We start from the raw sequence: 90,408 nt of genomic DNA on the forward strand, positions 1-90,408 counted from the left end.
GGGCGCGGGAACTGGCAGATCGGCGTTGACGGCGTTGCCTCGTCGGGGCAGTCCGAGCAGTCCGGCGGCGCGCCGGGCGCGGCATCGAACCCTCTGGCGCTGACGCTGGACCGTGCGCTGATCACCAATGCCTCGGTTACATATATCGATCACGCGGCGGGCACGCGCCAGCATTTGGGCGGGATGGATCTGGACATGCGCTGGCCCACCTATGCGGGCGAGGCGACGTTCGACGCCGTGCTGCGTCCGGGCAAGCAGGATGTGCATCTGACAGGACGGCTCGGCACGCTGGGCCCGTTTCTGGAAGGCGCGGTGTCGCCGCTGGAAATCACCGTTACCACCGATGGCGGCACGCTGGCGCTGAACGGGCGGGCCAGCGCCGCGCCGCAACTGGACGCGCAGCTCAGCGCCGATATCGGCAATACGTCGCGCTTCATGGCGGCGCTCGGTCTGCCCGCCACGCAGCCCCCCGCCGGTCTGGGCCGGAGCATCAAGGCGAGGACAAACATCAACCTGACCGAGGATCTGCGCGTCGCCTTGCGCGATCTGTCGCTGGGGCTGGATGGCAATGCGCTGACCGGAAACGCCGACGTGGTGACAGCGGGCGCGCGGCCCCGCATCACCGCGCAATTGTCGGCCGGTGCGCTCGATCTGACCGGCCTCACGGGCGGCGAGGGTGGCGCGGCGCCAGCAGCAGGCACCGGCGGCGGCGCGCCCAGCGAAAGGTGGTCCACCGCGCCCATCGACGCGGGTGCGCTGGGCGCGGCGGATGCCAATATCTCGCTCACCGCAAGCAGCCTCGATCTGGGGCAGTTCAAGTTCGGCGCGGCGCGCATCCTGCTGACCATCGACAATGCCCGCGCCGTCGCGCAGCTGCAGCAACTGGAGGGCTACGGCGGCGCCATCACCGGTCAGGTCGTGGCCAATAACCGGTCGGGCCTGTCGGTCGGCGGCGATCTGACGGCGCGCGGCATCGACATGGAGCGCCTGCTGACAGATGCGGCGGGGATCACGCGCTTTGCCACCACGGGGACTGCCAGCCTCGATTTCCTCGGCGTCGGCCAATCGGTCGATGCCATCATGCACAGGCTGAGCGGCAATCTCAAACTGGCCACCGGACGCGGCGTCATCAGCGGCTTTGATCTGGACCGGCTGATGCGCACGGGCGACGGCAGCGGCGGCACGACGGTCTTTGACGAGGTCGGCGCCAGCTTTGCCATCAAGGACGGCGATATGCGCGGCGACGATCTGACCATGTCGATGCCGCTGGCTACCGCCACCGGCAAGGGGCGCATCGGCCTTGGCGCGCGCGATATCGACTATCTGTTCACGCCGGTCCTGCTTCAGGGCGAAAACAGTCGCGGCCTCGCCATTCCGGTGCGCATTCGCGGTCCGTGGGCGGATCCGTCGATCCGGCCCGATCTGGAAAAGGCGATCGACCTCAATTTCAAGGAAGAGCGCGAGAAGCTGGAAAAGAAGGCCCGCGAGGATATCGAGAAGGAGATCGACAAATTCGTCGAAAAGGAGCTCGGCGTTCAAAAGCAGCAGGGCCAGTCCATCGAGGATGCCTTGAAGGATGACGTCAAAAGACGCGCCGCCAAGGAGCTTTTCAAGCTTTTCGATTAAGGTGCTGCGCGAATTTCATTTGCCGCCAAACACGCCTCGGCGGCCCTGACACGCAAAAGCCCCACCAGACAGGGCGGGGCTTTGGGAAAGTCGGAGCAAGCGGATTGCGGCTCAGCGCCGCCGGTCGCGGCGCGAGCTCATCGGCTGGAACGCCACGCCGACATGCGCCTCGCAGTAAGGCTTGCCCGCTTGCGACGGCAGGCCGCAGAACCAGAAATCATCCGTCGCCGGATCGCCCACGGGCCATTTGCAGGTGCGCGAGGTCAGCTCCATCAGCGACAGCTTCTTGGCCTTTTTCTCGACCTCGCTGACCTTGGCCAGCGCCTTGGGATCGATCTCGTTGGTCGAGGGTTGCGGCGGCAGGGGCTGCCCGGCCGGGATGATCGGCTTGATGCGGGTCACGGGGGCGGGGGCGCGCTCTTCCTCCGGCTCGGGTGCAGGCTCGGCCTTGGCGGCGGGCTTGGCCGCAGGCGCCTTGGCGGGTTTCGCGGCCGGTTTCGGCGCGGCCTTGGCGCTCTGCCGCTCGGCGGCGGCTTCCGGCTCGGCGGGGGCGGCAGCGGGAGCCGCCTGCGCGGGCGCTGCGGCTGCAGCGCCGCCATTGCGGTTCGACAGGCCCAGCCGGTGCACCTTGCCGATGACGGCATTGCGCGTGACACCGCCCAGTTCCTTGGCGATCTGGCTGGCCGACTGGCCTTCGCCCCACATTTTCTTCAGCAGTTCGACGCGATCATCGCTCCAGGACATGGACCCGTTCCTATAACCAAGGGCGGCCCGCATCAGATCGCGCCGCCCTGCAAATTTCTTGAGTTCCCTATTTTAATCACTCGGGCTTGAGTTACAAGACATCGCGTGACACCGCATCAAAGTACACCGTCCATACAGGAGCCATTCATGCACGATTTTGCGAAAATGGGCACCCGCCGCTTCGGGCGGGTCAACTGGCTGGGCCTTGCCACCCTTTGCTCGCGCGAATTGCAGCGCTTTCTGGCCGTCTGGACGCAGACGCTGCTGGCACCGCTCGCCACGGCGGCGCTGTTCCTGGTGATCTTCACCATCGCCATCGGGCCCACGCGCGGTGATGTGATGGGCGTGCCCTTCACGCATTTCATCGCGCCCGGCATCCTGATGATGACGGTGATCCAGAACGCCTTTGCCAATACGTCCTCTTCCATCGTCATCGGCAAGGTGCAGGGCAATATCGTCGACACGCTGATGCCCCCGCTCAGCCCGCTTGAGCTGGTGCTGGGCTACCTTGTTGGCGCGATCGGGCGCGGGCTGTTCGTGGCGGTGGCGATCGCGACGGGCCTGGCCGTGTTCGTCGGGATCACGCCGCTGCATCCGCTGATGCTGCTGGGCTATGTCGTGCTGGGATCGGCCTTCATGGGCGCGCTCGGCATCGTCGCGGGGATTTTCGCCAACAAGTTCGACCAGATGGCGGCGATCACCAATTTTGTCGTGACGCCCCTCGCGTTCCTGTCGGGCACGTTCTATTCGGTCGACGCGCTGCCGCCCGTTTTGAACGAGATCACGCATTTCAACCCGATCTTCTACCTGATCGACGGGCTGCGCTTTGCCATGCTGGGCGTGTCGGACAGCGCGCCGGGGCTTGGCGCCGTCGTGGCCGTCGGCTCGACGCTGGGCGTCAGCGCCATCGCGCTGGCGATGTTTGCGCGCGGCTACCGGCTCAAGGCATGAAAGACGCGCCGATTGACAGCGCGCGGCGCCTGAGTCACTCCTTGCCGCCTCTAGCCGAAGGAAATGCGCCATGATCCCCTCCGTCCTGCCCACCTATAACCGCGCCCCGCTGACCTTCGTGAAGGGCGAGGGCAGCTGGCTGATCGAGGCGGACGGGCGCCGCTTTCTGGACATGGGCGCAGGGATTGCCGTCAACGCGCTGGGCCATGCGCATCCGGCGCTGGTGGACGCGCTGACGCAGCAGGCGCAGGCGCTCTGGCACACGTCGAACCTTTACAACATCCCCGCCCAGCAGGAGCTGGCCGACCGCCTTGTCGCCGCAACCTTTGCCGATACCGTATTTTTCACCAATTCCGGCACCGAGGCGTGCGAGCTGGCCGTCAAGATGGCCCGCCGCCATTTTCACGACGCGGGCCAGCCCGAGCGCACGCGCATCATCGCCTTCGAGGGATCGTTTCATGGCCGCTCGGCCGCCGGCATCGCCGCCGCCGGGTCCGAGAAGATGACCAAGGGCTTCGGCCCGCTGCTGCCCGGCTTCACGCATCTGCCATGGGGCGATCACGACGCGCTGAAGGCCGCCATCGATGACAGCGTCGCCGCCATCCTGATCGAGCCGATACAGGGCGAGGGGGGCATCCGCCCGCTGTCCGATGTCTGCCTCAAAGGGCTGCGCGATCTGTGCGACGCGCATGGCATCCTGTTGATCCTGGACGAGGTGCAATGCGGCATGGGCCGCACCGGGCGGCTCTTTGCGCATGAATGGGCGGGCATCGCGCCCGATATCATGATGGTGGCCAAGGGGATCGGCGGCGGCTTCCCCCTCGGCGCGGTGCTGGCGACCGAGCGCGCGGCAGCGGCGATGGTGGCGGGCACGCATGGCTCCACCTATGGCGGCAACCCGCTGGCCTGCGCGGTCGGCTGCGCGGTGATGGAGCAGATCGCGACCGAAGATTTCCTGCAGGACGTGCGCGCCCGCGCCGGATACCTGCGCCAGCGGATGGAGGCGCTGGTCGCCGCGCATCCCGATGTCTTCGAGGCGGTGCGCGGCACCGGGCTGATGCTCGGCCTCAAATGCCGCGTGTCCAACACGGACGTGCTGAATGCCTGCTACGAGGCGCAGCTTTGCGCGGTGCCCGCGGCCGACAACGTGCTGCGCCTGCTGCCGCCGCTCAACATCACCGAGGCCGACATCGCCGAAGCCTTCGCCCGGCTGGACGCTGCCGCGACTGCCGTTTCTTCTTGCTGAAAATATCCTCGGGGGTCCGGGGGCAGACAGCCCCCGGCGCCGCCGGCAACCGGGACAGACAATGAATCATTTTCTCGACATCCACAAAACAGACCCGGCCGCCCTGCGCGGCATCATCGACAGCGCGGCAGCGATGAAATCCGCGCGCGCCGGGCGCTCTCGCGGTGCGCTGGATGACGATCTGCCGCTGGCGGGCCAGATGGTCGCGCTGATCTTCGAGAAACCCTCGACGCGCACGCGGGTCAGCTTCGATGTGGGCGTGCGGCAGATGGGCGGGCAGACGATGCTGCTGTCGGGGCAGGAAATGCAGCTGGGCCATGGCGAGACGATCGCCGACACCGCCCGCGTGCTCAGCCGCTATGTCGATCTCATCATGATCCGCACCTTCGACGAATCGGTGCTGATCGAGATGGCCGAATATGCCGACGTGCCGGTCATCAACGGCCTCACGGACCGCACCCATCCGTGCCAGATCATGGCCGATATCCTCACCTATGAGGAGCATCGCGGCCCGATCAAGGGCCGCAAGGTGGTCTGGTCCGGGGATGGCAACAATGTCTGCGCCTCGTTTCTGCACGCCGCCAGGCAGTTCGGCTTCGACATGACCTTCACCGGGCCCGCACAGCTGGACCCGGAGGCCGAATTCGTCGGACTGGCGCGCAACGCCGGCGTGCGCGTCACTATCGAGCGCGATCCGCATGAGGCAGTCAAGGGCGCCGATCTGGTCGTCACCGATACGTGGGTATCCATGCATGACAGCCAATCGGCAAAGGAGCGGCGCCACAACATGCTGCGCCCCTACCAGGTGAACGAGGCGCTGATGGCCGCCGCCAAGCCCGATGCGCTCTTCATGCATTGCCTGCCCGCCCATCGCGAGGAGGAGGCGACCAGCGCGGTCATGGACGGGCCCCATTCGGTCGTCTTCGACGAGGCCGAGAACCGCCTTCACGCGCAAAAGGCGATCATGCGCTGGTGCCTCGGCCTCTGACGCGCCGCGCGCAAGCCTTGGCAAAGCCGCCGCCGTTTCCTACGCTGGGCCGCTCAAGCCGCATGGGGGATCGCAGGTGGGCACGGCACGGATCGGCGTTTACGGATTGGGCACGATGGGCAGCGCGCTGGCGCTGAACATGGCCGAGAATGACATCGACGTCGCTGTCGCCAATCGCGAGGCGGCGTGGATCTCGCCCTTCATCGCCGAGGCGGGAGCGCTTGCGCAGCGGCTGCATCCGCAGGATGATCTGGCCACGCTGATCGGCGCGCTGCCGCAGCCACGCGTGCTGTTGTGCATGATCCCCTCCAGCGCACCGATGGACGAGGTGATTGCCGCCGCCCTGCCGCTTCTGGCGCCGGGCGATACGATCATCGACGGCGGCAACGCCGATTTCCGCGCCACCCGCCGCCGCAGTGCGGAGCTGGCCGCGCGGGGCATCCACCTTGTCGGCATGGGCGTCTCGGGCGGCGAGGCGGGCGCGCGGCACGGCCCCTCCATGATGGTCGGCGGTCCCGCGCATAGCTGGGCGCAGCTGCAGCCGATCCTGACGGCGATTGCCGCGCGCTACCAGGGGGATCCTTGCGTCGCTCATCTGGGGCCGGACGGGGCGGGTCATTTCGTCAAGACGGTGCATAACGGCATCGAATACGCCGACATGCAGGTGATCGCCGAAATCTATGGGCTTGCGCGCCACGGCGCCGCGCAGGCACCGCAAGCCATCGGGCAGATGTTCGCGCGCTGGAACGCGGGGCCGCTACGCTCGTATCTGGTCGAGATCACGGCCGAGATCCTGGGCTACGACGATCCGGCCACGGGCCACCCGGTGGTGGACGTCATCCTTGATGCGGCGGGCCAGAAGGGCACCGGGCGCTGGACCGTGATCGAGGCGGTGCGCCTTGGCCAGTCGGCCAGCATGATCGACGCCGCCGTCGCCGCGCGCAGCTGGTCGTCGGAAAAGGACATGCGCGTGCGCGCCGAGGCGGCGCTGGGCGGCGCGCGCCATGCGCTGGAGCTGGAGGAGGACACGCTGGCAGAGGCGTTTCTGGCGGCGCGCATTCTGTGTTACGCGCAGGGCTTTCGCCTTCTGGCGGCGGCCAGCGATGAGTATGACTGGTCGCTCGATTACGCGCGCATCGCGCAGATATGGCGGGCGGGCTGCATCATAAGATCGGCCCTCCTGGACGATATCTCGGATGCGTTCGGCGCGGGCGTTCCGGGGGCTGAGCTGTTTCTTGCGCCCGCCATGGCCGCGCGCCTGACGGACGCGGCCCCCGCGCTGCGGCGCGTCGTCTCCGCCGCGATCGCCGGGGGCCATGCGGTGCCGGCGCTGGCCGCCGCGCTGGGCTGGTTCGACACGATGCGCCAAGGCTGGGGCACCGCCAACATCACTCAGGCGCAGCGCGATTTCTTTGGTCATCACGGCTTTGCCCGGCTGGGCGCGCCGGGCGTTCATCACGGGCCATGGTGGGCTGAAGATAGCGCCGACCGGCCCGGTTGAGGGCGGCGGGGCACGCTACTGGATCAATGTCAGCAGGGTGAAGATCACGCCGGACATCAGCGCGGCGGCGGGCACCGTGATGACCCAGGCGGCGACGATGGTCATGAAATGGCTGCGGCGCACCAGCTTGCGGCGCTGGCGCTCATCCGCCTCGATACTGGGGCTCTCGCTGCGCACCGGCAGGTTTTGCCGCCGCCGCCGCTCCATATGCCATTCGCGGTAGAAGCCAACGCCAAAGACGCCGCCCACGGCGATATGGGTCGAGCTGACCGGCAGGCCCAGCCAGCTGGCCATGATGACGGTCATTGCGGCCGACAGCGCGACGCAATAGGCGCGCATCGGGTTCAGCTTGGTGATCTGGCTGCCCACCATGCGGATCAGTTTCGGCCCGAAAAGGAACAGGCCGAATGAAATGCCGAGCGCGCCGATCACCATGACCCAAGTGGGGATCTCCACATCGGCCGCCACGTCGCCCGCCTGCACCGCATGCACGATCGCCGCCAGCGGGCCGACCGCATTGGCCACGTCATTGGCCCCATGCGCAAAAGACAGCAGCGCCGCCGAGAAGATCAGCGGCAGCCCGAACAGCGCCTTGACCGATTTGTTGCGGTTCTCCATCCCCTCCGACTTGCGCCGGATCATGGGGCGCGTGCCTGCCCATGTCGCGATCCCCAGAACCACGCCGATCAAAAGCGCCGTCTGCATGTTGATCGCGATCACGCTTTTCAGGCCCTTCAGCGCAAGATAGGCCGCGAACGTGCCGGCCATGATCCCCACGAGAATCGGCACCCAGCGGCGCGACGCCTCGATCTTGTCCTCCTGATAGAGGATGCGGCTCTTGATGAGCGCCAGGAACGCCGCGGCGATCACACCGCCCAGCAGCGGCGAGATCACCCAGCTGGCGGCGATCGCCGCCATCGTGGGCCAGTTGACCGCCGCGATCCCGGCCGCCGCGATGCCCGCGCCCATGACCCCGCCGACGACCGAATGGGTGGTCGATACCGGCGCGCCGATCTTGGTGGCCAGATTGACCCAGAGCGCGGCGGAAATCAGCGCCGCCATCATCGCCCAGACAAATATCCGCGTCTCGGCCACGCCTGCCGGGTCGATGATTCCCTTGGAGATGGTCGAGACGACGTCGCCGCCCGCCAGAAGCGCGCCGGCACTTTCGAAAATGACGGCAATGGCGATCGCGCCGCCCATCGACAGGGCGCCGGCACCCACCGCAGGGCCCATGTTGTTGGCGACGTCATTTGCGCCGATATTCAGCGCCATGTAGGCGCCAAAGACGGCGGCGGCCACGACAAGGCTGCTGGTGGGCGTCTGCACGAAGAAGATGGCGGCGGCGAGACCGGCCAGCATGATGAAGGCCAGCGCGACGCCCATCGCCACCAGCGGGCGCGCCACGTAGGCGGCCGCCGTCTCCACATGGGAGATGCGGCTCAGATCCTTGTCGATCGTGCTCCAGTTGCGGGTGTCGGGTGTCTTGGCCAAGATACGTCCGCCTTGCTGTGTCGCCGCCGCATTAGACAGGATTGCCGCATGGTTCAACGTATTAATGGCGTGCCGCCGCCCGAAACATCCGCTCAGAGCGCGCGAAGAATGTTCTGCAGACCCCGCTCGCGCACCATCGTCGCCGCCTTTGCCGGGCTGACCCAGCTGCGGCGCCGTTCGCTGCATTCGGGAAAGTCGTCGGACAGGTCCTGCGCGTGCAGCTTGAACACCTGGACCTGGACGGCCAGATCATAGCCCTGGTCCTGCGTCTTGCCGTAGTCATAGCTGCCGATGGGCGTGCCTGCCTGCACGGAGCCGGTCACGCCGGCCTCTTCCCACGCCTCGCGCGCGGCGGCCTCGGCGCCGGTCAGCCCGTCGATGGGCCAGCCCTTGGGCACGATCCAGCGGCCGGTGTCGCGGCTGGTGATCAGCAGCACCTCGATATCGCCGGGATCGGCGTCCTCGGCCTCGCGCCAGCAAAGTGCGGCGACCTGGTGTTCGGGCGGGCGGCGCAGCAGCGGCTGGACCAGCTCGGTCCATGCCTTTCTCAAACCGTTTGTCATGTCGGGTTGCCTCATCGCTTTGTGGTTATTTTTTATATGCGAGACGGCAAGCTAATCCATCCGGGGCAATTTTGCAACTGATGCGAAGGGCGGCGGACCCTTTGCCTGCTGCTATTTGCGCGGTTTGGCGCGCAAGGTGGGGTCGGCCTGCCGCGGGTCTTCGGGCCAGGGGTGGCGCGGATAGCGCCCGCGCATTTCGCGCCGCACATCCGCATACGAGCTGTCCCAGAAGTTCGGGATATCCTGCGTGGTCTGAACCGGACGACCGGCCGGCGACAAAAGCGTCACGCGCAGCGCCGTCTGCCCGACCATGGGGTGCGCCGTCTGGCCGAACATCTCCTGCAGGCGCAGCTGGATTTCCGGCGGATCGGCGCCGTAATCGATGGGGATCTCGCGGCCAAGGGGGGTGGTGAACCGCGCCGGAGCGAGCTTGTCCAGCGCCTGCATGGCGGGCCAGTCAAGCTGCGCGCGCAGCGCCTCCAGCATGTCGAAGCGGCGCCAGTCCTGCGCGGATTTCACGCCGTCCAGATAGGGCAGCAGCCACTCCTCCAGCCGCTCCAGCAGCGCCTCGTCCGTCATGTCCGGCAGGTCCATTCCCGCCGCGCGCCCCAGCAGGACGCGCGCGGCAAAGCGGCGGGCGGCATCCGTCCAGATCAGCCCGATCTCGCGCACGCCGTCCAGCATCGCGCGCGCCACCGCCTCGGGTGGGGCGTCTTTCCACTGGCGATCCTCCAGCACCAGTGCGCCAAACCGTTCCTGCTGGCGCGCCAGAACGCGGCCCTCGCGCCGCGACCAGAGGCAGACGTCGTGCCAGACGATGTGAGCTGCATGAAGCGCGCGCAGGCTGGCATCGCTGAGCGCGATGGCCTGCCGGATGCGCGCCTCGCGCGGGTTGCCGTCCGTGTCCGTCACCACGATCAGGCGCTGCCCGGCCAGCGTATCGCCTGCCTCCATCAGCGCGCCCTTGCCGCCCGACAGCAGGTAACGCGGCGCATCGCCCGGCCTGCGCAGGCCGATCCTGTCGGGATAGGCAAGCGCTGCCATTTCCGCATCGCTCAGCGGCGGCGCATCGGTGGCTTTCGCGGCGGCCCGCAGGCGGCGGGCCTCTTGCGTGATGCGCGCCAGCACGGCGCGGCCGGGCGGGTAGGGGTGATCGCCCTTGGGCTGCCGGATCGCCCTCAGCCGCAGCGCCAGATCGGCGGGCGCGCTGCGCGGCAGCGGATCGCGCTCGGACAGCAGCGCGGCCAGCGGCGCCGCCGCCGGGCCCGCCAGCGCCAGCATATGCGCAAGGCGCGGATGCAGCGGCAGGGCCGCCAGCGCGCGGCCGTGATCGGTGATATGCCCGGCGCCGTCCAGCGCGCCCAGCATCGCCAGCAGCGCCTGTGCCTCGGCATAGCTGCCCGGATTGGGCTGCGTCAGCAGCGGCATCTGTTCAGGCGCCGCGCCCCAGAGCGCCAGTTCCAGCGCGAGAGGGGCCAGGTCCGCCGCCTCGATCTCGGCCGGGGGGAAGGCGGGCAGCGCGCCTTCCTCGCCGCGGGTCCAGAGGCGAAAGCACGTGCCCGGCGCAACCCGCCCCGCGCGGCCGCGGCGCTGCGTCGCCTCGGCGCGGCTGACCGGCTCGGTCACCAGCCGCGCCATGCCCGAGCCGGGATCGAAGCGCGCGCGCCGCGCGCGGCCCCCGTCCACGACCACGCGGATGTCCTGAATGGTCAGCGATGTCTCGGCGATCGAGGTGGCCAGCACGATCTTTCGCCCCGACGCTTCGGGCGCGATGGCCGCGCGCTGGGCGGCGAAATCCATCGCGCCAAAAAGCGGACGGATGATGCATCCCGCAGGCACGCGCGGCGCCAGCAGCCCTTCCAGTCGCCGGATCTCGCCCTCGCCGGGCAGGAACACCAGCACGCCGCCCGTCGTCTGCGCCAGCGCTTCGCAGGTCAGATCGGCCAGCGCGGCCTCGAACCTTTGCGCCTTGGGCACCGGGCGCTCCAGCCAGCGGGTCTGGACCGCGAAGGCGCGCCCCTCGGACGTGATCAGCGGCGCATTTCCCATCAGCGCCGCCACCGGCGCCGCGTCCAGCGTGGCGGACATCACCAGAAGCCGCAGATCGGGCCGCAGCGCGCCCGCGATCTCAAGGCAGAGCGCAAGGCCCAGATCGCCATCGAGGCTGCGCTCGTGAAACTCGTCGAAGATGACTGCGCCGATGCCCTGCAATTCGGGATCGGACTGGATGCGCCGGGTCAGGATGCCGGTCGTCATCACCTCGATCCGCGTGGCGCCGGATATCTTGGCCTCGCCGCGCACGCGGTAGCCGACGCGCGCGCCCACCTCCTCGCCCAGCGTTTGCGCCATGCGCTCGGCGGCGGCGCGCGCGGCCAGGCGGCGCGGCTCCAGCACGATGATGCGGCCCTGAACGAGCCCCGCCTCCAGCAGCGCCAGCGGCACGACCGTGGTCTTGCCCGCCCCCGGCGGCGCCTGCAGGACAGCCCGGCCCTTGCCGCGCAGCGCGTCCGTCAGCGCGGGCAGGACGTCGGTGATCGGCAGATCGGTCGGCATCTAGCGGCGCGTCAACTCGGCCGCACCATAGCCCGAACGCACCGTCAGCGCCTGCGCCTGCATGACCTTGCCCGCCGGAATATAGGTGACGCTGAAGGGATAGACGGTCTGGCGCGCCATTTCCGAGGCGGAAAACCCGGCAAGGCGGGTATAGGCGCCGCTGCACGTGACGCGCCCGCCATCGGCCTGCCGCGCCGACATCGCCAATGAGGCACGCCGCGCGCCGTCGAAAATGATGACGCTGTAGCGGCAGATGCCCTCTGCCGGGCGGTCGCGCAGCACGCCGTAAAGCGCGGTGAGCGGATCGACGCTGCCTTTCTGGGCGGCGGGATCCAGCGCTTCGGGATCATTGGCCACCTTGGCCGCCACCGTGCCGCCGGTGATGCGCGGCGCGCCGTCTGCATAGCTCAGCTGCACGGTCGAGCGGCGGCTGCCGGTGTCGATCTGTTCGTCATAGGTGGCCGGGGCCAGCCCGCGATCGGTCATGCGGCCCGTCGCGGCCAGCCGGAAACTGGCGCGGGCGATATTGGCCAGCCCCGTGGTGGCAAAGGCCGCGCTGACGCCATATCCGCCGCCGCCTTCGCGCGCGGCCAGTTGCATCTGCCCCACCGGCACGCCCAGCAGCCGCACGTCATAGGCCGATCGCGAATCCTGCGCCTGCGCAGTGCTGAGGGCGAGCGAGAGCGCGAGCGGCACCGCGAGCGTGAGGGGATGGAACAGACGCATATCGGCGGGCCTCATGTTTGCTGCTTTCGGCGCCCGGGCTGGACAAATCCCCACGCGCCACGGCAGATAGAGACGCGGACCGAAGGCGAGGACAAGGGCAGCCATGAGCATCGACATTGCACAGCTTGAACGCGGGATTGTCAAAGGGGATCGGCGGGCGCTGTCGCGGGCCATCACTTTGGTCGAGAGCACGCGCCCCGATCACCGCACCGCCGCCGCCGAGCTGATCGAGGCGCTCAAGGGCGCCAACGGCACCCCGCGCGAGGCGCTGCGCATCGGCCTGTCGGGCACGCCCGGCGTTGGCAAATCCACCTTCATCGAAGGCTTCGGCGGGATGCTGACGGGGCAGGGGCTGCGCGTTGCTGTCCTGGCGGTCGATCCCAGCTCGGCCCGCTCCGGCGGCTCGATCCTGGGGGACAAGACGCGCATGGACCAGCTCAGCCGCGATCCGGGCGCCTTCATCCGTCCCTCGCCCAGCCAGACGCATCTGGGCGGCGTGGGCCGCCGCACCCGCGAGGCGGTGGCCCTGTGCGAGGCGGCGGGATTCGACGTGGTGCTGATCGAGACGGTGGGCGTCGGCCAGTCCGAAACGGTGGTGGCCGAGATGTCGGACCTCTTCGTGCTGCTGCTGGCGCCTGCGGGCGGCGACGAGTTGCAGGGCGTCAAGCGCGGGATCATGGAGATCGCCGACATCATCCTGATCAACAAGGCGGACGGCGATCTGAAAGCGGCGGCCAGCCGCACCTGCGCCGACTATTCCGGCGCGCTGCGCCTTCTGCGCAAGCGCCCGCAGGATCCCAAGGGGTTTCCCAAGGCGATGATGGTCTCGGCGCTGGAGGATAGCGGGCTGGACGCCGCCTGGGCCGAAATGCAGGCGCTGACCGATTGGCGCCGCGAGAATGGCCACTGGAGTGCGCGGCGCGCGGCGCAGGCGCGCTATTGGTTTCAGCAGGAGGTACGCCAGGCGCTTCTGGCGCAGCTTGAGACCGGCCCCGCCCGCGCCGCCCTGCGCGAGCTTGGCGATGCGGTGGCCGAAGGCAAGACGACGCCCGCGATCGCCGCCGCCGCCCTTCTGGACAGGATCGGGGCGCCGGGCGCGGGGGCCTGAGGGGCGTTGCCCCTCCGCCGCGATGCGGCTCCTCCCCAGGATATTTGCCGCAAGAAGAAGGCGGGCGCGGGCATTTGATCTCTTTTGGCGGGCGGGCGGCAAAAGGTGGGGGCGCCTCTTGACGGGCGGGGCGATTCCGCCTATCCACCGGCAACGTAATTTCGGGCGCGGCTTTGGCGGCGTCCTTCGGTTTTTGGACCGAATGAAACATGGGCCGACTGGCCTTCACCTATAAGACGAGGATGACACCATGTCGCGCCGCTGCGAATTGACCGGAAAAGGCCCGATGGTTGGCAATAACTCCAGCCACGCCAACAACAAGACCAAGCGCCGGTATCTGCCGAACCTGAACGACGTGACGCTTCAGTCCGAGACGCTGAGCCGCGGCATCAAGCTGCGCATCAGTTCGCACGCGCTGCGCAGTGTCGACCATCGCGGCGGTCTGGATGCCTATCTTGCCAAGGCGAAGGATGTCGAGCTGTCGCCCGCCGCGCTGAAGGTCAAGAAAGAGATCGCCAAGGCGCAGGCAGCCGCGAACGCCTGATCTGCGCGCAGATGCCGCACCCTTATTGTTACGGCCCCGCCAGACAAGGCGGGGCCGCTTTCGTTTTGCGCTCTTCCTTCTGTCGCCGCCACGCGGCATATTCCGGGGCATGAGCCGCCCTGTTCGCACCATCACAGCCGCCTCGCTGACGCTGATTCTGCTGCTTACCGGGCAGGCGATGGCGCAGCTGCGCGCGGCGCCCGGTCCGACGGGTGCGATGATCCTGTGCACCGGCACCGGTCCGGTCCGCGTGTTGACCGGCGAAGACGGCGCGCCCGTGGATGCACCGCATGTCTGCCCCGACTGCCTGATGGCCGCATTGGCGGGGATCCTGCCGCAGTCGCTGTTGACAGAGCGCGTGCCGCGCATGGCGCGGATGCGCGCCTGGCACCGCGAGGGCGCCTGCCCGGTCCGGCCTGCGATCCGCCCCTCGGCCAGGTCGCCGCCCTGCACCGGGGAGCCCCAGACAATCAACTTCGACCAGTTCACATAAAGGAGAGACCGATGTCTTTCACATTCCGTACCCTCGCCGCGACCGCGGCAATCGCCTTTGCCCTGCCGGCCTTCGCCGCAGATATCGAGATCGCCGATCCCTACGCGCGCAGCGCCTCGCCGACGTCCAAGACCGGCGCCGCCTTCATGCAGATTCTCAACCATGGCGAGGCGGATCGCCTAGTCGGCGTCGCATCGCCAGCGGCCGATCTGGTGCAGCTGCACACCCATATCGAGGGGGAGGGCGGCGTCATGAAGATGGTCCATGTCGAGGACGGCTTCGATCTGCCCGCAGAGAGCGCGCTCAGCCTTGAGCGCGGCGGCAAGCACGTGATGTTCATGGGCCTGACCGCACCGCTGGCGCAGGGCGATACGGTGCCGATCACATTGACCTTCGAGAAGGCGGGCGACATGACCGTCGACGTGCCCGTCGATCTGGAGCGTCAGCCGGGCGCGGAAATGGACATGGATATGGACCACGATATGGACCACGACAAGGCGCACGAAGATGACATGGGCGATAGCGAGTAAAACCCGCTGCGCATGACATCCCAGGCGGCCCCGATGCGGGCCGCCTATTTTTTCCGGTCGTGGATCAGAGTTTTCGCGCCGTCACAGAACCTTGATATCTGCGGCCATTTCGCGTCCGTCGCGTCCTTCCTGCAAGTCAAAGCTGACCTTCTGGTCGTCGGCCAGCCCGGTCAGTCCTGACCGTTCGACGGCGGAGATATGCACGAAGATATCCTTGCCGCCACCGTCGGGTGCGATGAACCCGTATCCCTTGGTGGTGTTGAACCATTTAACGGTGCCTGTCGGCATGCCGCTCCTCCTTTCAGTCTGCACGTCCGGGCATGTGCCGGATTACGCATCCGCGGAAGGGCGCCGCATCGAGACTGCCGCGCGCCACGCCGCCTCTGCGGCTATGATCTTTGCATGGCAGCTTGAAAAATCAAGAAAAAGTGCGCGGTCTCGGCTGGATTCGGCTAAGGAAGGGTGAGAAGACGGGCGGCGGCGGAGCGCCTGTCGCAAAAAGGAGTGGGGCGGATGATCATTTACGGGCTGAAGACCTGCGACACCTGCCGCAAGGCTGCCAAGGCCTTGCCGGGTGCCGTGCTGCGCGACGTGCGCGAGGCGGCGGTGCCGCAGCCGATCCTGCGCGCGGCCCATCAACAGTTTGGCGCGGCGCTGGTCAACACGCGCTCGACAACGTGGCGCACGATTCCCGAAGACAGCAGGGGCGGCGATCCGCTGGAACTGATCGCGCAATATCCGGCAGTGATGAAGCGCCCGCTGATTGACGCGGGCGGCACTTTTTATCTGGGTTGGGGCAAGGATGTGCAGGCCGCGCTGCTCTAGCTTGCCTCGGGCGCAAGCAGATCGGGCGCGGTCGCCTCATCGCGCAGTTGCGGCACGACATCGGCGAGCGGCAGAACGCTGGACTGTTTCTCGCCCAGGCGGCGCAGCGATACGGTGCGATTCTCGACCTCGCGATGGCCGCAGGCCAGGATCACCGGGACCTTGCCGACGGAATGCTCGCGCACCTTGTAGTTGATCTTTTCATTGCGCACATCCGCCTCGGCGCGCACGCCTGCGGCCTGAAGGGCGGCGGCAACCTCCCGCACGTAATCATCGGCCTCGGACACGATGGAGGCGACGACCACCTGGCGCGGCGCCAGCCAGAAGGGCAGCTTGCCGGCATGTTCCTCGATCAGGATGCCGATGAACCGCTCGAAACTGCCAAGGCAGGCGCGGTGCAGCATATAGGGGCGCTGCTTGCTTCCGGCGGCGTCGATATAGGTGGCGCCCAGGCGTTCGGGCAGGTTGGGGTCCACCTGGAACGTGCCGCATTGCCATGTGCGCCCGATCGCGTCGGTCAGGTAGAAATCCAGCTTGGGGCCATAGAATGCGCCATCGCCCGGCTCCAGCGTGAAATCGCGGCCCGTCGCCTTGATCGCGCCTTCCAGCGCGCCCTCGACATGGTCCCACGACTCGTCGCTGCCGACGCGCACGTCGGGCCGCGTGGCAAACTTGATCTCGAACTGCTCAAAGCCAAGATCGGCGTAGATATCGGCGAGGAAGTTGATGAAACGCGCGCATTCCTCTTCGATCTGATCCTCGGTGCAGAAGATATGCGCGTCATCCTGCGTGAAGCCGCGCACACGCATGATCCCGTGCAGCGCACCCGACGGCTCGTAGCGCGAGCACGATCCGAATTCGGCCAGCCGCAAGGGCAGATCGCGGTAGGATTTCAGACCCTGGTTGAACACCTGAACGTGGCAGGGGCAGTTCATGGGTTTCAGAGCGTTCACCGCCTTTTCGCGGGCGTGCTCCTCCTCGACCTCGACGATGAACATGTGGTCCTGATATTTGTCCCAGTGGCCGGACGCCTCCCACAGCTTGCGGTCGACGACCTGCGGCGTGTTGATCTCCTGATAGCCGCCGGCGCGCTGTTTGCGGCGCATGTAATCCTGAAGCGTGGTGTAGATGGTCCAGCCGTTGGGGTGCCAGAACACCTGACCGGGCGCCTCTTCCTGCATGTGAAACAGGTTCATCTCGCGGCCCAGCTTGCGGTGGTCGCGCTTGGCGGCCTCCTCCAGCATGTGCAGATATGCCTTCAGCTTTTCCTTGGAGGAGAACGCCACGCCATAGATGCGCTGCAGCATCTCGCGATTGCTGTCGCCGCGCCAGTAGGCGCCGGCCACGCTCATCAGCTTGAAGGCGTCGGCGGGCAGCTGGCCGGTGTTCTGCAGATGCGGGCCGCGGCACAGATCCTGCCAATCCCCGTGCCAATACATGCGCAAGGGCTCGTCGCCGGGGATCGCCTCGATCAGCTCGACCTTGAAGGGCTCGTTCGCGTCCTTGTAGTGCTGGATCGCGCGGGCGCGGTCCCAGACCTCGGTGCGAACCGGGTCACGCGCGGCGATGATCTCGCGCATCTTCTTTTCGATCAGGCCCAGATCCTCGGGCGTGAAGGGCTCCTTGCGGTCGAAATCATAGTACCAGCCGTTTTCGATCACCGGCCCGATGGTCACGCGCACATCCGGCCAGATTTCCTGCACGGCGCGGGCCATGACATGGGCAAGATCATGCCGCAGCAGCTCGTCCGCCTGCGGCTCGTCCTGCATGGTGTGGATGGCGATGGATGCATCATGCTCGACCGGCCATTGCAAATCCCAGTGGCGCCCGTCCACGGTGGCCGAAATCGCCTTTTTCCCCAACGACTTGGAGATATCGGCAGCGACCTCGCCGGGGGTGATGCCGGACGCATATTCGCGGGCGTTGCCATCGGGAAATGTCAGGGAGATCTGGGCCATTATCGGCGCTCCTCGTCGGTTTGGCGCCTACACGTGCGCCCGGTTGCGGGTGAGTGGCCCTTTTGCCGCCGCCCCGCGGGGCTGTCAAGTGGGCGGCAGGGCGCGCGCTGTGCGAAACCCGTTGGCGAAGGGCCCGGAGGGGCGCTAGACTGCGTGCAACATCCCTGGAAAGGAGCGTGCAATGACGCATTACAACCCGAATATCGAACTCGGCATCGAGGATATGGCCCTGATCGAGGACGCGCTGCGACAGGCCAAGCGGCGGCTGTCCATGCCCGGCGGCCCCGACGAGGACGCGCCCATCGCCGGACACACCGTGCGCGAGATCGACGATCTGCTGGGTCGGTTGCACAATCAGAAGGTGTTCTTCCGCCCAACGAAAACGCCCTATGTGAGCGGCTAGACGCACAAATGGCACAAGTAGCAGACCCGCAGCCCAGCTTTCTGGACACGCCAGAGGGCCGGCGCATCGCGTATCATCGTAGCGAGGGGACCGGTCCGGGGATCGTGTTCCTTGGCGGTTTCATGTCCGACATGCAGGGCACCAAGGCAGTCCAACTGGAGAAATGGGCCCGCGGACAGGGCCGCGCCTTCCTGCGGCTGGACTATTCCGGCCACGGCGCGTCCGGGGGCGCGTTCGAGCAGGGCTGCATCAGCGACTGGACCGCCGACGCCCGCGCGGTGATCGAGGCGGAGGCGACGGGGCCGCAGATCCTTGTCGGCTCGTCCATGGGCGGCTGGATCGCGCTGTTGCTGGCCCGCGCCATGCCCGAGCGGATCGCGGGGCTGGTCACCATCGCCGCCGCGCCCGATTTCACCGAGGACAGCATGTGGGCGGGCCTCAATGACATCGAGCGCGCCAAGCTGATGCGCGAAGGACGCATTTTCCTGCCCAGCGATTACGACGCGCCCTATACCATCACGCGCCGCCTGATCGAGGATGGGCGCGAGTCCCTTGTTTTGCGCGGTCCGCTGAGCTTGCCGTTTCCGGCTCGCTTCCTTCAGGGAACCGCCGACAAGGATGTGAAACGATCGGTTGCCCTGTCGCTGCTGGACCACGCGACCGGGCCGGATATGCGCCTGACGCTGGTCGATGGCGCCGATCACAGCTTTTCCACGCCCGATTGCCTTGCGCTGATCGTGGCCGCGCTGGACGAGGTGACCGCGCGGGCGGCGGTCTGATGCGGCCGCCCCGCAGCATGCGGGGGCTGGAGGAGTTGGGGCGCGTGCGGCTTGGCCGTCATTTCTACATGCGCGATTTCCTGCATTCCGAAATCGGCAGCATGCACGGCATCCCCAACATCCCCGAGCGGCCCGATATCGCCATCGCCAATGGCAGGGCGCTGTGCGAGACGCTGCTCGATCCGCTGGAGGAGACATTCGGGCGCATCGCGATCCGCTCGGGATACCGCGCGCCGGACCTGAACCGGTTCGGCAACGAGAACGGGTTGAACTGCGCGCGCAATGACGCCCCCTTCGGCCAGCATATCTGGGACGCGAGCCCTGCGCAGAAAAGCGCCTGCACCTCGCTGGTGATACCTTGGTTTGCCGATCAATACACGCGCGGGCGCGATTGGCGCGATCTGGCATGGTGGCTGCACGATCATCTGGAATATTCGGAAATATATTTTTTTCCAAAGCTTTGCGCGATGAACCTCACGTGGAGTGACGCGCCAAGGCGCACCATCTCCAGCTATATCGCGCCGCGCGGGTTGCTGCTGCGCGCAGGCGCCGCGCCGCAGGAAACGCTTGGCCAGCGACGTGCGCGCTATGCCGATTTTCCGCCGTTTCGCGGCATCGTGTATCCGCCTGTGCCAAGTGGCGGTTGACGCGGGCGCGCCCTGTGGCACTCTGCGCGCGATCTGGCATCCCCGACTGAAGGACACGCGATGAACGAGGCCTTGGTTCTGTTGCCGGATGTGATGTGCGACGCGCGCCTTTACGGCCCGCAACTGGCCGCATTCAGCAAGACCCATGCGGTCACCGTCGCGCCCGTCACGGGGGGCGACCGGGTCGAGGAGGTGGCGTCGAACCTGCTGGACGTGCTTCCGCGCAAGTTTGCGCTGGCGGGGCTGGGCCTTGGTGCAACGGTGGCGATGGAATTGCTGCGCCGGGCGCCCGACAGGGTGGCAAGGATCGCGCTCATGGGTGCTAATGTCTTTGCCGAAACGCCGCAGACCGCCGCGGACATGGAGCCGATCATCATCAAGGGCAGGGCGGGCAATATCGGCGGGGTGGTTGACGGGCTGCTGGGCCAGAGCGTGATGGCGCGGGGCCCGATGCGCGGCGAAATCATGGCGCTGGTGCGCGACATGGCCGATCATCTGGGCGCCGATATCATCATCCGGCAGATCCGCGCGATGCAGCGGCGGCGCGACTATCAGGCCGAACTGCGCCGCTGCAAGGTGCCTGCGCTGGTCCTTTGCGGCGCGCACGACGGCGCCGCGGCCGTCAAGCGCAACAGCTTTCTTTCTGATCTCATTCCCTACGCGCAGCTCAGCGTCATCGACGGTGCGGGCCATCTGCCCAGTCTGGAACAGCCCGATGCCACGACGGACGCGCTGCTGGCTTGGCTGAAGCAGCCGCTGGTCCTGCGGTAAGGCGTTTCGCGAAACAAAGCCATCCGCGAAACGCTTTGGCGGGGCCGGGTCAGGCCGCCGCGGATTTGGCCGAGGGTTTGGCGGCAGGTTTCGGCGCCTCACTGTTGCGGTCGATGAAATTCATCACCAGCGGCCGGATATTGTTGCGCCAGCTGCTGCCGGCGAAAATGCCGTAATGGCCGGCGTTTGGCTCCACATGGCTGGCCTTTTTCGAATCGGGCAGGCCGGTGCACAGATCCAGCGCGGCAATGCATTGTCCGGGGGCCGAGATGTCATCCTTGCCGCCCTCCACCGTCTTGACCGCGACGCTGGTGATCTTGCCGATATCCACCGCGCGCCCCTTGATGGTAAAGCTGTTGCGCGCGATCTCGCGCTCCTTGAAGACACGCTGCACCGTCGAGAGGTAAAATTCGGCGGGCATGTCCATCACGGCCAGATATTCGTCATAGAACCGGTTGTGATGGTCATGATCGCCATCCTCGCCGCGCGCGACATGGCCGATCTGATCGGAGAATGCCTTGGCGTGCTTTTCGCTGTTCATCGAGATGAACGAGGCCAGCTGCAAGAGGCCGGGATAGACCATCCGCCCGACGCCGGGATATTTGAACCCGACGCGCTGGACCATCGTCTGCTCCAGCTGGCCCATCGTCACGCGGCGGCCGAAATCGGTCACTTCGGTCGGGGTCGCGTCCGGATCGACCGGCCCGCCGATCAGCGTCAGCGAGCGCGGCTGCGCGTCGGGATCTTCCTCGGCCAGATAGGCGGTCGCGGCGAGGGCCAGCGGAACCGGCTGGCAGATCGCGATCACATGGGTGTCAGGGCCCATTTCGCGCATGAATTCCGCCAGATAGAGGGTGTAATCCTCAACGTCGAACTTGCCCGCGCTGACGGGAATGTCGCGCGCATTGTGCCAGTCGGTGACGTAGACGTCGCAATCGACCAGCAGGCTCTTGACGGTCGAGCGCAGCAGCGTGGCGTAATGGCCCGACATGGGCGCGACCAGCAGGATCTTGCGCTTGACCGGTTTGCGGCCCGGCACGGCGAAATGGATCAGATTGCCGAACGGCTTTTCGACGACGATGTCGATGCTGACAAGGTGATCCTTGCCATCCTCGCAGGTGAAGGTGCGGATGCCCCAGTCGGGCTTGGCTACCATGCGATAGAATGTGCGTTCGGTGACTTCGCCCCACGCCGCCATCCATTGGAAAGCGGGATTTGGCGTCATGCTGAAAATAGGATACGATGCGAATGACAGGGCAGTGGCCCCGAGCCATTGGTTGGCGTTGCGCATCGTTTCCATCATGTCATAGGTGGCCATGTAGCGCATGATACTCCTTCAGGGCGGTACGCCCTATCTGTATGTGTCGCGGCCGCTTGGCCGGCCTGGCCGAAACGCGGCGACGTAATGCTGCGTAGCAGCAAACCTAGGGTGAAATGATTAAGATGGCAACAAATCAGCACGAGCCAGACGAAAATCAAGGTGAGACGCTGGATCGCATGACCGCGAATCTCGCCCGGGTCGAGACGTTGTCGCAGCGCCTTGTCGCGGCGCTGTCCAAACGCACACCGGCAAATCCCACGCTGAACGCCCCTTCGCAGGACCTGTTTGCCAAGGCCGCCGCGTCCTATTGGACCGAGGCGATGGAGAACCCCACGCGGATCTATCAGAACCAGCTGGAATACTGGGGCCAGTCGGTGCGCCAGTTCATGCAGGCCCAGCAGATGATGCTGACCGGCGACACCGCTGCGGGCGAGGCCGAGCCGCCCCGTGACAAGCGGTTTTCCAACCCGCTTTGGACCACCCATCCCTATTTTCGCTATATCCGCGAGCAATACGAGCTGAACGCCAAGGCCGTCGCCGATGCCGTGGCAGAGGTGGACGATCTGGACCCGGTCGAGAAAAAGCGCCTTGATTACTTCTCGCGGCAGATCGTCGACATGATGGCGCCCACGAATTTCCTCGGCACCAATCCCGACGCGCTGGAAAAGGCGGTCGAGACCGAAGGCGAAAGCCTGGTCCGGGGGCTGGAGAACCTTGTCGCGGATCTTGAGGCCAATGACGGCGAGATGGTCGTGCGCCTCGCCGACGAAACCGCGTTCGAGCTGGGTGGCAATATTGCCACGACGCCGGGCAAAGTCGTCTTTCGCAACGAAATGATGGAGCTGATCCAATACGCGCCCGCCACGCAGAAGGTGCGGGAGATTCCACTGATCATCTTTCCGCCCTGGATCAACAAGTTCTACATTCTCGACCTCAAGGCGCAGAACAGCCTGATCAAGTGGATCACCGAGCAGGGCTATACCCTCTTTGTCGTCTCCTGGGTCAATCCGGACGCGAGCCACGCCGATATCGGCATGGAGCAATATGTCGAGGACGGCTATCTGGCCGCCATCCGCGAGGTAAAGGCGATCACCGGCCAAAAGCGGGTCAACGCCGTCGGCTATTGTATCGCCGGAACGACGCTGGCGCTGACGCTGTCGCTGATGAAGGCGCGGGGGGACGCGTCGATCAATTCGGCCACCTTCTTTACCGCGCTGACCGATTTCGACAACCAAGGCGAGTTCACCCCCTTCCTGCAGGATGATTTCGTCGACGGGATCGAGGCCGAGGTCGAGGCGCAAGGCATCCTGCGATCGTTCATCCTGGGCCGCACGATGAGCTTTTTGCGCTCGAACGATCTGATCTACAGGCCCGCGATCCGCAGCTACATGATGGGCGAGACGCCGCCCGCCTTCGATCTGCTGTATTGGAACGGCGATGGCGCCAACCTGCCGGGACGCATGACGCGGCAATATCTGCGCGAGCTGTGCCAGAAGAACGCGTTTGCCGCGAAGGGCTTTGATCTGCTGGGCAAGACGCTGCGCCTTTCGGATATCGACGTGCCGCTGATGGCCGTCACCTGCGAGACCGATCACATCGCGCCGTGGAAGGATTGCTATCGCGGGATGCAGAAGACATCGTCGAAAGATCGGACCTTCATCGTGTCGCAATCGGGCCATATCGCGGGCATCGTCAATCCGCCCAGCAAGAAGAAATACGGGCATTACACCAACGGCGACTGGTCCGGCGACGCCGCCACCTGGAAAGATGCCGCCACATTCACCGAAGGCAGCTGGTGGCCCCGCTGGGAGGCATGGCTGCGCCCGCGCTCGGGCGAGGAGGTGCCGACGCGGGAGCCGGGCGATTCGGCCCATCCGCCGCTTGCGGACGCACCGGGCGATTATGTGCGCAAACGCGCCACGCGCTGAAAATCACGCTACGTCAACGTCTTGGCGCGCCATGCTGCAATGCAGAAAAAAACCCTTGAAATGCCGCGACGCAGCATCCATATTGTTTGCAGACGCAGAAAAGGCGGGATGCCCCGCCGTTAGCTAAAGAGGAATATGAACATGGCCAAGGCACAAGACATGAACGCGATGATGAAAGACATGATGGGCGCATTCCCCGTCGACACCAAGTCGATGGAAGACACGTTCAAGAACCAGGCCGCCCTGGGCGAGAAGCTGTCGGGCGTTGCCCTGAGCGCCGCCGAGAAGTCGGCCGAGATCCAGACCAACTGGACCAAGTCGACGCTTGAGAAAATGGCAGAAATGTCCAAGGCCAAGAGCGACCCGGCCGACTACGCCAAGGCGATGAGCGATTTCGCTTCTGCCAACGCCGAAGTTGCCGCCGAGAACATGGCCGCATTCGCCGAAGTTGCAAAGAAGGTCCAGATGGAAACTGTCGAGCTGATGATGTCGGCCGGCCGTGACATGCAGGAAGACGCCTCCAAGGCCGTCAAGAAAGCAACCGACGACATGAGCAAGGTTGCCGCCAAGGCAGGCAACACCGCGAAGTAATTCGCGCGCGACATATCACGCCCCGCTTCCTCCCGGTTGGGCGCGTGATATTCACAGGGCGGGCCGCAATGCGGCTCGCCCTTTCTTTTTGCCTGCGCAGCGCATAGGCTTGCTGCACCGCTGCATTTCATTGGGAGAGCCGCCCGTGGCCGACACCGACAAGCCGCTGCTGATCAAACGCTACGCCAGCCGCCGTCTGTATAATACCGAAACGTCCGATTACGTCACGCTGGACGATATCAGCCAATTCATTCGCGACGGGCGCGATGTGCAGATCATCGATCTGAAATCGGGCGATGACCTGACGCGCCAATACCTGCTGCAGATCATTGCCGAACACGAAAGCCGGGGCGAAAACGTGCTTCCGATCAACGTGCTCAACGATCTGGTGCGCAGCTATACCACCCAGGCCGGCAGCATCGTTCCGGAGTTCCTTGCCGCAAGTTTCGAGATGCTGCGCGACGGCCAGTCCAAGGTGCTCGAGAACATGACCAAGGCCAATCCCATGGCCCAGATGCCCGGCATGGAGGCCATGCGCGCCCAGCAGGAGGCGTTCATGAAGGCGATGACCGGCGGACTGGGCGGGCTTGGCGGCATGAGCGCGCGCGCCCAAGCCGAGGGGCAGGGACGCGGCGACACCGGCGATCTGGACGAGATCAAGGCCCAGCTGGCCGAGCTACAGCGCCAGCTTGCCCGCATGGGCAAGTAACCGGGCATGTCCGGCAGCCCCGGCCGCATCACGCTGTGGGGGATCGAGGTGTTCATGGCGGCCGCCGACGAGCGCTCGATTTCCGCCGCCGCCCGGCGCCTTGGCAGCAGCGCCTCGACGATCAGCCAGCAGATCAGCAATCTGGAAACGGCCGTTGGCGCGCCATTGCTGGAGCGCAGCGCGCGCCCCCTTCGCCTGACCCGCGCGGGCGAGATCATGCACCGCCGCGCGCAGACCATTCTGAACGAGGCCGCGCAGGCGCGCGCCGAGCTTGCCATGGCGGACCTGAGTGCGCTCACGGTTTTCCGCCTTGGCATGATCGAGGATTTCGAGGCCGACGTGACGCCGCGCCTTCTGGTGCATATGGCGGGCCGACTGACCGACTGCCGGTTTCAGCTGGAAACCGGCGCGAGCCACATGCTGCAGGACCGGCTCGATGCGCGCGATCTCGACGTGATCGTCGCGGCGCAGCTCGGCGCGGCGCCCGACTGGGCCGAGATACATCCCCTGATCCGCGAAGGGTTTGTCATCGCCGCGCCGCGCGGCGCGATTGATGCGGACGGCGACGTTCTGGGCCAATTGCGGGAGTTGCCGCTGGTGCAGTATACGCAGGCCCATTACATGGGGCGGCTGATCACTTCGCACCTGGCGCGTCAGGACATCGCCCTGCCCAACCGGTTCGAGATGGACAGCTATCACGCGATCCTTGCGCTGGTCGGGCAGGGCAGCGGGTGGACCATCCTGCCGCCCTTGGCGCTGATGCGCGCGCGCCGCTTTTGCGATCAGATCGACGTGCTGCCGCTGCCGCTTCAGCCGCTCACGCGCACCATCGTGCTGACGGCTCGCAAGGATATGCTGCAATCCATGCCGGCCGATGTCGCCGCCACGCTCAAGCCGATCCTGCAGGAGGCCATCGTCGCGCCCGCGCTTGAGCGCTATCCGTTCCTGAAGGACGCGCTCACGGTGCTGTGACGCGCGTGTTCAGGTGCCGTAGGCGCGCGCCGTGCCCATGACGTCCTCGGCCGCGCCCAGAATGGCGCCTGCGATCGCGTCCTGCTGCGCGCGCGTCAGGCGGGCGGGCAGCCGCGTGTCGCAGGCGCGGGCCAGCATGGCGCGCGTTTTCGGCAGATCGGGCACGTCTCCGGGAATGAACTGCCAGTTCCAGAAGGCGCGCGCATTGTCCTGGCTCTGGCCAAAGATCTGCACCTTGACGCCGCGCGCGGCCGCGGCCTCGGCAAAGGCGCGCGCGGCGTCCTCGTCCATGCCGACAAGGTTGAACTGGATCGAGTCGGGCGCGCGCTCCTCGGGGGCCAGCGGCGCGGGGACGGTCAGCCATGGCGACTGCTCCAGCAGGGCGGCGACATGGTCATGGCCGCGGCGCCCGTCGCGCACACGGCGCGGGATCTCGTCCAGCTGCGGGCGGATGATCGCGGCGCTGAGGTTGTTCAGGCGCAGATTGTAAAGCGGCAGCTTGTTCTGCCAGCGCGCAAAGGCATCCTTCAGCGCGTTGTCGCCATGGGCCATATGCTTGGCCCAGTTATGCTCGTAGGCGCCCGACATGATGACCGCGCGCGCCACCAGATCGGCGTCGTCGGTGATCATGATGCCGCCCTCGCCCGCATTCAGCAGCTTGTAGGACTGGAACGAAAAACAGCCCAGACGGCCGATCGTGCCGATATTGCGCCCGTGCCATGTGGTGCCCAGCGAGTGGGCCGCGTCCTCGATGACGGGCACGCCGCGCGCATCACACAGCGCCATGATGGCGTCCATGTCGGACGTGTGCCCGCGCATGTGGCTGATGATGACGGCGCTGATATCGCCGTCCAGACGCGCCTCGAAATCGGCCATGTCGATGCGGTAATTGTCGCCCACTTCGCACAGGACCGGCACGCAATCGGCGTGGATGATCGACGATGGCACGGCGGCAAAGGTGAACGCGGGGATCAGCACGCGCGCCCCGCGCGGAAGGTCCAGCGCCTTCAGCGACAGAAACAACGCCGCCGAGCAGCTGGAGACCGCCAGCGCATAGCGCGATCCCATGACCGCCGCGAATTCCCGCTCCAGAAGGGCGACGGGCGAATCCGTGGAAGCCGTATAGCGAAACAGATCGCCCGATTGCAGCATCTCCTCGATCGCCTCGCGGGCGGCCGCGGGAATGGGTTCGGCGTCATACGTATTGGGGGGCAGGGCGCTGGAGGCCATGTTTCACCTTTTCCGAAAAGAACTTTCGGGTTTTTTAAACGAAATGGCGCCGGCTCGAAAGGAAAAACTGGCTTTTTCGAGGTCAAAAGGACTGCCACATGCCCAATTGTATCCCGAAATCCTCGGCGTGGCTGAGACTGGTGGTGGCGCCCACCTCGATATGGCGGCCCGGCGAGATCTGCCAGACGACGGAGGCGGCGGCGCGCAGGAAATCGGGATCGTGGACAAAGCCGCCATGCTGGACCTGCCAGATGATCTTGGTCTCTTCCCACATCGTCCATCCAAGGGTGGCATCGATGGCCAGATCCACGTCTTTCGGCACGATGATGGCGCGCGTGTCGAGGTTCGCCCAGCCGTCCCGCCCGAAAATCCGGATGCCGCGCCCGACGGAGATGCCGGGGCGCAGCGCGGGTTCGTCATCGATGACGCCGGCGGCCAGTTGGAACGCGATGTGCAACTCGTCGCGCAGCAGCGGCATCAGCACGAAAGCCAGCGCCTTGTACTCGCCGGTCTCGTCGCTGCCGATGTCGAGGCCCCCGGTCAGATCGGGGTTCAGCCCGTATTCAAGGTAAAACGTGCTATATGTCTTGGCGGTGTCGTCATCCATGATCTTGAGGCTCATCGACGCAAACCCGTCACCCGGCGCGCGCAGCCATGCGCCCGCACGCGCGGGCCCACTGGCGAGCCACACCAGCAGGCAGCAAAGGGCAAGGGGCAGGGCATGGGCCGGACGCATGGCTCGACAATCGTTAAACTTGGTAAATGATCGGTTAACGCCGTTTGCGATTTCGATGATGCGTTACGTGAACTCCCGCAGATGGGCGCAGCCGACGCTTCGCCTTTGCCTATGACTTTGGCGGTGCTAGGCTGAAATCGCCACCACGAGGAAAGCGCCATGCCCCAGATTCAGCACCCCAGCCCGCACCAGACCGTCCTGACCACGTTCGAGATGACCCCCGGCACCGCCCAGGATCTGCTTGACGCCCTGAATGACGCCTATGCGAATTTCATCTCGAAACAGCCCGGCTTCATCTCCGCGGGCCTGCATATCAACGACGCGCAAACGCGCATCGCCAATTATTCGCAGTGGAAGCGGCGCGAGGATTTCCAGGCGATGCTGCGAACCGACGAGATGCGCAAGCGCAACCGCGATATCCACGCGCTTTGCCGCAGTTTCGAGCCGGTGATGTACGACGTCGCCGCGATCTTCTGAGCCGCGTCAGAGCCCCAGCCGGTCGCGCAGCGAATACCACGTCATCGCAAGCGCCAGCAGCGGCGTGCGCAGGGCAGGCCCGCCCGGAAAGGGCGTGACCGGCACGCGTGCCATCGTGTCGAACCCGTCCGCCTGACCGCGCACCGCCATTGCCATCAGTTGCCCCGCATGGGTCGCGCTGCCCACGCCGTGGCCCGAATAGCCCGACGCGCTGAGGATATTGGGCGCAAGGCGCGCCAGATACGGCATCCGCTTGATCGTGATCGCCAGCGTGCCGCCCCAGGCATAATCGATCTGCACGTCGGCCAGATGGGGGAAAATCTCGGCCATCGGCTTGCGCACCAGCGCATCGATATCGGCCGGAAAGCGGTAGCCATAGCTCTCGCCGCCGCCGAAAAGCAGCCGCTTGTCATGGCTGAGGCGAAAGTAATTCACGACGAACTTGGTGTCCGCCACCGCCACATCCTGCGTCAGCACGCGCGCGGCGTCCGCGCCCAGCGGTTTGGTGGCGGCGATGAAGTTGTTGATCGGCATGACGCGGCTGGCAACCTTGCGGTTCAGCGCGCCCAGATATCCGTTGCACGCAAGGATGACGTGATCGGCGCTGATCTTGCCCTCCTTGGTGTGGACCGTGGCGCGCGCGCCCTCGTCGATCGCGGTCACCTCGCTGCGTTCATGGATGCGCACGCCCGCCGCCTTGGCCGCGCGGGCAAGCCCAAGCGCGTATCGCAGCGGGTGCAGATGCGCCGCGCCCATGTCCAGAATGCCGCCATGATAGGCGGGCGAGGGGCACAAGGCCTGCATCGCGTCGCGGTCCAGCTTGGTGATCTGCCGATAGCCATAGCGCGCGGCCAGATGATCGGCATAGGCGTGCTCGTGCTGCATTTCGCTTGCAGTAAAGCACGCATGCGCCACGCCGGGGGCCAGATAGCAGTCGATGTCGTGCTTTGCGATCAGCGACTTGACCAGATCCTTGGCATCTTCGGCCAGCTCCCACAGCTTGGCGGCATCCGCATCGCCGACCAGCCGCTCCAGCCCGGTCTGCTCCATGCGCTGCCCGCTGCCGAGCTGTCCGCCATTGCGACCCGATGCGCCGAAACCCACGCGCTGCGCCTCCATCAGGGCCACGTCCATCCCGGCCTCGGCCAGATGCAGCGCCGCCGACAGGCCGGTATAGCCCGCGCCGACGACCACCACATCGGCGCGCGCCGTGCCTGTCAGCGGCGCAAATTCGGGCAGCGCGTCCGCCGTGGCGGCGTACCAGCTGGCCGGATATTGCCCCGCCTTGTCGTTGCTGTGCAGAAGGTTCAGCGCCATCGGATCAGACGTTCAGCAGCAGATGCTCGCGCTCCCACGGGGAAATCACCTGCAGGAATTCCTCGTATTCGGCGCGCTTGACGATGCTGTAGACGCGGGCAAACTCGGGGCCCAGCATCTCGTGCAGCTTCGGCGCCTCCTCGAACAGATCCAGCGCATCGCCCAGAACCTGCGGCACGTCGCCCTCGCCCTGATAGCTGTCGGTCTTGCATTCCGGCTCGGGCATCTGCTTTTCCTCAAGGCCCAGAAGACCGCAGGCAAGGCTTGCGGCGATGCCCAGATAAGGGTTGCAATCCATGCCCGCCAGCCGGTTTTCGACGCGCCGCGCATCGGCGCTGGCCAGCGGCACGCGGATGCCGGTCGTGCGGTTGTCGCGGCCCCAGTCCAGATTGATGGGCGCCGCGTGATCCTTGACGTAGCGGCGGTAGGAATTGACGTAGGGCGCCAGCACCGCGATGGCGCTGGGCAGGTGCCGCTGCATGCCGCCGATAAAGTGATAGAAGGCGTCGGTTTCGTTGCCGTCATCGTCCGAAAACACGTTCTTGCCGGTTTTGGCATCAAGGATCGAGTGATGGATATGCATTGCCGATCCGGGCTCTTCGGCGATCGGTTTGGCCATGAAGGTGGCAAAGCAGTTGTGCCGCATCGCCGCCTCGCGGATGAGGCGCTTGAAATAGAACACCTCGTCCGCCAGCTGGATCGGATCGCCATGGGCGAGGTTGATCTCCAGCTGCCCGGCGCCGCCTTCCTGCGTGATGCCGTCAATCTCGAAACCCTGTGCCTCGGCGAAATCATAGATGTCGTCGATGACGGGGCCGAATTCGTCCACGGCGGTCATCGAATAGGCCTGCCGCGCCGCGGCGGGGCGGCCCGAGCGGCCCATCATCGGCTGGATCGCCTGACCGGGGTCGGTATTTCGGCCGACCAGATAGAACTCCATTTCAGGCGCCACGACGGGGACCAGCCCGCGCTCGGCATAGGCATCGACCACGCGGCGCAGCACGTTGCGCGGGGAAAACGGGATCGGCTTCATGTCGCGGTCGTAGGCATCATGGATCACCTGCAGCGTCCAGTCGCCGGTCCAGGGCGCGGCGCTGGCGGTGCTCATATCGGGGACAAGGATCATGTCCTGCTCGATGAATCCCGTCTCGCCCGCGGCCTCGCCCCAGTCGCCGGTGATGGTCTGGAAAAAGATCGAATCGGGCAGGTGGAAATGCTTCTGCTTGGCGAATTTCGAGGCGGGCAGGGCCTTGCCCCGCGCGATGCCCGGCAGGTCCGAGATGATGCATTCCACCTCGTCCAGGCGCTTGCCCTCAAGATATTCGCGCGCCGCTTGCGGCAGGTTGTCGGTCCAGTCGGCCATTCAGGCACCTCTTTTCAGGAAGGCCGCCATCCGGTCGGCCATGATCTGATGTTGCGTTGGTTGGCCGACGCGCGCGATGGCGGCATCCAGCACCTCGTCGGGCACAAGGCCCCGTCCGCGGCTTTCGGCCAGACGGGTAAAGAACTCGTCAGTATGCTCGGGGTGCGGCTGCACGGTCAGGATGCGGTCGCCATAGAGCAGGGCGGCATTGTCGCAAAAGGCATTCTGCCCGATCACGGTGGCCCCTTCGGGCAGTTTGGTCACCTGGTCCTGATGCCACGCGTTCAGCGCCATCGGCTGACCGTCGATGATGTAGTCCTGACGGCCGACCGCCCAGCCGTGGGAGTATTTCTCGACCGTGCCGCCCATCGCCTGCGCGATGATCTGATGGCCAAAGCAGACGCCGACCATGGGGCGCCCGTCCTCATAGACATCACGAATGAACTGCTCCAGCGGCGGGATCCAGTCATGCGGCTCGTAGGCGCCGTGTTTGGACCCGGTGATCAGCCAGCCGTCGCATTCGTCCGGGCGGTCCGGAAACTCGCCATCGACCACCGCATAGGTGCGAAAGCTCAGGCCATTCCCCTTCAGCAGTTCGGCGAACATGGCGTCATAATCGCCCAGATCGGCCCGGATCTCGTCAGGCGAATGGCCGGTCAAAAGGATGCCGATCGTCGTCATTTCAGGCTCGGGGGTGAGCGCAGGATGGGGGGCAGACAAGGGAGGGCCTCATAATTTGATCAAATTAAGCGTAGCGCAGCCGGAACGGCCGGGCAAGGGGTTTGGTGGAGCAGGCGTTACACCTTGTCCAGATAGGTCTTCCAGTGGTGCGATTCGTCGATTTCGCCCATCACGGCGATCTCCTGCCGCTTGGTCTGGACGTAATTGCGGATCAGGCGCTGCTCGAAAATGCGGGGCAGCAGCAGATCCGCCTCAAACAGATCGACGGCGCTTGCCCAATCGGTGGCCAGTTGCGGCAGGTCCTGGCCATAGGCGCTGCCCGACAGCGGCGCGCCGGGGTCCATCGCATCCTCGATCCCGATCAGGGCGGCGCCAAGGATGGCGGCAAAGCTGAGATAAGGGTTGATGTCGCCGCCCGCGACGCGGTGCTCGATCCGCCGCGCCCTGGGGCTGCCGCCGGGCACTCGGATCGCCGCGGTGCGGTTCTCGTAGGCCCAGCAGATCGCCGTGGGCGCATGGGCGCCCGGCGTCATCCGCGCATAGCTGTTGGCATGCGGCGCAAACACCAATGTCGAGCCCTGCATCGCCGCAAGGCAGCCGCCGATCGCATGGCGCAGCGTTTCGGTGCCCTTGGGCCCGCCATCGTCGAAGACGTTGTTGCCGTCCGCGTCCAGCACCGAGAAATGCATGTGCATGCCGTTGCCGCTGTCCTGCGCGAAAGGTTTGGCCATGAAGGTCGCGGCGCAGTCGTATTTATGCGCGAGGCCGCGAATGAGCGCCTTGAACAGCCATGTATCGTCAGCCGCGCGCATCGCGTCCTGATGGTTCAGCGTGATCTCGAACTGGCCGACACCGGCCTCCGACGTGGTGGTCTGCGCCTCGATCCCCATCGCGTCGCACGCCTCGTAAAGCGCCGACAGAAACGGATCGAACGCGTCCATCTGCGTCAGCGACAGGATCTCGGACGCATCGATGCGGCGCCGGTTGCGCGGATCGCGCACATGCTTCAGCTGCTTGCCGCTGTCATCGACCAGCGTGAATTCCAGCTCGGTCGCGGCCATGACCTGCCAGCCGCGCGCCGCATACCGCTCCAGCACGCGGGCGAGGGCGTGGCGCGCATCGCCGTAAAAGGGCGTGCCATCCTCCAGATACATCTGCATCGGGACCAGCGGCTGCTGGCTGTCCAGCCACGGCAGCGGCACCGGCCCGCGCGAGGTGGGGCGCATGATCCCGTCCGCATCGCCCGTCTCGAACACCAGCGGGCTGTTCTCGATATCGGCGCCCTTGATATCTACGTTCAGCACCGACAGCGGCATGCGAACGCCGTTCTGGTCCAGTCCGGAAAAATAGCTGGCCGGCATGCGTTTTCCGCGCATCTGGCCGTTCAGATCACAGGCCGCCACGCGAAACGTGCCGAAATTTTCGATGTCCATGAGATGTCCATTCCGTGTGGGAGGGATTGATTCACCGGATCAGGTTCAGGCGCAACCTCAATTTCTCGCGCCGCTCCTGCGGCAGGTGCCGGTTGAGGCGCATGTTGATCAGCCCGAAAACGCTGGTGACGGTCAGCGTCAGCAGGATGAAGAACCCGGCAAGGATGGGATAGGGCACGAAGGGATTGAACGTCTTGTCGGCAAAATAGCTGGCGTAATAGAGCGCGTCGCCGCGCTGCTGCCATGCGGGAAAGCCGCTGAGAAAGACCAGCGTCGTGGCGTGAAACAGGAAAATCGCCTCGTTGGTATAGGCAGGCCAGGCAAGGCGCAGCATGGTCGGCCAGATGATGCGCCGGAACCGGCGCCAGCCGGAAAAGCCATAGGCATCCGCCGCCTCGACATCGCCCTTGGGGATCGAGCGCAGCGCGCCATAGAAAATCTCGCCCGAATAGGCGGCGGTGTTCAGTACCAGCACCACCAGCGCGCCCAGCCAAGCCGAGGTGAAGGCGTCGAAAACCGCGCTGAAGCTCTTGAGGCTGAGGAACAGAAAATAGGCAAAGAAGAACTGTATGAAGAGCGGCGAGCCGCGCAGCACGAAGATGAACCATTCGCTGGGCTTGCGAATCCATGGATTGGCCGCGCCCTTGCCCAACGCGACAGCGGTGGCGATGAAGAAGCCGACAAAGACGGCGATGACGCCGAAATAGATGTTCCAGATCATGCCCGAGCCGATCAGCGTCACCTGCTGGCACAGCGTGAAATCCCCGCGCGGCAAGAGCCGCTCGCCATAACCGAGGCTGCGAAAGGCATAGTCCTGGATGGTTTGCCAGCAACTCATGCGCCAGCCTTCCGCTGCGCTTCGCCGCCGGTGGTGGCCTGTCCGTGGGTCAGCCGCGTCATGATCCGCTCCAGCACCACTTCGGAGGCTTTGGTGAATAGCAGATAGATGATCAGCAGCGCCAGGAAATACCACACCCGCCAGTCGCCATGTGGATAATCGGTAAAGCGCGGATTGGCCGTGCCGCCCAGACTGCGCGCCCAATAGACGATATCCTCGACCCCCAGCAGGAACAGCAGCGGCGTGGCCTTGATCAGCACCATCCACAGGTTCGACAGGCCCGGCAGCGCATAGACCCACATCTGCGGCACGAGGATGCGGCGGAACGCCTGGCGGCGCGTCATGCCGTAGGCTTCGGCCGTCTCCATCTGGCCGCGCGGCACGGCGCGCATGGCGCCGAACAGGACGTTGGCGGCAAAGGCGCCGAACACGATGGCAAAGGTCAGGACAGCGAGCGCGAAGCCATAGGTTTCATGCACCCATTGCGGCGCGTTGCCGAGGGGCAGCTTGGCCGCCGAGCAGACGATGAAATCGGCGCCTTGGCGGATCGGCTGGTCCCAGCCGGGGCAGAGCACCTTGTGACGCACCCATTCAAACGCCTGATCGAGCGCGATGACGAAAAACAGGAAATAAACGATGTCGGGCACGCCGCGCACCAGCGCGATATAACCCTTGCCCAGCATCCGCAGCGGCAGCAGCCGCGACCGCGCGGCCATCGCACCGCCAAAGCCGAAGGCCAGCGCGGCAGGCGCGGTGATGGCCAGAAGCAGCAGCACCGTGCCGAAGCTGGAATAGAAGGCCCATTGCTTGCCGGTCGTGAAATAGCAGGCAAACCACCGAAAGGTGCCGAGCGTTTCGGGATCTGTGCAGAAACTGAAAATGGCGGACCTCAAAGCGCGGTTGGGATTTTCGAATATTTTAACCAAGATGAAAGAGGGGGCGCGCGGCCCCCTCGATCCGGATCGCTCAGAACTTGGCGGCGCCTTCGAGCCACTTGTCGATCAGCGCGTTCAGCGTGCCGTCATCCTTCATCTCGTCGATAGCGTCCGAGAACTTCTTGTTCAGCTCGGTGTCGCTCTTGCGGATGCCCAGCGCCATGCCCTCGCCCAGAAGAATGTCGTCGCCGACGATCATCAGGCCATCATCCTCTTCGGTGACGGGAACGGCATAGGCCTTGTCCGACAGGACCGCGTCAGCCTCGCCGTTGCGCACGGCGGCCATGGTTTCCTCGGGCGTCGGGAATTCCAGCAGCGTGGCGCCGGACGAGGCGACATGGCTGGACTGGATGGTGCTGGCCTGCGCCGCGACGATCGTGTCCGGGCTGGTCAGGTCCACGCCCTCGCGCGCGACCACGTAGGAGGACGGGTCGGGTTGGGTGTAGTTGGAGGTGAAGTCGATATCCTTCTTGCGCTCTTCGGTGATCGACATGCCTGCGATGATCGCGTCATAGTTGCCCGAGGTCAGGTTCGGGATGATGCTGTCCCACTCGTTGGTGACCCATGTGCAGGTCAGCTCGGCACGCTTGCACAGCTCGTCACCCAGCTCGCGCTCGAACCCGTCGACCTCGCCCGAATCGTTGACGAAGTTGAAGGGGGGATAGGCACCTTCGGTGCCGAGGCGGATGGTATCCTGCGCGAAGGCCGCGCCAGCGGTGAGGCTGGCCACAGCGGCGGCGATGATGAGGTTTTTCATTGGTTTTCTCCCTTTGGTTGGTTGGGTTTCAGTCGGCCATGGTCGAGCTGAGAAACTGCCGTAGCCGCTCTGATCTGGGGGCGCCGAAAAGCGTTTCGGGATCGCCCTGTTCCTCGATAAGCCCCTGATGGAGAAAGACAACATGGTCACTCACATCGCGGGCCATCTTCATGTCGTGGGTCACGATCATCATGGTGCGCCCCTCGGCGGCCAGATCCTTGATGACGCGGATGACTTCCTGTTCCAGTTCGGGATCCAGCGCCGATGTCGGCTCGTCGAAGAGCAGCGCCTCGGGCTCCATCGCCAGCGCGCGGGCGATGGCGGCGCGTTGCTGCTGGCCGCCCGAAAGCTGCGCGGGATAGGCATCGCATTTGTCGCCGATCCCGACCTTCTCCAGATAGGCGCGGGCGGATTTCTCCACCTCGGCACGGGGGCGGCGCAGGACGGTGACGGGCGCTTCCATCACATTTTGCAGGATCGTCAGATGCGCCCACAGGTTGAACTGCTGGAACACCATGGCAAGGTTCGTGCGGATGCGCAGCACCTGCGCGGGATCGGCGGGCCGGCGGTTCAGGCCGCTGCCGGTCCAGCGCACAGGCTCGCCCTTGAACAGGATATCGCCCTGCTGGCTGTCCTCCAGAAGGTTGGCGCAGCGCAGGATGGTGGATTTGCCCGACCCCGACGAGCCGATCAGCGAGACGACATCGCCGCGCCGGGCGGTGATGGTCACGCCCTTGATGACTTCGAGCGAGCCGTAGGCCTTGTGCAGATTGCTGATCTCGATGACGGGTGGCTCGGTGGTCAAGGGGCGGTGTTCCTCGCAGGGGGTATCTGTGCGTCAGTAGGGAATAAATTCCCGCGTTATGCAATGGTCAATGCGGGATGCGACTCAGTGGCGCGCCGCGTCCCGAGGGGGCGGCGGGTTCGGCACGGCGCGATATTCGGCCTTTGCAATCTGCACGACACCGTAGAGCGACAGCGCATCGCGTTCGGCGGGCGCAAGGGCGGCAATCGCATCTGCCAGCGCCTTGCGGATGCGTGGTGCGTCCTGCCCGCGGCCCGTGATGAAGGGCAGCGCGGGGGTGGTGGGCGCGGTGCGTCCGATCTCGCGCAGGCGCGCGGCATGGGGATCGTGCCGCTGGATCAATCGCCAAGTCACCGCGTCGACCGCCGCGATATCGGCGCGCCCTTCGGCCACGGCAAGGGTCGAGGCCCGGTGCCCGCCCGTCGCCAGCGTCCGGCTGAAGGCAAAGCCATGCGCGGCCGCGTGGGTCTGCGGCGCGGCCCAGCCCGATTGCGACAGCGCCTCGTTATACGCCAGAATGGCGTCCGCGAACTGGGCCGGCTGCGTGCGGGTGTCGTCGCTGCGGGTCACGAAAACGCTGTTGTAATGGCCGGGCGGGCAGCCGGGCAGATCGCAGTCGGGGGCGCCGATCAGCTGGACCTCGGCGTGCAGCCGTGTGCGATAGGGATAGCCGCAGGTCTGCGACAGGATCAGCGCGGGATCTTGCCAGTGCTGCCACAGATCGCCGCCGCGTGTCAGCGCCGCGGGCGCCGCGCAGGACAGGCGGCCGCGTATCTCGTGCCAGAGCCGGTCAAGGGCGGGCGCCGTTTCGGCGCGGTCATACATCGGCAGGCTGGCGATCACGGGCGGCGCCTATTTTTGCGACGCCTCGACGCGCTGGCGGGCGGCGGCGCTGTCCACGTCGTTCACGCCCAGAAGGCTGGCGGTCATGCGCAGCAGGGCATTTTCCGGATCGGCCCGCTCGCCATCTGCCAGAACGACCTGCCACAGCGCCTCGACCACCTTCGTGCGGTCCTCGTAGGGCACCGCATCCTTGATCGCGCGGGTGAAACGGACGGTGTCGGGCGCCTGCGCCTCGGCCTGCTCGCCCTCGCGGCGCAGATCGGACGCCGCGGCGGCATCAAGGCCATAGCGGGTGGACAGGATGCGGTCGATCCGCTTGATCTCGGCCGGGGCATAGTCGCCATCGGTGCACGCGGCGCGCACCAGAAGGGCGGACAGCGCAAGGCGCGCGTCGGTTTCGGTCAGGGGCTCGGCATCGGACCCGGTGAGGCGCTTGAAGATGTCTGCTATCATGGAGACGGATATATCGCGCCGGGCGCGAAGGTCAAAACACTAATGCGTTTGCCTTATCATTTGCCGTCAGAGCGGCGCGGCGCGGGTCTGGGCGGCGTCGCAATCGGCCTTGGTCAGGCCAAGCGCCTCGCGCACCTGCACGACAATGGCCATTTCCGAGTCGCTGGGTCTGCCATCGGCCAGCATCACCTGCCACAGCGCCTCATGCGCCTCGATTCGCGCCTCGAAGCTGACGGTCTCGCGAATGAGGGTGGCGAATTTGCGCGTCGTCGGCGCCTCTGCCTCGATCTTCTCGCAGGTCGCGCGCATCTTGGCGGCGTCGATCGGGCCCAGCCCGTTCATGCGCGCCAGCAAAAGGTCGATGCGGCTGATTTCCTCGACCTCGTACCGCTCGTCGGCCTTGGCCACGCGCACCATCAGCGCACCCAGCGCCAGACGCGCGTCCGGGTCCGGCAGCGGCTCAGAGGGATCGCCCTTGAAGAGGTTCAGGATACGCGACAGCATGGCGCTACGTTTAACGGCCCCGCACGGCAGGGCAAGCGTTTTCGCCGCGGTGGCAGATCTGCGACGATCATTCGCGCCCGATCCTCGCCACATTGGCAGAAGCCATTGCTGCTTCGCCCCTCGCGATTTCATCGCCGCAAGACGCCGAAATGGGTGTGGCAAAGGGTGTTACGGTCCGCGGCGATCTGCGTTAGGGTCGGCTGGCCGCGATGTGCGCGCCCCATTTTTTCGAGACCCGACATGAGACATGAGCACGTCTGACCCTTCCTTCGCCGCGCGCACGCTCGCTGACATGCGCCGCGCGGCGCGTCATGCGTGGCATATCCTGCTGACGCGCGGACCCAGCCAGTTCCAGTTCTGGCTGATCGCGCTTTTCATCGGGATCGTGGCGGGCTTTGCGGCGCTCGTGTTCCGCAAGGGAATCGACTGGCTGCAGGTCTCTCTGTATGGCGTGGGCGATCCGCGGAACCTGAACACCTTTGCCGAGGCGCTGCCGTGGTACTGGATTCTGGTGATCCCCATTGTCGGCGGTCTGGCGGTGGGCATCATCCTCAACCGGTTCACACCGGACGGGCGGGTGCGCGCGGTGGCCGATGTCATCAGCGGCGCCGCCCTGGACAATGGCCGGGTCGAGCGGCGGGCCGGTCTTGCCTCGGCGGCGGCGTCGCTGATCACGCTTGGAACGGGCGGTTCTTCGGGCCGCGAGGGGCCGGTGGTGCACCTTGCCGGCATCATCTCCACATGGGTAAGCGAGCGCATCAATGCGAGCGGCGTGAACGGGCGTGTCCTGCTCGGCTGCGCGGTCGCGGCGGGGGTGTCGGCATCGTTCAACGCGCCCATCGCCGGGGCGCTTTTCGCGCTGGAGGTGGTGCTGCGCCACTTTGCCATACAGGCCTTCGCGCCCATTGCCATTGCCAGCGTCGCGGGGACCGTGATCAACCGGCTGGAGTTCGGCGATATCACCGAATTCACCCTGCCGGTCGCATCGACACTGGAATTCTACGTGGAACTGCCCGCCTTCCTGATCCTCGGGCTGATCTGCGGCGTGGTCGCGGCGGTGCTGATCCGCGCGGTGTTCTTTGCCGAGGATATGGGCGACGATCTGTGCCGCCGTCTGCATGTTCCCGGCTGGCTGCGCCCGGCCATCGCGGGCGCGATGCTGGGCGGCATGGCGATCGCGTTTCCCCATATCATCGGCGTCGGATACGAGACGACGGCGGCGGCCCTGTCAGGCCATCTGCTGCTGAACGAGGCGATCGTTTTTGCCGTGCTGAAGGTGGCCGCCGTGGCGATCACGCTGGGCGGGCGGATGGGGGGCGGCATCTTCTCGCCGTCGCTGATGCTGGGGGCGCTGACGGGGCTGGCCTTCGGGCTGATCGCGACGTCGATATTTCCCAACGTGTCCGGCGCGCACACGATCTATGCGCTGGCCGGCATGGGCGCCGTCGCGGCGGCGGTGCTGGGCGCGCCGATCTCGACCACGCTGATCGTGTTCGAGCTGACCGGCGACTGGCAGATCGGGATCGCGGTGATGGTCGCGGTCTCGACCTCGACGGCGCTGGGCGCGCGGTTGGTGACACGCTCGTTCTTCCTGACGCAGCTCAAGCGCCGCGGCATCCACCTGGCCGAGGGGCCGCAGGCCTATCTGCTGTCGATGACGGGCGTGGCCGGCCTGATCCGGCCCGCGAGTGACGACAGCGCGCCGGATGAGGATGTCTGCCGCGCGATGATCGACAAGGGGATCTACAGCGATATCGGATCCACGCTGGAGACCGCGATGCCGCTGTTCGAGGCGCATGCAGTGAACTACATCCCGGTCATCGCCCAAGGAACCGGCGACGCGCAGCCCGTCTATAAGGGCGTGCTGTATCACGTCGACGCGCTGAAAGCCTATAACCTCGCGCTGGCGACGTTGTCGCGCGAGGAACACGGGTAGGGCGCATTGGCGCAGCCGCAGTTGGGGGCGTCGCCCCCGCCGCCCTGCGGGCGCCTCCCCCAGGATATTTGACGCAAGAAGAAGGCGCGCCGAGCGCCAGATCCCGGCGGTGTCAGACCCGCTCGACCGCGATCAGATCGCCGGTGTGAAAGGCAAGATGGCCCTTGATGCGATCCACCTCCGGATTGGGTGCCTCATAGCACCATGCAGCGTTTTCGATCGTGCGGCTTTTGGTGACGATCGAAAAATAGCTGGCCGTGCCCTTGGCCGGGCAGACGGTGCTGTGCGCGCTGGGATCGAGAAAGGCCATCGCGATATCGGCGCGGGGGAAATAGATCACTGGCGCGCGGCCCTCTTCGGCCAGCTCCAGTGCGTTGCGGCTTTCGCCGATGACGGCGCCGCCGGCACGGACGGTCCATGTTCCGGCGGCCTCGCTGATGGTGATATCGGTCATAGGGGTGCCTTTCGTTGATCGTGGCGGCCAGAATGGCGCGTTTTCGGAGTTTTTACCAGCGCGATGTCGCGCCCGGCTTACAGCGGCTCGGTCGCCTGCGCGAGCCAGGCGGCCGCGTCCGGGCCAAGGCGCGGCGTGACCTTTTCGCGGCAGGCGGCGTGATAGCCGTTGAGCCAGTCGATTTCGGCCCTGCTCATCATCGTCTTGTCGATCAGGCGCCTGTCGATGGGCACGAAATTCAGCGTCTCGAAACTGAGCTTGTCCTCGGCGCCGTCGGCCTTTTGCACGACGATCAGGTTCTCGATGCGGATGCCGAAATGCCCCTCACGGTAATAGCCGGGCTCGTTCGACAGGATCATGCCGGGGGCGAGCGTCACCTCGCTGGCGCGGCTGATGCGCTGCGGGCCCTCATGCACGCACATGTAGACGCCGACGCCGTGGCCGGTACCATGGGCATAGTCCTGATCGGCCAGCCACAGCGGATAGCGCGCGATGGCGTCGATGTCGCGGCCCGCAATGCCCTTGGGAAAACGCAGGCGGCTGATGGCGATCATGCCTTGCAGCACGCGGGTGAAGGCCGCGCGCTCATCCTCGCCAACCGCGCCCATGGGCAGCGTGCGGGTGATGTCGGTCGTGCCGTCCAGATATTGCCCGCCGCCGTCCAGCACCAGCAGATCGCCATCGGTCAGCGTGCGGTTCGACGTCTCGGACACGCGGTAATGCGGCAGCGCGCCGTGGGGGCCGGCGCCCGCGATGGTCTCAAAGCTGATATCCAGCAGCTTGCCGGTGTCGCGGCGCGCCTGTTCCAGCCGTTTCACCACGTCGATCTCGGTGATCGTGCCGGGAGCTTGCTGGTCATACCACGTCAGGAATTCGCAAAGCGCCGCGCCGTCGCGCAGATGCGCCTCGCGCGTGGCTGCGATCTCGCCCTTCGTCTTGCAGGCCTTGGGCAGGATGCAGGGATCGGCGGCGAAGGCGGGGGTGATGCCCGCCTCTTCCAGCACGGTGACGATGGCCACCGGAACGCTCGCCGGATCGACGCGCACGGGGCTGAGCAGGATCGTGAGCGCGGCGACAAAGCCGGTATCGGGATGCGCGCTGACGCCGTCCTCGGTGCAGTTCGGCGGCAGATCGTCCAGCTTGGCGGGATGCGTGTAAAGCTCGACCCGCGCATCGTCATGCAGCACGGCAAAGGCTTGCGGGATCGGGTTGCGCGGGATGTCCGAGCCGCGGATGTTCAGCAGCCACGCGATGCTGTCGGGCAGCGTCAGGATGGCGGCGCGGTGGCCTGCCTTGCGCAGGGTTTCGGCCAGTTCGACGCGTTTTTCGGCGCTGGTCTTGCCGGCCAGATCGTCGGGATAGGCGGTGATCGCGCCGCTCGGCGGGGCAGGGCGATCCTGCCAGATGGCGTCGATCAGGTTGTCATGGGCCACGGGCGCGATGTTCGAGCCCTCCAGCGCCTCGGCCAGATCGGCGATCTCCTTGTGCGTGTGCAGCCAAGGATCAAAGCCCAGCCTGCCGCCGCCCGGCAGCGCCTCCTTCAGCCAATCCGCCAGCTTGGTTTCGGGCCAGTCAACGGGCTGAAACGCCTCCGCGTCGGTCTGCACGCGGATCTGGCTGCGATAGCGGCCATCGACGAAAACGCCCGCCCGGCCCGCGGTGATGGCGGCAAAGCCCGCCGAGCCGGTGAAGCCGGTGAGCCATGCCAGCCGCTCGTCGCCCGGCGCCACGTATTCGCCCTGATGCACGTCCGCGCGGGGTACCAGCCAGCCGTCCAGATCGGCGCCCGTCATTTCGGCGCGCAAATCGGCGAGGCGGGGCGGACCCTGTTCGGGGCGCGCCTTTTCGGAGAACGTTTGAAACATCAGGAAACCTTTCGTATGCCCATCACGCGGGCGCGCGCGCGCGGATCCTTGTCGAAGAGCGCGGCCAGCTGCTCGGTCATCGCGCCGGCCAGCTGATCGACATCCGTGATCGTCACCGCGCGGTCGTAATAGCGCGTGACGTCATGGCCTATGCCGATCGCCAGAAGCTCGACCGCCTTGCGTTTCTCGACCATGCCGATCACGTCGCGCAGGTGCTTTTCAAGATAGTTGGCGGGATTGACGCTGAGCGTGCTGTCATCGACGGGGGCGCCATCGGAGATCACCATCAGGATCTTGCGCGCCTCGCGCCGCGACATCATCCGCCGATGCGCCCATTCCAGCGCCTCGCCGTCGATATTCTCCTTGAGCAGCCCTTCCTTCATCATCAGGCCGAGGTTCTGGCGCGTGCGCCGCATCGGCGAGTCGGCGGATTTGTAGATGATGTGGCGCAGGTCATTGAGCCGCCCGGGCAGTTGCGGGCGCCCTTCGCCCAGCCACGCCTCGCGGCTCTGGCCGCCCTTCCAGGCGCGGGTGGTGAAGCCGAGGATTTCGACCTTGACGTTGCAACGCTCCAGCGTGCGCGCGAGGACATCGGCGCAGATCGCAGCGATGCTGATCGGGCGGCCGCGCATGGAGCCGGAATTGTCCAGCAGCAGCGTCACGACCGTGTCGCGAAACTCGGTATCCTTCTCGACCTTGAAGCTGAGCGGCGTCGTCGGGCTGGCCACGATGCGGGCAAGGCGGCCGGCATCCAGGATGCCTTCCTCGCGGTCGAATTCCCAGCTGCGGCTCTGCTGCGCCTGCAGGCGGCGCTGCAGCTTGTTGGCAAGGCGGCTGACGGCGCCCTTCAGCGGCTCAAGCTGCTGGTCGAGATAGGCGCGCAGGCGCTCCAGCTCGACCGGTTCGGCCAGATCCTCGGCGTGGATTTCCTCATCGAATTCAGTGGTATAGACCTGATAGTTCGGGTCCGCATCCGAGATGGGCTGGGGCGCGGGCGGCTCCATCGGGGCGTCGCCTTCGGGCAGGTCGGCCTCTTCGCCGGCCTCCTGATCGGCCATGTCGTCCATGCTGACCTGCGCCTGGGACGCGTCCTGTTGGTCCTCCTGGCTTTGCTCGGCGTCGGCCTCGGCGTCGTCGGTATCGTCCTGATCCTGGCCGGCGCTGTCGGGCTCTTCCTCGCCGGTTTCCTCCTCGGCCTGATCGTCCTGCTCGTCATCCTCGGCGTCCGGATCATCGCCCAGCTGATCGCCATATCCCAGATCCTCGATCACCTTGCGCGCGAATTTGGCAAAGGCGGATTGGTCGGCCAGCGTCTCCTGCAGGTTTTCCAGCGTCTCGCCGGCCTCGCCCTCGATGAAGCCGCGCCAAAGCTCCATGACGTTCTGCGCGCCTTCGGGCAGGGGGCGGCCGGTGGCAAGATGGCGGACAAGATAACCGGCGGCCGCGTGAAGCGGTGCATCGGCCGGATCGGTGATCTGCGCATAGCCCAGACGCGCGGCCTCGGCGGCGATCTTGGCGTCGATATTGCTGGCCGTGCCGGGCATCGCGCGCGCGCCCACCGCCTCGCAACGCGCCGTCTCCATCGCCTCGTAGATGTCGCGGGCCATGGCGCCGGGGGGGACGTATTTCGCGTGGGTCTTGTTGTCGTGATACTTGTGCCGCATCGCCAGCGCATCGGCGGTGCCGCGCGCGTGCAGCACCTCGTCGCGGGTCATGCGGCGGCTGATCTGGGGCAGGCGCATGGACTCGCCCGACACGCCCGAGGGATCGACCGAGTAGCTGACATTCAGATCCCGGTCGCCCGACAGGACCTTGGTCGCCTCGGCGAGGGCCTTCTTGAACGGATCGGCGGGATTGTCGGTGGGTTTTTTCATGTGCTTGCTCCAACGCGGCTGGGCCTTTGAGCGTTTATGTCGCCGCGCCGGGCAGAGGTCCGGCGCGGCAGGGCGATCACGCCATGCTCACGCTCGCCGCGCTCTCCGGCAGTTCCTCGTCAAAGCAGCGCTGATAGAATTCGGCGACCGTCTGGCGCTCCAGCTCGTCGCATTTGTTCAGGAAGGTCAGGCGGAAGGCATAGCCGACGTCGCGGAATATGCTGGCGTTTTGCGCCCATGCGATGACGGTCCGCGGCGACATCACGGTGCTGAGCTCACCATTCATGAAGGCCGTGCGCGACAGGTCGGCGACGGTCACCATCTGGCTGATGGTCTTGCGGCCTTTGGCGGTGTTGTAGGTGGGGTTCTTGGACAGCACGATCGCCACCTCGGCGTCATGGCTGAGATAGTTGAGCGTCGCGACAAGGCTCCAGCGGTCCATCTGGCCCTGGTTGATCTGCTGCGTGCCATGATAAAGCCCGGTCGTGTCGCCAAGGCCGACGGTGTTGGCGGTCGCAAAGAGGCGGAAATAGGGGTTCGGCGTGATCACCTGGTTCTGGTCCAGCAGCGTCAGCTTGCCGTCCGCCTCCAGCACCCGCTGGATCACGAACATCACGTCGGCGCGGCCCGCGTCATATTCGTCAAACACGATCGCGGTGGGATTGCGCAGGGCCCAGGGCAGGATTCCTTCATGAAATTCAGTGACCTGCACGCCGTCCTTCAACTTGATCGCATCCTTGCCGATCAGGTCGATCCGGCTGATGTGACTGTCAAGGTTGACGCGCACGCAGGGCCAGTTGAGGCGGCTTGCCACCTGCTCGATATGGGTCGACTTGCCGGTGCCGTGATAGCCCTGGATCATCACGCGGCGGTTGTGGGCAAAGCCCGCAAGGATCGCCAGCGTCGTGTCGCGGTCGAACTTGTAGGTGCTGTCATTGTCGGGCACACGCTCGGTCCGCTCGGCAAAGCCCTTGATATGCATGTCGCTTTCGATGCCGAACACCTCGCGCACATCGATGTCTTCGGTCGGTTTCGCGTGCGGGTCAATCATGCCGTCGGCCATATGGAGGTCCTCAATTCGCATCAATCAGGTCGTCTTGTGGTGCAACATATCGCTGGCAAGGGCAAGGGAAAGGGAAAGAATTGCTGGCCTTGCCCGCGGTGCCTCCTGTAGCGTGCAACAAAGCGCCGCACCCGGCCGGCCCTGGACAGTTGCGAGCACGCCTTGACCCATGACGATCTGGAACAGTTGATTGCCCGCACCGCCATGGGCGAGCGTTCGGCGTTCGGCGATCTTTACGCGGGCACATCGGCGAAACTTTTCGGCATCTGCCTGCGTGTCTTGGACGACCGGGCCGAGGCCGAGGAGGTGGCGCAGGAGGTCTATGTCAAGATATGGCGCCATGCGGATCGCTACCGCGTCAACGGGCTCAGCCCGATGACATGGCTGATCACCATCGCGCGCAATACCGCCATCGACCGGCTGCGCCGCCGCCGCGAGGCGCAGCCCGGCCTCGACGTGGCCGAGACGCTGGCCGATCCGGCCCCCGGTCCCGAGGCGATGGCGGTGCAGGGCGGCGAGCGCGCGCATCTGGCCGCCTGCCTTGGCGAGCTGAACGCAAACCGCGCCGAGGCGGTGCGCCGCGCCTATCTGCTGGGCGAGACCTATGCCGATCTGGCCGCCCGGTTCGACGTGCCGCTGAACACGATGCGCACATGGCTGCGACGCAGCCTCTTGCAACTGAAGGAGTGTCTGACGCGATGACCGGCCAGCCGCCATATGACGAGGATGCGGACCGCGTTCTTGCGGGCGAATACGCGCTCGGCCTGCTGTCGCCCGAGGATGCGGCGCTGTTCGAGGCGCGCATGCAGCGGCTGCCGCATGTGCGCGCGCTGTACGCGGCATGGGCCGAGGATCTGGCACGTCTGACCGACGACATCCCCGAGGCGGCGCCGCCCGCCGAACTGAAGCCGCGTATCGACGCCGATCTGTTCGGCGCTGCGCCGACGCCGCGGCGCCCCTTCGCGGGCTGGCGCGGCTTTGGCTGGCTGGTGGGCGGCGCGGTGGCGGCCGCGCTGGCGCTGCTCTTGGCGGTCAATACCGGCCTGCTGGATCCGCAGGGCGGCGCGCCGGAACAGGCGGCCGCGACGATCGCCGCCGAGGACGGCTCGCTGGTGCTGCTGGCGCGGTATGACGCGGCGGCCGGGCGGCTTCTGGTCGAGCGGCAGACAGGCACGGCCCCGGCTGGCCGCGTGCTGGAACTGTGGCTGATCGCGGGCGACAATGCGCCGGTGTCGCTGGGCGTGTTGCCGCCGGAGGGCGCGGCGCAGGTGCCCATCGGCGCCGATCTGGGCGCGCAGATGCCCGGCGGGCTTCTGGCCGTCTCGGAAGAGCCGCCGGGCGGATCGCCCACGGGCGCGCCCACCGGCGCGGTTCTGGCAAGCGGCGTCATCTCGCCGGTTTGAGCGGGGCCGCGCAGATTTTTTTACCGCGCGTCTGAAACTCGGCAGGGGAATGGTCCGTGTCTTGTAGGGTCTGCAGGCAAACCCGCCTGCACAATCCGAGGAGAGACACATGACCTTTCAAAAGACACTGATCGCCACCGCAGCCGCGCTTCTGGCCACTGCCGCCCATGCCGAGAACCCGATGGTCGGCGGCGCCGCGATGTATGCGGACAAGAACATCATCGAGAATGCCGTGAACTCGGCCGATCATGAAACTCTGGTCGCCGCCGTCAAGGCCGCGGGCCTTGTCGAGACGCTGTCGGGCGAGGGGCCGTTCACCGTTTTCGCCCCCACCGATGATGCGTTTGCGAAACTGCCCGACGGCACCGTCGAGAACCTGCTGAAGCCGGAAAATAAGGACCAGCTGACCCAGATCCTGACCTGCCACGTGGTCGGCGCGGATGCGATGTCTGGCGCCATCATGGGCATGATCGACGATGATGGCGGCGCGCATGTCGTGCCCACGCTCGGCGGCTGCAACCTGAACGCGACCTATGACGGCGGCACGATCATGCTGGAGGATGAGCAGGGCCAGACGATCAACGTCACCATCGCCGATGTCGATCAGTCGAACGGCGTGATCCATGTCGTCGACACCGTGATCCTTCCCGCGGCGGAATAGGCGCGCAATCCTGCACACGATCAGGTGAGATCGCGGGCCCGGCCCTTGCCGGACGGGCCCGCGGAATTCACATTAAAGCCAATCGCGCGTGCCACGGGCACCGCGCACCGCAAGAGGAGCGATATCATGGACAGACGACATTTCTTTACTGGCGCCGCAATCGCCGCGGGCTCTGCCGCGATCTTCGGGCGGATGGGCGTCCCGGCGCGCGCCGAAGGCACCTTCGAGGTGACCCGCACCGAGGCCGAATGGCGGGAGATGCTGAGCGAGATGGAATATGCCGTCATGCGCGAGGAAGCGACCGAGCGCGCCGGATCCTCGCCGCTGGACAAGAATTACGCGGACGGCACCTATCTGTGCCGCGGCTGCGATCTGCCGCTCTATTCGTCCGAGACGAAATATGACAGCGGCACCGGCTGGCCCAGCTTCTGGCAGGCCAAGGACGGCGCGATCGGCACCAAGGAGGACCGCTCGTTCTTTTCGGTGCGCACCGAATGTCACTGCAGCCGCTGCGGCAGCCATCTGGGCCATATCTTCGACGACGGCCCCGAGCCGACGGGCAAGCGGCACTGCCTGAACGGTGTCAGCCTGAAATTCGCCGCCGCCTGATCCCGCATTCGGAATGCAACCAAAGAGGCCGCCCGCGCGTTTTGCCATCAGTGGCCGCGAAGGCGGCCTTTTTCTGTTTCGCAATTTGCCAAGGAGGCCATCATGCAACGCAAGGGATCCGCAGTCTGGAAAGGCGATCTGAAGACCGGCAAGGGTCATGTGAGCACCGAAAGCGGCGCGCTCAAGGACAATGCCTATGGGTTCAACACCCGGTTCGAGGATACGCCCGGCACCAACCCCGAAGAGCTGGTCGGCGCCGCGCATGCCAGCTGCTATGCCATGGCGATGTCGCTGAGTCTGGGCGAGAAGGACCTGAAAGCCGATGAGATCAACGCCGCCGCCAAGGTGACGCTGTCGGAGGTCGATGGCGGCTTTGCCGTGACCAAGGTGCATCTGGATGTCACGGCCAAGATTCCCGGCATCAGCGAGGACGACTTTCAGAAAGTCGCCGAAGCGACCAAGAAGAACTGCCCGATCTCCAAGCTCTTGACGGCAGATATCACGCTGGACGCCAAGCTGCTTTGATGGCTCGGTCAACTCTGTGAATGGCGCCCGCCGGATCGCTCCGGCGGGTGTTTTCCTGCGCGCGTCGTGCGGCGGTCACTGTCCGGCGCGATAGAACACCTGACCCGCGCCCGCGGTGCCGCCAAACGCGATGACATCGAATTGCGCGTTCGGATCGTCGCCCATGCCGGGCGACCCGGCGGGCATGCCCGGCACCGCGATGCCGGTGATGTCGGGCTTCACGGTCAACAGCTTTTCGACCGCCGCCAGCGGCACATGCCCTTCGACGACATAATCGCCCACGCGGGTGGAATGGCACGAGCTAAGCTCCGGCGGCACGCCATGGGCGCGCTTGGTGCCCGCATAATCCATGTTCTCGATGATTTCGACGTCGTAGCCGTCCTTGCTGGCCAGATCGGCCCAGGCGCTGCAGCAGCCGCAATTGGGCGTCTTGGTGACGATCATCGAGGCAAGCGGGCCTTCAGCATGGACCGCCGCCGGGGCCGACAGGAAAAAGGGGGCCGCAAGCGCGGCGATGAGCAGGGAAGATTTCATGGGATCGCTCCGTTCGGGAAAGGGTGTGAAAACGTGATCTGACGTCACACGGGCCGCGGCGGGGCGGTGGGCGGCGCAGGCTCTGCGCCGGGCCTGCTGCTGTAGGCGGCGATGAAATAGGGCATGCGGAGGGGCGTGTCCACGTCGCGCGTCTCGGGCGCATCGGTGAGGAGGTAGACCGCGCAGGCAGCCGAGCCATGCGGCGCCTGCGCATCCTCGCAACAGGGCATCATCGCCTGATGGGCGGCCGGCGCGTCCTGAATCGCCGGATGCGTCACCATCGCCTGGGCATGGCCAAGCGTGGCGAAAAGCGCGGTTATGACGATCAGGACGTAACGCATGGGGCGCAGGATGCACCCGGACGCGGCCGGGTGCAAATCACCGATACGTCAGCGCGGCGCTATTTGAAGTTGCGGCTGTTCTTGATCTGGTCCCAGGCCCACATGACCTGTTGCAACTGCTCTTCCTGGCTGCGGTCGCCGCCGTTGATGTCAGGATGCAGCACCTTGATGAGCGCGCGGTAGTTCTTGCGCACCTCGGCCTTGGTCATCGTGTCCTTGGCCTCGAGAATATCGACGGCCTGCCGCTCGGTCGGGGGCAGGCGGCGCCCGCCGCCGGGCTTGTCCTTGCCGGGGTTGCGCGTGGCGTTGCCGCCCAGAACCTGATGCGGGTCCTCGATGCCCAGCCGCGCCCAGGCGCGCGCTTCGGGATCGGTAAAGGCCTTGGTCTGACGCTCCCATACCTTGTCCTTGGACATCTGGGCATTCATCTCGGCCTCGGTCGTGCCGTCAAAGAAATTCCACTTGAGGTTGTACTCGCGCACATGCTCCTGGCAGAACCAGAAATACTCGTCCAGCACATCGGGCGCCTTGGGCGCACGGTAAAGCCCGGGCTTTTCGCAGCCCTCATGCTCGCATTGGCGCTGCGACGTCTCGGACGCGCCGGACATGCCGCGCCGACCGCGCGGGTTTTTCTTCTTGGCCGTGGATACGGACATGTCGAAGCCAAAAGGATCTGATTTGGTCATCTTGCACCTCTTTGCGAGTCGAAGCCGATACTCTAATCTAATTGGACGCGAATTGAAGGGGGCGAAGGGCGAAATTATGGATAAGGCAGAAGAAATCCGCGCAGCGCTGGCGCGTGGCTTTGATGCGCAGCATCTTGAAGTCATTGACGAAAGCGAGGCCCATCGCGGTCATGCGGGCTATCCCGAAGGGGGTCAGTCGCATTTTCGTGTGCGCATGAAAGCGCCGGAGCTGTCGCATCTGTCGCGGCTGGCCCGGCACCGGGCGATCCACGCGGCCATCGGGCCGGACCTGATCGCGCGGATACACGCCCTCGCCATCGAGGTGGACGGCTAGCCCCTTGCAGTTGCGCGCCGCGTCACTCCTTGCGGGGCGTGTCCGGGCCGGGGGTGTCCGGTTTTGTTTCGGGCTCCGGCCTTTCGGGCTCTGGTGTATCCGGCTCTGGTGTATCTGGTTCCGGCGTCTGCGGCTCCGGCGCGTCCGGTTTCGGCGCGGGATCGCCGCGCGTGGGCTGCACCGACGCAAAAGACGGCTCGCGGCGTTTCGGTGTGTCGGGCGCTGCCGCCTCGGCCATGTTCTGCGCGGTCGTGATGACGTCGCCCGCGGCATCCGGCCCACCCTTGGCCCGCCGAAAGACCAGCAGCGTGCGATAGACCGTCTGCGTCGATGTCAGCCCCGCGCGTTCGTCGCTGGGCAGGATGTCGGTGCGCAGATATTCCCATCCGGCAGCGGCCTGCGCGTTCAGCACGCCTTCGACCGTCTTGGCAAAGCGCGCTTCGGGCGCCTTGATCCCTTGGGCCTTCTCGCCCTTGGACGGGGCCGGGATCACCTTGTATTCATAATGTGTCATCGCACCTGTCCGGTTTTGGGGCAGACGCAGACATACCGCAAGCTGGCGGGAATTGGAAATGCCATTCGCCCTTCGTGTCGGCGGAGGAGCGCGCGACCGTCAGTCCGAGTGAAAGGCGCGGGCGATGGGGCGGGCACCGTACCAGCCTGCCACGCCGGCAAGAATGCCCAGATAGCCGTCGATGGCGTAATGCCAGCCAAGATGCACCGATCCCATCAGGATGATCAGTGTGAAAGGCACCATAAGCCAGCCGGCCCAACGGCGCCATGCGAACGCGTGACAGGCCATAAGCGCGGTGCTCGCCAGGTGCATGCTGGGCATGGCCGAGATCCCCTTGACCGGGCCGTCGTTCAGATATCCGTCCAGCAGCATGTTCTGCACGTCCAGCGCCCAGATCGGGCTGATTTCCGCGAAACGGTGCAGCTTTTCCATCAGCGGCACGAAGGTGTCGCCATACCCAAGGGCCTGGTAATAAACCGGCCCGCCGGAGGCGAAGATCGTCGCCAGAAGATTGCCGCCGATGGCCCAGACCAACACGGATCCGATCAGGAACGTATTCCCGCGGATGTGGTTGTCGCGATCGAAACAGGCCATGAACATCACGAAATAAAAGAGGAAAAACCAGAAATGATAGGCCGCGTTCACCCAAGTCGTCGCGATGGGCGTATCCAGCAGCGGGCCAAGCAGCAGATAGGGATCAATGCCCCCATGCAGCCAGCGATCCGCGCGTGCCAGGGCCGGATCCCATGAATAAGTATTCAGATGCGGCAGTATTTCCTTGAGGAAAGAATAGTCCGTCAGGAACATGTTGATCGTCAGAAAGGCGATGAGGCCGATCGCCAGACGTTCCGGATCCAGACAGAATGTCCTTGCGTCGCTCAGAAACCAGTGGCTGGGCCGCGCGGGCCGCACGATCAGCGCCATGTAGCCGAACCGCCAGAACATCAGGAAGATCAGGAAGGCGGGAATGACGTAGCGCAGGATCGTGAACAGATGCATCGCAACGCCGAACCCGAGCGGCACCCGGTACCACGCGGCAATGCACAGCGCGGCCGCCAAGTGGAGCAGCGTCAGGACAATCAGCACGCGCGACTGCCGGATCGCGTTGGATAGAGGACCGACAAGCGCCGGCAGGCCGGTTTGCGCGGCCGCTGAAAACTGCGTGTTCATGGTCATGCTTTGCCTGCCTGTTCTGGCCCATGCTGCTTTTGCCGGACGAAACCGGCAAGCTCTGGGCAGGAATGGGCCGATTTCAGGACGGGGGGCTCAGGCTTTGCCCGGGATGCCGATGGGTCGGCCCACGCCATCAGGGCGTGGCAGCCGGTCATGAGCTTGCTGCATCGCGGCGACGTTGGCCGCGATATCGGGGGGCATGGGCGCGACGCGCGGGCCGGTCATGTCGATATGCAGCGTCAGCGATTCGGCTGTCGCCGCCAGCCACCCGTCGCGGTGATAAAGCTGCTGAAAGCTGTGAAAGCGTTTCTCGTCATGATCGAGCAGCAGGAACGCGCAGCGCACCTCGTCACCCTCGTGCAGTTCGCGCATATAGCGCACGTGAAAATCGGCGACATAGGTCGTCATTTTCCGGGTGCGCGCATAGTCGGTGCCAAAGCCGATCAGGCGATAGACATTGTCGATCCCCTCGTCGAACAGCACGTTGTAATAGGCCATGTTCAGATGGCCGTTGAAGTCGATCCATTCGGGCCGCACTTTCATCCAGTCCGACAGGGCTGGAGCGCCAAGGACGGATGCGGGCATGCTCACAGGCCCAGCTTGGCGCTGACGATTTCGTTGACCGCCTTGGGATTGGCCTTGCCGCCGGTGGCCTTCATGGTCTGGCCGACGAACCAGCCCGCCAGTTTCGGGTTGGCCTTGGCCTTTTCCACCTGCGCGGGGTTGTCCGCGATGATCTGGTCAACCGCCGCTTCGATGGCGCCGGTATCCGTCACCTGCTTCATGCCGCGCTCTTCGACGATTTTCTCCGGATCGCCGCCTTCGGAATAGACGATCTCGAACAGATCCTTTGCGATCTTGCCGGAAATGGCGTCCGAGGCGATCAGATCCACGATGCCGCCCAGCTGCGCGGGGCTGACGGGGCTGGTCGTGATGTCGGCGCCTTCCTTTTTCAGACGGCCGAACAGCTCGTTGATGACCCAGTTCGCCACCAGCTTGCCGTCGCGGCCGCGGGCGGCCTCCTCGAAATAGGCGGCATTGGCGACCTCGGCGGTCAGCACCGAGGCGTCATATTCCGACAGGCCGAAATCCAGCACGAAGCGCGCCTTCTTGGCGTCCGGCAACTCGGGCAGGGTCGCCGCGATCTGGTCCACCCACGCCTGCTCGATCTCAAGCGGCAAGAGGTCGGGGTCGGGAAAGTAGCGGTAATCATGCGCTTCTTCCTTGGAGCGCATGGACCGTGTTTCGTTCTTGTCGGGATCGTAAAGGCGGGTTTCCTGTACCACCTCGCCGCCGCCCTCGACCATGGCGATCTGGCGGCGCGCCTCGACCTCGATCGCGGCCTGGATGAAGCGCATGGAGTTCATGTTCTTGATCTCGCAGCGGGTGCCCAAGTGGCTGAAATCCTGCGTTTCCTGATATTTCTCATACTGGCCGGGGCGGCAGATGCTGACATTCACGTCCGCGCGCAGGTTGCCGTTCTGCATGTTGCCGTCGCAGGTGCCCAGGTAGCGCAGGATCTGGCGCATCTTCAGCACATAGGCCGCCGCCTCCTCGGGGCCGCGAATGTCGGGGCGGCTGACGATCTCCATCAGGCAGACGCCGGTGCGGTTCAGGTCAACAAAGGACATGTTGGGGTCCATGTCGTGGATCGACTTGCCCGCGTCCTGCTCCATGTGAATGCGCTCGATCCGCACGAGCCGCGCGATGCCCGGCTCCATGTCCACGAGGATCTCGCCCTCGCCGACGATGGGATGATAGAGCTGGCTGATCTGGTAGCCCTGCGGCAGGTCGGGGTAGAAGTAATTCTTGCGGTCGAAGGCCGATTTCAGGTTGATCTGCGCCTTCAGGCCCAGCCCCGTGCGCACCGCCTGTTCGATGCAGAACTCGTTGATGACGGGCAGCATGCCGGGCATGGCCGCGTCGATGAACGAGACGTTCGAATTCGGCTCGGCGCCGAAGCGCGTCGAGGCGCCCGAGAAGAGCTTGGCGTTCGAGGCCACCTGCGCGTGCACCTCCATGCCGATGACCAGTTCCCAGTCGTGCCTGGCGCCGACGATCACGCGGGGTTTTGGCGGCTCATATGTCAGGTCCAGCATGGCAGGCGTCCTTTGGCTCAGATGCCACGCGTTCTAGGGCAGCGCGCCCGCTGGGGCAAGAGGCGCAGGCGGCTCAGATCGACGGCAACCGGTACATTCCCGCGGGCGAGAAGGCGATGGAGTCGCCCCCGGCGATATCGTCGGCAAATTGCGCGGCGATGGCGCGCAGGGCGGTTTGCCGGCCCTCGCTGATCAGCGCGCGCCGCGAGGGCAGCGGGGACGCGCCGGGCCGGCGCAGCGCCTGGGTCCAGATCAGCGGATGCAGCTCGTGCAGGTGATCGCGCAGGATCCAGTCAAGGCACCCCTGAAGGCGCGCGCGCGCCATGCGCGCCGCCTCGGGCTCGGCCGGATCGCCGCGCAGCGTGACGGCGCAGAACGCGGCCAGCAGGTTGGCAGTGTGCTGGTCGGGGCTTCGGCGCAGGATGTCGCGCAGCCCGTCGATGAAAAACGCCGTATCCACCATCGCCAGCGCACCGTGATCCAGCGCCAGAGCGTCGAGATAGACCCACGGATAGGCGCCCGCGCCCCATATGTCGCCCGTGCGCGCGGCGGTCCGGCGCGCCTCCAGCTCCAGCAGGCGATAGCTGCCTTGCCGCTCGGGCAGAAGGGCCACGCCCAGCGCGCGCATGTGGCGCGGGCTGGCCGGATCCAGATCGATCAGATCCTCGAAATGATCGGCGATGGACGCTTCCTGCCGGTCCTGCGCGCCGACCATCAGCGCGCATTGCGCAGCCGCCAGCGAGGGCGCGTTCTCGGCAAAGCCGCAATGCGGATCGAGGATGTCGGCCGCGCGCGCAAGATGGCGCGCGGCCTGCGCCACCGCGGCGGCCGCGTCGCCGCGCGGCGGCGCCCCCCGCCAAGCCCAGGCCAGATCCACATGCGCCAGCGCCACGACCAGCGCGATGGCATAGTCGCCCGCGAATTCCGCGCCGACCGCCTCAAGCGCATCGATGCCGTCGGGCGCGGGCGCCGCGCCGTCATGCAGCGCATCCTCGGCCGCCGCTACCACGTCGCTGCGCGCGCCGAAGGCCAGCAGCAAGGCGCCCGATTCGCCCCCGGGTGTCGCGGCGCGGGTGCTGTCGGCCTCGCGGATGCGGCGGCCCAGCTCTTCCCACATCTCCTGGCGGGCGAGTTTCAATCCGCAATCCTGATAGGAGGCGCGCGCCATTTCCTCGTCCGTGACCGGCATCGAGGGCAGGATGATGCGGCGGCTGAGCGTTTCAAGATCGGGCTTGGGCGCCGCGACCGGGGCGTGGCGGCGGGGCAGGCGGCGCAGGCGGGTGCTGAAGCGGGAGAAAAGATGTGACACGGGGGACAGGAGCCTTCTTGGAGATCGGGACATCCTAGATCTGGACAGGCAATCGGGCCAAATCATGTCACGGCTGCGGAGAAGCGGTGGACAATCGTTAATGTCGGCAAGGTCCCGCCGATGCGGGCGCCAATCTTCGCCGGGCGGCGGGATTGCCAGCCCCCCGGTTTTCGGCGATCATACGCTATGAAATGGCTGCCGACATGTTTGCTGATCGCCGCGCTGGGCATGCCCAATCCGCCCGGCGCCGCGGCCGAAACCCTGCAAACGACGCGCCCGCCCGCGGGCAGTGTGCCGGTGCCGGACGCGCGCTGGGATCATCGCCCGTCGGGCGCCGAATGGACGCGCGAGGCGCTCGATGCGCTGGCCCGGCATGGCGCGCCGCTTGTGAACTCAACGCCGCGGGATATCGCCGCGTGGTGCCCCGGCTACGTGTCGGCGGATGCGGCGCGGCGGCGGGCGTTCTGGGTGGGGTTCCTGTCGGCGCTGGCCAAGTATGAAAGCACCTATCGCGCCCGCGCCGTGGGTGGCGGAGGGCTGTGGTTCGGGCTGCTTCAGATCCTGCCGGGCACCGCGCGCAGCTATGGCTGCAAGGCGCGGTCCGGCAGCGCGCTGACCGACGGGGGCGACAATCTGAGCTGTGCGATCCGGATCATGGCGCGGACCGTGACGCGTGACCGCGCGATTGCGCTGAATGACGGCCGCTGGCGCGGCGTGGCGGCCGATTGGGGGCCGCTGCGCGACGAGGGCAAGCGCGCCGAGATGGCCAGATGGCTGCGCGGGCAGAACTACTGCTCGCTCACCCGCTCGCTGCGCCCGCAGCCGCGCCCGGTCTCGATCGACGCGCGCCGCGCGGGCAGGGCGGCGCGCTGAGCCGGCGCGTCAGGTCTTGAGGATGCGCCCCACCATCTCGGCAGTGTCGCGGCTCAGCCCCGGCTGGCTTGCGATGCGCTCGAGCTGCGCACGGATAAGCGCCTGCCGCTCCGCATCATAGCGCCGCCATGTCTCGAAGGCCGAGCACATGCGCGCGGTCGTCTGCGGGTTCAGCGGATCCAGCTTGATCAGCCAATCGGCCAGCAGGGCGTATCCCTTGCCGGAGGCATGATGAAATCCGGCGGGCGATCCGGCCAGCGCGCCCAGAACGGCGCGAAAGCGGTTGGGGTTTTTCATCGTGAAATCAGGGTGCTGCGTCAGCCGCGCGGCCACATCGGCGGTGTCCTGGGGTGCGGCAAGGCTGACCTGCAGGCCGAACCATTTGTCGATCACCAGCCGGTCGTCCTGCCACTGGTCGTAGAAAAGGCCAAGGGCCAGATCGCCCGCCCCCGCCTGCACAAGGCACCCCAGCGCGCCAAGCTGCTGGGTCATGTTGCCCGCCGCGTCATACTGCGCCTGCGCCGCCGCGCCGCCATCGCGGCGCGAGATCATCGCCAGCGCGGCATTGGCCAGCGCCCGCGCGCCGGACTGCCCGGCATCTGGGCGATAGGGCGCATCCACCTGATACTGCGCATATAGCTGCCGCGCGGTGTCCTCCATCGCTTCGGCGCGCGCATCCTTCAGCGTCTCCAGCGCGTCATAGATCGCCTGCGGGTCGGGCGTGCCGCCGCCATCGGCAACCGCCTGCGCCAGATCGTCCTGACTGGGCAGGCCCAGCGCCAGCGCACGAAACGCCGGATCCAGATCCGCATCGCGTGCCATCGTCTGCACCGCCTCCAGATAGGCCGGATCGGGCGCGGTGCCGCCCTCGATCATCGCCAGAAGGCCCGACCGCGCCAGCGCGCGACCGGATTCCCATTTGTTGAACGGATCGGTGTCATGGGCCAGCAGGAACGCGCGTTCGGCATCATTGGTGGCGCGCTCCAGGATCACGGGCGCCGAGAATTCGCGCAGGATCGACGGAATGGGGTGCGCCGCCAATCCGGCGAAGTCAAAGCTCTGCTCGGCCTCGGTCATCTCCAGCGTCACCGTCTTTTGCACCTCGCCGCCATTCTGGCCCAAGAGGCCCACCTTGATCGGAATCACGCGCGGCGGCTTGTCGTCCTGCCCCGGTGTCGGCGGGGTTTGCTGTTTGAAATGAAGGGTATAGGTGCCGTCCCTGAAGTCATCCGTCACCGACAGGCGCGGGGTTCCGGCATCGGTATACCACCGCTTGAACTGCGCCAGATCGCGGCCGGTGACATCCTCGAACACCTTGAGCCAGTCCTCGATGGTGCAGGCTTGCCCGTCATGGCGCTTGAAATAAAGCGTCAGCGCCTTGGCCCATGCCTCGTCGCCGACCAGCGTCTTGAGCATGCCGATAACCTCGGCGCCTTTCTCATAGACTGTTGCGGTATAGAAATTGTTGATCTCGACAAAGGATTCGGGCCGCACGGGATGCGCGAGCGGCCCGTTATCCTCGCGGAACTGGCGCGCGCGCAGGGCGATCACGTCCTCGATCCGCTTGACCGGCGCGCTGCGCATGTCGGCGGTGAACTCGGCGTCGCGGAAGACGGTCAGCCCCTCTTTCAGGCACAGCTGGAACCAGTCGCGGCAGGTGATGCGGTTGCCGGTCCAGTTGTGGAAATACTCATGCGCGATGATCGCCTCGATCCGCTCGAAATTGGCGTCGGTCGAGGTTTCGGGGCTGGCCAGAACCGCGGAGGAGTTGAAGATGTTCAGCCCCTTGTTTTCCATCGCGCCCATGTTGAAATCATCGACCGCGACGATGTTGAACAGGTCCAGATCGTATTCGCGGCCATATACCTCTTCGTCCCAGCGCATCGAATCCTTCAGCGCCTGCATGCCGAAGGCGCATTTGCCCTCGTCGCCGGGGCGCACCCAGATGTTCAGCTCGACCTCGCGGCCCGACATGGTGGTGAAGCTGCCCGGATGATTGACCAGCCGCCCGGCGACCAGCGCAAAGAGATAGGCCGGTTTCGGCCACGGGTCATGCCATTCGGCAAAGCCGTCACCGGCCGCCACCGGGTTGCCGTTGGACAGCATCACCGGCTCGCCGCCCTCGATGCGCACGTCGAACACGGCCATCACGTCGGGGCGGTCCGGGTAATAGGTGATCTTGCGGAAACCCTCGGCCTCGCATTGGGTGCAATACATGCCGCTGGACATATAGAGCCCCTCCAGCGCCGTGTTGGCCGAGGGGTTGATCTCGACCTCCGCCTCCCAGACGAAGGCACCGTCCGACACGGCGCAGGTCAGGCCGTGCGGCGTGACATCGGGCTTGACCGGCGTGCCGTCGATACGGGCGGAAATCAGCGTCATGTTCTCGCCGTCCAGCGCGAAATCGCGCGCCGCCGCGTCCGGATTGGGCGCGAAGGTGATGCGGCTGAGCACACGCGTGCGCGTCGGATCAAGGCGAAAGGTCAGGTGCACGTCCCGCACCAGCCAGTTCGGCGGCGTATAGTCGGACAGATGAACGGTCTGCGGGGCGGCGTCTTGCATGATGCATCCTTTTCGGGTCGGAACCTCTGGGCTGCGCCAAGAGTTAGGGACATACGCAAGGGCCTTCAATGCCCTTCTGCCGCGCGTCCGCCCGCGCGCGGCCCCAGAAACGGAGGAGTTCCCCATGTCTGCACCCGATACCAATACCGAAGCGAAGAAAGCCGCCCACAAGACGCCGATCGCCGGGATGATCGCCGTTGTCGTCTTTGCGATCGTGCTGCTGTTCGTGTTGGTCGCGTGGCTGAGCTACGCAGGCAACGCACCCGACGAGAGCGGCGGCGTGGAAGACGGCATTAGCACTCAGGTGACGGATGACGCCGAAGTGACGGATGACGCAGAGTCGGCAACCGAAAGCGCGCCCGCAGAGGACGCGGCGCCTGCGCAGACGGACGCCGAGTAACCACGTCGGTGCCGTGGTGACGCATCGGTCCAAGGCCGATCTGCCGACAAAGACCTGCATGACATGCGGGCGCCCGTTCACGTGGCGCCGCAAGTGGGCGGATGTCTGGAAGGACGTCCGCCATTGCAGCGAGCGGTGCCGCCGCAACCGCGTAAAGGCGGGCAGAGGGGTGAGCGGCGCACGGCAATGAGGGGTTGAAATATCGCTCTGCCGCGTCAAGATGATGGGTGGTTCATTCAGAAAACGCGGGCCTCTATGCGACGACCCATTCTTGGTATCATCGGCAATCAATACGTGATCGAAGACCGGTATCCGGTTCATGCGGTGGGGCGCATGAACCTGGATGCCGCGGCGCATGTCGCGGGCGGCATGCCTTACGTCATCGCCGCCGATCCGGCTCTGGTCAGCGTCGAGGAATTGATGGAGGTCTGCGACGGCTTCATCCTGACCGGCGGCAGGGCGAATGTGCATCCCGATACATATGGCGAGCTGCCGACCGAGGCGCATGGCGCCTTTGACCCGGCGCGCGATGCGATCACACTGCCACTGGTGCGGGCCTGCGTCGAGGCGGGCCAGCCCATTCTGGGATTGTGCCGGGGATTTCAGGAAATCAACGTCGCCATGGGCGGCACGCTCTATCCCGAAATCCGCGATCTGCCGGGGCGCGACAATCACCGCATGCCGCCCGATGGCACGCTGGAGGAACAGTTTGCTTTGCGCCACGCGGTGACCTTCGACGAGGGCGGGGTATTTCACCGCCTGATGGGCACGCGTCAGGTGATGACCAACACGCTGCACGGGCAGGGTATCAAGACGCCCGGCGCGCGGATCGTTATCGAAGGGCATGCCCCGGACGGCACCGCCGAGGCGATCCATGTCAGTGGCGCCCCCGGCTTTGCGCTGGCGGTGCAGTGGCATCCTGAGTGGAACGCGGCCCACGATCCGGTGTCGCGCCCGCTGTTCGAGGCGTTCGGCATCGCCGCGCGGCATTGGGCGGCAGGGCATGGGCCGGTGCCTGCGCTGAAATCCGCGTGACAGCGGCAGGCATCTGCGCTTGTGGCGCGTGCCGGAATTTGGGTATTTGACCCAAGAAAAAGGCAGTGGCGCGGCAATTGGCCCTGTCCGCGGCTGCGGCGTGGGGGATGGTCACACGGCGGCGGCGGCGCTATGAGGTTCCGGATCCACCGAATGTCTCGAAGTCGCGGCGCTGCGCCCTATATCGAGCGTTCGGGCAGCCAAACAGGCGCGAGGCGCGATGCATCCTGAACCACCCACTCCGGGCGAAGCGGACGGCGATCCGGCGGGCGCCGAGCATGTCGGCGCGCCTGCCGAAGCGCCGATCCCGGCGGGCGGGCCGGTTTTGCGCGCGCTCTGGATTTGCGTGGGCGCGATATCGCTGGCGCTGGGCGCCATCGGTGTGATCCTGCCGCTTTTGCCGACCACGCCTTTCATCCTGCTGGCAGCCTTCGCCTTTGCCCGCAGCGCGCCGCGCCTGCGCGCGCGTCTGGCCGCAAGCCGCGTCTTCGGGCCGATCATCGACGATTGGGAGGCGCATGGCGTCATCGCGCCGCGCTACAAGATGATGGCCTGCGGCGCGATGGTGCTGGTGCTTTTGGGTTCAGTGCTGGGCGGTCTGGCATGGCGGCTGATCGGGATTCAGGCGCTCTTCATGTCCGGCGCGGCCATCTATGTGCTGAGCAGGCCCTCGGGCAAGAAGTGACGCGGCGCCCGCCGTCAGACGTGCTGGCCGCCATTCACGTCAATCGAGGCGCCGTTGACATAGGATGCCTCGGGCGAGCACAGAAAGAGCACTACGCGCGCGACTTCCTCGGACTGGCCGAGGCGGCGCAGGGGGATGGTGCGGGTGATTTCCTCGGTGCCGGGCGACAGGATCTCGGTCTCGATCTCGCCGGGGGTGACCATGTTGGTGCGGATGCCGCGCGGCCCGAACTCCGCCGCCGCCTCGCGCGTCAGGGCGGCCAGCGCGGCCTTGGAGCAGGCATAGGCCGCCCCCGCGAAAGGATGCACGCGGCTGCCGACGATCGAGCCGACATTGACGACGCAGCCCTGGGCCTGCTGAAGCTCGGGCATCAGATCGCGCATCAGCGCGGCGGGGCCGATCAGGTTGACGTTCAGCACCTGGTGCCAGACCTCGTCGGCGGTGGCGGCGATGCCCATCCGCGTGCCGCGCTCGCCCTTGGGCGAGATGCCCGCATTGTTGACGATGGCGCCAAGGCCCGTGCCGCCCAGCGCCTTGCGCACCCGTGCCACCAGATCACCGCGGGCGGCGGGATCGGCCAGATCGCCCTGAAAATGATCGGTGTCGCCGGCGTGCCAGGGGCAGCGGCTGTCGAATGCGGTGCGCGATACGGTCAGCACGCGCCAGCCGGCCGCCTGAAACGATTTCACCGTCGCGTGTCCGATGCCCCGGCTTGCGCCGGTCAGCAGAAGTGTCCTGTTGGTCATGGGGTCCCTCCGGGCGTCGGGATTACTAGTAGGCCGCCGGGCGGCGGTGTCAACGGGGCGACGCGCGTCAGGCATAGGGCCGCCCGGGCGAAGGATGGCGGGCCTGTGCGCCGGGCAACCTGTTTGCCATCGCCGCGCCGCCGGTTCAGTATCCGGGTCTCCGCCGGTATTGATCAGGGATGCGCCGCGATGCGAGCCGATGACATTCAGGGCCAGTTCGCCCCGCCGCAGATCGCCCTTGGGCGCATCCGCGCGGTGCTGGCCGAGCAGTATGGCCTTGAGGGGGATCTGGCCCCTCTCGCGGGCGAGCGCGAGCAGAACCTTCTGCTCGGCGGCGGACCGGCTGGCAAGCGTCATGTCGTCAAGATTTTCCGCCGCGCCGATGCGCCGGGCGCCATCGCCTTTCAGACACGCGCGCTGGGCTATCTGGCGCAGAGCCTGCCGGACCTGCCCCTGCCGCGCGTTCACCGGACAAGGTCCGGCGCGGCGATTCACACGCTGCAGGATCCCGAGAACGGCCCCTGCGATTTTCGCGTCCTCGATTATCTGGAGGGCCAGCCAGTCGAGTTGGGGGAGGCGCCGACGCCCGCCCTTGCCGCCGCGGCGGGGCAGCTTGTCGGCGCGGTGACGCGAACGCTCGGCGCGCTGTCCCATGATTTTGGCGCAGAGGTGATCGCGTGGGACGTGGCGAACGGGCTGCTGGGCGACGCGCAGTTCTGGGCCATGGGCGGCGGCGACATCCGCGCGCTGGAGGCGCACATGCGGCCCCGTTTCGCCGCCCTCATGCCGGTGCTGCGCCGCCAGCGGACGCATGTCGTCTATAATGATGCGCATCTGGAGAACCTTTTGCGCCCCGCGCCGGATGCGGACCGGATCACCGGGCTGATCGATTTCGGCGATATGTGGCGCGCGCCGGTGGTATGCGATGTGGCGACGCTGGCCCTTGGCTTTGCCGAGGGCGCGCAGGATGCGCCGGGCATGGCGGCGGCGGCGGTGTCGGGCTATCATGCGGCGTATCCCTTGAGCGGCGCCGAAATTGACCTGATCGAGGATGTGATGATCGCGCGGCAGGTGCTGTCGGTCATCCTTTACGACATCAAGCTGGCCGATCCGGCCCTGCAAAGCGACGAGAACACGCAGATGCGCGCGCGCCTGATGGAGCGGTTGGAACGGCTTCTTGCGCTGCCCTGGGGCCGGATCACTGCCGCGATTCATGCCATTTTGAAGAAAGGCGCGGACTAGATGAAGACCGGCGATCTGATGGCCCGCCGCCAGCGCGCGCTGGCCCCGTTCCATTATCATATGTTCGAGCGCCCGCTGCATATCGTGCGCGGCGAGGGCGTCTGGCTGTGGGATGCGGATGGGCGCAAATATCTCGATTGCTACAACAATGTGCCCTCAGTCGGGCATGCACATCCGCGCATCGTGGCCGCGATGAGCACGCAGGCGGCGCAGCTGAATACGCATACGCGCTATCTGCACGAGGGGATCGTGACGCTGGCCGAGCGGTTGCTGGCGCGCCTGCCGGACGGCATCGACACCAGCGCCTTTGTCTGCACCGGATCGGAGGCGAATGATCTGGCGTTGCAGATGGCGCGCCTGTTTACCGGCGCAGAGGGCGTCGTAGTTTATGATGGTGCCTATCACGGCAATACCGCGCTAACGCTGGCGGCATCGCCGTCCGAATACCCGCCGGCGGAGCGGCCTGAATGGCTGGCGGTGCTGGAGGCGCCAAACCTTTATCGCGGCGCTGTCCTGAGGGACGATCCGGCGCCGGGGCAGGCCCTGCTTGCGCGCGCCGTGGCCGCGCTGGATGCGCTGGAGGCACGGGGGCAGCGGATTGGCTGCCTTTTGCTGGATTGCGCCTGGGATTCCAACGGCCCGCTTCTGGCGCCGGTGGATTACGTGCAGGGCCTGTGCGCCGAGATCCGTGCGCGCGGCGGGTTGATCGTCTGCGACGAGGTGCAGGCCGGGTATTGCCGCATGGGCGCGCAATGGTGGGGCTTTCAGCGTTATGGCATCACGCCCGACATCGTCACCTGCGGCAAGCCGATGGGCGCCGGCCATCCCGTTGCCGCCGTGTTCATGCGCCGCGATATCGCCGAGCGTATGGCCGCGCATCAGGTCTATTTCAACACGTTCGGCGGCAATCCGGTGTCGGCAGCCGTCGCAAACGCGGTGATCGACGTGATCGAGGATGAGGGGCTGATGGATAACAGCGCACGCACCGGGGCCTATTTTCTGGCCGCGTTGCAGGAGCTTCAGGCGCGGCATCCGGTGATCGGCGATATCCAGGGCGTGGGGCTTTTCCATGGTCTGGACATGGTGCGGGACGCGGGCACCAAGGCGCCGTTCGGGCGCGCGGACATGGCGCGCCTTGGCAATCTGATCGCGCAGGAGGGCGTCATCACCGGCACGTCGGGGCGCCACGGCCAGACGCTCAAGCTGCGCCCGCCGCTTGTGTTCGCGCCCCATGATGCCGATCTGGCAGTGCAGGCCATCGACCGGGCGCTCGCATCATTTTCACCGCAGGAGGGACGCCGCGCATGAGCCAGGATTTCACCGGAAAGACCGTGCTGATCACCGGGGCGACGCGCGGCATCGGGCGCGGCATCGCGCAGGTGTTCGCGGCGCGCGGCGCGTCGGTCATGGCGATCGGACGCAATGATGCGGACGGCGCGGCATTGGTCGAGGAACTGCGCTGCGTGGGCGCCCGGGCGGCGTTTCATGCGGGCGACGTGTCGGTCTGGGCCGATGTCGGGGCCAGCGTCGCGGCCGCGCATGACGCGTTCGGGCCGGTCGATATCCTGTGCTGCAACGCGGGCATCTATCCCGCCGCCAGCATCGCGGAGATGCCCGTCGAGGAATGGGACCGGGTGATGGCCGTGAACCTCAAGAGCAGCTTCATGTTCGTCAAGGCCTGCCTGCCCGATTTCCAGGCAAGACCGGGCGGGCGGGCCGTTCTGGTCTCGTCCATCACGGGCGCGATGAGCGGGCATCCCGGCTGGTCGCATTACGGCGCATCGAAGGCGGGGCAACTGGGATTTCTGCGCTCTGCCGCGCTGGAACTGGCGGCTTGCGGCGCGACGATCAACGCGGTCCTGCCGGGAAACGTGGCGGCGGATGCAGCGACCGGCGCCGAGCAGGCGTATGAGCGGGCGATGGCCGCGCATATCCCCGTCGGGCGACTTGGCCAGCCGCAGGAACTGGGCCATGCGGCGGCTTTTCTCGCCTCGCCCGAGGCCGGGTTCATCACCGGCCAGACGCTTGTGGTCGATGGCGGCCAATCGCTTTTCGAGTATCAGGGCGGGCTCTGACAGCGGCTTTGCTGCCTGCGCGTCCTGCATTTGCGGGGGCTGTACGGGCCATGCAGGCCGGGGCCGCGCGGTTCCGTTCAAAATCAAACATATTTTTTACCTCGGGGCGAAACCGTATGCGGGTCGCGGCGTTGTGATCCCGACGCAGCAATGCGCAGTTTGAAACGAGGAGAAGAACATGAAACGCTTTTTGACCACGACCGCAATCGTATTGGCAATGACCGGCACCGCGCACGCGCAGTCGGACACAGGCTCGTTCGGGCAGGTGACCTATCAGGAAGGTGATTTCTATGCCTCCGACCTGATCGGCATGCGCATCTACAATTCCGAGACCCAGATGGACGCAGATGCCACCATCGCGGATGGCGGCGAGCAGGAATGGGATGACATCGGCGAGATCAACGACATCATCGTCACCAAGGATGGTCAGGTCAGCGCCGTTATTCTGGGCGTCGGGGGCTTCCTCGGCATGGGCGAGCGTGACGTGAGCGTGTCCATGGACGACATCACCGTCGTTCGCGAAGAAGGCGACAGCGACGACCGTTTCCTGGTGGTCTCGACCTCCAAGGAGGCGCTGGAAGCAGCACCTGCCTATGAGCGCGCCGATGCGGACATGGATGCCGATGTGGCCAATGACGATGTGGCCAATGATGATGCTGCAGCGACAGATGATGCTGCGGTGGTGAAAGACGAAGCCGCAGCCGATGGCACCATGGCCGCACAGGAAGGCCAGCGCCAGATGCTGACACGTCCGGCCGTCGAGCGCGAAGGCTATGCCGAAGCGGACATGGAAATGGTCAGCCAGATGACATCCGAAGATCTGGAAGGCACCACTGTCTACGGCGCCAATGACGAAAGTGTCGGCGAGATCGAATCGCTTATCGTCGGTGACGACGGCAAAGTGAGCGAGATCGTCATCAATGTCGGCGGTTTCCTCGGCCTTGGCGAAAAGCCGGTTGCAGTCACCTTTGACGAGCTGCAGATCTTGCGCGAAGAGGGCGGCGACGACTACCGCATCTATATCGACAGCACCGAACAGGCGCTGGAAGCACAGCCCGAATTCGAGGGTTGATCGCCACAGCGATATGACAGACATCAGGCCCATCCCTTGCGGATGGGCCTTTTTCTTGTGCGCATGGGGCCTGCACGGGTAGGGTCGGGCGCCCGGCGACAGCCGCGGCGCAGGCAGTCAAGGGAGAGGGGTGCAGCATGACCGGCGCGCGGATCATAGGGATGAGACTGGCGGCGCTGGTGCTGGCGCTTGCGCCGGTGGCGGCGGCCGGGCCGGGCGGCGCGCAGGAGGCGGCGGCCGAATGGTACGAGGCGCCTGCAGAGATTGTCAGCGCACCGCAGAATGCGACCGACATCCAGCGCCGCACGCCGCGCGAAAGCGTGCGCAACTTCATCGAGGTCTCGGATGCCGGGCGCCATGACGCCGCGGCGTATTTCCTCAACCTGTCCGATCTGCCCCAGGACGAGCGCGCCGCGGCGGGCGCCGATCTGGCGCGCCAGTTGGCCATCGTGATCGACCGCCAGCTCTGGATCGACTGGGCAAGCCTGTCTGCGCGGCCCGATGCGATGCAGGAACATGGCGGCGCCAACAGTGCGCTGGCCGGCAAGGCGCGCCGCGATCTGGGGCTGAAGCTGGCGCAGGTGGACGGGCAGGCCTATGAGATCCGCCTCGGGCGCTACAAGGCCGAGGGCGCCGATCCTGTCTGGCTTTTCACGCCGCAGACGGTGGACAATATCCCCGTGCTCTATCGTGCTTTCGGCCCCGCCTGGTTCGAGCGGCACATTCCCGACCAATTGACCCAGAGGGTGGCGGGGCTGCGGCTCTGGGAATGGATCCTGCTGCCATTGATGCTGGGTGCGCTTTTCGGGCTGGGATGGGCGGCGCAGCGGCTGGTTGGCTTTGTCGGTGCGCGCCTGCCCAAATCCTATCTGCGTCAGGCGATGGAGCGTTCACGCGTGCCCATGGGCCTTGTCGTCGTGGCGATCGCGGCGCAGTTCATGCTGGAGCTGGGGGTGTCCTTTTCCGGGCCCGCCACCACGATATTGCGGCCCTTCCTTCTGATCGTGATGGTGTCGGGGATCGGCCTGACCGCCTTGCGTGTCGTCGACGCCATTCTGGACCGCATCACCCTGCGGGTGATCGGCGATATCGACGACACGCGCAGCCTGGACGAGCGCGAGCTTTATACCTCGATCTACGCCGTGCGGCGGATCATCGTGCTGCTGATGGTCGGGATCGCGATCATCGTCGTTTTGTCTCGGCTGAACCTTTTTGACACGCTCGGCATGTCGCTGCTGGCCTCGGCGGGCCTGCTGACGGTGCTTCTGGGGATCGCGGGGCAGGCGGTGCTGGGCAATATCATGGCCTCGCTTCAGATCGCATTGGCCAAGCCCATCCGCATCGGCGACAGCATCCTGTTCGAGGATGACTGGGCCTATGTCGAAAGCATCTTCTACACGTTCCTGCGCCTGCGCACCTGGGACGAGCGGCGCATCATCGTGCCAGTCAAGTATTTCGTCTCACAACCGTTCGAGAACTGGTCGGTCACGGATGCGCGCATCCTCAAGACGATCACGCTCTTTCTGGATCACAAGGCCGATATCGACACGCTGCGCGAGGTGTTTTTCGATCTGGCCAAGCAGGATGAGGGCGTGATCGAACCGGAGGAGCATCTTTTCGCGGCCGTCACAGATCACACGGCGCACGGGCAGGAAATGTCGTTCTACGCCATGTCGCCCGATCCCTCGACAGGCTGGTCCACGGCGATGCGGCTGCGCGAGAAGCTGCTGGCACATATCCGGGAAAACCATCCCGACTGGTGGCCGCAAGAGCGGTTCCTGTCCGGCGCGGGCGAGGGCAGCCGCAAGGCAGCGGCGGCGGCGGACTGACCCCCGCCGCCGCGCGGGCCGCGCCAGGTCAGTCCTGACGCCCGCCCAGATTGTCGGCCTTTTCCGCGCCGCGCTGTCCCATCGGCTCGTCCGCGCCGATAGTGGTGTCATAGCGCGTCTGCGCCTCCATCTCGGCGTTCAGCTCCGCGCCCATGATCACGATATAGGCCGAGATCCAGAGCCACATCAGCAGAACGATTGCGCCGCCCAGCGAGCCGAAGCTTTCGTTGTAGGAGCCGAAATTCGCGACATAGATGCCGAACCCGATCGACGCGATCAGCCACAGCACGCAGGCGATGATCGATCCGGGCGAGGCCCACCGCCATTCCGCGCGGTCCCGATCCGGCCCGAACCGGTAGAGAAACGCGAGCGCGGCCATGAGCAGAACCAGCATGAGCAGCCAACTGGCGGCGGTGATGGCAAACTCCGCCCCTTGTCCAAGCGACACGAAGGACAGCGCCACGGGCACCGCCATCAACAGCACCATCGCCAGAACCGCGCCGAGGATCAGCGCCAGCGTGAGGCCAAGCGTGATCACCTTCAGCCAGATGAAGCCGCGCGTCTCTTCCTCGTCATAGGCAACATTCAGACCCTCGATCAAAGCGGCCACGCCCTTGGACGCCGCATATATCGCCAGCATGATACCCAGCACCGCGGCCAGCCCCAGACCGCCCTGGCGCGAGCCTGCGACCTTTTCGGCCTGCGACATGATGATTGATGCCACCTCGCGCGGCATGATGTCGGTCAGGGTCTGCAATTCCTCGACGATCTGGCCCGGCTCCACCAGCAGCCCGCCGATGGCAAGAAGCGCCGTCAGCGCCGGAAAGAGGGCGAGCAGCACGTAAAAGGCGATGCCCGCGGCAATCAGCCCGACATGATCGCTGGCCATCTCGTCCTTGACGCGAAAGGCGATATCCTTCCAGCCCTTGGCCGGAATATGGGTGGGTTTTTCAGCGTGCCTGCCACGGGCCATCGGGATCGCTCCTGCTACGAAGATATGGGGCAGGGCGGCCCGGCATCACCGGGCCGCCCTGAATGCATGCTGACAGGCTGCTCAGCTGTCTTTCTTGACGTCGCCGAGGTTTTCCTCCTCGGCCTTGTCCTTCACGGCGCCCGCGACGCGGTCCGCTGCGGATTTGGCCTTGCGGGCGGCCGCATCGGTTGCATCGGCCGCGTCCCCTTGCAGGTCCGACGCGACATTCTTGGCCTCGTCGATGCCGGCCTTGGCGACGCGCTGCGCCTTTTCCACCTCTTCGTGGTAGATGCGCTCGGCCTCGTCATAGAGATCGTCGCTGTATTCGCCGACATATTCGTCCTCAAGCCGCGTGCGCGGCAAGGCGCCCGCGACGGCCGCGCCCACGGCAAAGGCCAGCGCGCCCACGACAAGCGGATGCTCTTCGTAGAAATCGGCGACCTGATCGGCCCCGCGGTTGAGCCGCCGCGCCGCCGCGTCGCGCGCGTCCATGGCCCGGGCGCGGGCCGCGGCGATGCGCTCGCGCGCCTCTTCGGACAGATGCTCGGTGCCCTCGCTCAGGCGGCGCTGCACGGCGTCGGCATGATGCGCGGCGCTGCTCCAGACATTGCCCGCGGCGTCGCGCACGCTTTGCGCGGCGCTGCTGGCGGTATCGGCGGCGCCCTGCACCGCGTCGCGGACGGTGCCGGCGGCCTTGCCGGCGCCGGACGAGACGGCATCCGCCGCGCTGGACGAGCTCGACGCGACAGCGTCGCGCGCGCCGCTTGCCGCATCACGGACGTGATCGCCGACATGCGAGCTGGCCTCGGACACGCGCGCGCCCAGCGAAGGGCCGCCGTGGTGGCTGCCCTCCAGCTCGCCGCGGTCCCAGTCGCGCGCCCATGCGGGCTGTCCGGGGTTCGGGCGGTCCGCTGTCTGGCGGGCTCCTACCTGCCGGGCTGCTGTCTTGGGGCCGGTATAGCTGGCGCCGCGCCGGGCTGCGTATTGCGGCACGTCCTCGTCGAAATCGCGGCGGTCTCGCGGTGCGCTGTAGCGATCATCATAGCCGGACGCCTTGCGATTGTTGCCGAACATCAGCCATGCAAGGCCGACACCGGTCAGCGCCAGCGCCACGGGATTATCGCGCGCCGATTGCGCCACCGAGCGGCCGAAATCGCCGCCATGTTCGCGCACCTGATCGCCGAATTGCTGGAACATGCCGTCAAAGGACAGGCGGTTCTGCAATCCGTCGATGGAATCGCGCAGCCCGGCGCGTTCGCGCTCGATCTCGCGCTCGATGTCTTCGGGGGAACGGGTATCATTTGTCATCGTAGGCATCCTTTATGGCATGTGCATCACGCTTGACGTTCTTGGTCGTGCGCGACGGTGCGAGGCTGGACAGCTTGAGGTCATTGACCCCCTTGCCGACCATGACGAAGGCGATGATGGCCAGGACCGCACCGACGATCAGCGCGCTCCAGCCCGCATCGATCCCGGCCTCGGTCAGGGCGGCGACAAGCGCCGCGGAGAGGACATTCAGCGCCGTGAGGGCGATGATGACCGCGCCCACGATCAGCCCGAGCGCCACCGCCGCCTTGTTGAGGTTCTCCGACATCTCGGCGCGGGCCAGGTCCACTTCCTTGCGCACCAGCGCGCTGACGTGGTTGAGCGCCTCGCCCAGCATGTCGGTTACGGATTTGTTGTTCGCATCGCTCATGATGTACCTCCTGCGGTGCCGGGTGTGCGGGGCGTGGCGGGTGTGCCTGCCGCGCCGCCGGGGCGGGTGCGCGCGTGAACGCCCGAGGCGGTCTGAACATCCGCCTGCGCCGTGTTGCGCGCGCTGTAGGGCGCGCGGTCATCGCCGTCCTGCGTGTTGCCGCGATCATCGCGGCGCGCCGATGCGGTGGCAAAGCGCGTGGCGGCAAACCCGGCCAGCGCGATGCCGCCGATGAACAGCAGCGGATTGCGCTTGGCAAAATCGCTCAGCTCGCCGGCCATTTCGCCAAGATCCTTGTCGCGGATGGCTTCGGACATGTCCGCCAGCCCGCCTGCGATCTGGCCGATCGTGCGCTCCTGCGGCGATCCGCTGCGCATGTCCTCGGCGGCCTTGCGCAGGCCCGACGCCACGTCCGAGACTTCGTCGGCGACGCCCGACTTGGCGCTGTCGGCGCGGCGCATCGCCTCTTCGCGAACGGCGCTGGCGGCGTCCTGCGCAGTATCGCGCGCGCTGCTGCCCAGATCCTCGGCGGCGGATTTGGCCTTTTGCTTGATATCGTCGTTGGGTGCGTTGGATTTCGTCATGGGGGCTCTCCTGATGATCAGAATGCGAGATTGAGGATGGCGAGGATCACCACGATCAATCCGATGAGGTAAAAAATTCCGTACATGTCTTCCTCGATCTTGTTGGGACTCACAAAGCTGTGACTGTTTAGACAAGACAGGACGGGCGCAGTTTGTTCCCCAAAAAACGACAAGGGGCCGCGCAGCCGCACGGATGGCCGCCCGGATGGGGGGCGGCGCGACTACATGCCTGAAGGTCGCGGGAAAGGAGGGCCGACTTGCGGCTGCCGCGGCGCGCGGCGTTTACCCGCCGCTTGCGTCCGTGCAGACCGGGAAGTGGCAGGTATAGGCGTGGTCGGGCGTCTGCCGGGACACGTCGGGCGCCTCGCTCGCGCAGATCTCGCGCGCTCGCGGGCAGCGGCCATGAAATTCGCACCCGGCGGGCCTGCTGCGCGGGCTGGGCATCTCGCCCTCCAGGGTGATGCGCGCGCGGGCGGCATCGGGGTCCGGCTCGGGGTTGGCCGACAGCAGCGCCTCGGTATAGGGATGGCAGGGCGCGGACCAGATGCGGTCCGTCGGTCCCTGCTCGACGAAGCGGCCCAGATACATGATAGCCATGCGGTCGGTGATGTGGCGCACGACGTTCAGATTGTGGGTGATGACAAGGATCGCGATGCCCAGACGCGCCTGCATTTCGGCCAGAAGGTTCAGCACCTCGGCCTGCACGGACATATCAAGGCCCGCCGTCGGCTCGTCCGCGATGATCAGGCGCGGGTCCAGCGCCAGCGCGCGCGCCACGCCCACGCGGCGCGCCTGACCACCTGACAGCTGGTGCGGAAAGCGCGAGGCGAAATGCGCGGGCAGGCCGACCATCTCCAGCAGGCGCGTGGCCTCGGCGCGCATGTCGCCGCCCTTGCCGTGGATGCGCAAGGGCTCGGTCACGAGGCTGCCGACCGTCAGGCGCGGCGAGAGCGAGCCGGTGGGATCCTGCCACATTATCGCCATTTCGCGCCGCAGCCGCGCATATTCGCGCGCCCCGGCCTGCGTGATGTCCTGCCCGTCAAAGCGGATGGTGCCCGAATGGGCGCGCTTGAGCCCGATCAGCGTGCGCGCGACGGTGGACTTGCCCGACCCGCTTTCGCCCACAAGGCCCAGCGTTTGGCCCTTGTCGAGCGTGAAGGACACGCCAGCCACCGCGTCGAATTCACGCTCCGCCCCGGTCAGCGCGGCGCGCACCCGGCCCATCGACGGATAGCGGATGCAAAGGTTCTCGACCTCCAGAAGGGCGCTCATGTCCGGGCCTCCGTATCCAGAAGATGGCAGGCGGCGGTGTGATGCGCGCTCGCCCGGCGGGCCGCGGGATGCTCGGCGCGGCACCGGTCCCAGGCATGGGCGCAGCGGGGGGCAAAGATGCACCCTTCCGGCACGTTCACAAGGTCCGGCAATGTGCCCGCGATGGTGGGCAGATGGCGCGTCGCCTCCTTGATGCGGGCCGGATCGCACTCCAGCAGCGCCTGCGTGTAGGGATGGGCGGGCGCGTGAAAGACGCTGCGCACATCGCCCTGCTCGACCACCTCGCCGGCATACATCACGGTCACGTCGTCGCAGAGCTCGGCCACGGTGCCCAGATGATGCGACACGAACACGATGGCGCAGCCGATCTCCTGCTGAAGCTCGCGCAAAAGCTCGATGATCTGCACCTCCAGCGTGGCGTCCAGCGCCGTCGTCGGCTCGTCCGCGATCAGAAGGTCGGGCTTGGTCAGCAGCGCCATCGCGATGCAGACGCGCTGGCGCATGCCGCCCGAGAACTGGTGCGGATAGGAGCCAAGCTGCGCGGCGGCGTCGGGGATGCCGACGCGGTCCAGCATTGCGGCGGCGCGGGCGCGTTTCTCGGCGCTTGTGCCGGGGTCGCGATACTGGATATCCAGCATCTGCCGGCCGATGGTGATGACCGGGTTAAGCGCCGTCATCGGATCCTGAAAGATCATCGAAACGCGCTGTCCGCGCATGTCGCGCAGCTGCCGGTCGCTCATCTTGGTGACGTCCTGCCCGTCCATCAGGATCGCCCCGCCGGTGACCTGACCGTTGCCTGCCAGCAGGCCCGACAGGGCATAGGCCAGCGTTGACTTGCCGCAGCCGCTTTCGCCGACAAGGCCCATGATGCGGCCTTTGGGCACGTCCACGTTGATGCCGCGCAGCGCGTGCAGCCGCCCGCGCGGGGTGCCGAAATCGATCGACAGATCGCGGACCTGCAAAAGGGGGGCGTCGGTCATAGGTTGCGCCTCAGCTTGGGGTCGAAGATGTCGCGCAGCGCCTCGCCAAGGAAGGTAAAGCCGAGCGTGACAAGGATGATCGGCACCGAGCCGGCGATGACCGGCCAGGGCGAATTGCGGATGAAGTTGTAGCCGTCATTCAGGATCGTGCCCCACGAGGGCGCGGGCGGGCGCACGCCCATTCCGAGGAAGCTGAGCCCCGCCTCGGTCGCGATCACCATGGGCACGTCCATGCTGGCAAGGATCAGAAGGGGGCCAAGCACGTTGGGCAGCACATGCAGACCGAGGATGCGGAAGGTGCTGGCGCCCATGGCCTTTTCGGCAAGGATGAACTCGGCGCTGCGCAGCGTCTGCGTCTGGGTGCGCACGATGCGCGCATAGATCGGGATCGACGTGATCGCGACGACAAGGATCACGGTATAAAGCGACGGGCCGATCAGCGTGACCACGGCAAGGCCGAAGACGATCACCGGAAAGGAGCGGATCGCGTCGAAGACCAGCAAGAGGATGTTATCGAGCCATTTCGGCCCGTATCCCGCGATCAGCCCCAGCGCGAGGCCGATGGTCATCGCCGCGCCCAGCGTGGCGACCGCCACCAGCATGGCAATGCGCCCGCCCGCGATCACCCGGCTCAGCAGATCGCGGCCCAGATGATCGGTGCCCAGCCAATGCGCCGCCGACGGGCTGCCCATGCGCGGGCCCAGCATGATCTGGTTGGGATCATAGGGCGCCAGCCACGGCGCGAAAATCGCGGTGCCGACGACGATCAGCACAAGGATCAGCCCCATCAGGCCCATCGGATTCTGCGCCAGTTGGCCCAGATAGATCCGCAAGGCGGAGGGCGATTTGTAGGTGGCGGTCTCGGTCATGTCACAGCCCCTCGCGCTGGCGCGGGTCGAGCCACGCGATCACCAGATCCGAAATCAGCGTCGCCAGCACGATGATCGCCGTGGTAATCAGCACCGCGCCAAGGACGATGGGATAGTTCCGCTCGTTCACCGCCGCGACGATCAGTGCGCCGATACCGGGGCGGGCAAAGATCACCTCGACAAAGACGGCGGCGGAAAACAGATGCGCCACGCCCGCGCCGATCAGCGTGACGGCCGGCAGCACCGCGATGCGCAGCACGTAGGCGCGGGTGATGCGCCGCTCGGTCAGACCGAAGGCGCGCGCCATGCGCACGTGGCTCTCGCCCATGACCTCCAGCATGGAGGCGCGCACGATGCGTGCGATATAACCCACCCAGGAGACGCCGACGGCGAAGGCCGGCAGGATCAGGTGGATGATCTGGTCGCCAAGCCCCTCGCCCGCGCCGATGGCGGGCAGCCACCCCAGCCAGACCGCAAAGATCAGCACGCCGTAAAGGGCCATGACGAAGGACGGAATGGAAATGGTGCCGACCGACAGCACGCCGGTGACGCGGTCGATCCACGTGTTGCGGCGGATCGACGAATAGGCGCCCAAGGGGATGCCGATGGCCGCGGCCCAGAGTATCGAGACCGAAATCAGCGACAGCGTGTAGGGCAGCGCCTCCATCACGATGGTGGTGACGGAGCGGCCGGTGAACACGTCCGTGCCCATGTCGCCGCGCAGCAGGTTGCCGAAGAACGTCATCATCTGGATGGCAAAGGGCCGGTCCAGCCCCATCGCCTCGCGGGTGCGTTCGATCAGTTCGGGCGTGGCGCGCGGGCCAAGCACCATCACCGCCGGATCGCCCGGCACGAGGTGCAGCATCACGTTGAGCAGCGTCACCGCAACGGCGATGATCAGCGCCGACAGAAAAACCCTTTGGAGTGCATAGATTGCCATGGTTGCGCGGCCTCTTTGCTGCGCCGCGCGGGGCGCGCGGCCGGGGGGTGCCGCGGCCCCGCCGGATGCGGGGCCGGGCGCCGTTTCAGATGCTTACGCGGGCTTGAAGCCCAGGTAGAGCGGGCGCGCATCGGGGCGCAGCGCCGGCTCCAGATCATCGCGGAACATGACCGGACTGCCCTCATGGGTCAGGAACCGGTAGGCGCCCGATTCCTCCATCATGTCCTGCATCTGGCGATACATGTCGCCGCGCTTGTCCTTGTCGCTCTCGCTCAGCGCGGCCTCGTGAAGCTTGTCGAATTCGGGGTTGGAAAACCGCTCCCAGTTCCAGACGCCGACCTGCTCGGTCGTGAACCACGTGGTCGCATAGAACGGGTCCGGCATCATCGAAAAGCGGTTGATGACAAGCTGCATTTTCTTCCAGCGGTCGCCCTCGCTCTCCATCCCCAGCGTCCAGAAAGAGCCGCTGTCCTGCACGTTGACCTGCACCTGGATGCCGATCTGGCCCAGCTGCGCCTGGATGACCTCGGCGATGGTCTTCCACGTGGTGGCGTTGAGCGTGTCGATGGTGAGCGGCTGCGACGGCGCGCCGCCGGCCTTTTCCAGATACTCGCGCGCCTTGTCCAGATCGCCCTCGGGCGGGACCAGCGATTTCTCGCGATGGCCAATCAGGCCCGGCGCGATCAGGCCCGTCGAAGGCTCTGCCGCGCCGAAATAGGCGGCATCCATGATCTGCGGCACGTTGATCGCATACTGGATCGCCTTGCGCAGGTTTTCGTCCTTCAGCGTCTCGTTCTCGACGTTCATGCCGACCCAGACGTAATAGAGCGACGGATATTCCTCGATCACCGTGTTCTTGGGCGGGCGCGCCTTGTAGTTCTCAAGGCTGGACAGGCTGATGGCGGTATAGTCCAGATCGCCGGCCTCATAGGCGCGCTCGGCGACCTTTTCATCGTCCATCGGGATGATGCGGATCTCGTCATAGCCGGGCTTCAGATCGCCGGAATAGTCGGGGTTGCGCACCATCTTGACGTATTGGTTGGGCTTCCATTCCTCCAGAATGTAGGGGCCGGAGAACGCGGGCGGCTCCATGCCGAAATCGCTGCCATCCTCGGTGGCCTCCATCACGGCCTTTTTCGACACGATATGGCCCACGCCGTAGGGAATCGTGATGGTCCAGAGCGGCTGGAACGGCTTTTCCAGCACGATTGTGCCAGCGTATTTGTCGTCCGGGTCCAGCTCGACAGATTGCAGCGGGCCCCAGTCGCCCTTGACGGGGCTGTCATGCTCCAGCACGCGCTCGAAGGAGAATTTGACGTCCTCGGCCGTCATCTCGCCATAGCCGCCCGAAAACATGATGCCCGGCTTCAGCTTGAAGCGGATATTCGTGTCGTCGATCTGCTCCAGCTCCTCGGCGGCCTCCAGCTCGATCTCCCATTCGCGGCCCGGCTTGTAGCGGGCCAGCTTGGAATAGATGCAGTTCATCACGTCGACGTTATAGCCGTTCTGGTAGAAACCGGGGTCCAGCTTGTCGATATCGGCGTAGGAAAAGGCGCGCAGCACGCTGCCCGATTGCGCATAGAGCGCATTGGCCAGCGGCATGGTGCCGGCGGCAAGCCCTGCGGCGGCGGCCCCTTGCAGGAAGCCGCGCCGGCCGAGGGTGATGGTGTGAACTTCGTCTTTCATGGTATTGATCCTCCTTGGTTTTTGGGTGCGGTGCGCCTCATGTGCGCCCGTCATTGATGTCGGCAGACTCTAGACGTGATCGCGCGGAATCGTCTCGTCCCAGTCCTGTTCATGGGCCAGTGTATCACCTTCCCACGCGCGCAGGCTTGCACGAATGCGCAAGGCGTCTGCGGTGCTGGTCACATATGTTTCGGTTTCGGTCCGCACGGACCAGTCGCCGCGCTGCATGGCGTGGTGCCATGTGATCTGCGCGGTCGGGGCGTGGTCGGCGGCGTTTTCCAGCGCGTAGGTCTCGGTGCATTTGGCGGTGACGGTCAGATCATTGTCCTTGATGCGGAACGTGCCGTCATCATCGGTGATCGTCACCCGCGCGCCGCCCTGACCCGTGCGCTCCACCTGCCAGTCAAAGCCGCCCTTGGCCAATATCTCCACCTCCAGCGGCGGGGCGGCCCTGGGCGTGCCCAGATCGCGCAGATCCCCGTCGGTGCCGCTGCGCTCCGGCAGGGTGAGCGTGCATTTCGCCAGATCGAGCGTCAGCGTCGCCGGCTCCGGCGCGGGCCATGCCATGGGGAAATAGGTGTTCGACAGCGCAAGGCGCAGGACATGCCCCTTGCGCAGGGTTTGCGCCACGTGTTTCAGCGGCACCTGCGCGCTGTATGTCTGACCGGGGACCAGCGGCTCGGGCGTCTCGTGGCTGTCACGGTGCGTCAGGTTCAGCATGCCGTAGGTGACGCGCGTGGCGCTGCCATCCGGGGCCACGTCGACCAGCCGCGCGGCGATCAGCGCGACGGGTTTGTCGCAGGTAAAGGTGATGTCGAGCGTGGCGTCGCCCGCAATCTCGAAATCCGCCTCCAAGGGCGCGGTCTGGAAGGTGACGCTGGCCTCGTCATCGGGGCCCTGATCCACCGGCTGGTCGCCGTGATTGGCGTAAGAGCACCACTTGCCCGCCTGCAAGCCGACGGTCGCGGGCGTGGCGATCTCGGCGCTGCCGCTGCCGCTGCCGCCGCGTTGCAAGCTGCCGCTGTCGCTCATGTGCCACGCCGTGCGGCTGATATTGGGCGAGGGCCATGACGGCTCGGACACCCAGCGGCCGGCGCGCGTCTCGTAGCTGCCCTGTGGCGCCGCGTGATCCTGCATGAAGAGCCTGATCTGCGGCTCGTCCATGATGCCGGTCTCGGCGCCTTTCAGCCAGTGATCCCACCAGCGCAGCTCCTCGTCCAGCCAGTTGATGGCGGGGCCGGGGGCGCCGATATGGGGATATTTATGCGCCCAGGGACCGACCAGCGCCTTGCGCGGGCAGCTGAGGTTCTCCATCAGGCGGAACACCGTGCGCGGATACCCGTCGGCCCAGCCGGAGGCGGCATAGACCGGCACCTGCACGGCCGAATAATCCTCGCAGATCGAGCCGTGTTTCCAGAACGCATCGCGCGTCTGATGCTCCAGCCAGTTCTTCAGCCACAGGCCGCTGCCGCGCAGACGGTCCATCCACATCCCGCGCCAGCGATCGCCCACATGGCGCGGATCGGGCGCATTGGCGTTGAAGCCGAACATCGTCGCGGCCCAGCTGATCTGCTCGCACAGCATGGTGCCGCCCATGTAATGAATGTCATCCGCATAGCGGTCATCGGTGGAGCAAAGCGTCACGATCGCCTTGAGGGCAGGCGGCTGGAGCGCCGCGATCTGCAGCCCGTTGAAGCCGCCCCACGAGATGCCGACAATCCCGACGCCGCCATCGCACCAGTCCTGCGCGGCCAGCCATGCGATGATGTCGCATCCGTCCTGCAGCTCGGAGGCGGTGTATTCGTCCTGCATCACGCCTTCGGATTCGCCGCAGCCGCGAATGTCGACGCGCACGTAGGCATAGCCGTGCCCGGCGATATAGGGCGCGCGGGCAATGTCGCGGGCGAGCGTGCCGTCATTCTTGCGATAGGGCAGATATTCCAGGATCGCCGGGACCGGCGCGCTGCCCGCATCCTCGGGCAGCCAGATGCGCGCGGCCAGACGGGTGCCATCGGGCATGGTGATTTCGGTATGCTCGATCTCGCGCACGCGGCGCGGATAGTCGGAGACGATCTGCATGGCTCTGGCCCGTATGTCAGTAAAAGTTGGCACCAGTAAACGCGTGGAATCGCGATCCGGCAATTTCGCAACCACGCAGCACTTGACACTTTTTGTGCGTCAGTATGCGATAGGCGGCATGAGTGATGACCCGTTTGCCGCCAACCTTGCCTATGCCTGCAGCCTGCTGCCCTCGATCGCCGAGGTGTGCCGCCGCGTTGCCATCAACCGCCAGCAATTCAACAAGTATCTGGCCGGATCGGTGCGCCCGTCACGCCACAACATGCGGCGGATCTGCGATTTCTTCGGCGTGACCGAATCCGAGCTGCTGATGGATCCGGCGCGCTTTGCCAGCCTGATTTCGCTGCGCAAACCGTCCCAGACCAATACCGCGCTCCCGCATCACCTGAACATGATCGAGAATCTGCACCGTGCCTCGGGCGAGATGAGCCGCTATTGCGGCTGGTATTTTCGGTATTTCTATACGTTCGGCTATCCGGGCCGCATCACGCGGTCGCTGGCGGTGATCTCGGAAAAGGAGGGCCGGCACCTGTGGAAGAATATCGAGGTGGGCGTCGATCCCGAACATCTGCGCGAGCGTTTCATCGGCAAATACGAGGGGCTGGCCTTTCATCTGGGGCACCGCATCCACATCGTCGAGCATGACGTTCTGGCGGCCAGCTCGATCACGCAGCTGATGCTGTATCCGTCCTATACGCCCCGGCCCGGCCATCTGCGCGGGGTGCAGACCGGCGCGTCCATGCGGCGCGGGCGCAAGCCGGCGGCGTCGGCGGTGATGCTGGAATATCTGGGCGAGCAGATCGATACGCGCCGCGCATTGGCGCGCTGCGGGCTGTTCGAGCCGCACGAGTTGGACGACTGGATCAAGCGGCTGATCGAGAACCGGATCGATCCAGGCGAATGGGTGTTCGAGATCGACGAGATCTGAGCGGTCGCCGCGCCGTCAGCGCTTGCCGGTGCCGCTGCCCGGCTCGGGCGCCAGCAGGTTCTCGCCGGTGTCGGCCAGATCCGCCGCGTCGGCCTGTCGCTGCAGCTCGCCCGCCTCGGAGGTCAGATCGCCTTCGCCGGTCGACACGACGGCCGCATCCTCTTCGGCCTCGGCCGCTTGGGGTTCGTGCGGCGCGATCTGGACCCCGCCGTCATCGGCGTCCGCATGGCGCAGCAGCACGCCATCGGGGAAGATGATCTCGCGCGCGGAATCGGGCATCGAGATACCGGCATTCTGCAGCGCCAGCTTGACCTGCCGCATCACCGCCGAGCGGACCTTGAAGATCGAATAGGATTTGCCGTCGAACCAGTATTGCACGCGGATATTGACGGTCGACGCGCCCAGTTCGTCCACCAACGCGCTGGGCTCGGGATCGTCCAGAACGGCGGGATGGCCGCGCAGCGCGGCGATCATGACTTCCTGCGCCTTCAGCACCGAATCGTCATAGCCGATGCCGACGATGAATTCAGACCGCCGGTTGGGATTGCTGGAAAAGTTCTCGATGATGCTTTTGTAGACGACGGCGTTGGGGATCTGCACATGGTTGCCATCCAGCGTCAGCAGCACGGTCGTGCGCATGTTGAGGTTCTGCACGATGCCCTGATGATCGGCCACGCGGATCCAGTCGCCCGCGCGGAACGGGTTGCGAACGCTCAGCAGGATACTGGCCAGCGAGTTCTCGGCGATCTCGCGGAACGCAAGGCCGACGATGATGCCGACCAGCCCCGTGCCGCCCAGAACCGTGATCGCCAGCCGGGTCAGGCCCGCGATCTGCAGGATCAGATAGATGCCGATCAGGATGACCGGGATCGACACCACCCGCGCCACGAAGTTCAGCAACAGCGGCGACGTGATGCGCCGGCGCAGCGACCGGCGCGCCAAGGCGGCCACGCCGCGCGACAAAAGCCATGCCAGAACAAGGATCAGGATGGCGGCGAAGGTCAGCGGCGCGAACCACTGCGCGCGCTCGGCCAGCCGCTCGATCTCGCGCCATGTGGGCGTCAGATCCCAGCTGATGTCGGGCGTCACCTCGATCCGGTCCACCACGGCGACCACGCCCTCGGTGCGCAGGGCAAGCTGGCGCGCCCATTCCTTGCGCTCGTCGTTTTCGGCGGTGCCGTCGATGAACACGATGCCTTCGCTGACTTCGACATCCAGCGCGTCGAACCAGCCGCTGGCGGTCAGGATGCGGGCCAGCCGGTCCTCGATATCGGTGTCGCGCACATCGGGCGCGACGGCGATTTCCTTTTGCGGATCGCTGGCGGCCGATTCCAGCGCGGTGGGCGATGTCTGCGCCGCGCCGGGCGCCGCGGGCAGTATCGTCGCCGCGGTGCAGAGCGCCAGCAAGGCGGCGCGCAGGGCGCCGAAAGCGGGCAGTTGTGGTAGGCGCTGGGTCATCTGTCCATCCATTTGCGGGCCGGGCCGCCAGCGTAGCGGCGGCGCGCGGCGCTGACCAGTGCATCTTGGGCGCCGCGGCCCGCCAGGGGGAACAGGGCGTGCAATCGGGCATTTTCAATCGCCGCGATTCGCTTTAGCAAGGGCGTGCTTCGGTCCGGGCGGTTCCGCCGTCCGGTTAAAAGGGAATGCGGTGCGGCCTGATCACCCGGCCAATACCGCAGCTGCCCCCGCAACTGTAAGTGGCGAGCGATGCCGGATAAATGTCACTGCCGCAGATCATCGCGGTGGGAAGGCCCGGCCAGCAATGACCCACAAGTCAGGAGACCTGCCGCAGCCGTCACCCTGTCAGGGCGCGGGGCGCGTCCAGTCAACGGAGCTATTCCGTAGAGGTGGTGTCATGCACCGTCTGCGGAGGCGATCCCCTCCAACGACATATCGTTAGGGTCTTGCCCCCGCGGGCGAATGGAAGAATATCAACATGATACGCCATAGTCTTGATGTGCCGCGCGATGCGCCTTGCCGCCCGCCAGCGCGCCGCCACCTGGCCGGAGCGACGCCGTGAGCCGCGTGATCGCGGCGCTGGCGCTTGCGGTGCTGGCGCTTTTCGCGGGCTCGCTGCTGATCGGGCCCGCGGGGCTGGGGATCGGCGAGAGCGTGAGCGCGCTGATCCTTGGCGGCGATGGCCCGCTGCCCATGGTGATGCGCCAGATCCGCCTGCCGCGCGCCCTGCTGGCGGTGATGATCGGCGCCAGCCTTGGGCTGTCGGGCGCGGCGCTGCAGGGGTATCTGCGCAATCCGCTGGCCGAGCCGGGGCTGATCGGCGTGTCAAGCTCGGCCGCGCTGGGGGCGGTCCTGTCGATCCAGACGGGGTTTGCGGCGGTGTTCGCGCTGGCGCTGCCGGTCGCGGCGCTGATCGGCGCGCTGCTTGGCGTTCTTCTGGTGCTGGCGCTGGCGGGGCGCGGAGGCGCGTCGCTGACGCTGATCCTGGCGGGGATCGCGGTGTCGGCGCTGGCCGGGGCGATGACGACGCTGGTTCTGAACCTGTCGCCGAACCCCTTTGCCGCCAACGAGATCGTGTTCTGGATGATGGGCAGTCTTGCGGACCGCTCGATGACGCATGTGTGGATCGCGCTGCCCTTCATGGCGCTGGGCTGGCTGCTGCTGGGCACTGTCGGGCGCAGTCTGGGCGCGCTGACGCTGGGCGAGGATGCAGCGGCCGCCATGGGCGTCAGCCTGCCGCGCCTGCGGCTGGTGATCGTGCTGGGCACGGCCTGCGTCGTGGGGGCCGGGACGGCGGTGGCGGGGGCCATCGGCTTTGTCGGGCTGGTGGTGCCGCATATCCTGCGCCCGCTGGTCGGCGCGCATCCGGGGCGCCTGCTGTGGGCGTCGGCGCTGGGCGGTGCGGTGATGCTGCTGGCCGCCGATATCGCCGTGCGCATGGTGCTGCCCGAGCGCGATCTGAAGCTGGGGGTTCTGACCGCGCTGGTGGGCGCGCCCTTGTTCCTGCATCTGATCTACAAGCTGCGAAAGGGCGATCTATGAGCCTCATGTCCGTCTCGAACCTGTCGGTTCGGCTGCGCAATCGCCAGATTTTCAGCGACGTGTCGTTCGACATCGGCGCGGGCGAGGTCGTGGGCCTGATCGGGCCGAATGGCGCGGGCAAGACAACGCTGATGCGCGCGGCCCTCGGGCTGATCGAGCATGGCGGCACCAGCTCGCTCGCGCAGCTGGGCGCCGGGCCGCGCGCCAAGGCCGTGTCGTGGATGCCCCAGTCGCGCGAGATTGCTTGGCCGGTCAGCGTCGAGACGCTGGTGATGCTGGGCCGCTTGCCGCATCTTGACCCCTACAGCCGCCCCACGGCGCAGGACCATGCCCGCGTCGATGAGGCGATCGGATGGATGGAGCTGGAGGGGATGCGCCACCGCACCGCCACGCGCCTGTCGGGGGGCGAGCAGGCCCGCGTGCTGATCGCCCGCGTGCTGGCGCAGGGCACACCGCTGCTGATGGCGGACGAGCCGATTGCCGGGCTGGACCCGGCCAATCAGATCGCCACGATGGAGACATTCGCGCGGCTGGCGGCCTTGGGCAAATCGGTGCTGGTATCCCTGCATGATCTGGGCCTTGCCGCGCGGCATTGCACGCGCGTGCTGATGCTGGGGCAGGGCGGGCTGGTTGCGGACGGGCCTGCCGAGAAGGTGCTGACGCCCGAGCGGCTGGCCGAGATCTTCCACATCACCGCATGGTATCAGAACACCGATCAGGGCCCCGTGTATCAGCCGCTCGACGTCATCGGGCGCGGGCCGCGTTCGGGGTGATCGGGCGCGTCACGCCGCCAGCGAGAGCAATCCCTCGACGTCCAGATGCGCCTCGACATGTGCGGCCAGCGCGTCGAGCGTCGCCTCCACCCCCGCGGAATAGGCGTGATCCGACGGCTGCGCGCCCAAGGCCGCGAGCCACGCGCGGCGAAAGCTGTCATCGGCGAACATGCCGTGCAGATAGCTGCCCGCAACGCGCCCGTCCGCCGATATGGCGCCTTCCGGTCGGCCGTTCACCTGGGCGAAGGGGCGGGCGCAATCGGGCCCGTCCGATTGGCCGATGTGGATCTCGTACCCCGCGAAGGGCAGGTCCAGCGCGGCGTGGCGCGCATGTGCCAGTGTCGTTTGCTTGTCGCCGCCCATGACGGTGCGGATGTCCAGCAGACCAAGGCCCGGCGTCTCGCCCGGCGGGCCTTCGATCCCGGCGGGATCGGCCACATTTTGCCCCAGCATCTGGTAGCCGCCGCAGATGCCCAGGACCCGCCCGCCGCGCCGGTGATGCGCGATCAGGTCGATATCCCAGCCCTGCGCGCGCAGGAATGCCAGATCGCCGCGCGTGGATTTCGTGCCCGGCAGGATCACCAGATCCGCGTCCGCCGGGATCGGCTGGCCGGGGGGCAGCATGGTGACGCGCACGCCCGGTTCCTGTGACAACGGGTCCAGATCGTCGAAATTGGCGATGCGCGACAGGCGCAGGCAGACGATGTGAAACCCCGCACGCCGAGGCGTCTCGGCGATATCGAGCGCGTCCTCCGCGGGCAGGCGCCAGGCTTCCGCGAACCACGGCAGGACACCATAACCGCGCCAGCCGGTCATGCGCCCGATCGCCGCATAGCCCTCATCGAAAAGACGAGGATCGCCGCGAAACTTGTTGATTATGAAGCCTTTTATCAGATCCGCATCCACCGGCGGCATCACCGCCTGCGTGCCCACGATCTGCGCGATCACGCCGCCGCGGTCGATATCTCCGCACAGGATCACCGGCACGCCAGCCGCCTCGGCAAAGCCCATGTTGGCAATGTCGCCCCGGCGCAGGTTGGTCTCGGCGGGGCTGCCGGCGCCCTCAATGATCACCAGATCATGCCGCGCGCCAAGGCGGCGGAAACTGTCCAGAACCGCGCCCATCAGCGTGGGTTTCAAGGCAGCGTAGTCGCGCGCCCGCGTGCTGGTCAGCCGCTTGCCCTGCACCACCACCTGCGCGCCGGTCTCGGTCTCGGGCTTCAGCAGGACGGGGTTCATGTCGCTATGCGCGGCCAGCCCGCAGGCCATGGCCTGAAGCGCCTGCGCGCGCCCGATCTCGCCGCCATCGGCGGTCACGGCGGCGTTGTTGGACATGTTCTGCGGCTTGAACGGCGCGACCGACAGACCGCGCAGCCGCGCCGCGCGGCACAGACCCGCGACCAGCATCGACTTGCCCACATTCGAGCCGGTCCCCTGGATCATCAGCGCGCGCGCCATGCGCTACATCTCGATCCCGTTCTGCGCCTTGATCCCGTCGCGGAAGGGATGTTTGATCAGCGTCATCTCCGTGACCAGATCGGCCGCCTCGATCAGCTCGGGCTTGGCGTTGCGGCCCGTGAGGCAGACATGCGTCATTCGGGGTTTTTCGTGCAGCAGGAAATTCACCACCTCGTCGATGTCCAGATAATCATAACGCAGCGCGATGTTGATCTCGTCCAGCAGCACGAACTGGATTTCGGGGTCGAGGATCTGCTCGCGGGCGATCTTCCAGCCGCTTTGCGCGGCGGCGATATCGCGCTCGCGGTCCTGCGTCTCCCAGGTGAAGCCCTCGCCCGAGACGAAAAAGCGGCACTCATCGGCAAAACGCTCGCGCAGCAGCATCTTCTCGCCGGTCTGCCAGTCGCCCTTGATGAACTGCACCACCGCGCAGGGCATCCCATGCGCGATGCAGCGCATGATCATCCCGAAACCGGACGAGGATTTGCCCTTGCCCGACCCGGTATGAACCATGATCAGGCCCTTTTCCTCGGTCTTGGTCTCCATCATCTTGTCGCGCGCGGCCTTGATCTTGCGCATCTTTTCGGCGTGGCGGGTGTTTTCATCTTCGGACATGAGGCAGCTCCGTTGGATAGGGCGCAGGGCGTTGGCAGGCGAAGGCGGAATGTGCCGCGCGCCCGGCCCGCGGTCAAGCGCGTCCGCGCGGCAAGGGCCGATTGCTCTGGCAGATTGCGCCGGATGCAGCTAAGCCCTCTGGCATGAGCCAGACACTTCCCCCATGCCCCGAATGCGCGTCCGCGTTCACCTACCAGGTGGATGCGCTGCTTTTGTGCCCCGAATGCGGCCATGAATGGGCCGAAGGCGAGGCTGCGGATGACAGTGCGCAGGTGCGCGATGCGGTCGGAAATATCCTTGCCGATGGCGATACGGTGACGGTGATCAAGGATCTCAAGCTCAAGGGCTCTTCCTCGGTGGTCAAGGTCGGAACCAAGGTGCGCGGTATCCGGCTGGTCCCCGGCGATCATGACATCGATTGCAAGATCCCCGGCGTCGGACAGATCGGCCTGAAGTCGAAATTCGTCAAGAAAGTGCTGGATTGAGGCGCACCGTTTGATGCCGGATGCGGCAGGCCGGCGGCAAAATACCCGCTTTTGCGGCACATCGCCCGTCTTTTGCCCCCTGTGCTACGCCGGCCGGCGGCAAAGAGCTTGATCGCCGGGCCAATCGGCGACAGCATGGTCAGGACGGCCGCCCGCCCGGGATGTGCCAGTTAGAAAGCGGAGTATTTCATGCGTTCAGTATCCATTCTCTCGACGGCCTTTGCGCTGTTGGCCGGTTTTGCCGCCCCCTTGGCCGCGGCCCCTTGCGGTAACAATTCGGGCGGCTTTGCCGCATGGAAGTCGGCCTTTGCCCAGGAGGCGGCCAGCGCCGGTGTCGGGCAGCGCGGATTGGACGCGCTTGCGCAGGCGCAATATGCCTCAAGCACCATTGCCGCGGACCGGAACCAGAAATCCTTCAACTACTCGCTGGAGAAATTCATGCAGGTGCGCGGCGCGGACACGATCGTCGCGCAGGGCCGCCAGCGCAAGGCGCGCGACGCAGGATTCTACGCCTCGCTCGAGGCCCGCTTTGGCGTGCCGGCGGGTGTCATCATAGCCATACACGGGATGGAAACCGGGTTTGGCGGCTTCATGGGCGACAGCTCGGTCGTCTCGGCCATCACGACGCTGGCCTATGATTGCCGGCGGTCCGATTTCTTCAAACCCCACGCCATCGGCGCGCTGATGCTGGTCGATCGCGGTGCGATCACCGGATCCACCAAGGGCGCGAAACACGGCGAGCTGGGCCATACGCAGTTCCTGCCGGGCAATGCGCTGCGCTACGGCGTCGATGCCAATGGCGACGGACGCGTGGATTTCTACAACCAGGCTGACGCGCTGGCCTCGACCGCGAACTTCCTGAGCCAGAAGGGCTGGCAGCGCGGCGCCGGATATGGCGAAGGCCAGACGAATTTCGCCGTGATCAAGCAATGGAACGCCGCGGGCGTCTATCAAAAGGCGATTGCCATCATGGCCGCGCGGATCGACGGCTGATTTTGAGGGCAGGTCAATGTTGGCGAGTGTCGGCGGGGGGGCGCAAGCCCTGATTATCCCCCCAGAGGATGGCAGAGTAAGTATGAAGGATACATGACGCAAATTCTGCGTGGCTTTTATCGGGGATAAGGGAGAGGATCTTCTGATCGATGACGCCACGATGAAAGGAGCAACCCTGCTTCCGGAAACAGGCGGTCGAGGATTTCGGACCGAACGCGCCGCACGGTGGGCCGGTTCAGTCGTTTCGCACCCCCTCTATCGGACAAACTTATCCCGGAGCCTGTTGCGGCGATCTATTGCGGCGATCTGGGCGCCGTCTGGTTCCTCTGCGCGTTGTCGGAGGACAACATATTGCTGGACCGAATCTGGAAAAACGAATGCCAGCTATTCTTCCGACAATCTCTGGAGCGCGTCGATCACGCTGTCGCTCAGGGTTTGCAGATTGTCCTGCACCTGCGCTGCGGGGCAGCCCGTCTTCAGCCGCGCGGCCATGTCCGACATCGAGAAGCGGTTGGCGCCGTCCAGTGTCTTCAACTCATCCCAACTCACGGGCACGGCCACCGGACCGCCGGGGCGGGCGCGCAGGGAATAGGGGGCTATCGCCGTCGCGCCGCGCTCATTGCGCAGCCAGTCGATGAAGATGCGGCCCCGGCGTTTGGATTTCGACATCGTCGCCGTGTAGCGGTCGGGCGCGCGGTCGGCCATCACATGCGCGAAGGTCTTCGCAAACAGCTTGACCGTGTTCCAGCCGCGGGTGCGCCGCAGCGCCAGCCAGACGTGCACGCCCTTGCCGCCGGTGACGATTGCGCCGCTTTGCAGACCCAGGTGCGCCAGCGCATCTCGGACATCGAAAGCCGCATCCTGCACATCGGACCAGTCCAGTCCTTCGTCGGGGTCCAGATCGAAGACCAGCCGGTCGGGCCGTTCCAGCCGGTCGGTGCGTGCGCCCCAGATGTGGAACTCGATGCTGCCCATCTGCGCCGCCGCGATCAGGCTCTCGGTGCGGGTGGCATAGAGGTAATCGGCGCTGCCTTCATCGCTTTCCTCGATACTGACGCGCGACAGCTCGTGGGGCATGCCGCCGCCATCGTGTTTCTGGAAAAAGCACGGCGCATCGATGCCCGACGGGCAGCGAAAAAGCGACAGGGGCCGGTGGCCCGCCAGCGCGATCAGCCGTTCGCCGACTCGCGCGTAGTGGCGCGCCACGTCGCCCTTGGTGCAGCCCGCATCGGGGAAAACGGGGCGGCCTGCGCTGCTGATGCGGATGCCCTGAACGGTGATTTCGCTGCCATCTTCCATCGGTTCCTCCAGTTGCACATCGCGGGCCTTCTTGTCATCGCGCAGACCCAGGAAACTGCCATGCCTGACATAGCCATCCTTGGTGAATTCCGTGAATTCGACTTCGGCCACCAGATCGGCGCGCACCCATTGCGCATCGCGTGCGATGTCGCCGGGAACGTCTTCGCAGGGGGGCGTCTTGCGCGGGGTCATCGCGCTCGCCACATCGGCCATCGCCGCGTCGGAAAACCCGGTGCCGACGCGGCCCTTGTAGCGCAGCGCATCGCCTTCGTGGCTGGCCAGCAAGAGCGAGGCAAAGGGCCGCCCCGCCTTGTCCGACGGGGAGTAGCCGACGATCACGAATTCCTGCCGGCGCGTGCATTTGACCTTGCGCCAGACATTGGTGCGGGTGCCGCGATAGGGCGCATCAATGCGTTTGCTGATGATGCCCTCGGCACCGGCCTTGCAGGCGTTGGCGAACACCTCGGGGCCCTTGCCGACGATATGTTCGCTCAGCCGCAGGGGGCCGCCGGTCGGCACACCGGACAGCAACCGTGCCAGACGTTCACGCCGCTCGATCTGCGGTGTTTTGCGCAAATCCTCGCCGTCGATGCGCAGCAGGTCGAAGGCAAAGAAGACCAGCGCAGAGCCCTCTTTCAGCGCCTCTTGCAGCGCGGAAAACGCCGAGCCGCGGATACGCGCGGCCATCACCTCGCCGTCGATCAGGGCCGCGTCGCAGGGCAGGGGATCGAACGCACCGCCGAGCGCGTGAAACCTGTCGGTCCAGTCTTTGCCCGAGCGCGTGAACAGCCGCGTGCCGCCCTTGCCGAGCGCGGCAAGGCAGCGATAGCCGTCGAACTTCGTCTCGTGCAGCCAGTCATCGCCTTCAGGCGCCTCGGCCACGAGCGTGGCAAGCTGCGGCTTGGTGAAGGCAGGGCGCTTGCGGGTCCGGTCGGGGGTGATCTCGGGCGGAGCCTTGGCCGGTACGTCATCGGCGATCTGCTTCATCGTGCGGCCCGTCCTGACCGAGACGGCATCCCCCTTGGTAAAGCCGTCGGGATCATCGCCTGCATAATCGTCGCGCTCCTTGATCAGCAGCCAGTTCTCGCGCGTCTCGCCCGGTTTTCCCCGCATCCGCACCAGTGCCCAGCCGCCCTTCATCCGCTGGCCTTGCAGGGTGAATTTCAGCTTGCCGTCCGCCAGACCCTGTTCAAAATCCTCCTGCGGCACCCAGGTTCCGGTGTCCCACAGCATCACCGTGCCGCCGCCATATTCGCCTTTCGGGATCGTGCCCTCGAAATCACCGTAATCCAGCGGATGGTCTTCTGTCCGCACCGCCAGACGCTTCTCTCCCGGATCGGGCGACGGCCCCTTGGTGACCGCCCAGCTGAGCAGCACGCCATGCCATTCCAGCCGGAAATCGTAGTGCAGACGGCTGGCGGCATGTTTTTGCACCAGAAAACGTCGCCTTGAGCGGCCCTTGCCCACCTCGCCGCGCGGCTCGCCCGTGCGGGAAAAATCCCGCTTGGCGTTGTAATCGGCCAGTGGATCGGGCGA

90 protein-coding genes and 1 riboswitch (1 of these 91 cut by a window edge) are annotated in these 90,408 nt (G+C 66.0%); of the genes, 41 read left to right on the forward strand and 49 right to left on the reverse strand.

Going from position 1 to position 90,408, the window contains the following annotated elements; genetic code table 11:
- A protein-coding gene (locus DC366_RS05870) for an AsmA family protein (RefSeq protein ID WP_108691243.1) crosses the window boundary here: on the forward strand, nucleotides 1-1,626 show its 3' portion. It extends 357 nt beyond the left edge of the window; only the last 1,626 of its 1,983 coding nucleotides appear in the window; its start codon lies beyond the left edge, outside the window; the stop codon is at nucleotides 1,624-1,626.
- 111 nt (nucleotides 1,627-1,737) lie between these two features.
- Here DC366_RS05870 and DC366_RS05875 read toward each other — a convergent pair whose 3' ends face one another.
- Complete coding sequence (locus tag DC366_RS05875) at nucleotides 1,738-2,370, reverse strand: GcrA family cell cycle regulator (RefSeq protein WP_108691244.1); 633 nt, start codon at nucleotides 2,368-2,370, stop codon at nucleotides 1,738-1,740.
- 147 nt (nucleotides 2,371-2,517) lie between these two features.
- Here DC366_RS05875 and DC366_RS05880 point away from each other — a divergent pair, with 147 nt between their 5' ends.
- The 4 genes from DC366_RS05880 to gnd all read left to right on the forward strand — a co-directional run bounded on the left by DC366_RS05880 (nucleotide 2,518) and on the right by gnd (nucleotide 7,056).
- Nucleotides 2,518-3,321 carry an ABC transporter permease gene (locus DC366_RS05880; RefSeq protein ID WP_243405047.1) on the forward strand — a complete coding sequence of 268 codons (804 nt, stop codon included), beginning with the start codon at nucleotides 2,518-2,520 and terminating at the stop codon, nucleotides 3,319-3,321.
- A gap of 70 nt (nucleotides 3,322-3,391) precedes the next feature.
- On the forward strand, nucleotides 3,392-4,567 hold the full coding sequence (locus DC366_RS05885) for an aspartate aminotransferase family protein (protein ID WP_108691245.1): 1,176 nt from the start codon (nucleotides 3,392-3,394) through the stop codon (nucleotides 4,565-4,567).
- Nucleotides 4,568-4,628: 61 nt separating this feature from the next.
- On the forward strand, nucleotides 4,629-5,555 hold the full coding sequence (gene argF, locus DC366_RS05890) for an ornithine carbamoyltransferase (RefSeq protein ID WP_108691246.1): 927 nt from the start codon (nucleotides 4,629-4,631) through the stop codon (nucleotides 5,553-5,555).
- 76 nt (nucleotides 5,556-5,631) lie between these two features.
- On the forward strand, nucleotides 5,632-7,056 hold the full coding sequence (gene gnd / locus DC366_RS05895) for an NADP-dependent phosphogluconate dehydrogenase (protein ID WP_108691247.1): 1,425 nt from the start codon (nucleotides 5,632-5,634) through the stop codon (nucleotides 7,054-7,056).
- A 15-nt stretch (nucleotides 7,057-7,071) separates the two neighbouring features.
- Here gnd and DC366_RS05900 read toward each other — a convergent pair whose 3' ends face one another.
- The 4 genes from DC366_RS05900 to DC366_RS05915 all read right to left on the reverse strand — a co-directional run bounded on the left by DC366_RS05900 (nucleotide 7,072) and on the right by DC366_RS05915 (nucleotide 12,407).
- Nucleotides 7,072-8,550, reverse strand: coding sequence for an inorganic phosphate transporter (locus DC366_RS05900; protein WP_243405048.1), 1,479 nt, complete (start codon nucleotides 8,548-8,550; stop codon nucleotides 7,072-7,074).
- Between the two features lie 92 nt (nucleotides 8,551-8,642).
- A complete protein-coding gene (locus tag DC366_RS05905; protein WP_108691379.1) occupies nucleotides 8,643-9,113 on the reverse strand; it encodes an NUDIX hydrolase in 471 nt (156 codons plus the stop codon).
- 111 nt (nucleotides 9,114-9,224) lie between these two features.
- Nucleotides 9,225-11,666 (reverse strand): ATP-dependent helicase HrpB, encoded by a 2,442-nt coding sequence (gene hrpB, locus DC366_RS05910; RefSeq protein ID WP_108691248.1) that lies wholly within the window; start codon nucleotides 11,664-11,666, stop codon nucleotides 9,225-9,227.
- Nucleotides 11,667-12,407: a DUF3108 domain-containing protein gene (locus DC366_RS05915; protein WP_165802853.1), complete on the reverse strand. Its 741-nt coding sequence runs from the start codon at nucleotides 12,405-12,407 to the stop codon at nucleotides 11,667-11,669.
- 94 nt (nucleotides 12,408-12,501) lie between these two features.
- On the opposite strand from DC366_RS05915, the gene meaB reads away from it, so the two are divergent.
- The 4 genes from meaB to DC366_RS05935 all read left to right on the forward strand — a co-directional run bounded on the left by meaB (nucleotide 12,502) and on the right by DC366_RS05935 (nucleotide 15,067).
- On the forward strand, nucleotides 12,502-13,500 hold the full coding sequence (meaB, locus tag DC366_RS05920) for a methylmalonyl Co-A mutase-associated GTPase MeaB (RefSeq protein WP_108691381.1): 999 nt from the start codon (nucleotides 12,502-12,504) through the stop codon (nucleotides 13,498-13,500).
- A gap of 250 nt (nucleotides 13,501-13,750) precedes the next feature.
- Nucleotides 13,751-14,044, forward strand: coding sequence for a 50S ribosomal protein L28 (rpmB, locus tag DC366_RS05925; RefSeq protein ID WP_108691249.1), 294 nt, complete (start codon nucleotides 13,751-13,753; stop codon nucleotides 14,042-14,044).
- A gap of 109 nt (nucleotides 14,045-14,153) precedes the next feature.
- Entirely contained in the window at nucleotides 14,154-14,537 is a 384-nt protein-coding gene (locus tag DC366_RS05930) for a hypothetical protein (protein WP_108691250.1), read from the forward strand.
- An 11-nt stretch (nucleotides 14,538-14,548) separates the two neighbouring features.
- Nucleotides 14,549-15,067 carry a copper chaperone PCu(A)C gene (locus DC366_RS05935; protein ID WP_108691251.1) on the forward strand — a complete coding sequence of 173 codons (519 nt, stop codon included), beginning with the start codon at nucleotides 14,549-14,551 and terminating at the stop codon, nucleotides 15,065-15,067.
- Between the two features lie 81 nt (nucleotides 15,068-15,148).
- Here the strand turns inward: DC366_RS05935 and DC366_RS05940 are convergent, their stop codons facing one another.
- Entirely contained in the window at nucleotides 15,149-15,355 is a 207-nt protein-coding gene (locus tag DC366_RS05940) for a cold-shock protein (RefSeq protein WP_108691252.1), read from the reverse strand.
- Nucleotides 15,356-15,580: 225 nt separating this feature from the next.
- Between DC366_RS05940 and DC366_RS05945 the strand changes: the two genes are divergently transcribed.
- Nucleotides 15,581-15,892, forward strand: a complete 312-nt coding sequence (locus DC366_RS05945; protein WP_108691253.1) for an arsenate reductase family protein — start codon at nucleotides 15,581-15,583, stop codon at nucleotides 15,890-15,892.
- Here the strand turns inward: DC366_RS05945 and thrS are convergent.
- Nucleotides 15,889-17,850 (reverse strand): threonine--tRNA ligase, encoded by a 1,962-nt coding sequence (gene thrS, locus DC366_RS05950; protein WP_108691254.1) that lies wholly within the window; start codon nucleotides 17,848-17,850, stop codon nucleotides 15,889-15,891. The genes DC366_RS05945 and thrS overlap by 4 nt on opposite strands.
- A gap of 181 nt (nucleotides 17,851-18,031) precedes the next feature.
- Between thrS and DC366_RS05955 the strand changes: the two genes are divergently transcribed.
- The 4 genes from DC366_RS05955 to DC366_RS05970 are packed head-to-tail and all read left to right on the forward strand — an operon-like array spanning nucleotide 18,032 to nucleotide 20,450.
- Nucleotides 18,032-18,253 (forward strand): hypothetical protein, encoded by a 222-nt coding sequence (locus DC366_RS05955; RefSeq protein ID WP_108691255.1) that lies wholly within the window; start codon nucleotides 18,032-18,034, stop codon nucleotides 18,251-18,253.
- A gap of 8 nt (nucleotides 18,254-18,261) precedes the next feature.
- Nucleotides 18,262-19,032, forward strand: coding sequence for an alpha/beta hydrolase (locus DC366_RS05960; RefSeq protein WP_108691256.1), 771 nt, complete (start codon nucleotides 18,262-18,264; stop codon nucleotides 19,030-19,032).
- Complete coding sequence (locus DC366_RS05965; protein ID WP_243405049.1) at nucleotides 19,032-19,679, forward strand: hypothetical protein; 648 nt, start codon at nucleotides 19,032-19,034, stop codon at nucleotides 19,677-19,679. The genes DC366_RS05960 and DC366_RS05965 overlap by 1 nt, the downstream gene beginning before the upstream one ends.
- Before the next feature lie 60 nt (nucleotides 19,680-19,739).
- Nucleotides 19,740-20,450, forward strand: coding sequence for an alpha/beta fold hydrolase (locus DC366_RS05970; RefSeq protein ID WP_108691258.1), 711 nt, complete (start codon nucleotides 19,740-19,742; stop codon nucleotides 20,448-20,450).
- A gap of 49 nt (nucleotides 20,451-20,499) precedes the next feature.
- Here DC366_RS05970 and phaZ read toward each other — a convergent pair whose 3' ends face one another.
- Nucleotides 20,500-21,777: a polyhydroxyalkanoate depolymerase gene (phaZ, locus tag DC366_RS05975; RefSeq protein ID WP_108691259.1), complete on the reverse strand. Its 1,278-nt coding sequence runs from the start codon at nucleotides 21,775-21,777 to the stop codon at nucleotides 20,500-20,502.
- 116 nt (nucleotides 21,778-21,893) lie between these two features.
- Between phaZ and DC366_RS05980 the strand changes: the two genes are divergently transcribed.
- The 4 genes from DC366_RS05980 (at nucleotide 21,894) to DC366_RS05995 (ending at nucleotide 25,971) form a co-directional block, all read left to right on the forward strand.
- Nucleotides 21,894-23,699, forward strand: coding sequence for a PHA/PHB synthase family protein (locus tag DC366_RS05980; protein ID WP_108691260.1), 1,806 nt, complete (start codon nucleotides 21,894-21,896; stop codon nucleotides 23,697-23,699).
- Nucleotides 23,700-23,840: 141 nt separating this feature from the next.
- Nucleotides 23,841-24,290: a phasin, PhaP gene (locus DC366_RS05985; RefSeq protein WP_108691261.1), complete on the forward strand. Its 450-nt coding sequence runs from the start codon at nucleotides 23,841-23,843 to the stop codon at nucleotides 24,288-24,290.
- 145 nt (nucleotides 24,291-24,435) lie between these two features.
- Nucleotides 24,436-24,999 (forward strand): polyhydroxyalkanoate synthesis repressor PhaR, encoded by a 564-nt coding sequence (gene phaR / locus DC366_RS05990; RefSeq protein ID WP_108691262.1) that lies wholly within the window; start codon nucleotides 24,436-24,438, stop codon nucleotides 24,997-24,999.
- A gap of 6 nt (nucleotides 25,000-25,005) precedes the next feature.
- Nucleotides 25,006-25,971: a LysR family transcriptional regulator gene (locus DC366_RS05995; protein ID WP_108691263.1), complete on the forward strand. Its 966-nt coding sequence runs from the start codon at nucleotides 25,006-25,008 to the stop codon at nucleotides 25,969-25,971.
- Nucleotides 25,972-25,980: 9 nt separating this feature from the next.
- Here the strand turns inward: DC366_RS05995 and DC366_RS06000 are convergent, their stop codons facing one another.
- Together DC366_RS06000 and DC366_RS06005 are read right to left on the reverse strand one after the other, a co-directional pair.
- Nucleotides 25,981-27,201 (reverse strand): DegT/DnrJ/EryC1/StrS family aminotransferase, encoded by a 1,221-nt coding sequence (locus DC366_RS06000; RefSeq protein WP_108691264.1) that lies wholly within the window; start codon nucleotides 27,199-27,201, stop codon nucleotides 25,981-25,983.
- Nucleotides 27,202-27,283: 82 nt separating this feature from the next.
- A complete protein-coding gene (locus tag DC366_RS06005) occupies nucleotides 27,284-27,937 on the reverse strand; it encodes a hypothetical protein (protein ID WP_108691265.1) in 654 nt (217 codons plus the stop codon).
- 159 nt (nucleotides 27,938-28,096) lie between these two features.
- On the opposite strand from DC366_RS06005, the gene DC366_RS06010 reads away from it, so the two are divergent.
- Complete coding sequence (locus tag DC366_RS06010; RefSeq protein ID WP_108691266.1) at nucleotides 28,097-28,414, forward strand: antibiotic biosynthesis monooxygenase family protein; 318 nt, start codon at nucleotides 28,097-28,099, stop codon at nucleotides 28,412-28,414.
- Nucleotides 28,415-28,420: 6 nt separating this feature from the next.
- Here DC366_RS06010 and DC366_RS06015 read toward each other — a convergent pair whose 3' ends face one another.
- From DC366_RS06015 to DC366_RS06065, 11 genes are all read right to left on the reverse strand, one after another.
- A complete protein-coding gene (locus DC366_RS06015) occupies nucleotides 28,421-29,725 on the reverse strand; it encodes an NAD(P)/FAD-dependent oxidoreductase (protein WP_108691382.1) in 1,305 nt (434 codons plus the stop codon).
- 10 nt (nucleotides 29,726-29,735) lie between these two features.
- A complete protein-coding gene (locus DC366_RS06020; RefSeq protein ID WP_108691267.1) occupies nucleotides 29,736-31,094 on the reverse strand; it encodes a glutamine synthetase family protein in 1,359 nt (452 codons plus the stop codon).
- Nucleotides 31,095-31,814: a type 1 glutamine amidotransferase gene (locus DC366_RS06025; protein ID WP_341476683.1), complete on the reverse strand. Its 720-nt coding sequence runs from the start codon at nucleotides 31,812-31,814 to the stop codon at nucleotides 31,095-31,097.
- 77 nt (nucleotides 31,815-31,891) lie between these two features.
- Nucleotides 31,892-33,208, reverse strand: coding sequence for a glutamine synthetase family protein (locus DC366_RS06030; RefSeq protein WP_108691269.1), 1,317 nt, complete (start codon nucleotides 33,206-33,208; stop codon nucleotides 31,892-31,894).
- 31 nt (nucleotides 33,209-33,239) lie between these two features.
- Nucleotides 33,240-34,046 (reverse strand): ABC transporter permease, encoded by an 807-nt coding sequence (locus tag DC366_RS06035; protein WP_108691270.1) that lies wholly within the window; start codon nucleotides 34,044-34,046, stop codon nucleotides 33,240-33,242.
- Complete coding sequence (locus DC366_RS06040; protein WP_108691383.1) at nucleotides 34,043-34,927, reverse strand: ABC transporter permease; 885 nt, start codon at nucleotides 34,925-34,927, stop codon at nucleotides 34,043-34,045. The genes DC366_RS06035 and DC366_RS06040 overlap by 4 nt, the downstream gene beginning before the upstream one ends.
- Nucleotides 34,928-35,012: 85 nt before the next feature.
- Nucleotides 35,013-35,738, reverse strand: a complete 726-nt coding sequence (locus DC366_RS06045) for a transporter substrate-binding domain-containing protein (protein ID WP_108691271.1) — start codon at nucleotides 35,736-35,738, stop codon at nucleotides 35,013-35,015.
- Between the two features lie 28 nt (nucleotides 35,739-35,766).
- Complete coding sequence (locus tag DC366_RS06050; RefSeq protein WP_108691272.1) at nucleotides 35,767-36,543, reverse strand: ABC transporter ATP-binding protein; 777 nt, start codon at nucleotides 36,541-36,543, stop codon at nucleotides 35,767-35,769.
- A gap of 84 nt (nucleotides 36,544-36,627) precedes the next feature.
- The gene (locus DC366_RS06055) at nucleotides 36,628-37,386 is read right to left on the reverse strand and encodes a phosphate/phosphite/phosphonate ABC transporter substrate-binding protein (protein ID WP_108691273.1); all 759 of its coding nucleotides are present in this window, start codon (nucleotides 37,384-37,386) and stop codon (nucleotides 36,628-36,630) included.
- 9 nt (nucleotides 37,387-37,395) lie between these two features.
- Nucleotides 37,396-37,839: a tellurite resistance TerB family protein gene (locus tag DC366_RS06060; protein ID WP_108691274.1), complete on the reverse strand. Its 444-nt coding sequence runs from the start codon at nucleotides 37,837-37,839 to the stop codon at nucleotides 37,396-37,398.
- A gap of 66 nt (nucleotides 37,840-37,905) precedes the next feature.
- A complete protein-coding gene (locus DC366_RS06065; protein WP_108691275.1) occupies nucleotides 37,906-38,343 on the reverse strand; it encodes a tellurite resistance TerB family protein in 438 nt (145 codons plus the stop codon).
- A 292-nt stretch (nucleotides 38,344-38,635) separates the two neighbouring features.
- Between DC366_RS06065 and DC366_RS06070 the strand changes: the two genes are divergently transcribed.
- Nucleotides 38,636-40,279: a chloride channel protein gene (locus tag DC366_RS06070; protein ID WP_243405052.1), complete on the forward strand. Its 1,644-nt coding sequence runs from the start codon at nucleotides 38,636-38,638 to the stop codon at nucleotides 40,277-40,279.
- A gap of 112 nt (nucleotides 40,280-40,391) precedes the next feature.
- Here the strand turns inward: DC366_RS06070 and DC366_RS06075 are convergent, their stop codons facing one another.
- From DC366_RS06075 to cobS, 4 genes are all read right to left on the reverse strand, one after another.
- Nucleotides 40,392-40,733, reverse strand: coding sequence for a DUF427 domain-containing protein (locus DC366_RS06075; protein ID WP_108691277.1), 342 nt, complete (start codon nucleotides 40,731-40,733; stop codon nucleotides 40,392-40,394).
- A 77-nt stretch (nucleotides 40,734-40,810) separates the two neighbouring features.
- Nucleotides 40,811-42,598 carry an aminopeptidase P family protein gene (locus DC366_RS06080; RefSeq protein ID WP_108691278.1) on the reverse strand — a complete coding sequence of 596 codons (1,788 nt, stop codon included), beginning with the start codon at nucleotides 42,596-42,598 and terminating at the stop codon, nucleotides 40,811-40,813.
- Nucleotides 42,598-44,472, reverse strand: coding sequence for a cobaltochelatase subunit CobT (gene cobT / locus DC366_RS06085; RefSeq protein ID WP_108691279.1), 1,875 nt, complete (start codon nucleotides 44,470-44,472; stop codon nucleotides 42,598-42,600). The genes DC366_RS06080 and cobT overlap by 1 nt, the downstream gene beginning before the upstream one ends.
- Before the next feature lie 76 nt (nucleotides 44,473-44,548).
- On the reverse strand, nucleotides 44,549-45,535 hold the full coding sequence (cobS, locus tag DC366_RS06090) for a cobaltochelatase subunit CobS (protein WP_108691280.1): 987 nt from the start codon (nucleotides 45,533-45,535) through the stop codon (nucleotides 44,549-44,551).
- A gap of 204 nt (nucleotides 45,536-45,739) precedes the next feature.
- Between cobS and DC366_RS06095 the strand changes: the two genes are divergently transcribed.
- The 5 genes from DC366_RS06095 to DC366_RS06115 all read left to right on the forward strand — a co-directional run bounded on the left by DC366_RS06095 (nucleotide 45,740) and on the right by DC366_RS06115 (nucleotide 48,733).
- On the forward strand, nucleotides 45,740-46,237 hold the full coding sequence (locus tag DC366_RS06095) for a sigma-70 family RNA polymerase sigma factor (RefSeq protein WP_207768667.1): 498 nt from the start codon (nucleotides 45,740-45,742) through the stop codon (nucleotides 46,235-46,237).
- Nucleotides 46,234-46,938: an anti-sigma factor gene (locus tag DC366_RS06100; RefSeq protein ID WP_108691282.1), complete on the forward strand. Its 705-nt coding sequence runs from the start codon at nucleotides 46,234-46,236 to the stop codon at nucleotides 46,936-46,938. The genes DC366_RS06095 and DC366_RS06100 overlap by 4 nt, the downstream gene beginning before the upstream one ends.
- A 109-nt stretch (nucleotides 46,939-47,047) precedes the next feature.
- Nucleotides 47,048-47,599 carry a fasciclin domain-containing protein gene (locus DC366_RS06105; protein WP_108691283.1) on the forward strand — a complete coding sequence of 184 codons (552 nt, stop codon included), beginning with the start codon at nucleotides 47,048-47,050 and terminating at the stop codon, nucleotides 47,597-47,599.
- Between the two features lie 126 nt (nucleotides 47,600-47,725).
- On the forward strand, nucleotides 47,726-48,208 hold the full coding sequence (gene msrB / locus DC366_RS06110; RefSeq protein WP_108691384.1) for a peptide-methionine (R)-S-oxide reductase MsrB: 483 nt from the start codon (nucleotides 47,726-47,728) through the stop codon (nucleotides 48,206-48,208).
- Nucleotides 48,209-48,310: 102 nt separating this feature from the next.
- Nucleotides 48,311-48,733 (forward strand): OsmC family protein, encoded by a 423-nt coding sequence (locus DC366_RS06115; RefSeq protein WP_108691284.1) that lies wholly within the window; start codon nucleotides 48,311-48,313, stop codon nucleotides 48,731-48,733.
- A 75-nt stretch (nucleotides 48,734-48,808) separates the two neighbouring features.
- Here DC366_RS06115 and DC366_RS06120 read toward each other — a convergent pair whose 3' ends face one another.
- From DC366_RS06120 to DC366_RS06130, 3 genes are read right to left on the reverse strand one after another with little or no spacing between them, the layout of a single operon-like run.
- Nucleotides 48,809-49,267 (reverse strand): DUF411 domain-containing protein, encoded by a 459-nt coding sequence (locus DC366_RS06120; RefSeq protein ID WP_108691285.1) that lies wholly within the window; start codon nucleotides 49,265-49,267, stop codon nucleotides 48,809-48,811.
- 44 nt (nucleotides 49,268-49,311) lie between these two features.
- Nucleotides 49,312-49,608 carry a hypothetical protein gene (locus DC366_RS06125; protein ID WP_108691286.1) on the reverse strand — a complete coding sequence of 99 codons (297 nt, stop codon included), beginning with the start codon at nucleotides 49,606-49,608 and terminating at the stop codon, nucleotides 49,312-49,314.
- 59 nt (nucleotides 49,609-49,667) lie between these two features.
- The gene (locus tag DC366_RS06130; RefSeq protein WP_108691287.1) at nucleotides 49,668-50,294 is read right to left on the reverse strand and encodes a J domain-containing protein; all 627 of its coding nucleotides are present in this window, start codon (nucleotides 50,292-50,294) and stop codon (nucleotides 49,668-49,670) included.
- A 76-nt stretch (nucleotides 50,295-50,370) separates the two neighbouring features.
- Here DC366_RS06130 and DC366_RS06135 point away from each other — a divergent pair, with 76 nt between their 5' ends.
- Entirely contained in the window at nucleotides 50,371-50,628 is a 258-nt protein-coding gene (locus tag DC366_RS06135) for a BolA family protein (RefSeq protein ID WP_108691288.1), read from the forward strand.
- A gap of 22 nt (nucleotides 50,629-50,650) precedes the next feature.
- On the opposite strand, the gene DC366_RS19830 is transcribed toward DC366_RS06135, so the two are convergent.
- From DC366_RS19830 to DC366_RS06160, 5 genes are all read right to left on the reverse strand, one after another.
- On the reverse strand, nucleotides 50,651-51,142 hold the full coding sequence (locus tag DC366_RS19830) for a DUF4177 domain-containing protein (RefSeq protein WP_165802854.1): 492 nt from the start codon (nucleotides 51,140-51,142) through the stop codon (nucleotides 50,651-50,653).
- A 99-nt stretch (nucleotides 51,143-51,241) separates the two neighbouring features.
- Nucleotides 51,242-52,318 carry a phosphatase PAP2 family protein gene (locus DC366_RS06145; RefSeq protein WP_108691289.1) on the reverse strand — a complete coding sequence of 359 codons (1,077 nt, stop codon included), beginning with the start codon at nucleotides 52,316-52,318 and terminating at the stop codon, nucleotides 51,242-51,244.
- Between the two features lie 90 nt (nucleotides 52,319-52,408).
- Nucleotides 52,409-52,900 carry a thioesterase family protein gene (locus DC366_RS06150; protein ID WP_108691290.1) on the reverse strand — a complete coding sequence of 164 codons (492 nt, stop codon included), beginning with the start codon at nucleotides 52,898-52,900 and terminating at the stop codon, nucleotides 52,409-52,411.
- 2 nt (nucleotides 52,901-52,902) lie between these two features.
- Entirely contained in the window at nucleotides 52,903-54,414 is a 1,512-nt protein-coding gene (gene gatB, locus DC366_RS06155; protein WP_108691291.1) for an Asp-tRNA(Asn)/Glu-tRNA(Gln) amidotransferase subunit GatB, read from the reverse strand.
- A gap of 73 nt (nucleotides 54,415-54,487) precedes the next feature.
- Nucleotides 54,488-55,723, reverse strand: coding sequence for a hypothetical protein (locus tag DC366_RS06160; RefSeq protein ID WP_108691292.1), 1,236 nt, complete (start codon nucleotides 55,721-55,723; stop codon nucleotides 54,488-54,490).
- 186 nt (nucleotides 55,724-55,909) lie between these two features.
- Between DC366_RS06160 and DC366_RS06165 the strand changes: the two genes are divergently transcribed.
- Nucleotides 55,910-56,596, forward strand: a complete 687-nt coding sequence (locus tag DC366_RS06165) for a transglycosylase SLT domain-containing protein (protein WP_108691293.1) — start codon at nucleotides 55,910-55,912, stop codon at nucleotides 56,594-56,596.
- 9 nt (nucleotides 56,597-56,605) lie between these two features.
- Here the strand turns inward: DC366_RS06165 and pepN are convergent, their stop codons facing one another.
- A complete protein-coding gene (gene pepN, locus DC366_RS06170) occupies nucleotides 56,606-59,158 on the reverse strand; it encodes an aminopeptidase N (protein WP_108691294.1) in 2,553 nt (850 codons plus the stop codon).
- A 124-nt stretch (nucleotides 59,159-59,282) separates the two neighbouring features.
- Here pepN and DC366_RS06175 point away from each other — a divergent pair, with 124 nt between their 5' ends.
- The 4 genes from DC366_RS06175 to DC366_RS06190 all read left to right on the forward strand — a co-directional run bounded on the left by DC366_RS06175 (nucleotide 59,283) and on the right by DC366_RS06190 (nucleotide 61,278).
- A complete protein-coding gene (locus DC366_RS06175; protein ID WP_108691295.1) occupies nucleotides 59,283-59,558 on the forward strand; it encodes a hypothetical protein in 276 nt (91 codons plus the stop codon).
- Entirely contained in the window at nucleotides 59,488-59,748 is a 261-nt protein-coding gene (locus tag DC366_RS20450; protein WP_207768665.1) for a DUF2256 domain-containing protein, read from the forward strand. The genes DC366_RS06175 and DC366_RS20450 overlap by 71 nt, the downstream gene beginning before the upstream one ends.
- Before the next feature lie 65 nt (nucleotides 59,749-59,813).
- Nucleotides 59,814-60,593: a gamma-glutamyl-gamma-aminobutyrate hydrolase family protein gene (locus DC366_RS06185; RefSeq protein ID WP_108691297.1), complete on the forward strand. Its 780-nt coding sequence runs from the start codon at nucleotides 59,814-59,816 to the stop codon at nucleotides 60,591-60,593.
- Nucleotides 60,594-60,813: 220 nt separating this feature from the next.
- Entirely contained in the window at nucleotides 60,814-61,278 is a 465-nt protein-coding gene (locus DC366_RS06190) for a YbaN family protein (RefSeq protein WP_165802855.1), read from the forward strand.
- A gap of 14 nt (nucleotides 61,279-61,292) precedes the next feature.
- On the opposite strand, the gene DC366_RS06195 is transcribed toward DC366_RS06190, so the two are convergent.
- Complete coding sequence (locus DC366_RS06195) at nucleotides 61,293-62,024, reverse strand: SDR family NAD(P)-dependent oxidoreductase (RefSeq protein WP_108691298.1); 732 nt, start codon at nucleotides 62,022-62,024, stop codon at nucleotides 61,293-61,295.
- Nucleotides 62,025-62,213: 189 nt separating this feature from the next.
- Here DC366_RS06195 and DC366_RS06200 point away from each other — a divergent pair, with 189 nt between their 5' ends.
- The 5 genes from DC366_RS06200 to DC366_RS06220 all read left to right on the forward strand — a co-directional run bounded on the left by DC366_RS06200 (nucleotide 62,214) and on the right by DC366_RS06220 (nucleotide 68,242).
- Nucleotides 62,214-63,266 carry a phosphotransferase gene (locus DC366_RS06200; RefSeq protein WP_108691299.1) on the forward strand — a complete coding sequence of 351 codons (1,053 nt, stop codon included), beginning with the start codon at nucleotides 62,214-62,216 and terminating at the stop codon, nucleotides 63,264-63,266.
- On the forward strand, nucleotides 63,267-64,574 hold the full coding sequence (locus tag DC366_RS06205; protein WP_108691300.1) for an aspartate aminotransferase family protein: 1,308 nt from the start codon (nucleotides 63,267-63,269) through the stop codon (nucleotides 64,572-64,574). It abuts the gene before it with no gap.
- On the forward strand, nucleotides 64,571-65,341 hold the full coding sequence (locus DC366_RS06210) for an SDR family NAD(P)-dependent oxidoreductase (RefSeq protein WP_108691301.1): 771 nt from the start codon (nucleotides 64,571-64,573) through the stop codon (nucleotides 65,339-65,341). The genes DC366_RS06205 and DC366_RS06210 overlap by 4 nt, the downstream gene beginning before the upstream one ends.
- A gap of 178 nt (nucleotides 65,342-65,519) precedes the next feature.
- Complete coding sequence (locus DC366_RS06215) at nucleotides 65,520-66,413, forward strand: PRC-barrel domain-containing protein (RefSeq protein WP_108691302.1); 894 nt, start codon at nucleotides 65,520-65,522, stop codon at nucleotides 66,411-66,413.
- Between the two features lie 137 nt (nucleotides 66,414-66,550).
- Complete coding sequence (locus DC366_RS06220) at nucleotides 66,551-68,242, forward strand: mechanosensitive ion channel family protein (protein WP_133176176.1); 1,692 nt, start codon at nucleotides 66,551-66,553, stop codon at nucleotides 68,240-68,242.
- A gap of 28 nt (nucleotides 68,243-68,270) precedes the next feature.
- Here DC366_RS06220 and DC366_RS06225 read toward each other — a convergent pair whose 3' ends face one another.
- From DC366_RS06225 to DC366_RS06270, 10 genes are all read right to left on the reverse strand, one after another.
- Complete coding sequence (locus DC366_RS06225) at nucleotides 68,271-69,215, reverse strand: YihY/virulence factor BrkB family protein (RefSeq protein WP_108691304.1); 945 nt, start codon at nucleotides 69,213-69,215, stop codon at nucleotides 68,271-68,273.
- An 81-nt stretch (nucleotides 69,216-69,296) separates the two neighbouring features.
- Nucleotides 69,297-70,523: a DUF3618 domain-containing protein gene (locus DC366_RS06230; protein WP_108691305.1), complete on the reverse strand. Its 1,227-nt coding sequence runs from the start codon at nucleotides 70,521-70,523 to the stop codon at nucleotides 69,297-69,299.
- Nucleotides 70,513-70,911, reverse strand: a complete 399-nt coding sequence (locus DC366_RS06235; RefSeq protein ID WP_108691306.1) for a phage holin family protein — start codon at nucleotides 70,909-70,911, stop codon at nucleotides 70,513-70,515. The genes DC366_RS06230 and DC366_RS06235 overlap by 11 nt, the downstream gene beginning before the upstream one ends.
- Nucleotides 70,908-71,495: a hypothetical protein gene (locus DC366_RS06240; RefSeq protein WP_108691307.1), complete on the reverse strand. Its 588-nt coding sequence runs from the start codon at nucleotides 71,493-71,495 to the stop codon at nucleotides 70,908-70,910. Before DC366_RS06240 ends, DC366_RS06235 begins: the two co-directional genes overlap by 4 nt.
- 282 nt (nucleotides 71,496-71,777) lie before the next feature.
- Complete coding sequence (locus tag DC366_RS06245; RefSeq protein ID WP_108691308.1) at nucleotides 71,778-72,767, reverse strand: ABC transporter ATP-binding protein; 990 nt, start codon at nucleotides 72,765-72,767, stop codon at nucleotides 71,778-71,780.
- Entirely contained in the window at nucleotides 72,764-73,747 is a 984-nt protein-coding gene (locus DC366_RS06250) for an ABC transporter ATP-binding protein (RefSeq protein ID WP_108691309.1), read from the reverse strand. The genes DC366_RS06245 and DC366_RS06250 overlap by 4 nt, the downstream gene beginning before the upstream one ends.
- Entirely contained in the window at nucleotides 73,744-74,616 is an 873-nt protein-coding gene (locus DC366_RS06255; protein WP_108691310.1) for an ABC transporter permease, read from the reverse strand. Before DC366_RS06255 ends, DC366_RS06250 begins: the two co-directional genes overlap by 4 nt.
- A gap of 1 nt (nucleotide 74,617) precedes the next feature.
- On the reverse strand, nucleotides 74,618-75,556 hold the full coding sequence (locus DC366_RS06260) for an ABC transporter permease (protein WP_108691311.1): 939 nt from the start codon (nucleotides 75,554-75,556) through the stop codon (nucleotides 74,618-74,620).
- 93 nt (nucleotides 75,557-75,649) lie between these two features.
- Nucleotides 75,650-77,242 (reverse strand): ABC transporter substrate-binding protein, encoded by a 1,593-nt coding sequence (locus tag DC366_RS06265; protein ID WP_108691312.1) that lies wholly within the window; start codon nucleotides 77,240-77,242, stop codon nucleotides 75,650-75,652.
- Nucleotides 77,243-77,311: 69 nt separating this feature from the next.
- Nucleotides 77,312-79,321, reverse strand: coding sequence for a CocE/NonD family hydrolase (locus tag DC366_RS06270; protein ID WP_108691313.1), 2,010 nt, complete (start codon nucleotides 79,319-79,321; stop codon nucleotides 77,312-77,314).
- Between the two features lie 118 nt (nucleotides 79,322-79,439).
- Here DC366_RS06270 and DC366_RS06275 point away from each other — a divergent pair, with 118 nt between their 5' ends.
- Nucleotides 79,440-80,249, forward strand: coding sequence for a helix-turn-helix domain-containing protein (locus DC366_RS06275; RefSeq protein WP_165802856.1), 810 nt, complete (start codon nucleotides 79,440-79,442; stop codon nucleotides 80,247-80,249).
- Nucleotides 80,250-80,264: 15 nt separating this feature from the next.
- Here DC366_RS06275 and DC366_RS06280 read toward each other — a convergent pair whose 3' ends face one another.
- Nucleotides 80,265-81,707: a mechanosensitive ion channel family protein gene (locus DC366_RS06280; protein WP_165802857.1), complete on the reverse strand. Its 1,443-nt coding sequence runs from the start codon at nucleotides 81,705-81,707 to the stop codon at nucleotides 80,265-80,267.
- Between the two features lie 133 nt (nucleotides 81,708-81,840).
- Nucleotides 81,841-82,054: riboswitch (cobalamin riboswitch) on the forward strand.
- Nucleotides 82,055-82,265: 211 nt separating this feature from the next.
- Between DC366_RS06280 and DC366_RS06285 the strand changes: the two genes are divergently transcribed.
- Nucleotides 82,266-83,249 (forward strand): FecCD family ABC transporter permease, encoded by a 984-nt coding sequence (locus DC366_RS06285; RefSeq protein ID WP_108691386.1) that lies wholly within the window; start codon nucleotides 82,266-82,268, stop codon nucleotides 83,247-83,249.
- Nucleotides 83,246-84,022 (forward strand): ABC transporter ATP-binding protein, encoded by a 777-nt coding sequence (locus tag DC366_RS06290; protein ID WP_108691316.1) that lies wholly within the window; start codon nucleotides 83,246-83,248, stop codon nucleotides 84,020-84,022. The genes DC366_RS06285 and DC366_RS06290 overlap by 4 nt, the downstream gene beginning before the upstream one ends.
- 9 nt (nucleotides 84,023-84,031) lie before the next feature.
- On the opposite strand, the gene DC366_RS06295 is transcribed toward DC366_RS06290, so the two are convergent.
- Together DC366_RS06295 and cobO are read right to left on the reverse strand one after the other, a co-directional pair.
- On the reverse strand, nucleotides 84,032-85,480 hold the full coding sequence (locus DC366_RS06295) for a cobyric acid synthase (RefSeq protein WP_108691317.1): 1,449 nt from the start codon (nucleotides 85,478-85,480) through the stop codon (nucleotides 84,032-84,034).
- Between the two features lie 3 nt (nucleotides 85,481-85,483).
- Nucleotides 85,484-86,095: a cob(I)yrinic acid a,c-diamide adenosyltransferase gene (gene cobO, locus DC366_RS06300; protein WP_108691318.1), complete on the reverse strand. Its 612-nt coding sequence runs from the start codon at nucleotides 86,093-86,095 to the stop codon at nucleotides 85,484-85,486.
- A 143-nt stretch (nucleotides 86,096-86,238) separates the two neighbouring features.
- Between cobO and DC366_RS06305 the strand changes: the two genes are divergently transcribed.
- Nucleotides 86,239-86,580 carry a zinc ribbon domain-containing protein YjdM gene (locus DC366_RS06305; RefSeq protein WP_108691319.1) on the forward strand — a complete coding sequence of 114 codons (342 nt, stop codon included), beginning with the start codon at nucleotides 86,239-86,241 and terminating at the stop codon, nucleotides 86,578-86,580.
- A gap of 189 nt (nucleotides 86,581-86,769) precedes the next feature.
- A complete protein-coding gene (locus DC366_RS06310) occupies nucleotides 86,770-87,573 on the forward strand; it encodes a lytic murein transglycosylase (protein WP_108691320.1) in 804 nt (267 codons plus the stop codon).
- Between the two features lie 384 nt (nucleotides 87,574-87,957).
- On the opposite strand, the gene ligD is transcribed toward DC366_RS06310, so the two are convergent.
- Nucleotides 87,958-90,408: DNA ligase D (gene ligD, locus DC366_RS06315; RefSeq protein ID WP_243405050.1), on the reverse strand; the 2,451-nt coding region annotated here is incomplete at its 5' end.

It is taken from the genome of Pelagivirga sediminicola (genome assembly GCF_003072125.1).
Taxonomy (GTDB): Bacteria; Pseudomonadota; Alphaproteobacteria; order Rhodobacterales; family Rhodobacteraceae; genus Roseovarius; species Roseovarius sediminicola.

Coding starts and splice junctions, on each gene's coding strand:
- cobT (WP_108691279.1), bottom strand. CDS start 44,472: ATGAAAAAACCCACCGACAATCCCGCCGATCCGTTCAAGAAGGCCCTC.
- DC366_RS06225 (WP_108691304.1), bottom strand. CDS start 69,215: ATGGCCCGTGGCAGGCACGCTGAAAAACCCACCCATATTCCGGCCAAG.
- DC366_RS06120 (WP_108691285.1), bottom strand. CDS start 49,267: ATGAAATCTTCCCTGCTCATCGCCGCGCTTGCGGCCCCCTTTTTCCTG.
- DC366_RS06100 (WP_108691282.1), top strand. CDS start 46,234: ATGACCGGCCAGCCGCCATATGACGAGGATGCGGACCGCGTTCTTGCG.
- DC366_RS05955 (WP_108691255.1), top strand. CDS start 18,032: ATGACGCATTACAACCCGAATATCGAACTCGGCATCGAGGATATGGCC.
- DC366_RS06075 (WP_108691277.1), bottom strand. CDS start 40,733: ATGACCGATATCACCATCAGCGAGGCCGCCGGAACATGGACCGTCCGT.
- DC366_RS06005 (WP_108691265.1), bottom strand. CDS start 27,937: ATGCGTCCGGCCCATGCCCTGCCCCTTGCCCTTTGCTGCCTGCTGGTG.
- DC366_RS06145 (WP_108691289.1), bottom strand. CDS start 52,318: ATGACCATGAACACGCAGTTTTCAGCGGCCGCGCAAACCGGCCTGCCG.
- DC366_RS06185 (WP_108691297.1), top strand. CDS start 59,814: ATGCGACGACCCATTCTTGGTATCATCGGCAATCAATACGTGATCGAA.
- DC366_RS05965 (WP_243405049.1), top strand. CDS start 19,032: ATGCGGCCGCCCCGCAGCATGCGGGGGCTGGAGGAGTTGGGGCGCGTG.
- DC366_RS20450 (WP_207768665.1), top strand. CDS start 59,488: ATGACGCAGAGTCGGCAACCGAAAGCGCGCCCGCAGAGGACGCGGCGC.
- DC366_RS06000 (WP_108691264.1), bottom strand. CDS start 27,201: ATGGCCTCCAGCGCCCTGCCCCCCAATACGTATGACGCCGAACCCATT.
- DC366_RS06060 (WP_108691274.1), bottom strand. CDS start 37,839: ATGATAGCAGACATCTTCAAGCGCCTCACCGGGTCCGATGCCGAGCCC.
- DC366_RS06070 (WP_243405052.1), top strand. CDS start 38,636: ATGCGCCGCGCGGCGCGTCATGCGTGGCATATCCTGCTGACGCGCGGA.
- hrpB (WP_108691248.1), bottom strand. CDS start 11,666: ATGCCGACCGATCTGCCGATCACCGACGTCCTGCCCGCGCTGACGGAC.
- DC366_RS06220 (WP_133176176.1), top strand. CDS start 66,551: ATGACCGGCGCGCGGATCATAGGGATGAGACTGGCGGCGCTGGTGCTG.
- argF (WP_108691246.1), top strand. CDS start 4,629: ATGAATCATTTTCTCGACATCCACAAAACAGACCCGGCCGCCCTGCGC.
- DC366_RS06115 (WP_108691284.1), top strand. CDS start 48,311: ATGCAACGCAAGGGATCCGCAGTCTGGAAAGGCGATCTGAAGACCGGC.
- DC366_RS06105 (WP_108691283.1), top strand. CDS start 47,048: ATGACCTTTCAAAAGACACTGATCGCCACCGCAGCCGCGCTTCTGGCC.
- DC366_RS06295 (WP_108691317.1), bottom strand. CDS start 85,480: ATGGCGCGCGCGCTGATGATCCAGGGGACCGGCTCGAATGTGGGCAAG.
- msrB (WP_108691384.1), top strand. CDS start 47,726: ATGGACAGACGACATTTCTTTACTGGCGCCGCAATCGCCGCGGGCTCT.
- pepN (WP_108691294.1), bottom strand. CDS start 59,158: ATGCAAGACGCCGCCCCGCAGACCGTTCATCTGTCCGACTATACGCCG.
- phaZ (WP_108691259.1), bottom strand. CDS start 21,777: ATGCGCTACATGGCCACCTATGACATGATGGAAACGATGCGCAACGCC.
- DC366_RS06305 (WP_108691319.1), top strand. CDS start 86,239: ATGAGCCAGACACTTCCCCCATGCCCCGAATGCGCGTCCGCGTTCACC.
- DC366_RS06235 (WP_108691306.1), bottom strand. CDS start 70,911: ATGAGCGATGCGAACAACAAATCCGTAACCGACATGCTGGGCGAGGCG.
- DC366_RS06280 (WP_165802857.1), bottom strand. CDS start 81,707: ATGACCCAGCGCCTACCACAACTGCCCGCTTTCGGCGCCCTGCGCGCC.
- DC366_RS06310 (WP_108691320.1), top strand. CDS start 86,770: ATGCGTTCAGTATCCATTCTCTCGACGGCCTTTGCGCTGTTGGCCGGT.
- DC366_RS06265 (WP_108691312.1), bottom strand. CDS start 77,242: ATGAAAGACGAAGTTCACACCATCACCCTCGGCCGGCGCGGCTTCCTG.
- DC366_RS05985 (WP_108691261.1), top strand. CDS start 23,841: ATGGCCAAGGCACAAGACATGAACGCGATGATGAAAGACATGATGGGC.
- DC366_RS05930 (WP_108691250.1), top strand. CDS start 14,154: ATGAGCCGCCCTGTTCGCACCATCACAGCCGCCTCGCTGACGCTGATT.
- DC366_RS06125 (WP_108691286.1), bottom strand. CDS start 49,608: ATGCGTTACGTCCTGATCGTCATAACCGCGCTTTTCGCCACGCTTGGC.
- DC366_RS06275 (WP_165802856.1), top strand. CDS start 79,440: ATGAGTGATGACCCGTTTGCCGCCAACCTTGCCTATGCCTGCAGCCTG.
- DC366_RS05980 (WP_108691260.1), top strand. CDS start 21,894: ATGGCAACAAATCAGCACGAGCCAGACGAAAATCAAGGTGAGACGCTG.
- DC366_RS06205 (WP_108691300.1), top strand. CDS start 63,267: ATGAAGACCGGCGATCTGATGGCCCGCCGCCAGCGCGCGCTGGCCCCG.
- DC366_RS06245 (WP_108691308.1), bottom strand. CDS start 72,767: ATGAGCGCCCTTCTGGAGGTCGAGAACCTTTGCATCCGCTATCCGTCG.
- DC366_RS06175 (WP_108691295.1), top strand. CDS start 59,283: ATGTCTGCACCCGATACCAATACCGAAGCGAAGAAAGCCGCCCACAAG.
- DC366_RS06150 (WP_108691290.1), bottom strand. CDS start 52,900: ATGCCCGCATCCGTCCTTGGCGCTCCAGCCCTGTCGGACTGGATGAAA.
- DC366_RS06250 (WP_108691309.1), bottom strand. CDS start 73,747: ATGACCGACGCCCCCCTTTTGCAGGTCCGCGATCTGTCGATCGATTTC.
- DC366_RS06270 (WP_108691313.1), bottom strand. CDS start 79,321: ATGCAGATCGTCTCCGACTATCCGCGCCGCGTGCGCGAGATCGAGCAT.
- DC366_RS06065 (WP_108691275.1), bottom strand. CDS start 38,343: ATGCTGTCGCGTATCCTGAACCTCTTCAAGGGCGATCCCTCTGAGCCG.
- DC366_RS05960 (WP_108691256.1), top strand. CDS start 18,262: ATGGCACAAGTAGCAGACCCGCAGCCCAGCTTTCTGGACACGCCAGAG.
- DC366_RS06020 (WP_108691267.1), bottom strand. CDS start 31,094: ATGGCCGACTGGACCGACAACCTGCCGCAAGCGGCGCGCGAATATCTT.
- DC366_RS05940 (WP_108691252.1), bottom strand. CDS start 15,355: ATGCCGACAGGCACCGTTAAATGGTTCAACACCACCAAGGGATACGGG.
- DC366_RS06190 (WP_165802855.1), top strand. CDS start 60,814: ATGCATCCTGAACCACCCACTCCGGGCGAAGCGGACGGCGATCCGGCG.
- DC366_RS06080 (WP_108691278.1), bottom strand. CDS start 42,598: ATGTTTCAAACGTTCTCCGAAAAGGCGCGCCCCGAACAGGGTCCGCCC.
- DC366_RS06195 (WP_108691298.1), bottom strand. CDS start 62,024: ATGACCAACAGGACACTTCTGCTGACCGGCGCAAGCCGGGGCATCGGA.
- DC366_RS06095 (WP_207768667.1), top strand. CDS start 45,740: ATGGGCGAGCGTTCGGCGTTCGGCGATCTTTACGCGGGCACATCGGCG.
- DC366_RS06210 (WP_108691301.1), top strand. CDS start 64,571: ATGAGCCAGGATTTCACCGGAAAGACCGTGCTGATCACCGGGGCGACG.
- DC366_RS05945 (WP_108691253.1), top strand. CDS start 15,581: ATGATCATTTACGGGCTGAAGACCTGCGACACCTGCCGCAAGGCTGCC.
- DC366_RS06290 (WP_108691316.1), top strand. CDS start 83,246: ATGAGCCTCATGTCCGTCTCGAACCTGTCGGTTCGGCTGCGCAATCGC.
- DC366_RS05905 (WP_108691379.1), bottom strand. CDS start 9,113: ATGACAAACGGTTTGAGAAAGGCATGGACCGAGCTGGTCCAGCCGCTG.
- DC366_RS06200 (WP_108691299.1), top strand. CDS start 62,214: ATGCGAGCCGATGACATTCAGGGCCAGTTCGCCCCGCCGCAGATCGCC.
- DC366_RS06130 (WP_108691287.1), bottom strand. CDS start 50,294: ATGACCAAATCAGATCCTTTTGGCTTCGACATGTCCGTATCCACGGCC.
- DC366_RS06240 (WP_108691307.1), bottom strand. CDS start 71,495: ATGACGAAATCCAACGCACCCAACGACGATATCAAGCAAAAGGCCAAA.
- gatB (WP_108691291.1), bottom strand. CDS start 54,414: ATGCTGGACCTGACATATGAGCCGCCAAAACCCCGCGTGATCGTCGGC.
- thrS (WP_108691254.1), bottom strand. CDS start 17,850: ATGGCCCAGATCTCCCTGACATTTCCCGATGGCAACGCCCGCGAATAT.
- DC366_RS06010 (WP_108691266.1), top strand. CDS start 28,097: ATGCCCCAGATTCAGCACCCCAGCCCGCACCAGACCGTCCTGACCACG.
- DC366_RS06035 (WP_108691270.1), bottom strand. CDS start 34,046: ATGAGTTGCTGGCAAACCATCCAGGACTATGCCTTTCGCAGCCTCGGT.
- DC366_RS05880 (WP_243405047.1), top strand. CDS start 2,518: ATGCACGATTTTGCGAAAATGGGCACCCGCCGCTTCGGGCGGGTCAAC.
- DC366_RS06260 (WP_108691311.1), bottom strand. CDS start 75,556: ATGGCAATCTATGCACTCCAAAGGGTTTTTCTGTCGGCGCTGATCATC.
- DC366_RS05915 (WP_165802853.1), bottom strand. CDS start 12,407: ATGAGGCCCGCCGATATGCGTCTGTTCCATCCCCTCACGCTCGCGGTG.
- DC366_RS06230 (WP_108691305.1), bottom strand. CDS start 70,523: ATGACAAATGATACCCGTTCCCCCGAAGACATCGAGCGCGAGATCGAG.
- DC366_RS05935 (WP_108691251.1), top strand. CDS start 14,549: ATGTCTTTCACATTCCGTACCCTCGCCGCGACCGCGGCAATCGCCTTT.
- DC366_RS06045 (WP_108691271.1), bottom strand. CDS start 35,738: ATGAAAAACCTCATCATCGCCGCCGCTGTGGCCAGCCTCACCGCTGGC.
- DC366_RS05995 (WP_108691263.1), top strand. CDS start 25,006: ATGTCCGGCAGCCCCGGCCGCATCACGCTGTGGGGGATCGAGGTGTTC.
- cobS (WP_108691280.1), bottom strand. CDS start 45,535: ATGGCCGACGGCATGATTGACCCGCACGCGAAACCGACCGAAGACATC.
- DC366_RS06030 (WP_108691269.1), bottom strand. CDS start 33,208: ATGGACATCGAAAATTTCGGCACGTTTCGCGTGGCGGCCTGTGATCTG.
- DC366_RS19830 (WP_165802854.1), bottom strand. CDS start 51,142: ATGACACATTATGAATACAAGGTGATCCCGGCCCCGTCCAAGGGCGAG.
- DC366_RS05875 (WP_108691244.1), bottom strand. CDS start 2,370: ATGTCCTGGAGCGATGATCGCGTCGAACTGCTGAAGAAAATGTGGGGC.
- DC366_RS05970 (WP_108691258.1), top strand. CDS start 19,740: ATGAACGAGGCCTTGGTTCTGTTGCCGGATGTGATGTGCGACGCGCGC.
- DC366_RS05885 (WP_108691245.1), top strand. CDS start 3,392: ATGATCCCCTCCGTCCTGCCCACCTATAACCGCGCCCCGCTGACCTTC.
- cobO (WP_108691318.1), bottom strand. CDS start 86,095: ATGTCCGAAGATGAAAACACCCGCCACGCCGAAAAGATGCGCAAGATC.
- DC366_RS06165 (WP_108691293.1), top strand. CDS start 55,910: ATGAAATGGCTGCCGACATGTTTGCTGATCGCCGCGCTGGGCATGCCC.
- DC366_RS06255 (WP_108691310.1), bottom strand. CDS start 74,616: ATGACCGAGACCGCCACCTACAAATCGCCCTCCGCCTTGCGGATCTAT.
- rpmB (WP_108691249.1), top strand. CDS start 13,751: ATGTCGCGCCGCTGCGAATTGACCGGAAAAGGCCCGATGGTTGGCAAT.
- DC366_RS06135 (WP_108691288.1), top strand. CDS start 50,371: ATGGATAAGGCAGAAGAAATCCGCGCAGCGCTGGCGCGTGGCTTTGAT.
- DC366_RS06215 (WP_108691302.1), top strand. CDS start 65,520: ATGAAACGCTTTTTGACCACGACCGCAATCGTATTGGCAATGACCGGC.